This is a genomic window from Pseudomonas sp. MF4836, assembly GCF_002018875.1.
In the GTDB taxonomy this organism is placed as follows: Bacteria; Pseudomonadota; Gammaproteobacteria; order Pseudomonadales; family Pseudomonadaceae; genus Aquipseudomonas.
Window position 1 is genome coordinate 112,120 of the sequence record NZ_MVOL01000011.1, and the last position, 112,694, is coordinate 224,813.

109 protein-coding genes, 1 tRNA gene, 1 other RNA gene, 1 pseudogene and 1 riboswitch (2 of these 113 only partly in view) are annotated in these 112,694 nt (G+C 61.4%); of the genes and pseudogenes, 50 read left to right on the forward strand and 62 right to left on the reverse strand.

Translation table 11 applies throughout. The features are described 5' to 3' along the window. Window positions 1-561: the 5' portion of an NO-inducible flavohemoprotein gene (gene hmpA / locus MF4836_RS24000; RefSeq protein ID WP_078472382.1), read on the reverse strand. Its footprint begins 621 nt before the window's first position; the window shows 561 of its 1,182 coding nt (coding positions 1-561); its start codon is at window positions 559-561; the stop codon falls past the left edge of the window. Between the two features lie 157 nt (window positions 562-718). Here hmpA and norR point away from each other — a divergent pair, with 157 nt between their 5' ends. From norR to MF4836_RS24025, 5 genes are all read left to right on the forward strand, one after another. Next, window positions 719-2,272: a nitric oxide reductase transcriptional regulator NorR gene (gene norR, locus MF4836_RS24005; protein ID WP_078472383.1), complete on the forward strand. Its 1,554-nt coding sequence runs from the start codon at window positions 719-721 to the stop codon at window positions 2,270-2,272. A 130-nt stretch (window positions 2,273-2,402) separates the two neighbouring features. Beyond that, a complete protein-coding gene (locus MF4836_RS24010; RefSeq protein ID WP_020297526.1) occupies window positions 2,403-3,305 on the forward strand; it encodes a chemotaxis protein CheV in 903 nt (300 codons plus the stop codon). A 3-nt stretch (window positions 3,306-3,308) separates the two neighbouring features. Then, a complete protein-coding gene (locus tag MF4836_RS24015) occupies window positions 3,309-3,806 on the forward strand; it encodes a GNAT family N-acetyltransferase (protein ID WP_078472384.1) in 498 nt (165 codons plus the stop codon). A gap of 102 nt (window positions 3,807-3,908) precedes the next feature. Then, window positions 3,909-4,235: a hypothetical protein gene (locus MF4836_RS24020; RefSeq protein ID WP_078472385.1), complete on the forward strand. Its 327-nt coding sequence runs from the start codon at window positions 3,909-3,911 to the stop codon at window positions 4,233-4,235. Window positions 4,236-4,331: 96 nt separating this feature from the next. Beyond that, complete coding sequence (locus MF4836_RS24025) at window positions 4,332-5,081, forward strand: YkgJ family cysteine cluster protein (protein WP_078472386.1); 750 nt, start codon at window positions 4,332-4,334, stop codon at window positions 5,079-5,081. A 22-nt stretch (window positions 5,082-5,103) separates the two neighbouring features. Here the strand turns inward: MF4836_RS24025 and MF4836_RS24030 are convergent, their stop codons facing one another. From MF4836_RS24030 to MF4836_RS24035, 3 genes and pseudogenes are all read right to left on the reverse strand, one after another. After that, a complete protein-coding gene (locus MF4836_RS24030; RefSeq protein WP_443217391.1) occupies window positions 5,104-6,147 on the reverse strand; it encodes a methyl-accepting chemotaxis protein in 1,044 nt (347 codons plus the stop codon). Between the two features lie 258 nt (window positions 6,148-6,405). Continuing rightward, window positions 6,406-6,687: pseudogene (locus MF4836_RS36200) on the reverse strand (PAS domain-containing protein); the annotation flags it as partial. Between the two features lie 155 nt (window positions 6,688-6,842). Next, on the reverse strand, window positions 6,843-7,088 hold the full coding sequence (locus MF4836_RS24035) for a hypothetical protein (protein ID WP_078472388.1): 246 nt from the start codon (window positions 7,086-7,088) through the stop codon (window positions 6,843-6,845). Between the two features lie 216 nt (window positions 7,089-7,304). Here MF4836_RS24035 and MF4836_RS24040 point away from each other — a divergent pair, with 216 nt between their 5' ends. From MF4836_RS24040 to MF4836_RS24070, 7 genes are all read left to right on the forward strand, one after another. Beyond that, the gene (locus MF4836_RS24040; RefSeq protein WP_078472389.1) at window positions 7,305-8,468 is read left to right on the forward strand and encodes an efflux RND transporter periplasmic adaptor subunit; all 1,164 of its coding nucleotides are present in this window, start codon (window positions 7,305-7,307) and stop codon (window positions 8,466-8,468) included. Beyond that, a complete protein-coding gene (locus tag MF4836_RS24045) occupies window positions 8,465-11,560 on the forward strand; it encodes a multidrug efflux RND transporter permease subunit (RefSeq protein ID WP_078472390.1) in 3,096 nt (1,031 codons plus the stop codon). The genes MF4836_RS24040 and MF4836_RS24045 overlap by 4 nt, the downstream gene beginning before the upstream one ends. 9 nt (window positions 11,561-11,569) lie before the next feature. Then, complete coding sequence (locus MF4836_RS24050; RefSeq protein ID WP_020297534.1) at window positions 11,570-12,247, forward strand: heavy metal response regulator transcription factor; 678 nt, start codon at window positions 11,570-11,572, stop codon at window positions 12,245-12,247. Beyond that, a complete protein-coding gene (locus MF4836_RS24055) occupies window positions 12,237-13,601 on the forward strand; it encodes a heavy metal sensor histidine kinase (RefSeq protein ID WP_020297535.1) in 1,365 nt (454 codons plus the stop codon). Before MF4836_RS24050 ends, MF4836_RS24055 begins: the two co-directional genes overlap by 11 nt. 164 nt (window positions 13,602-13,765) lie before the next feature. After that, window positions 13,766-13,990 carry a hypothetical protein gene (locus tag MF4836_RS24060; RefSeq protein ID WP_078472391.1) on the forward strand — a complete coding sequence of 75 codons (225 nt, stop codon included), beginning with the start codon at window positions 13,766-13,768 and terminating at the stop codon, window positions 13,988-13,990. Window positions 13,991-14,183: 193 nt separating this feature from the next. Further along, window positions 14,184-15,503: an OprD family porin gene (locus MF4836_RS24065; protein WP_078472392.1), complete on the forward strand. Its 1,320-nt coding sequence runs from the start codon at window positions 14,184-14,186 to the stop codon at window positions 15,501-15,503. A 135-nt stretch (window positions 15,504-15,638) separates the two neighbouring features. Continuing rightward, window positions 15,639-17,180, forward strand: coding sequence for a sensor domain-containing diguanylate cyclase (locus tag MF4836_RS24070; RefSeq protein ID WP_078472393.1), 1,542 nt, complete (start codon window positions 15,639-15,641; stop codon window positions 17,178-17,180). Between the two features lie 61 nt (window positions 17,181-17,241). Here MF4836_RS24070 and lpxC read toward each other — a convergent pair whose 3' ends face one another. From lpxC to rsmI, 18 genes are all read right to left on the reverse strand, one after another. Next, the gene (gene lpxC / locus MF4836_RS24075) at window positions 17,242-18,153 is read right to left on the reverse strand and encodes a UDP-3-O-acyl-N-acetylglucosamine deacetylase (RefSeq protein ID WP_020297539.1); all 912 of its coding nucleotides are present in this window, start codon (window positions 18,151-18,153) and stop codon (window positions 17,242-17,244) included. A 112-nt stretch (window positions 18,154-18,265) separates the two neighbouring features. Then, on the reverse strand, window positions 18,266-19,456 hold the full coding sequence (gene ftsZ / locus MF4836_RS24080) for a cell division protein FtsZ (protein WP_020297540.1): 1,191 nt from the start codon (window positions 19,454-19,456) through the stop codon (window positions 18,266-18,268). Window positions 19,457-19,546: 90 nt separating this feature from the next. Beyond that, on the reverse strand, window positions 19,547-20,806 hold the full coding sequence (gene ftsA, locus MF4836_RS24085; protein WP_020297541.1) for a cell division protein FtsA: 1,260 nt from the start codon (window positions 20,804-20,806) through the stop codon (window positions 19,547-19,549). 14 nt (window positions 20,807-20,820) lie between these two features. After that, entirely contained in the window at window positions 20,821-21,687 is an 867-nt protein-coding gene (locus MF4836_RS24090) for a cell division protein FtsQ/DivIB (RefSeq protein WP_078472394.1), read from the reverse strand. A 4-nt stretch (window positions 21,688-21,691) separates the two neighbouring features. Further along, entirely contained in the window at window positions 21,692-22,660 is a 969-nt protein-coding gene (locus MF4836_RS24095; protein ID WP_078472395.1) for a D-alanine--D-alanine ligase, read from the reverse strand. After that, window positions 22,657-24,114, reverse strand: a complete 1,458-nt coding sequence (murC, locus tag MF4836_RS24100; RefSeq protein WP_020297544.1) for a UDP-N-acetylmuramate--L-alanine ligase — start codon at window positions 24,112-24,114, stop codon at window positions 22,657-22,659. Before murC ends, MF4836_RS24095 begins: the two co-directional genes overlap by 4 nt. After that, a complete protein-coding gene (gene murG, locus MF4836_RS24105) occupies window positions 24,107-25,177 on the reverse strand; it encodes an undecaprenyldiphospho-muramoylpentapeptide beta-N-acetylglucosaminyltransferase (RefSeq protein WP_020297545.1) in 1,071 nt (356 codons plus the stop codon). Before murG ends, murC begins: the two co-directional genes overlap by 8 nt. Beyond that, window positions 25,167-26,384: a putative lipid II flippase FtsW gene (gene ftsW, locus MF4836_RS24110; RefSeq protein WP_078472396.1), complete on the reverse strand. Its 1,218-nt coding sequence runs from the start codon at window positions 26,382-26,384 to the stop codon at window positions 25,167-25,169. The genes murG and ftsW overlap by 11 nt, the downstream gene beginning before the upstream one ends. Beyond that, window positions 26,381-27,727, reverse strand: a complete 1,347-nt coding sequence (murD, locus tag MF4836_RS24115) for a UDP-N-acetylmuramoyl-L-alanine--D-glutamate ligase (RefSeq protein WP_078472397.1) — start codon at window positions 27,725-27,727, stop codon at window positions 26,381-26,383. The genes ftsW and murD overlap by 4 nt, the downstream gene beginning before the upstream one ends. Window positions 27,728-27,732: 5 nt before the next feature. After that, complete coding sequence (gene mraY / locus MF4836_RS24120) at window positions 27,733-28,815, reverse strand: phospho-N-acetylmuramoyl-pentapeptide-transferase (RefSeq protein ID WP_020297548.1); 1,083 nt, start codon at window positions 28,813-28,815, stop codon at window positions 27,733-27,735. After that, on the reverse strand, window positions 28,815-30,182 hold the full coding sequence (locus MF4836_RS24125; RefSeq protein WP_078472398.1) for a UDP-N-acetylmuramoyl-tripeptide--D-alanyl-D-alanine ligase: 1,368 nt from the start codon (window positions 30,180-30,182) through the stop codon (window positions 28,815-28,817). Before MF4836_RS24125 ends, mraY begins: the two co-directional genes overlap by 1 nt. Continuing rightward, the gene (locus MF4836_RS24130) at window positions 30,175-31,638 is read right to left on the reverse strand and encodes a UDP-N-acetylmuramoyl-L-alanyl-D-glutamate--2,6-diaminopimelate ligase (protein WP_078472399.1); all 1,464 of its coding nucleotides are present in this window, start codon (window positions 31,636-31,638) and stop codon (window positions 30,175-30,177) included. Before MF4836_RS24130 ends, MF4836_RS24125 begins: the two co-directional genes overlap by 8 nt. Beyond that, entirely contained in the window at window positions 31,638-33,362 is a 1,725-nt protein-coding gene (locus tag MF4836_RS24135) for a peptidoglycan D,D-transpeptidase FtsI family protein (RefSeq protein ID WP_178102983.1), read from the reverse strand. Before MF4836_RS24135 ends, MF4836_RS24130 begins: the two co-directional genes overlap by 1 nt. Further along, window positions 33,362-33,655 (reverse strand): cell division protein FtsL, encoded by a 294-nt coding sequence (ftsL, locus tag MF4836_RS24140; protein ID WP_078472401.1) that lies wholly within the window; start codon window positions 33,653-33,655, stop codon window positions 33,362-33,364. The genes MF4836_RS24135 and ftsL overlap by 1 nt, the downstream gene beginning before the upstream one ends. Beyond that, window positions 33,652-34,599 carry a 16S rRNA (cytosine(1402)-N(4))-methyltransferase RsmH gene (gene rsmH / locus MF4836_RS24145; protein ID WP_020297553.1) on the reverse strand — a complete coding sequence of 316 codons (948 nt, stop codon included), beginning with the start codon at window positions 34,597-34,599 and terminating at the stop codon, window positions 33,652-33,654. Before rsmH ends, ftsL begins: the two co-directional genes overlap by 4 nt. Beyond that, window positions 34,596-35,051, reverse strand: a complete 456-nt coding sequence (mraZ, locus tag MF4836_RS24150) for a division/cell wall cluster transcriptional repressor MraZ (protein WP_020297554.1) — start codon at window positions 35,049-35,051, stop codon at window positions 34,596-34,598. Before mraZ ends, rsmH begins: the two co-directional genes overlap by 4 nt. A gap of 308 nt (window positions 35,052-35,359) precedes the next feature. Further along, an RNA gene (gene rnpB / locus MF4836_RS24155) (RNase P RNA component class A) lies at window positions 35,360-35,713 on the reverse strand. A gap of 72 nt (window positions 35,714-35,785) precedes the next feature. Next, a complete protein-coding gene (gene rsmI, locus MF4836_RS24160; protein ID WP_078472402.1) occupies window positions 35,786-36,658 on the reverse strand; it encodes a 16S rRNA (cytidine(1402)-2'-O)-methyltransferase in 873 nt (290 codons plus the stop codon). Window positions 36,659-36,877: 219 nt separating this feature from the next. Here rsmI and MF4836_RS24165 point away from each other — a divergent pair, with 219 nt between their 5' ends. From MF4836_RS24165 to MF4836_RS24180, 4 genes are all read left to right on the forward strand, one after another. Beyond that, window positions 36,878-38,689 (forward strand): penicillin-binding protein activator, encoded by a 1,812-nt coding sequence (locus MF4836_RS24165; RefSeq protein ID WP_078472403.1) that lies wholly within the window; start codon window positions 36,878-36,880, stop codon window positions 38,687-38,689. Then, window positions 38,689-39,060 (forward strand): YraN family protein, encoded by a 372-nt coding sequence (locus tag MF4836_RS24170; RefSeq protein WP_020297557.1) that lies wholly within the window; start codon window positions 38,689-38,691, stop codon window positions 39,058-39,060. The genes MF4836_RS24165 and MF4836_RS24170 overlap by 1 nt, the downstream gene beginning before the upstream one ends. Window positions 39,061-39,164: 104 nt before the next feature. Further along, window positions 39,165-39,758, forward strand: a complete 594-nt coding sequence (locus MF4836_RS24175) for a phosphoheptose isomerase (protein WP_020297558.1) — start codon at window positions 39,165-39,167, stop codon at window positions 39,756-39,758. Continuing rightward, window positions 39,755-40,336, forward strand: a complete 582-nt coding sequence (locus MF4836_RS24180; RefSeq protein WP_078472404.1) for a BON domain-containing protein — start codon at window positions 39,755-39,757, stop codon at window positions 40,334-40,336. The genes MF4836_RS24175 and MF4836_RS24180 overlap by 4 nt, the downstream gene beginning before the upstream one ends. A gap of 62 nt (window positions 40,337-40,398) precedes the next feature. Here the strand turns inward: MF4836_RS24180 and MF4836_RS24185 are convergent, their stop codons facing one another. The 7 genes from MF4836_RS24185 to rplM form a co-directional block, all read right to left on the reverse strand. Next, window positions 40,399-40,818: a ClpXP protease specificity-enhancing factor gene (locus MF4836_RS24185; RefSeq protein ID WP_078472405.1), complete on the reverse strand. Its 420-nt coding sequence runs from the start codon at window positions 40,816-40,818 to the stop codon at window positions 40,399-40,401. 16 nt (window positions 40,819-40,834) lie between these two features. Then, complete coding sequence (locus MF4836_RS24190; RefSeq protein WP_020297561.1) at window positions 40,835-41,452, reverse strand: glutathione S-transferase N-terminal domain-containing protein; 618 nt, start codon at window positions 41,450-41,452, stop codon at window positions 40,835-40,837. Between the two features lie 150 nt (window positions 41,453-41,602). Next, complete coding sequence (locus tag MF4836_RS24195; protein WP_020297562.1) at window positions 41,603-42,382, reverse strand: cytochrome c1; 780 nt, start codon at window positions 42,380-42,382, stop codon at window positions 41,603-41,605. Next, entirely contained in the window at window positions 42,382-43,593 is a 1,212-nt protein-coding gene (locus tag MF4836_RS24200; protein ID WP_020297563.1) for a cytochrome b, read from the reverse strand. Before MF4836_RS24200 ends, MF4836_RS24195 begins: the two co-directional genes overlap by 1 nt. Then, complete coding sequence (petA, locus tag MF4836_RS24205) at window positions 43,593-44,186, reverse strand: ubiquinol-cytochrome c reductase iron-sulfur subunit (RefSeq protein ID WP_020297564.1); 594 nt, start codon at window positions 44,184-44,186, stop codon at window positions 43,593-43,595. Before petA ends, MF4836_RS24200 begins: the two co-directional genes overlap by 1 nt. Before the next feature lie 253 nt (window positions 44,187-44,439). Next, window positions 44,440-44,832, reverse strand: coding sequence for a 30S ribosomal protein S9 (rpsI, locus tag MF4836_RS24210; protein ID WP_003205364.1), 393 nt, complete (start codon window positions 44,830-44,832; stop codon window positions 44,440-44,442). Between the two features lie 14 nt (window positions 44,833-44,846). Next, complete coding sequence (rplM, locus tag MF4836_RS24215; protein WP_020297565.1) at window positions 44,847-45,275, reverse strand: 50S ribosomal protein L13; 429 nt, start codon at window positions 45,273-45,275, stop codon at window positions 44,847-44,849. A 247-nt stretch (window positions 45,276-45,522) separates the two neighbouring features. Between rplM and MF4836_RS24220 the strand changes: the two genes are divergently transcribed. Further along, the gene (locus tag MF4836_RS24220) at window positions 45,523-46,563 is read left to right on the forward strand and encodes an NADP(H)-dependent aldo-keto reductase (protein ID WP_020297566.1); all 1,041 of its coding nucleotides are present in this window, start codon (window positions 45,523-45,525) and stop codon (window positions 46,561-46,563) included. 75 nt (window positions 46,564-46,638) lie between these two features. On the opposite strand, the gene MF4836_RS24225 is transcribed toward MF4836_RS24220, so the two are convergent. Further along, entirely contained in the window at window positions 46,639-47,775 is a 1,137-nt protein-coding gene (locus MF4836_RS24225; RefSeq protein WP_078472406.1) for an acyl-CoA dehydrogenase family protein, read from the reverse strand. Window positions 47,776-48,019: 244 nt separating this feature from the next. Here MF4836_RS24225 and MF4836_RS24230 point away from each other — a divergent pair, with 244 nt between their 5' ends. Beyond that, window positions 48,020-48,919, forward strand: coding sequence for a GlxA family transcriptional regulator (locus MF4836_RS24230; RefSeq protein WP_177326784.1), 900 nt, complete (start codon window positions 48,020-48,022; stop codon window positions 48,917-48,919). 49 nt (window positions 48,920-48,968) lie between these two features. Here the strand turns inward: MF4836_RS24230 and zapE are convergent, their stop codons facing one another. The 3 genes from zapE to MF4836_RS24245 all read right to left on the reverse strand — a co-directional run bounded on the left by zapE (window position 48,969) and on the right by MF4836_RS24245 (window position 52,161). Further along, window positions 48,969-50,063, reverse strand: a complete 1,095-nt coding sequence (gene zapE, locus MF4836_RS24235) for a cell division protein ZapE (RefSeq protein WP_020297569.1) — start codon at window positions 50,061-50,063, stop codon at window positions 48,969-48,971. Between the two features lie 88 nt (window positions 50,064-50,151). Then, complete coding sequence (locus tag MF4836_RS24240; RefSeq protein ID WP_078472407.1) at window positions 50,152-51,507, reverse strand: tryptophan--tRNA ligase; 1,356 nt, start codon at window positions 51,505-51,507, stop codon at window positions 50,152-50,154. A gap of 24 nt (window positions 51,508-51,531) precedes the next feature. Continuing rightward, entirely contained in the window at window positions 51,532-52,161 is a 630-nt protein-coding gene (locus tag MF4836_RS24245) for an alpha/beta hydrolase (RefSeq protein ID WP_078472408.1), read from the reverse strand. A gap of 144 nt (window positions 52,162-52,305) precedes the next feature. Here MF4836_RS24245 and MF4836_RS24250 point away from each other — a divergent pair, with 144 nt between their 5' ends. After that, window positions 52,306-52,740, forward strand: a complete 435-nt coding sequence (locus MF4836_RS24250) for a YhcB family protein (RefSeq protein WP_020297572.1) — start codon at window positions 52,306-52,308, stop codon at window positions 52,738-52,740. Between the two features lie 82 nt (window positions 52,741-52,822). Here MF4836_RS24250 and MF4836_RS24255 read toward each other — a convergent pair whose 3' ends face one another. The 8 genes from MF4836_RS24255 to MF4836_RS24290 form a co-directional block, all read right to left on the reverse strand. Next, window positions 52,823-53,551, reverse strand: a complete 729-nt coding sequence (locus MF4836_RS24255) for an OmpA family protein (protein ID WP_078472409.1) — start codon at window positions 53,549-53,551, stop codon at window positions 52,823-52,825. A 111-nt stretch (window positions 53,552-53,662) separates the two neighbouring features. After that, on the reverse strand, window positions 53,663-54,307 hold the full coding sequence (locus tag MF4836_RS24260) for an MBL fold metallo-hydrolase (protein WP_078472410.1): 645 nt from the start codon (window positions 54,305-54,307) through the stop codon (window positions 53,663-53,665). Window positions 54,308-54,423: 116 nt separating this feature from the next. Next, window positions 54,424-54,924: a methylated-DNA--[protein]-cysteine S-methyltransferase gene (locus tag MF4836_RS24265; RefSeq protein WP_078472411.1), complete on the reverse strand. Its 501-nt coding sequence runs from the start codon at window positions 54,922-54,924 to the stop codon at window positions 54,424-54,426. Between the two features lie 247 nt (window positions 54,925-55,171). Continuing rightward, window positions 55,172-57,913: a LuxR C-terminal-related transcriptional regulator gene (locus MF4836_RS24270; RefSeq protein WP_078472412.1), complete on the reverse strand. Its 2,742-nt coding sequence runs from the start codon at window positions 57,911-57,913 to the stop codon at window positions 55,172-55,174. Between the two features lie 312 nt (window positions 57,914-58,225). Further along, complete coding sequence (locus MF4836_RS24275; protein ID WP_078472413.1) at window positions 58,226-59,590, reverse strand: DUF1329 domain-containing protein; 1,365 nt, start codon at window positions 59,588-59,590, stop codon at window positions 58,226-58,228. Window positions 59,591-59,619: 29 nt separating this feature from the next. Next, window positions 59,620-61,509 (reverse strand): DUF1302 domain-containing protein, encoded by a 1,890-nt coding sequence (locus MF4836_RS24280; RefSeq protein WP_078472414.1) that lies wholly within the window; start codon window positions 61,507-61,509, stop codon window positions 59,620-59,622. A 334-nt stretch (window positions 61,510-61,843) separates the two neighbouring features. After that, entirely contained in the window at window positions 61,844-63,526 is a 1,683-nt protein-coding gene (locus MF4836_RS24285) for a fatty acid--CoA ligase (RefSeq protein WP_078472415.1), read from the reverse strand. Window positions 63,527-63,694: 168 nt separating this feature from the next. Beyond that, entirely contained in the window at window positions 63,695-64,324 is a 630-nt protein-coding gene (locus tag MF4836_RS24290) for a LysE family translocator (RefSeq protein ID WP_078472416.1), read from the reverse strand. Between the two features lie 82 nt (window positions 64,325-64,406). Between MF4836_RS24290 and MF4836_RS24295 the strand changes: the two genes are divergently transcribed. From MF4836_RS24295 to MF4836_RS24305, 3 genes are all read left to right on the forward strand, one after another. Beyond that, window positions 64,407-65,372, forward strand: a complete 966-nt coding sequence (locus MF4836_RS24295; protein WP_078472417.1) for a 2-hydroxyacid dehydrogenase — start codon at window positions 64,407-64,409, stop codon at window positions 65,370-65,372. Window positions 65,373-65,405: 33 nt separating this feature from the next. Further along, window positions 65,406-66,404 (forward strand): class I SAM-dependent methyltransferase, encoded by a 999-nt coding sequence (locus tag MF4836_RS24300; protein WP_078472418.1) that lies wholly within the window; start codon window positions 65,406-65,408, stop codon window positions 66,402-66,404. Window positions 66,405-66,454: 50 nt separating this feature from the next. Then, window positions 66,455-66,578, forward strand: a riboswitch (yybP-ykoY riboswitch). Window positions 66,579-66,666: 88 nt separating this feature from the next. Next, window positions 66,667-67,251, forward strand: coding sequence for a TMEM165/GDT1 family protein (locus tag MF4836_RS24305; RefSeq protein WP_020297602.1), 585 nt, complete (start codon window positions 66,667-66,669; stop codon window positions 67,249-67,251). A 114-nt stretch (window positions 67,252-67,365) separates the two neighbouring features. Here the strand turns inward: MF4836_RS24305 and MF4836_RS24310 are convergent, their stop codons facing one another. Beyond that, a complete protein-coding gene (locus MF4836_RS24310) occupies window positions 67,366-68,190 on the reverse strand; it encodes a M48 family metallopeptidase (RefSeq protein WP_078472419.1) in 825 nt (274 codons plus the stop codon). A gap of 272 nt (window positions 68,191-68,462) precedes the next feature. Here MF4836_RS24310 and MF4836_RS24315 point away from each other — a divergent pair, with 272 nt between their 5' ends. Beyond that, complete coding sequence (locus tag MF4836_RS24315) at window positions 68,463-70,604, forward strand: methyl-accepting chemotaxis protein (RefSeq protein ID WP_078472420.1); 2,142 nt, start codon at window positions 68,463-68,465, stop codon at window positions 70,602-70,604. A 75-nt stretch (window positions 70,605-70,679) separates the two neighbouring features. Here MF4836_RS24315 and MF4836_RS24320 read toward each other — a convergent pair whose 3' ends face one another. Genes MF4836_RS24320 through MF4836_RS24330 form a run of 3 tightly spaced genes read right to left on the reverse strand, consistent with a single transcriptional unit; the run spans window position 70,680 to window position 71,792 of the window. Continuing rightward, complete coding sequence (locus tag MF4836_RS24320; protein ID WP_078472421.1) at window positions 70,680-71,300, reverse strand: SOS response-associated peptidase; 621 nt, start codon at window positions 71,298-71,300, stop codon at window positions 70,680-70,682. 36 nt (window positions 71,301-71,336) lie between these two features. After that, window positions 71,337-71,597: a putative signal transducing protein gene (locus tag MF4836_RS24325; RefSeq protein WP_020297606.1), complete on the reverse strand. Its 261-nt coding sequence runs from the start codon at window positions 71,595-71,597 to the stop codon at window positions 71,337-71,339. 12 nt (window positions 71,598-71,609) lie between these two features. Next, window positions 71,610-71,792 carry a CPXCG motif-containing cysteine-rich protein gene (locus tag MF4836_RS24330; RefSeq protein WP_020297607.1) on the reverse strand — a complete coding sequence of 61 codons (183 nt, stop codon included), beginning with the start codon at window positions 71,790-71,792 and terminating at the stop codon, window positions 71,610-71,612. Window positions 71,793-71,932: 140 nt separating this feature from the next. On the opposite strand from MF4836_RS24330, the gene MF4836_RS24335 reads away from it, so the two are divergent. Next, complete coding sequence (locus MF4836_RS24335) at window positions 71,933-73,099, forward strand: 1-acyl-sn-glycerol-3-phosphate acyltransferase (RefSeq protein ID WP_078472422.1); 1,167 nt, start codon at window positions 71,933-71,935, stop codon at window positions 73,097-73,099. Window positions 73,100-73,170: 71 nt separating this feature from the next. On the opposite strand, the gene MF4836_RS24340 is transcribed toward MF4836_RS24335, so the two are convergent. Then, window positions 73,171-73,458, reverse strand: a complete 288-nt coding sequence (locus tag MF4836_RS24340; protein WP_078472423.1) for a hypothetical protein — start codon at window positions 73,456-73,458, stop codon at window positions 73,171-73,173. Window positions 73,459-73,647: 189 nt separating this feature from the next. On the opposite strand from MF4836_RS24340, the gene MF4836_RS24345 reads away from it, so the two are divergent. Then, window positions 73,648-73,854 carry a hypothetical protein gene (locus MF4836_RS24345; protein WP_020297610.1) on the forward strand — a complete coding sequence of 69 codons (207 nt, stop codon included), beginning with the start codon at window positions 73,648-73,650 and terminating at the stop codon, window positions 73,852-73,854. A 103-nt stretch (window positions 73,855-73,957) separates the two neighbouring features. Here the strand turns inward: MF4836_RS24345 and MF4836_RS24350 are convergent, their stop codons facing one another. Beyond that, a complete protein-coding gene (locus MF4836_RS24350; protein ID WP_020297611.1) occupies window positions 73,958-74,542 on the reverse strand; it encodes a YajG family lipoprotein in 585 nt (194 codons plus the stop codon). Between the two features lie 205 nt (window positions 74,543-74,747). Between MF4836_RS24350 and MF4836_RS24355 the strand changes: the two genes are divergently transcribed. Beyond that, window positions 74,748-74,981 (forward strand): hypothetical protein, encoded by a 234-nt coding sequence (locus MF4836_RS24355; protein WP_020297612.1) that lies wholly within the window; start codon window positions 74,748-74,750, stop codon window positions 74,979-74,981. Between the two features lie 732 nt (window positions 74,982-75,713). Further along, window positions 75,714-77,222, forward strand: coding sequence for a malate dehydrogenase (quinone) (gene mqo, locus MF4836_RS24360; protein WP_078472424.1), 1,509 nt, complete (start codon window positions 75,714-75,716; stop codon window positions 77,220-77,222). A gap of 99 nt (window positions 77,223-77,321) precedes the next feature. On the opposite strand, the gene MF4836_RS24365 is transcribed toward mqo, so the two are convergent. From MF4836_RS24365 to MF4836_RS24380, 4 genes are all read right to left on the reverse strand, one after another. Further along, window positions 77,322-77,609, reverse strand: a complete 288-nt coding sequence (locus MF4836_RS24365; RefSeq protein ID WP_020297615.1) for a PA4642 family protein — start codon at window positions 77,607-77,609, stop codon at window positions 77,322-77,324. Between the two features lie 63 nt (window positions 77,610-77,672). Further along, window positions 77,673-78,158 carry a hypothetical protein gene (locus tag MF4836_RS24370; RefSeq protein ID WP_078472425.1) on the reverse strand — a complete coding sequence of 162 codons (486 nt, stop codon included), beginning with the start codon at window positions 78,156-78,158 and terminating at the stop codon, window positions 77,673-77,675. A gap of 179 nt (window positions 78,159-78,337) precedes the next feature. Further along, window positions 78,338-78,811, reverse strand: coding sequence for a WbuC family cupin fold metalloprotein (locus tag MF4836_RS24375; RefSeq protein ID WP_078472426.1), 474 nt, complete (start codon window positions 78,809-78,811; stop codon window positions 78,338-78,340). 3 nt (window positions 78,812-78,814) lie between these two features. Continuing rightward, window positions 78,815-79,372, reverse strand: coding sequence for a hypoxanthine-guanine phosphoribosyltransferase (locus tag MF4836_RS24380; RefSeq protein WP_020297618.1), 558 nt, complete (start codon window positions 79,370-79,372; stop codon window positions 78,815-78,817). 165 nt (window positions 79,373-79,537) lie between these two features. On the opposite strand from MF4836_RS24380, the gene upp reads away from it, so the two are divergent. Both upp and MF4836_RS24390 read left to right on the forward strand, forming a co-directional pair. Continuing rightward, window positions 79,538-80,176 carry a uracil phosphoribosyltransferase gene (upp, locus tag MF4836_RS24385; RefSeq protein ID WP_020297619.1) on the forward strand — a complete coding sequence of 213 codons (639 nt, stop codon included), beginning with the start codon at window positions 79,538-79,540 and terminating at the stop codon, window positions 80,174-80,176. 2 nt (window positions 80,177-80,178) lie between these two features. Then, entirely contained in the window at window positions 80,179-81,453 is a 1,275-nt protein-coding gene (locus MF4836_RS24390; protein WP_078472427.1) for a uracil-xanthine permease family protein, read from the forward strand. A gap of 108 nt (window positions 81,454-81,561) precedes the next feature. On the opposite strand, the gene hemH is transcribed toward MF4836_RS24390, so the two are convergent. Beyond that, window positions 81,562-82,587, reverse strand: coding sequence for a ferrochelatase (gene hemH / locus MF4836_RS24395; RefSeq protein WP_078472428.1), 1,026 nt, complete (start codon window positions 82,585-82,587; stop codon window positions 81,562-81,564). A gap of 13 nt (window positions 82,588-82,600) precedes the next feature. After that, on the reverse strand, window positions 82,601-83,503 hold the full coding sequence (locus MF4836_RS24400) for a TIGR01777 family oxidoreductase (protein ID WP_078472429.1): 903 nt from the start codon (window positions 83,501-83,503) through the stop codon (window positions 82,601-82,603). A 194-nt stretch (window positions 83,504-83,697) separates the two neighbouring features. Here MF4836_RS24400 and MF4836_RS24405 point away from each other — a divergent pair, with 194 nt between their 5' ends. The 12 genes from MF4836_RS24405 (at window position 83,698) to MF4836_RS24460 (ending at window position 93,757) form a co-directional block, all read left to right on the forward strand. Next, on the forward strand, window positions 83,698-84,684 hold the full coding sequence (locus tag MF4836_RS24405; protein WP_078472430.1) for an NAD(P)/FAD-dependent oxidoreductase: 987 nt from the start codon (window positions 83,698-83,700) through the stop codon (window positions 84,682-84,684). Further along, a complete protein-coding gene (locus MF4836_RS24410; protein WP_078472431.1) occupies window positions 84,681-84,896 on the forward strand; it encodes a TIGR02450 family Trp-rich protein in 216 nt (71 codons plus the stop codon). Before MF4836_RS24405 ends, MF4836_RS24410 begins: the two co-directional genes overlap by 4 nt. Window positions 84,897-85,017: 121 nt before the next feature. Continuing rightward, window positions 85,018-85,986 carry a YbgA family protein gene (locus MF4836_RS24415; RefSeq protein WP_078472432.1) on the forward strand — a complete coding sequence of 323 codons (969 nt, stop codon included), beginning with the start codon at window positions 85,018-85,020 and terminating at the stop codon, window positions 85,984-85,986. Window positions 85,987-85,989: 3 nt separating this feature from the next. Next, window positions 85,990-86,925, forward strand: coding sequence for a MerR family transcriptional regulator (locus MF4836_RS24420; RefSeq protein WP_078472433.1), 936 nt, complete (start codon window positions 85,990-85,992; stop codon window positions 86,923-86,925). 13 nt (window positions 86,926-86,938) lie between these two features. Continuing rightward, on the forward strand, window positions 86,939-88,384 hold the full coding sequence (gene phrB / locus MF4836_RS24425; protein WP_078472434.1) for a deoxyribodipyrimidine photo-lyase: 1,446 nt from the start codon (window positions 86,939-86,941) through the stop codon (window positions 88,382-88,384). After that, complete coding sequence (locus tag MF4836_RS24430) at window positions 88,377-88,802, forward strand: nuclear transport factor 2 family protein (protein ID WP_078472435.1); 426 nt, start codon at window positions 88,377-88,379, stop codon at window positions 88,800-88,802. Before phrB ends, MF4836_RS24430 begins: the two co-directional genes overlap by 8 nt. After that, entirely contained in the window at window positions 88,799-89,581 is a 783-nt protein-coding gene (locus MF4836_RS24435) for an SDR family NAD(P)-dependent oxidoreductase (protein ID WP_078472436.1), read from the forward strand. The genes MF4836_RS24430 and MF4836_RS24435 overlap by 4 nt, the downstream gene beginning before the upstream one ends. Next, window positions 89,578-90,825, forward strand: a complete 1,248-nt coding sequence (locus MF4836_RS24440; protein ID WP_078472437.1) for an NAD(P)/FAD-dependent oxidoreductase — start codon at window positions 89,578-89,580, stop codon at window positions 90,823-90,825. The genes MF4836_RS24435 and MF4836_RS24440 overlap by 4 nt, the downstream gene beginning before the upstream one ends. After that, window positions 90,822-91,631, forward strand: a complete 810-nt coding sequence (locus MF4836_RS24445; RefSeq protein ID WP_078472438.1) for a DUF1365 domain-containing protein — start codon at window positions 90,822-90,824, stop codon at window positions 91,629-91,631. Before MF4836_RS24440 ends, MF4836_RS24445 begins: the two co-directional genes overlap by 4 nt. After that, complete coding sequence (locus MF4836_RS24450) at window positions 91,618-92,889, forward strand: SAM-dependent methyltransferase (protein WP_078472439.1); 1,272 nt, start codon at window positions 91,618-91,620, stop codon at window positions 92,887-92,889. Before MF4836_RS24445 ends, MF4836_RS24450 begins: the two co-directional genes overlap by 14 nt. Continuing rightward, the gene (locus tag MF4836_RS24455) at window positions 92,882-93,397 is read left to right on the forward strand and encodes a DUF2878 domain-containing protein (RefSeq protein WP_078472440.1); all 516 of its coding nucleotides are present in this window, start codon (window positions 92,882-92,884) and stop codon (window positions 93,395-93,397) included. The genes MF4836_RS24450 and MF4836_RS24455 overlap by 8 nt, the downstream gene beginning before the upstream one ends. Before the next feature lie 54 nt (window positions 93,398-93,451). Continuing rightward, window positions 93,452-93,757 carry a YkgJ family cysteine cluster protein gene (locus MF4836_RS24460; RefSeq protein WP_020297635.1) on the forward strand — a complete coding sequence of 102 codons (306 nt, stop codon included), beginning with the start codon at window positions 93,452-93,454 and terminating at the stop codon, window positions 93,755-93,757. Window positions 93,758-93,789: 32 nt separating this feature from the next. Here MF4836_RS24460 and MF4836_RS24465 read toward each other — a convergent pair whose 3' ends face one another. From MF4836_RS24465 to hemA, 6 genes are all read right to left on the reverse strand, one after another. Next, complete coding sequence (locus MF4836_RS24465; RefSeq protein ID WP_078472441.1) at window positions 93,790-94,308, reverse strand: acyloxyacyl hydrolase; 519 nt, start codon at window positions 94,306-94,308, stop codon at window positions 93,790-93,792. A 115-nt stretch (window positions 94,309-94,423) separates the two neighbouring features. Beyond that, complete coding sequence (gene murI / locus MF4836_RS24470; protein ID WP_078472442.1) at window positions 94,424-95,215, reverse strand: glutamate racemase; 792 nt, start codon at window positions 95,213-95,215, stop codon at window positions 94,424-94,426. Further along, the gene (locus MF4836_RS24475) at window positions 95,208-95,963 is read right to left on the reverse strand and encodes a molybdopterin-synthase adenylyltransferase MoeB (protein ID WP_078472443.1); all 756 of its coding nucleotides are present in this window, start codon (window positions 95,961-95,963) and stop codon (window positions 95,208-95,210) included. Before MF4836_RS24475 ends, murI begins: the two co-directional genes overlap by 8 nt. Then, window positions 95,957-96,787, reverse strand: coding sequence for a peptide chain release factor N(5)-glutamine methyltransferase (gene prmC / locus MF4836_RS24480; RefSeq protein ID WP_078472444.1), 831 nt, complete (start codon window positions 96,785-96,787; stop codon window positions 95,957-95,959). Before prmC ends, MF4836_RS24475 begins: the two co-directional genes overlap by 7 nt. Beyond that, window positions 96,788-97,870, reverse strand: coding sequence for a peptide chain release factor 1 (prfA, locus tag MF4836_RS24485; protein ID WP_078472445.1), 1,083 nt, complete (start codon window positions 97,868-97,870; stop codon window positions 96,788-96,790). It abuts the gene before it with no gap. Further along, complete coding sequence (gene hemA, locus MF4836_RS24490; protein WP_020297641.1) at window positions 97,867-99,156, reverse strand: glutamyl-tRNA reductase; 1,290 nt, start codon at window positions 99,154-99,156, stop codon at window positions 97,867-97,869. Before hemA ends, prfA begins: the two co-directional genes overlap by 4 nt. Window positions 99,157-99,503: 347 nt before the next feature. Between hemA and MF4836_RS24495 the strand changes: the two genes are divergently transcribed. From MF4836_RS24495 to ychF, 8 genes are all read left to right on the forward strand, one after another. Continuing rightward, the gene (locus MF4836_RS24495; RefSeq protein WP_078472446.1) at window positions 99,504-101,228 is read left to right on the forward strand and encodes a tetratricopeptide repeat protein; all 1,725 of its coding nucleotides are present in this window, start codon (window positions 99,504-99,506) and stop codon (window positions 101,226-101,228) included. A gap of 4 nt (window positions 101,229-101,232) precedes the next feature. After that, window positions 101,233-101,850, forward strand: coding sequence for a lipoprotein insertase outer membrane protein LolB (gene lolB, locus MF4836_RS24500; protein WP_078472447.1), 618 nt, complete (start codon window positions 101,233-101,235; stop codon window positions 101,848-101,850). A gap of 1 nt (window position 101,851) precedes the next feature. Next, complete coding sequence (gene ispE, locus MF4836_RS24505; RefSeq protein ID WP_078472448.1) at window positions 101,852-102,703, forward strand: 4-(cytidine 5'-diphospho)-2-C-methyl-D-erythritol kinase; 852 nt, start codon at window positions 101,852-101,854, stop codon at window positions 102,701-102,703. Between the two features lie 36 nt (window positions 102,704-102,739). Then, window positions 102,740-102,814 (forward strand) — tRNA-Gln (locus MF4836_RS24510). Window positions 102,815-102,860: 46 nt separating this feature from the next. Further along, window positions 102,861-103,802: a ribose-phosphate pyrophosphokinase gene (locus MF4836_RS24515; RefSeq protein WP_003208392.1), complete on the forward strand. Its 942-nt coding sequence runs from the start codon at window positions 102,861-102,863 to the stop codon at window positions 103,800-103,802. A 141-nt stretch (window positions 103,803-103,943) separates the two neighbouring features. Then, window positions 103,944-104,543 carry a 50S ribosomal protein L25/general stress protein Ctc gene (locus MF4836_RS24520; protein WP_020297646.1) on the forward strand — a complete coding sequence of 200 codons (600 nt, stop codon included), beginning with the start codon at window positions 103,944-103,946 and terminating at the stop codon, window positions 104,541-104,543. A 169-nt stretch (window positions 104,544-104,712) separates the two neighbouring features. Further along, a complete protein-coding gene (gene pth / locus MF4836_RS24525) occupies window positions 104,713-105,297 on the forward strand; it encodes an aminoacyl-tRNA hydrolase (protein WP_078472449.1) in 585 nt (194 codons plus the stop codon). A 22-nt stretch (window positions 105,298-105,319) separates the two neighbouring features. Beyond that, window positions 105,320-106,420: a redox-regulated ATPase YchF gene (ychF, locus tag MF4836_RS24530; protein WP_020297648.1), complete on the forward strand. Its 1,101-nt coding sequence runs from the start codon at window positions 105,320-105,322 to the stop codon at window positions 106,418-106,420. Window positions 106,421-106,509: 89 nt separating this feature from the next. Here the strand turns inward: ychF and MF4836_RS24535 are convergent, their stop codons facing one another. Continuing rightward, window positions 106,510-108,378, reverse strand: coding sequence for a TonB-dependent receptor domain-containing protein (locus MF4836_RS24535; RefSeq protein ID WP_238596187.1), 1,869 nt, complete (start codon window positions 108,376-108,378; stop codon window positions 106,510-106,512). A gap of 418 nt (window positions 108,379-108,796) precedes the next feature. Further along, window positions 108,797-110,014: an MFS transporter gene (locus tag MF4836_RS24540; protein ID WP_078472450.1), complete on the reverse strand. Its 1,218-nt coding sequence runs from the start codon at window positions 110,012-110,014 to the stop codon at window positions 108,797-108,799. Window positions 110,015-110,345: 331 nt separating this feature from the next. On the opposite strand from MF4836_RS24540, the gene MF4836_RS24545 reads away from it, so the two are divergent. Continuing rightward, window positions 110,346-112,403 (forward strand): methyl-accepting chemotaxis protein, encoded by a 2,058-nt coding sequence (locus MF4836_RS24545; RefSeq protein ID WP_078472451.1) that lies wholly within the window; start codon window positions 110,346-110,348, stop codon window positions 112,401-112,403. Between the two features lie 97 nt (window positions 112,404-112,500). On the opposite strand, the gene MF4836_RS24550 is transcribed toward MF4836_RS24545, so the two are convergent. Further along, on the reverse strand, window positions 112,501-112,694 hold the end of the coding sequence (locus MF4836_RS24550; protein ID WP_078472452.1) for a LysR substrate-binding domain-containing protein. 715 nt of this gene lie beyond the right edge of the window; only the last 194 of its 909 coding nucleotides appear in the window; the start codon falls outside the window, past its right edge — the gene reads right to left on this strand; it ends in the stop codon at window positions 112,501-112,503.

Sequence of the window (112,694 nt, forward strand, 5' to 3'; positions counted from 1 at the left end):
CTCGGCGGCCAGAATCGCCCCGCCGTCCGCCGGCTCGAAGTAGAACGAGGTGATTTCCGCGCTCTCCTCCACGCGCCTGGCCAGGATGAAGTCCCGCGCCCCGCGCCAGCCACCCGGAGCGGCGGCTTTCTGGTCGTAGATTGCCGCCTCGGCCCCGATCAGGATGTCCGCCAACTGGGTATAGGCCGCGCCCCAGGCAGCGAGCACCTCTGGCGTGGCGATGTCACTGCCGAGCACTTCGTGAATGGCGCGCAACAGGCAGCTGCCGACAATCGGGTAGTGCTCCGGCAGAATCTGCAGCGCCACATGTTTGTTGATGATTTTGGCCACCAGGTCGCCCAACTGATCCAGTTGATCGATGTGGCGGGCATACATCAGCACGCCGTTGGCCAGGGCCCGGGGCTGGTCGCCGCTGGCCTGGTGCGCCTGGTTGAACAAGGCGCGAACTTGCGGGTATTCGGCGAGCATCATCCGGTAAAAGTGAGTGATCAAGGCTTCGCCACCGCTTTCCAGCAGGGGCACGGTGGCTTTGATAAGGGTACGATCTTGCACGCTGAGCATAAGGGCAACTCCTGAGCTTTTTTAATGACTAGCTGGTTACCCTATGCAGATCAGTTTTCATGCCAATAATAAAAGTCTTAAAAATCAATAAATTGAGATACTTATAGTCATATAGACACGCAACGCTTTATAGTCATTAAGACCACATGGAGTCACTATGACTGCAAAATCCCTGCTCACTGCCCTGCTGCCCCTGGTGGCCGACCTGTCTCGCGAATTGCCCGAGGGCGAGCGCTACCGGCGCCTGCTCGAAGCCATGCGCGCCCTGCTGCCTTGCGACGCGGCCGCGCTGTTGCGCCTGGACGGCGATTGGCTGGTGCCCCTGGCGGTGGATGGCCTGAGCACCGACACCCTGGGCCGGCGCTTCAAAGTCAGCGAACACCCGCGCTTCGCTGCCCTGCTCAGCAGCCCGGGGCCGACCCGGTTTGCCAGCGACAGCGAGCTGCCGGACCCTTACGACGGCCTGGTCGAAGGCCTAGACGAACACCTGGAAGTGCACGACTGCATGGGCTGCCCGCTGTTTATCGACGAGCGCCCGTGGGGTCTACTGACCCTGGACGCCCTCGACCCGCAACGCTTCCAGCCGGTCGAACTGGACGCCCTGCAAGCCTTCGCCAGCCTCGCTGCGGCCACGGTGAACGCCGCCGAACGCATCGAACGCCTGGCCCTGCGCCTGGAAGATGAACATCAGCGCGCGGAAGTCTATCGCCAGGCCAGCGGCCAGAACCGCGAGATGATCGGCCAGAGCAAGGCCCACAAGCGCCTGCTGGAAGAAATCAACCTGGTGGGCGGCAGTGACCTGACGGTGCTGATTACCGGCGAAACCGGCGTCGGCAAGGAACTGGTGGCCCAGGCGATCCACGCCGCCTCGCCCCGGGCCGACAAACCGATCATCAGCCTCAATTGCGCCGCCCTGCCCGAAACCCTGGTGGAAAGCGAGCTGTTTGGCCACGTGCGCGGCGCCTTCACCGGCGCCACCCAGGATCGGCGCGGCAAGTTTGAGCTGGCCAATGGCGGCACGTTGTTTCTCGATGAGGTCGGCGAGCTGTCGCTGACGGTCCAGGCCAAGCTGCTGCGGGTGCTGCAGAGCGGACAATTGCAACGCCTGGGCTCGGACCGGGAACATCAGGTAGACGTGCGCCTGATCGCCGCCACCAACCGCGACCTCGCCGAAGAAGTGCGCAGCGGCCGCTACCGCGCCGACTTCTACCATCGCCTGAGCGTGTACCCCTTGCAGGTCCCGGCCTTGCGCGATCGCGGGCGGGATGTATTGCTGCTCAGCGGCTACTTCCTGGAGCAGAACCGCTCGCGCATGGGCCTCGGCAGCTTGCGCCTGACCAGCGCCGCCCAGGCCGCGCTGTTGGCTTACCAATGGCCGGGCAACGTGCGCGAACTGGAGCACCTGATCGGTCGCAGCGCCCTGAAAGCCCTGGGCAGTCGGGGTGAGCGACCGAAGATTCTCAGCCTGGACGCCGTCGACCTCGACCTGCCCGACGTCTCCACCCCATCGGCATCGCCGCTGCCGACAGGCACCCTGGCGGCCGGGCCGGGCGCGACCGGCGACTTGCGCCTGGCGACCGAAAACTACCAGCGCCAGCTGATCACCGAGTGCCTTGAGCGTCACCGGCACAACTGGGCGAGCGCCGCTCGTGAGCTAGGCTTGGACAGGGCCAACCTGGGGCGCATGGCCAAGCGCCTGGGGCTGAAATAACCGGGTCTCGGCTACGGCGGTCGGTAAAGCCGTAATCGGGTTAAAGCCAGCCCTGAACGCGTCGATAACCCGTTACCGATAGCTGTTCGTGGCTCTAACCGCGACACCACCTTTTCTACAGAAGGTTTTTATGTCTTCCAACAAAGCCCGCGCAGACTCACTTTCGCTCCTGCTGTTTACCTTGCGCAGCGGCAAGCTGATGGCAATCAACCTGCTTAAAGTCAGTGAAATCATCCCCTGCCCGCCGCTGACCAAGCTGCCGGAGTCGCACCCCCACGTCAAAGGCATCGCCACCTTGCGCGGCGCTTCGTTGTCGGTGATCGACCTGAGCCGGGCCATCGGCGAGCGGCCGCTGGAAGACCCGGACGGCGGCTGCCTGATCGTCACCGACGTCAGCCGCTCGAAACAGGGCCTGCACGTGCAGGCAGTGAGCAAAATCGTGCACTGCCTGACCACTGATATCCGTCCGCCCCCTTATGGCTCGGGCGGTATCAAGTCCTACATCACCGGGGTGACCCAGGTCGACGGGACCCTGGTCCAGGTGCTGGATATCGAAAAGGTGATCCACGGCATCGCCCCGGCGCAGATCGAAATGGCCCCGACCGAGCTGAGCATGGAAGACGCCGAAGTGCTGGGTAACGCACGAATTCTGGTGGTCGACGATAGCCAGGTGGCCCTGCAGCAATCGGTGCACACCTTGCGCAACCTCGGCCTGCAATGCCACACCGCGCGCAGCGCCAAGGAAGCCATCGACTGCCTGCTGGACCTGCAAGGCACGGCGCAGCAGATCAACCTGATCGTCTCCGACATCGAGATGTCGGAGATGGACGGCTACGCCTTCACCCGCACCCTGCGCGAAACCCCGGACTTCTCCCACCTCTACGTGCTGCTGCACACCTCGCTGGACAGCGCGATGAACAGCGAAAAAGCCCGACTGGCCGGGGCCAATGCGGTATTGACCAAGTTTTCCTCGCCGGAGCTGACCCGCTGCCTGATCGAAGCGGCGAAGACGGTCGCCGCCCAGGGCGCCTGAGCCTTGGCGAGCGGACATTGCCTGTTGTTGCGGCGTGACCTGGGCACGCCGCTGCCCGCCGCGAGCTGGCCGGCCACCATTCGCCTCGGCCCGTATCAGGCACACCTGGCGGCCGGGGTGTATCAACTGATGCAAGAGGGGTACGCCGACGGCGGCGATCTGCCCGAGCTCGACACCTGGCGCAGGCACTTTGAAACCGATGCCGAATATGACCCGGCGCTGTGCTTCATCGCCCACGACGCCGAGGGCCTGGTCGGCGTGGCCCAGTGCTGGACCAGCGCCTACATCAAGGACCTGGTGGTGCACCCCCGCGCCCGGGGCCAGGGCATTGGCCGGGCCTTGCTGTTGCATGCATTCGAGGTGTTTCGCCAGCGCCGCGAGGGTTTCGTCGACCTCAAGGTGCGCGAAGACAACCTGCTGGCCCGCGAGCTGTATGCCAGCGTCGGCATGACCCTGGTCCGCCGCGAACCGCTGCCCACTGCGCTACCCGCCCTGCCCTAGTCGCTGGCCGGCGCCGGGCAGGGGCCATCACTTGGCCGCGATTTTCATCGGCGCCGCCTCAGGCATACTCCGGGGAACCGCCAACCCAGGGAGCCCCCCGGCATGAAAACCATCACCTTGAGCGCTATCCTCCTGACCGCCCTCGCCGCCCAGGCCCACGCCTCCAGCAGCGAGGCCTGGGCCGCCCTGGACAAGGCCGTGGTCGCCAGCTGCACCCAGGCCAGCGGGCTGAAAAAACCGAAAGCGGTCGGCACTGCCGCGCAATTCGATGACCGGGTGGGCTATGTCGCCTTACTCCTTCAAGGCCAGTACCCGCAACCGCACATGAAGGGCCAAACCGGCACCGAGCTGTGCCTGTACGACAAGCAGCACAAAACTGCCTACGTCACCGAGTGGGACTCGATCCGCCCCGCCCTGCCGCGTAAATGAATGGCGCATAACTTGCTTCATGACTGGCTTTACGGTGTCCACCGCGCCCTTTCCTGGCGGGCACCCGGGCCGATCAACCATGGCTTTTTTCGCACAATGAATACATCGTTTTCCTGCGTCGGCTGCGGCAAGTGCTGCACCGACCATCACGTGCCCCTGACCCTCGCCGAAGCCCGCCAATGGGCGGCTGACGGCGGTCAGGTGATTGTTCTGGTGGAGGGGTTTCTCGGCAACGGCCTGGGCCTTCCCGCCCCGCAACGCGAGCATGCGCAACGGCGTTCCTGCGTGGTCCGCAGCGGCACTGCCGAAGCCTATGTGGCCATCACCTTCGCTGCCTACAACGTCGGCCCGTGCCGGAATCTTGACGAAGACCAGCTGTGCCGCATCTACCAGCGCCGGCCGCTGGTGTGCCGTATTTACCCGATGGAGATCAACCCCCATATCCCGCTGCAGCCCCAAGCCAAGGAATGCCCGCCTGAATCCTGGGAACAAGGGCCGGCGCTGATCGTCGGTGGCGAACTGGTGGACCAGGAGCTGATTGAGCTGATCCGCCGCTCACGCCAGGCCGACCGTGACGATATCCGCAGCAAGGAAGCGATTTGCGCGCTGTTGGGAATTCGCACCACCGCGCTCAAGGGCGATGGTTTCACCGCCTACCTGCCGGAAATGGCGGCCCTGGCCCAAGCGATCGACCAGGTCCAGGCCCGGCCCCTGGCGGCGGCCGGCACAGCGTGGCTATTCCATGTCTCGGGCGACGACATCGCCGGCCAGGTGCAGGCCGCCGGGGCGCAGGTGGCGACCGAGGCGCCGCTCAACTACGCGTTTATTTCCCTGCGGGCGGCGTAACTGCCCACCCGGCAGACACCGGCTAGCTGCGCTTGTGCCAGAACTCATGGGCCAGCTGTTGCAGGTCCCCGGCCAGCGCCGCCACATCCCCGGAGTTGATATGGCTCTGCTGGCCGGCGCTGACTGTGGCATCACAGGCATTGCGGATGCCGCTGATATTACGGTTGATGTCTTCGCTGACCGCGCTTTGCTCTTCCACCGCCGCCGCGATCTGCAGGCTCATCTCGGTAATCTGATTGACCCGCTGGCTGATGCCGTCCAGGGCCACGGCGGCGCGCTGGGTCTGTTCGACACTGTTCTGCGCATGCTCGCTGCTCTGCAACATCACCTGCACCGCATCCCGGGCACCGTTTTGCAGGGTGCTGATCATGCGCTGGATTTCATTGGTCGAATCCTGGGTGCGCTGGGCAAGGCCGCGCACCTCATCGGCCACCACGGCAAAACCGCGCCCCTGTTCACCGGCCCGGGCCGCTTCGATGGCCGCATTCAGGGCCAGCAGGTTGGTTTGCTCGGCGATGCTGCGGATCACGTCCAGCACCCCGGATATGTCGCTGCTGTGGTTTTCCAACTGGTGAATCACCTCGGTGGCCCGCACCAGTTCGCTGGCCAGGAGCAGTACCGCGCTGCGGCTTTCGCCCACCAGGTGATGGCCGGCACGGGTTTCGCCCTCTGCCTGATCCGCGGCCTGGGACGCCTGCTGGGCATGATTGGCGACCTCGGCGACGCTGGCGGCCATCTGATGGATCGCCGCCGCCACCTGGTCGGTTTCCGCCTGTTGTTCCAGGGTGCTGCTGTGGCTGCTGTGCAAATGCTCCACCAACTCGGCCGCATGCCCGGCCAGCCGCTGGGACGCATCGCCGATCCGCCCGACCACCGCACCGACCTGGGCTTCCAGCATGTGCAGGGCGAACCCGATCTGGCCGAAGGCATCACTGCGACCGGTGTAGATGCCTTGGCTCAAGGGGTTATCGGCAATCTGCCGGGCACGGGCGCTCAGTTGATCCAGGGGTTTGAGCAGCAGGCAGATACCCAGGGCACTCAGGCCGCAGCCCGTCGCCACGGCCATGCCGTGAGACCATACGGAAGGCGGCATAAGAACGGTCGAGGCAAGGAAGCTGGCCATAAATGCGCCACTGACCAGGGCCCAGAGCTTGAGCTTGACCCCCAGCGCCGGCAGCCGTCGCCATAACGGTGAACGCGGGCTGCGCAGTTGGGCATAGGCCGCTTCGGCGGCATCGATTTGCCGAACCGTGGGCTTGGTGCGCACCGACTGGTATTCAACCGCCTGACCGTCGCGGGTCACCGGGGTGACGTAGGCGCTGACCCAATAGTGATCGCCGTTCTTGCAGCGGTTCTTCACCAGGCCCATCCATGAACGACCGGCCTTGAGGGTTTGCCACATATGGGCGAACGCCGCAGACGGCATGTCCGGGTGACGCATCAGGTTATGGGGCGAGCCCAACAATTCGTCTCGATCGTAGCCGCTGATTTCGATGAAATCAGGGTTGGCGTAAGTGATGGCGCTCGTCAGATCGGTGGTCGACAGGATGTTAACATCAGGGGCGAAGTCCACATTTCGCCCGGTAACTGGAAGGTTGATCTTCATGGAGAGCGCGCTCGGATTGTTGGGATAGAGTCGGCAGGGCTGCTGACTCTAAGCGCACTGATCCCACAAATACTGATCCAGCTCACGTTTGTATCATTTAGCCATCATTGCCGCTAAGAAGCGCAAATATGACCAACTCGGCAGGCATCGCGCGATCAGCGCTTGCCCATCGAGCGACGGGTGCCGGGAGGCGCTGCACCGGGAGTCTTGGTGTGGCCATTGGTAGCGCCGCCCTTGTACCAGGGCTGATTGGCATTTTTGGCCTGGGCAAACTCGGAAGGCTTGAACGGAAACTTGAACGCGGCGATCGCCGGTTTGTCTTCGGTGTCAACGGTGGTTGGCTCGACAACCTGGTCGTCGCTCACAGCGTCGGACACAGGCGGTTGTGTAGGGGAATTCATGGAAGCTCCGGAGAGGTGAAATGGCCGGGGACAGGCCACAGACGGCGGCAGTATACCTGTGCGTCTCAGATCTTTAACCTGACAAGGCACGAATGGTCAGCCATTACTGACAGCGCTGTCAGTTAGCCGTCACCTTGCTGACTGGGTTGGCCGGCTATAAGTGAGGCACTGATACTGGCCCCTCCTCCCGATCCCATTGCCCCGGCGCTCTATCCCATGCGGAAACCCAAAAGAACAGTCGTGATCCTAGGCGTCGTTGTCGTACTGGTTGCCGGTGGGCTGTGGCTGCTGAACAAGCCGGCCGCCCACAAACTGGCGGCCCCCACCGCGATCCCGGTGCGGGTCGTCGAAGTGGTGCAAAAGGACGTACCGCGTCACACCAGCGGTATCGGCTCGGTGCTGTCGCTGCACAGCGTGGTGATCCGGCCCCAGGTCGACGGCATCCTGACCAGGCTCCTGGTCAAGGAAGGGCAACTGGTCAAGGCCGGCGACCTGCTGGCGACCATCGACGACCGCTCGATCCGCGCCAGCCTCGACCAGGCCCGGGCGCAACTGGCGGAAAACCAGGCGCAGTTGCAGGTGGCCCAGATCAATCTCAAGCGCTACAAATTGCTGACGGTGGATGACGGGATTTCGAAACAGACCTATGACCAGCAGCAAGCCCTGGTCAACCAGCTCAAAGCCACTGCCCAGGGCAATCAGGCCGCCATCGACGCCGCCCAGGTCCAGCTTTCCTACACCCAGATACGCTCCCCGGTCACCGGCCGCGTGGGTATTCGCACCGTGGATGAAGGTAACTTCCTCCGCATGAGCGATACCCAGGGTCTGTTCTCAGTGACCCAAATCGACCCGATTGCCGTGGAGTTTTCGCTGCCACAGCAAATGCTGCCGACCCTGCAGGGCCTGATCAAGGCCCAGGACCCGGCGGCGGTCAAAGTCTTTATCGGCGCCGACAGCACCAGCGGCGACCTGCTGGGCGAAGGCCACCTGACCCTGATCGACAACCAGATCAACGCCAACACCGGCACCCTGCGGGCCAAGGCCGAGTTCGCCAATGACCAGCAGAAGCTTTGGCCCGGGCAACTGGTGACGATCCAGATCCAGACCGCCCTCGACAAAAATGCCCTGACCGTACCGCCCACGGTGGTGCAGCGCGGCCTCGACCAGCACTTCGTGTACCGGGTACAGGGCGACAAGGTGGAAGTGGTGCCGGTGCAGATGCTCTATCAGGACAGTGGCCTGAACATCATCCAGGGCGTGCAGGCCGGGGATGTGCTGGTCAGCGACGGCCAATCCCGGCTCAAGCCGGGCTCCCAGGTGCAGGTGCTCGGCGATCCGCCCCAGGTGGTGCAAGCCGCTGACGCGGAGCTCAAGCCATGAAGGGCCACGGTTCGGTCTCAGCCTGGTGCGTCGACCATCCGGTCGCCACCGTCCTGCTGACCTTCGCCCTGGTGCTGGTGGGCTTGATCGCCTTTCCGCGCCTGCCCATCGCGCCGCTGCCGGAAGCCGAGTTCCCGACTATCCAGGTCTCGGCCACCCTGCCCGGCGCCAGCCCCGACACCATGGCCTCGTCGGTGGCCACGCCCCTGGAAGTGCAGTTCAGCGCCATCCCCGGCATGACCCAGATGACCTCGAGCAGCGCCCTGGGCTCATCCCTGCTGACCTTGCAGTTCACCCTGAATAAAAGCATCGACACCGCGGCCCAGGAAGTTCAGGCGGCGATCAACACCGCTGCCGGCAAACTGCCCAAGGACATGCCGACCCTGCCGACCTGGAAGAAGGTCAACCCCGCCGACAGCCCGGTGCTGATCCTCAGCATCAGCTCGACCCAGATGCCCGGCACCGAACTCAGCGATTACGCGGAAACCCTGCTGGCACGTCAGATCAGCCAGATCGACGGTGTCGGGCAAATCAACATCACCGGGCAGCAACGGCCGGCGATCCGGGTCCAGGCTTCAGCCGACAAGCTGGCAGCCATTGGCCTGACCCTGGCCGATATCCGCCTGGCGATCCAGCAAACCAGCCTCAACCTGGCCAAGGGTGCGTTGTACGGCGAATCGAGTATTTCCACGCTGTCGACCAACGACCAGTTGTTCCACCCCGAGGAGTACAGCCAGCTCATTGTTTCCTACAAGGATGGCGCGCCGGTGCACCTCAAGGATGTGGCGCGGGTGGTCAGTGGCCCCGAGGACGCCTATATCCAGGCCTGGTCCGGCGACCAACCGGGGGTCAACCTGGTAATTTCGCGCCAGCCGGGGGCCAATATCGTCGAGACCGTGGACCGGATTCAGGCCGCCCTGCCGGGTCTTGAAGCCATGCTTCCGGCGTCGGTCCAGGTCAAGGTGCTGATCGACCGCACCCAGACCATTCGCGCCTCCCTGCACGAAGTGGAGATCACCCTGCTGATCGCGGTGCTGCTGGTGGTCGCGGTGATGGCGCTGTTCCTGCGCCAATGGTCGGCGACCCTGATTGTCTCGGCCGTGCTGGGGGTGTCGCTGATCGCCAGTTTTGCCCTGATGTACCTGCTGGGGTTCAGCCTGAACAACCTGACCCTGGTGGCGATCGTGGTGGCCGTGGGCTTTGTGGTGGACGACGCCATCGTGGTGGTGGAGAACATCCACCGCCACCTGGAAGCCGGCGACGGCATGCGCGAAGCGGCGATCAAGGGCGCCGGCGAGATCGGCTTTACCGTGGTTTCCATCAGCTTCTCGCTGGTGGCGGCGTTTATTCCGCTGCTGTTCATGGGGGGCGTGGTCGGGCGCCTGTTCAAGGAATTCGCCCTGACGGCCACCAGCACCATCATGATTTCGGTGGTGGTGTCCCTGACCCTGGCCCCCACTCTCGCGGCCCTGTTCATGCGCGCCCCGGTGCATGAGGCACACGCCAAGCCGGGGTTCGGCGAACGCCTGCTGGCCCTTTATGAACGCGGCCTGCGCCGGGCCCTGGCCCACCAGAAGCTGATGCTGGGGATTTTCGCCCTGACCCTGGCCATGGCCGTGGTCGGCTACATCTTCATTCCCAAGGGCTTCTTCCCGGTGCAGGACACCGGTTTCGTCCTCGGCACCACCGAAGCCGCTGCGGATATCTCCTACCCCGACATGGTGAAAAAACATCAGGCACTGGCCGAGATCGTGGCGGCTGACCCGGCAGTAGCGGCCTTCTCTCATTCGGTCGGGGTCTCGGGCAGCAACCAGACCATCGCCAACGGCCGGTTCTGGATCGCCCTGAAAAAACGCAGCGAGCGCGACGTGTCCGCCAGCGCCTTTATCGACCGGATCCGTCCGCAGCTGATGAAAATCCCCGGGGTCGTGCTCTACCTGCGCGCCGGCCAGGACATCAACCTCAGCTCCGGCCCGAGCCGCGCCCAGTACCAATACGTACTCAAGAGCAACGACGGCCCGACATTGAGCACCTGGACCCAGCGCCTGACGGAAAAACTGCGCAGCAACCCGGCCTTCCGCGATATTTCCAACGACCTGCAGCTGGGCGGCAGCATTACCCATATCAATATCGATCGGGTCGCCGCCGCCCGCTTCGGCCTGACCGCCAGCGATGTCGACGAGGCCCTGTACGATGCCTTCGGCCAACGGCAGATCAACGAGTTCCAGACCGAGATCAACCAGTACAACGTGATCCTCGAACTCGACACCCGCCAGCGCGGCAAAGCCGAAAGCCTCTACTACTTCTACCTGCGCTCGCCCCTGAGCGGGGAGATGGTGCCGCTCTCGGCCCTGGCACGCTTCGATGCACCGACCATCGGCCCGCTGTCGATCGCCCATGACGGCATGTTCCCGGCCGCCAACCTGTCGTTCAACCTGGCCCCTGGCGTGGCCCTGGGCGATGCGGTGATCCTGCTCAACCAGGCCAAGACCGAGATCGGCATGCCGGCGGCCATCAGCGGCAACTTCCAGGGCGCGGCCCAGGCCTTCCAGAGTTCCCTGGCCAGCCAGCCCTGGTTGATCCTGGCGGCGCTGGTGGCGGTGTACATCATTCTCGGGGTGCTCTACGAGAGCTTCGTGCACCCGCTGACCATCATCTCGACCCTGCCCTCTGCCGGCCTGGGGGCGCTGATGATGCTCTGGCTGCTGGGCCAGGACTTTTCGATCATGGCCCTGATCGGGCTGGTGCTGCTGATCGGCATCGTCAAGAAAAACGGCATCCTGATGATCGACTTCGCCCTGGACGCCCAACGCCGTGGCGGCCTGCCCCCTGAAGAGGCGATCTACCAGGCCTGTATCACCCGGTTCCGGCCGATCATCATGACGACCCTGGCCGCCCTGCTCGGCGCCCTGCCGCTGATGCTCGGCTACGGCACCGGCGCCGAGCTGCGCCAGCCACTGGGGATTGCCGTGGTCGGCGGGCTGCTGGTGAGCCAGGCGCTGACCCTGTTCACCACTCCGGTCATATACTTGTGGCTCGAGCGGCTCTTCCATCGGCCCAAACCAGCCCCGGTGCTGGCGACCACTACCTGAGGCGGGGTCATGCGCGTTCTGATTATCGAAGATGAAGAAAAAACCGCGGATTACCTGCACCGCGGCCTGACGGAACAGGGTTACACCGTGGACCTGGCACGCGATGGCGTCGAAGGCCTGCACCTGGCCCTGGAAAGCGATTACGCGGTGATCGTGCTCGACGTGATGCTGCCGGGCCTCGACGGCTTCGGCGTATTGCGCGCCCTGCGCGCGCGCAAGCAGACCCCGGTGATCATGCTCACCGCCCGCGAGCGGGTCGAAGACCGGATCAAGGGCCTGCGCGACGGCGCCGACGATTACCTCGGCAAGCCGTTTTCCTTCCTCGAACTGGTGGCCCGCCTGCAGGCGCTGACACGTCGCAGCGGCGGCCATGAGCCGGTGCAGGTCAGCATCGCCGACCTGTGGATCGACCTGATCAGCCGCAAGGCCAGCCGCGCCGGAACCCGCCTCGACCTGACCGCCAAGGAGTTCTCGCTGCTCAGCGTACTGGCCCGGCGCCAGGGCGAGATCCTGTCGAAAACCGCGATTGCGGAAATGGTCTGGGACATCAATTTCGACAGCGATGCCAACGTGGTCGAAGTCGCGATCAAACGCCTGCGGGCCAAGCTCGACGGGCCTTTCGAGGAGAAACTGCTGCACACCATCCGCGGCATGGGTTACGTGCTGGAGAGCCGCGGTGTCCAGTAACAGCATCGCTCTGCGCCTGAGCGGCATGTTCACCCTGGTGGCGTTGCTGGTGTTCGTGCTGATCGGTGGCGCGCTGTACCAGCAGGTGGACAAGGGCTTGGGCCTGTTGCCCGAGGCCGAACTGGATGCGCGCTACAGCGTGCTGGAGTCGGCGCTGACGCGCTATGGCACCCCCGAGCACTGGGCCAAGATCAACGCCAAGCTCAAGCTGCTCAGCGAAGAAGACAAGCGCATTCGATTCTGGGTGGTCAGCGGTGACGCCCACTACGAGTACGGCGACCCGGATGCACAGGTCCGCGAACTGGCCCTGGGGCCCCTGGGCATGCGCGACCTGAATCTGGCCGAGCACCCATACCCGCTGAAAGTGCTGGTCAGCCAGTTACCGGCCAAGGATCAGCGTCCGCCCCTGCGCTTTCTGATCGCCATCGACACCGAGACCTTTTACCAAACCCAGCACCAACTGCTGATGGCCCTGATCAGCCTGGCCATTGTCGGCGTGTTGCTGGCGTCGGCATTGGGTTACTGGGTGGCGCGGATCGGCCTCAAGCCGTTGATCAAACTGTCCCAGGAGGCCCAGCGCCTGGCCCCGCCACGGCTGACCGGACGCTTGCAACTGTCACCACTGCCGCCGGAGTTGAGCCAGTTCGTCAACTCCTTCAACTCGACCCTGGAACGGGTCGAGCAAGCCTATTCAAGGCTTGAGTCGTTCAATGCCGACGTGGCCCACGAACTGCGCTCGCCCCTGACCAACCTGATCGGCCAGACCCAGGTGGCCCTGACCCGGGGACGTTCGGCAGAGCATTATTTCGAGGTCCTGCAATCGAACCTGGAAGAGCTCGAGCGGTTGCGCTCGATCATCAACGACATGCTGTTCCTGGCCAGCGCCGACCAGGGCAGCAAGGCCACCAAACTCACCGCCACCTCCCTGGCCAGCGAAGTGGCGACCACCCTCGACTACCTGGATTTCATCCTCGAAGACGCCCAGGTCAAGGTCGAAGTCAGCGGCGACGCCCTGGTCTCGATCGAAATCGCCCACCTGCGTCGCGCCTTGATCAACCTGCTGAGCAACGCCGTACAGCACACCGCCCCCGGCCAGATGATCCAGGTGCGGATCGAGGTTCAGGAACACCAGGTGGCGATCGCCGTCAGCAACCCTGGCCAGGGCATTGCCAACGAACACCTGCCGCGCCTGTTCGAGCGGTTCTATCGGGTCGACGCCTCGCGCAGCAACAGCGGCGCCAACCATGGCCTGGGGCTGGCCATCGTCAAGGCCATCGCCCTGATGCATGGCGGCGATGTGTTCGTGCGCAGTAACGCGGGCATCAATACCTTTGGCATTTACCTGCCGGTCTAAGCCCCCCGCCCCAGGGGCCGACGCCGCTGCCTTTACAGATAAACCACAGCCACTGTTGTTTTTTCGGTAACAGTCCTTATCCTGTTCAGCTCTTTTTCCGAGCGCCTCAGCCCTATATTTTTGTCGCACCGAATTTGACTTGCTCTGCAAGAAGGTCTTCAGAAATGTCCAACGTCATGGGTATTGCCAGCGCATTTGTTTTGTCTTCCCTGTTCGTCGCCCCACTGGCGATGGCCGAAGAGTCCCAGGCATTCGCCGCGCGCAACGCGGCACGTGCAGAGGCCTTCCAGGAAGCGCAAGTGGCCCTGGCCGCCCAGCAGAAAAACGCCGAACAAGCCCAGAAAGTAACGGCCGAGCACAGCCAGGCCGACTCGCAGAAAGACAGCTGATCCGCATTACCGACTCGTTTCCCTCGACAATTTCTCCGCTTGTAACCCCGGAGTGAGTTGTCTTAAAGCCGCTGCCTTCAGCGGCTTTTTTTTGCCATCAGAATGCGCCCATGGAGGGCGTATTCCACAGAACAAGCAGCACCGAATCCACAATAAAAAATGACCGTTATCCACCTCAAGGAGCTCCATCCCGATGCAGACACCCTTCATTTTTACCCCGCTATTCATTGCATTGGCTGCAACGATCTGCAGCCAGGCCCAAGCCGCCGAAGCGCCGCCGGCCGAAGGCTTTGTCGAGGGCTCAAGCCTCAAGCTCAACGCTCGCAACTACTACATGAACCGCAATCGGCATCAGCAAAACGATGACAACATCGAATGGGGCCAAGGTTTCCTGGGGATTTTCGAATCCGGCTATACCCAGGGCACCGTCGGTTTCGGCATCGATGCCAATGCCATGCTCGGGTTGAAACTCGACGGCGGTGGCGGCACGGACGGCTCGAGCATCCTGCCCATCAGCGATGGCAACGGCAAAGCGCCGGGGTCGTTCTCGACGGCGGGGGCGACCTTGAAAATGCGCGCCTTCGACACCGAACTCAAAGCCGGTGACCTGTTCCTGAATAACCCGGTGATCGCCGGCGGCCAGAGCCGGATGCTGCCGCAGACCTTTCGTGGCGTGAGCCTGAGCAATCACAGTTTCGACGGTTGGCTGATCGAAGGGGGCCAGGCCAGCTTTACCAAGCCTTACAACCAGAGCGGGCACAAACGCATCGGCACGTCCTATGGTTCGCTGCGCGATGGTGATGAATCCTTGCACCTGAACTGGATCGGCACCGCCTGGAGCGGCGTTCCAGGCCTGACCAGCAGCCTCTACGCCTCCGAGCTCAAGGACATCTGGAACCAGTACTACTACGACCTGGACTACACCTACGCGGTGAATGAGCTGGTCAGCCTCAACCCGGGCCTGCACGTCTACCACACCCAGGACACCGGCCAGGCGCTGCTGGGCTCCATCGACAACAACACCTACAGCCTGCACTTCACCGTCGGCGTGGGTAACCACAGCGTTACGGCGGCCTACCAGCGGGTCAACGGCAACACGCCGTTCGACTACATCAGCCAGGGCGACAGCATCTACCTGGATAACTCGCAGCAGTATTCGGACTTCAACGGCCCCAACGAACGTTCGTGGAAGCTCAAGTACGCCTATGACTTTGTCGGCCTGGGCCTGCCGGGCCTGACGTCGGCGGTGTCCTATTCCCGGGGTGAGCTGGACCTGACCAAGGCTGATCCCGAGAGCCGCGGCTATGCCAGCTGGTACAGCGCCGATGGCAAGCACGCCAAACACTGGGAACGCGATATCGACCTCAAGTACGTGGTGCAAAGCGGCTCGGCCAAGGACCTGGCGCTGCGCCTGCAATGGGCGACCAACCGCGGCGGCAACGGGTATGGCGAGCTGGATAACGACACCGATGAGTACCGGGTGATCGTCGACTACCCGCTAAATATCTTCTGAACACCTAAAAAACCGGAGGCCAGCGTCATTGCTGGCCTTTTTTTTGCGTGTGGCTGGGCAAACGCCAAGGCAATGACGGCTCTCTGTCACTCTGCTAGCGGCCTCCTTCCCCGTCCGCCAGCAGAAGCCAGAAACATGCGTGCACACAGTGCGACTCCTTCACGCCCGCCCCCCAGCCAATCCGAGTGGATGCTGCTGGCCGGCAGTTCCCTGACGGTCATCGCCATCCTGTGCATCGTGACCTACCTGCTGATCCGCGAACACGGCAGCGCCAAGTTGGTCGCGGTGCGCTCGGCCACGAACATCGTGCAATTGATCGATGCCGACGTGGAGCACAACGTCGAGCTCTACGACATCTCCCTGCGTGGCCTGATCGAAGCCACCCGCCTCAAGGATCTGGCCGGGATTCCGGCCGATGTGCGCCACCGGGTATTGTTCGATCGCGCCACCACCATGCCGCACAAGGGCGACATCCTGCTGCTGGACAACAAAGGCGACGTGGTGGCCGACTCAGCCTCGGTCATACCGCGCACAGACAATTTCGCCGACCGCGAATACTTTCAAGTGCATGTCGACAACCCAGACCCGCAGATGATGATCAGCCGCCCGTTCCGCAGCCGCAGCGCAGAACAGGATTGGCGCATCAGTTTCAGCCGTCGCTTGTCGTCCGAGCAGGGGGAGTTTCTCGGGGTGGCCGAGGCGGCCATGCGCCTGGATTACTTCAATGCGCTGTTCAAGACCCTGAGTGTCGGCCGTAATGGCTCGGTGAACCTGATCAGCAGCGACGGTTTTCTGTTGGCTCAGCAACCGCCCCTGGGCGACGACCTGATCGGCCGCGACTTCAGCAATCGACCGAACTTCATGCGCATTCTCAAGGAAGGCAACGGCAGCTTCAGCAGTGTTTCCAGCGTCGACCACAAGGCCCGGCTGTACACCTTCTCCCAGGTCGGCCAGTTGCCGCTGATCGTGATTGTTGCCCTCTCCACCGACGAAGTGTTCGCCGCCTGGCGCCGTACTGCCCTGGTGGTCAGCCTGGCGACCGGTATTTTGTGCATCGGCTTGCTGTGGCTGACCTGGCTACTGCGCCGCGAACTGCGCCTGCGCCAGCGCGCCGAGCGAGAGCTGGAGCAACTGGCCGCCACTGACGGGCTGACCGGGCTGGCCAACCGCCGCGCCATGGACCAGACCCTGGCTCGCGAGTACTCAAGGGCCCAGCGTTCAGGCAACAACCTGTCGCTGCTGATGATTGATGTCGACCACTTCAAGGCCTTCAATGACCGCCACGGCCACCAGTTGGGCGATATCGCCCTGCGTGCGGTGGCCGATGTGATCGGCGGCGGCGTGCGCCGTCCTGCGGATCTGGCAGCACGCTATGGCGGCGAGGAGTTCGCGGTGATCCTGCCGGAAACTACCATGGCCGGTGCCTGCGCCCTGGCCGAGCAGATCCGCGCCGGCATCGAACAGTTGGCGCCGGTAGGCCAGAACGCCACGCCGCTGACGGTGAGTATCGGGGTCGGCACCTGGTCGGCGGGCCAGGACATCAGCCCGGAAAACCTGCTGCGCAACGCCGACAAAGCCCTGTACCAGGCCAAATCCCATGGCCGTAACCGGGTGGTGGCCGACCTGGCCGCGAGCAGCCCGACGTCTGCGGCTGCCAGACTCTCGATGCCTGACTGACGGCCATAAAAAAAGGCCACCCGAGGGTGGCCTTTAAAAACAAAAGGAAAGAGAGTGTTACTTACACGGCCGCAACCGGACGCATGTAAGAGATCGGTGCAGTGCTGGCATCTTCGAAGGTCACGACTTCCCACGCATCTTTCTGTGCAATGAGTTTGCGCAGAAGCTGGTTGTTCAGTGCATGGCCCGACTTGAAGCCTTTGAACTCACCTATCAGGCTATTGCCCAGCAGGTAGAGGTCACCAATTGCGTCGAGGATCTTGTGCTTCACGAATTCGTCTTCATAGCGAAGGCCGTCTTCGTTCAGTACACCATCCGCGTCGACCACGATGGCGTTTTCCACGCTGCCGCCGAGTGCGAGGTTGTGCTTGCGCAGGTACTCGATATCACTCATGAAACCAAAGGTACGGGCGCGGCTGACTTCTTTTACAAACGAAGTGCTGGAAAAATCCACGCTTGCACTTTGGGTGCGGTCACGGAAAACCGGGTGATCGAAATCGATCTCGAAGCTCACCTTGAAACCGTCGAAAGGAACGAAAGTGGCGCGCTTGTCGCCGTCTTCCACTGTCACTTCGCGCAGGATACGAATGAACTTCTTGGCTGCGTCCTGTTCTTCCAGGCCGGCAGATTGAATCAGGAATACGAAGGGTCCAGCGCTACCATCCATGATTGGGACTTCGGACGCGGAGAGCTCGACGTAGGCGTTATCGATGCCCAGGCCGGCCATGGCCGAGAGCAAGTGCTCCACCGTGTCCACTTTGGTGTCACCGTTGACCAGCGTGGTCGACATAGTGGTTTCACCAACGTTTTCCGCGCGAGCAGGAATCTGCACCACAGGGTCCAGGTCGGCACGACAAAACACAATGCCGGTGTCTACAGGCGCAGGCTTGAGGGTCAGGTATACCTTCTCCCCGGAGTGCAGGCCTACACCTGTGGCACGGATAATATTCTTCAGGGTGCGTTGTTTAATCATGGCTTGGGCCGCTTCAGCGCAAATTGCGAACTGGTATCAACAAAGGCTGGCGATAATAGCAGACCAGACCTTTGCTGAACACCAATCACCCTAATACCCCTGATACATTCCATCAATCGGCCTGGCGACGCAGGAATGCCGGGATGTCCAGATAGTCCAGATCATCTTGCGGATTCAGCTTCGCCGCGGTCGCAGCGCTCGACTGAGCTTGATTGCGCATCACGGTTGGACGATCCAGGTCGCGGTAGTTCACCGACGGCAGCTCCTGACGCGAAGGCGCTGGTTGAGCCTGCGAAGCCATGGAGGTTTGCACGGTGTTGTCGATCACCTTCATCGGCTTCTCGATTTTCGCGCCCAGACCTGTTGCAACCACAGTCACGTGCAGCTCGTCGCGCATGTCCGGATCGATAACAGTACCGACCTTGACCATGGCGTGCTCGGAAGCGAAGGCTTCGATGATGCTACCCACGTCGGAGTACTCACCCAGGGACAGGTCAGGACCGGCGGTGATGTTCACCAGGATGCCGCGTGCACCTTGCAGGTTCACGTCTTCGAGCAACGGGTTGCGGATCGCCGCTTCGGTGGCTTCACGTGCACGGTTCGGACCGCTGGCGCAGCCAGTGCCCATCATCGCCATGCCCATTTCGCTCATCACGGTACGCACGTCGGCAAAGTCGACGTTGATCATGCCCGGACGTTTGATGATGTCGGAGATACCGCGAACGGCACCGGCCAGTACATCGTCAGCCTTGGCGAAAGCCGACAGCAGGCTGGCGTCCTTACCGAGGATGGTCAGCAGCTTCTCGTTGGGGATGGTGATCAGCGAGTCGACACTTTCCGACAGCAAGCGGATGCCTTCATCGGCGATCTGCATGCGCTTGCGACCTTCGAACGGGAACGGACGAGTCACGACAGCGACCGTCAGGATCCCCATTTCCTTGGCCACTTCGGCAATGATCGGCGCAGCACCGGTACCGGTACCGCCGCCCATGCCAGTGGTGATGAACACCATGTTGGTGCCCGCCAGGACCTCGGCAATGCGCTCGCGGTCTTCCAGAGCGGCCTGACGACCGACTTCCGGATTTGCGCCAGCACCCAGGCCCTTGGTCACGCCGGTGCCCAATTGCAGGATGGTCCGCGCGCCGATGCTTTTCAGCGCCTGGGCATCAGTGTTGGCGCAGATGAACTCGACGCCTTCAATGTTGCTCTTGACCATGTGATTGACCGCGTTGCCGCCGCCACCGCCAACACCAATAACCTTGATTACCGGGCTTTGCGGGATGTTGTCTACGAGTTCGAACATTTTCCCTCTCCTTTCATTTCTCTAGTTTTTTCGCCTACTGCCTACTGCTTTGTTGCGTGCCGCTTGAAACGTGTCGCTTGAAACCACTGCTTAGAAATTGCCTTGTACCCAGCTCTTTATGCGATCGAGCAAGGCGGCCTTGGGTTCTTCATTGCTGTAGCTGTCGCGGCTGCCGATGCCGGAGAACGAAATCCCGTCGGACTGTTTCTGCAGCCCGTACAGCAGCAAGCCGACGCCGGTGGAATAGATCGGGTTGCGCACCACGTCGGACAGGCCCTTGACGGTGTGCGGCACGCCCAGGCGGACCGGCATGTGGAAAATCTCTTCGGCCAGCTCGACCGCGCCTTCCATCTTCGAGGTACCGCCGGTCAGCACGATGCCGGCCGGGATCAGGTCCTCGTAGCCGCTGCGACGCAGTTCAGCCTGGATCAGGGTGAACAGCTCGTCGTAGCGCGGTTCGACCACTTCGGCCAGGGCCTGACGCGACAGCTCGCGCGGCGGACGGTCGCCGACACTTGGAACCTTGATGGTTTCACCGGCACCGGCCAGCTTGGCCAGGGCGCAGGCGTAGCGGATCTTGATTTCTTCGGCGTACTGGGTCGGGGTGCGCAGCGCCATGGCGATGTCGTTGGTCACCTGATCGCCGGCAATCGGGATCACTGCGGTATGCCGGATCGCGCCTTCAGTGAAGATCGCGATGTCGGTGGTACCGCCACCGATGTCCACCAGGCACACGCCCAGCTCTTTCTCGTCGTCGGTCAGCACCGAGTAGGCCGAGGCCAACTGCTCGAGAATGATGTCGTCGATTTCCAGACCGCAGCGACGCACGCACTTTTCGATGTTCTGTGCCGCATTGACCGCGCAGGTCACCACGTGCACCTTGGCTTCCAGGCGAACGCCGGACATGCCCAGGGGCTCACGTACGCCTTCCTGGTTATCGATCACGTAATCCTGCGGCAGGGTGTGCAAAACCCGCTGGTCAGCCGGAATCGCCACGGCCTGGGCCGCATCGAGAACCCGCTCGAGGTCGGCCGAGCTGACTTCACGATCACGAATCGCCACGATGCCGTGGGAGTTCAGGCTGCGAATGTGATTGCCGGCCACACCGACAAACGCCGAGTGAATGCGGCATCCAGCCATCAGTTGCGCTTCTTCGACGGCGCGCTGGATGGACTGCACGGTGGACTCGATATTCACCACCACGCCCTTCTTCAGGCCGCGGGACGGATGGGTACCGATACCGACGATTTCCAGCGTGCCATCGGCCCCGACCTCACCCACCAGCGCCACCACTTTGGAGGTGCCGATATCGAGACCGACGATCATTTTGCCGCTTTGCACATTTGCCATGGTCCTGCCTCTTCTTAATTCTTCGCGACGGCGGGTTGGGCCGTCGTGGGCGCTACAGGTTCCCGCCAGCCAACGGCCAGGCCGTTGGCGTAGCGCAGATCGATGCGCGCAATGTTCGTAATCTGTTCTTTCAGCGTTTTTTCATAAATGGCAATAAAGCGGCGCATCTTCTCCACCAGATGATCGCGGCCCAGCAACAACTCGATACCCGAGCCCGCACTGCCGGCCCCGGTCGTCAGGAACCAGCTGCCGCGCTCACGCAGCTCCAGACGAGCGATCGAGAAGCCCATCGGTCGCAGCATCTGACTCAACACCTGATACTGCTGCATCACTTGCTGCTGGGCCCGCTGCGGGCCGAACAACTGCGGCAAGTGTTCGTAGTTGGCCAATTCACGCGGCGTAAACGCCTGGCCCTGGTTGTTCAACAACGCCTCGTCGCCCCAACGGGCCACGGGCAGTTGCTCCTCCAGGCGGATAACCACCTGGTCCGGCCAGACGCGACGTACCTCGGCATGTGCGATCCATGGCATCTGCTCCAGCTCGGTACGCATGCTGGCCAGGTCAATGGTGAAGAAGCTCGCCGCCACGTAAGGCGCGATCCGCTGCTGCACCGCTTGCTGGCTGATGTAACTCAGGTCGCCCTGGACCGCGACCTTGGTGATCGGCCGGTCCGCATAAGGCAACAGGCGCTGCGCGCCTTCGTAAGTGCCAAAACCCAACGCCACCAGCAGCACCGGCCAGAACAGGGCCTTGAGGAAGCCGAAGTTGGCTTTGGGCAGGCGCACCGACATCGGCTCTTTAGCCACCATTCGGCTGGCACCCCGCGGCACCGGCTTGCGGCCGGGTGCGGGTGGCTGATGACGTAGCGATGCGCCTTGCATGGACTTAACCTCGCGCCTCTTCGTGACTGGCAACGCTCGCCGCCAGGATCGCCAATACCAATTGCTGGAAATCCAGGCCGGCCGCCCGAGCCGCCATCGGCACCAGGCTGTGATCGGTCATGCCAGGAGCCGTGTTGACCTCCAGGAACCAGAACTGCCCGTCGGCGTCCTGCATCACATCGGCACGCCCCCAACCGGCGATACCCAGCGCCTCGCAGGCTTTCGCCGTGAGGTCCATGAGCTCTTGTTCCTTGGCGCTATCGAGACCGCATGGGATCCGGTACTGGGTATCGGAAGCCACGTACTTGGCGTCGTAGTCGTAAAAAGTGTGGGGCGTGCCCAAGGCGATGGGAGGCAACACCTGGTCACGCAGCGTCGCGATGGTGAACTCCGGACCTTGAATCCATTGCTCAACCAAGACTTGCGAATCGTAGGTACTGGCCGCTTTCCATGCGTCGATCAACTCTGACGCGGAAGTCACCTTGGCCATACCGATACTGGAACCTTCATGAGCCGGTTTGACGATCAAAGGCAGGCCCAGTTCCGCCACCGCAGAAATACAGTCGGCTTCGCTGCTCAGCACGCTGTGGCGCGGAGTCGGAATACCCAGGCTGTGCCACACCTGCTTGGTGCGCAGTTTGTCCATGGCCAGGGCCGACGCGAGGATGCCGCTGCCGGTGTAAGGAATGCCCAGGCACTCCAGCAGGCCCTGCATGCTGCCGTCTTCACCACCACGGCCGTGAAGAATGATAAAGGCGCGATCGATCTTCTCGTTCAGCAGGCGCTGCAGGAAGTCATCACCGACGTCGATGCCGAACGCATCGACACCGGCGCTTTGCAGGGCCTGGAGCACGGCATTGCCGGACTTGAGCGAGACTTCGCGCTCGGCGCTCTTGCCACCGAAGAGCACGGCGACGCGGCCGAAGGCTTGCGGCTCGATGGTCGAGAACAGGTTGGCGTAGGCGCCGGTCATTTCGACTTCCCCTGTACAGCAGCCACAGCACCGGCAAACAGCGGGCTGCTCAATAGTTTCGGCGCGAGGCCGCCGATATCACCGGCGCCCTGGCACAACAGAATGTCGCCGGCACGCAGCAACGGCTTGACCAGCGGCGCCAGGTCGACGCCACGCTCGATGTAGATCGGGTCCAATTGCCCACGCTGACGAATGCTGTGGCACAGCTGACGGCTGTCGGCCCCCGGGATCGGCTCTTCGCCGGCCGGATAGACTTCCATCAGCAGCAGTACGTTGGCGTCCGCCAGGACCTGCACAAAGTCGTCGTACAGATCACGGGTCCGGCTGTAGCGGTGCGGCTGGTAAACCATCACCAGACGACGCTCAGGCCAGCCACCACGCACGGCCTTGATCACGGCGGCCACTTCAGTCGGGTGGTGACCGTAATCGTCCACCAGCATCACGTTGCCGCCTTCTACCGGCAGCTCACCGTAGACCTGGAAGCGACGACCCACGCCCTGGAAGCCCGAAAGGCCCTGGACAATGGCTTCATCGCTGACGCCTTCATCGCTGGCGATGCAGATGGTCGCCAGGGAATTGAGCACGTTGTGATTACCGGGCATGTTCACCGACACATCCAGTGGCGCCCGGTCGGGACGCAGCACGGTGAAGAAGGTCTGCATGCCTTGCTGGCGAACATTGATCGCCCGTACGTCGGCGTCTTCGCTGAAACCGTAGGTAACGGTCGGACGCTTGACCAACGGCAGGATCTCGCGAACCACCGGATCATCCAGGCAGACCACTGCCAAACCGTAGAACGGCAGGTTGTGCAGGAACTCGACGAAGGTTTTCTTCAGCTTGTTGAAGTCGCCGTCGTACGTTGCCATGTGATCGGCATCGATGTTGGTGACCACGGCCACCAGCGGTTGCAGGTGCAGGAAGCTGGCGTCGCTTTCATCGGCCTCGGCGATCAGGTAACGGCTGGTCCCCAGTTGTGCATTGGTGCCTGCTGCATTCAGCCGGCCACCGATGACGAACGTTGGGTCCAGGCCGCCAGCGGCAAACACCGATGCGATCAGGCTGGTGGTGGTGGTCTTGCCATGAGTACCGGCCACGGCGATGCCGTGGCGATAACGCATCAGCTCGGCGAGCATTTCGGCCCGCGGCACCACCGGGATCCGGCGCTCCAGGGCGGTGGCGACTTCCGGGTTGGAGGTGTTCACGGCACTGGACACCACCAGCACATCGGCACTGGCAGCGTTCTCGGCACGGTGGCCGATAAAGATCTGCGCACCGAAAGACTCCAGGCGCTCAGTGACCGGCGACGCCTTGAGGTCGGAGCCCGAGACTTGATAGCCCAGGTTCAGCAGCACTTCGGCGATCCCGCACATGCCCACGCCGCCGATACCGACGAAGTGAATACGACGGATGCGGCGCATTTCCGGCTGATGCATGGCTTTCTGGTTCTCAACCATGGGCCACCTCCAGGCAGATATCGACCACATTGCGGGTAGCATCGGGTTTGGCCAGGCGACGCGCGGCGTCGGCCATGTTGTTAAGTCGTTCCGGTTGCATCAAGACCTCTGTCAGGCGTGCGGCTAGATCCGCAGCACCAGTCGTTCTTTGCGGCATCAGGAAAGCAGCGCCTTCACGAGCCAAATAATCGGCATTGCGAGTCTGGTGATCGTCGATCGCGTGGGGCAAAGGCACCAGCATCGAGGGCAGACCGGCGGCAGCCAGTTCACTGACAGTCAGCGCACCTGCGCGACAGACCACCAGGTCGGCCCAGCCATAGGCTTGGGCCATGTCTTTGATAAAGGGCTGCACTTGCGCCTCGACGCCAGCGGCGCGATAACGCTCGGCAGTCACTTCATCATGGTTTTTGCCGGCCTGATGAAACACCTCCGGACGCAGCTCGGCCGCGACCAGCGCCAGGGCTTCTGGCAGCAATTTATTCAACGGTTCCGCCCCCAGGCTTCCGCCCAGAATCAGCAACCGCGCCTTGCGTCCGGCCAGGTCCTGGCGCGGGGTATCGAGGAACAGCTCGCGGCGTACCGGATTGCCGGTGGTGCGCCGGCTGTCGGAGGCAGCAAAGGTGTCCGGGAAAGCTTCGCAGACTCGGGCAGCCAACGGCACCAGCAGCCGATTGGCGGTACCGGCGACGGCGTTCTGTTCGTGAACAATTACCGGCACGCCGGACAGTTTCGCCGCGACGCCGCCAGGGCCAGTCACATAACCACCAAAACCCAATACACAGACCGGTTTCAGTTGAGCAATGATTTTGCGGGCCTGGAGCACGGCCTTGATCAGCACGAACGGGGCCTTGAGCAGGGACAACTTGCCCTTGCCTCGCAGACCGGTGACGTTGATCAAGTGCAACGGCAAGCCAGCGCCGGGCACCAGTTCGTTTTCGATGCCACGCGGGGTCCCGAGCCAATGCACGGTGTAGCCACGGGCTTCGAACTCGCGGGCACAGGCCAGGGCCGGGAACACGTGGCCGCCGGTGCCGCCGGCCATGATCAGCACATTAGCGCCCATGGCTTGGCTCCTCGGCGAAGTCGCTCTCGCTGAACTCCATCTCCTCGCTGCCCAGGTGGGTTCGACTCTCCCACTCGATGCGCAGCAGCAAGCCCAGACAGGCGCAGCAGATCACCAACGAACTGCCGCCATAACTGAGGAACGGCAGCGTCAGGCCCTTGGTCGGCAGCAGGCCGACGTTTACCCCGATATTGATCAGGAACTGACCAATCCACAGGAACGCCAGGCCATACGCCACATAAGCGGCGAAAAATTGCTTGGCCTTCTCGGCCCACAAACCGATGTACATGGCGCGCACGCAAACGAATACAAACAGCCCGACGGTAGCCAGCGAACCGACCACGCCCAGCTCTTCGGCGAGTACCGAGAACACGAAGTCGGTGTGGGCTTCAGGCAGGTAGAACTGCTTCTGCACACTGTTGCCCAGCCCGACACCCAGCCACTCACCACGACCGAAGGCGATCAGCGCCTGGGTCAACTGGTAACCGGAACCAAACTGGTCGGCCCAGGGGTCGGTGAAGGTAATCAGACGGGCCATCCGGTAGGGTTGGGCCTGGACCAGAATGGTCACCGCCGCCACTGCCAGCACTACCATCAAGGTGAAACGGAACAGGCCTACGCCGCCGAGGAAGAGCATGGCCGCGGCCGCCCCCATCATGACCACGGTGGCGCCGAAGTCGGGCTCCATCAGCAACAGGCCGGCCATGGGCAGGAGGACGATGAACGGCTTGAAGAAGCCCATCCAGCTTTCGCGCACTTCCTTCTGCCGCCGCACCAGATAACCGGCGAGGTAGATCACCACAAATACCTTGGCGATTTCCGAAGGCTGCACGTTGAAGAAGCTGAAGCCGATCCAGCGCATCGAGCCGTTGACCTCACGGCCGATACCCGGCAACAGCACCATCACCAGCAAACCAAAGGCACCAATCAGCATCAGCCAGCCCAGGCGCTGCCAGGTGGCGATCGGAATCATCATGGTCACGATGCACGCGCCCAGGCCGATCACCAGGTAAATCAGGTGGCGAATCATGTGATACAGCGGATTGCCCGATTGCACCGCGGCTACTTCAGACGAGGCCGAGGTGATCATCACCAGGCCCAGGCCGAGCAAGGCCAGGCAGCCGGCGAGCATCGGGAAGTCGAGGTCGATACCGCGCCCGGTAATGATCGGCGACGGATAAGGCTTGATGATGTTCCCGAGGTTCATGCCAAGCCCTCCACAGCCTGGGCAAACAGCTGCCCACGCTCTTCGTAGTTCTTGAACATGTCGAAACTGGCGCACGCCGGCGACAGCAGCACCGCATCTCCAGGCTCGGCCAATGCGCGGCTGCGCTCGACCGCCTCGAGCAACGACTGCACCCGAACCAACGGCACCGCGTCGCCTATCGCTGCGGCAATCAATTCACTGTCACGGCCCATCAACACCACGGCCCGGCAGTTGGCGGCGACCGGATTGCGCAGGTCCTTGAAGTCGGCACCCTTGCCATCGCCACCGGCAATCAGCACCAGCTTGCCGCTGATGTCCGAGCCCAGGCCTTCGATGGCCGCCAGGGCGGCACCAACGTTGGTGGCTTTGGAATCGTTGTAGTAGGCCACACCGTCCAGGTCTCGTACCCACTGGCAGCGGTGCTCAAGACCGGCAAAGGTCCGCAGGCTGGCGAGCATGGCATCGAAGGGCAGGCCAACCGCGTGCCCGAGGGCCAGGGCTGCCAGGGCATTGGACTGGTTGTGCGCGCCACGGATTTTCAGCTCGCTCACTGGCATCAGGTTCTGTAGGCCGAAGGCCAGGTACTTCTCGCCCTGCTCTTCACGCAGGCCGAACGCCTTGAAATCGGGCACGCCGAGACCGAAGGTCCAGCACGGCAAACCTTCACCGATCAATGGCCGGGTCAGCGCATCCTGGCGGTTGAACACCACTTGCCGCGCGCCACGGAAGATCCGGTGCTTGGCCAGGTGATAGGCCGGCAGGCCGCTGTAGCGGTCCATGTGGTCTTCGCTGATGTTGAGCACGGTGGCCACTTCGGCGTTGAGCTGGTCGGTGGTTTCCAGCTGGAAGCTGGAGAGTTCCATGACGTACAGCTCGACGTCGTCGCTGAGCAGGTCCAGCGCTGGAGTGCCGAGGTTGCCGCCCACGGCTACGCGTTTGCCCGCAGCAGCAGCCATTTCGCCGACCAGGGTGGTCACGGTGCTCTTGGCGTTGGAACCGCTGATGGCGACGATCGGCGCCTTCGCGTTACGCGCGAACAGCTCGATATCACCGGACAGCTTCACACCGCGGGCAGCCGCCGCTTGCAGGGCTGGGGTCGCCAAGGCCAGGCCGGGGCTCACGTAGAGCTCATCGGCGCGGCACAGGAACTCCACATCCAGCTCGCCACAACGCACTTCCACCTGCGGGTAGTCACGGCGCAGCGTGACCAGCTCCGGTGGATTTTCCCGCGTATCGGCCACGGCAAACGCCACGCCCCGGCTCGCCAGGAAGCGAACCAGGGACATGCCGCTCTTGCCGAGGCCGACAACGATGCGGAAGTGGTCAGAAGCGATCAGAGACACTCGTTCTACCTCAGCTTCAGGGTGGCAAGGCCGATCAACACGAGAATCACGGTGATGATCCAGAAACGGACGATCACGCGCGGCTCGGGCCAGCCCTTGAGTTCAAAGTGGTGGTGAATCGGCGCCATGCGGAATACGCGGCGACCGGTCAGTTTGAAAGAAGCAACCTGGATCACCACCGACAGGGTTTCCATCACGAACACGCCGCCCATGATGAACAGGACGATTTCCTGGCGGACGATCACGGCGATGGTGCCCAGGGCCGCGCCCAGCGCCAGTGCGCCGACGTCGCCCATGAAGACTTGTGCGGGGTAGGTGTTGAACCAGAGGAAGCCCAGGCCCGCACCGATCAACGCACCGCAGAACACAATCAACTCACCGGCGCCCGGCACGTAGGGAATCAGCAGGTATTCGGCGAATTTCACGTTACCCGACAGGTAGCAGAAAATGCCCAACGCGCCGCCGACCATGACGGTCGGCATGATTGCCAGGCCATCGAGGCCATCGGTCAGGTTGACCGCGTTGCTCGAACCGACGATCACGAAATAGGTCAGGACCACAAAACCGGCGCCCAGCGGGATGCTGATGTCTTTGAGCATCGGCAGGATCAGCGTGGTTTCCACCGCACTCGGTGCCGTGACATACAGGAAAATCGCCGCGCCCAGGCCGAACACCGATTGCCAGAAATACTTCCAGCGGCTTGGCAGCCCCTTAGAATTCTTCTCGATCACCTTGCGGTAGTCGTCGACCCAGCCCACCGCGCCGAACAGCAGGGTCACGATCAGCACCACCCATACATAGCGGTTATGCAGGTCGGCCCACAGCAGGGTGCTGATACCGATGGCCGACAGGATCAGCGCGCCACCCATGGTCGGGGTGCCGGACTTGGACAAATGCGACTGCGGGCCGTCATTGCGCACCGACTGGCCGATCTGCAGGCTTTGCAGGGTCCGGATCATCCATGGCCCCAGGAACAGCGACAACGACAGCGCGGTCAGCACACCCAGGATCCCGCGCAGGGTCAGGTACTGAAAGACCGCGAAGCCTTTGTGGAACTGTTGCAGATACTCAGCCAGCAGCAGCAGCATTAATGTTTCTCCGTACTTGAACCGCACAAAGCCGCGACGATGTTTTCCATCACCGCGCTGCGCGATCCCTTGATCAAAATGGTGGTATTTGGGTCTTGCTCGACGTTCAGTGCCGCAATCAGATCGGCCTGGCTGGCGAAGTGGCGAGCGTGCTCACCGAAGGCGGAGACGGCATGCGCCATCAGCGGCCCGACCGCGTAGAGGGCCGACACTTTGCCGGCAGCGTATGCCCCTACATCACGGTGCCCCTGCTCCGCCCACTCGCCCAACTCGCCGATGTCTCCGAGCACCAGGACGGTGCGGCCGGAAAAGCCGGCGAGTATATCAACGGCGGCGCACATCGAGGTGGGGTTTGCGTTGTAAGTGTCATCAATGACCCGCATACCGATTTTCGCCAATTGCGCGACGGTACGGCCCTTGACCGGCTGCACCGCATTCAAGCCGGTGGCGATGCCAAACAGGGAAATATCCAGGGCATGCGCGGCGGCGGCGGCGGCCAGGGCATTGGCCACGTTGTGCGTGCCCAACAGATTCAATTGCACCCGCTCCTGCCCCTTGGGACTGTGCAGGGTGAAGGCCGGGCAACCGCGGGCATCCAGGGCTACATCACTGGCGTGCAGGTCGGCGGCGCTATTGTTCAGGGCGAAGCTCAGCACCTGGTGATTACCGGCGCGGGCCTTCCAGATCGGGAATGCCTTGTCGTCGAGGTTGAGCACGGCGATGCCGGAAGCATCGAGCCCTTGCAGAATCTCGCCCTTGGCTTCAACGATTTTTTCCGGGCCGCCGAATTCACCAACGTGGGCCGTCCCGGCGTTATTGATCACGGCCACCTGAGGCTGGGTCATGGCCACGGTGTAGGCAATCTCGCCAATCCGCGAAGCCCCCAGTTCGATCACCGCCGCCGTGTGTTCCGGGGCCAGTTCCAGCAGGGTCAGCGGAGCGCCGAGGTCGTTATTCAAGTTGCCACGGGTCGCCAGCACGGGCCCGCGGGTGCGCAGGATACTGGCCAGCATTTCCTTGACCGTGGTCTTGCCGCTGGAGCCGGTAATGGCCACCACCGGTTTATCGAAGGCCGCACGGTTGAGTGCCCCCAACTGCCCCAGTGCGAGGCGCGTATCGCTGACCAGCAACTGCGGCAAGGTGCTGTCAGGCACCTCGCGTTCGACCAGTGCGCCGACTGCACCTTTGCTCGCAACATCGTTCAGGTAGTCATGGCCGTCGAACCGCGGACCGGTCAAGGCAATAAAGAGCTGCCCCGGCTTGATCGCCCGGCTGTCGATACTGACGCCATCAAAACTGCAATCCGCAGCAACCAGGCGCGCATTGAGTGCGGAGCTCAACTCACTGAGTTTCAGAGCCTTAAGCATGGGCCACCTCCCATGCAGTCAACGCCCTGTCAGCCTCGACCAGATCGGAGAAGTCATGGCGCTCGCCCTTGATTTCCTGATAGTCCTCATGGCCCTTGCCGGCCAGGACCACCACGTCGTCCGCCGAAGCACTGGCGATCAACTTGGCAATGGCCTGTCCACGTCCCGCGACGAAATCGACCTTATCCACCGCACTGAAGCCGGCCCGGATATCGTCGAAGATCAGCGCCGGGTCTTCGGTACGCGGATTGTCGTCGGTCACCAGTACACCATCGGCCAGGCGCTCGACCACTTGCGCCATCAGCGGACGCTTGCCGCGATCGCGATCGCCGCCGCAACCGAACAGGCACAGCAGTCGTCCCTTGGCGTGCGGGCGCAGGGCCAGCAGGACTTTTTCCAGGGCATCCGGGGTATGGGCGTAATCGACCACGACCAGCGGCTGGGTGCCGCCACCCAGGCGCTGCAAACGTCCGATCGGGCCCTCAAGCTTGGGCAGCACGCGCAGGATTTCGTCCAACGCATAATCCAGGCCGAGCAAGGCACCGACCGCAGCCAGTACGTTGCTCAAGTTGAAGCGCCCAAGCAGGGTGCTGCGCAAATGGTGCTCGCCTTGCGGGGTGACCAGGGTTGCGCGTACGCCGTCGTCGTCGAACTGCGCGTCTCGGCAGTACAGGTACGCCGAGCTGTCTTCAAGGCTGTAGGTGATCAATCGCGAGTCGTGTTTTTCAATCGCCAGTTGCCGACCGAACTCATCGTCGAGGTTGATCACCCGGCAACGCAGGTCGGACCAGCCGAAGAGCTTGGCCTTGGCCTCGCCATACGCCTGCATGGTGCCGTGATAATCCAGATGATCGCGGGACAGGTTGGTCAACACCGCCACGTCAAACGCCAGCGCGGTAACCCGCCCCTGGTCCAGGCCATGGGAAGAAACCTCCATGGCTACCGCCTTGGCACCGGCCTTTTTCAGGTCGGCCAACGTCGCCTGCACGGCAATAGGGTTGGGCGTGGTGTGCATGCCGCTTTGCAGCGCACCATAAAAGCCGCTGCCCAGGGTACCGACAATCCCGCAGTGCTGACCCAGCAGGTCCAGAGCCTGAGCCACCAACTGGGTAACGCTGGTCTTGCCGTTGGTCCCGGTGACCCCAATCAGGTTCAGGTGGCGGCTCGGATCGCCGTAAAAGCGCCCGGCAATATCCGACAACTGCGCCGCCAGGCCCTTGACCGGAATCAGCGGCACATCGGTGATCGGCAACACGGTGGCGCCTTCCACTTCATAGGCCACGGCAGCTGCACCACGCTTTAACGCGTCGGCAATGTGCTCGCGCCCGTCGAATTTCCCGCCCGGCACGGCGAGGAACAGATCCCCGGCACGTACGTTGCGGCTGTCCAGCGACAACTCACGGATCAACAGGTCGCGACCGGCATGGGCAAAAATCTTGTTCAGGCTAAGAGACATCAGCCGCGCCCTCCTTTGGCAGGTGCTGCATCGGCTTGCTGGGTAGGGGGCAAGTTGTCCGGGGTGATGTTCATCAGGCGCAGGGTGCCGGACATCACTTTGCTGAACACCGGCGCCGAGACCAGGCCACCGAAGTAGCCGGCCTTGCTCGGTTCATCAATCACCACCACGATCGCGTAGCGCGGGTCGCTCATCGGACCAAAGCCGGCAAACAGCGAGCGGTAGGAGTTTTCGGCATAGCCCTTGGTGCCAACCGATGTCTTACGTGCCGTACCACTCTTGCCCGCGACGTGATAAGCCGGGACCTGGGCACGGAACACGCCGCGCGGGGCCTCGATCACTTGCTGCAACATGCCTTGCATGGTTTTGGCGACATTTTCCGGAATCACCTGGGTGGTGTCCGGTGCCTTGTCAGTTTTGATCAGGGTCAGCGGTGCGATTCGACCGTTGTTGGCCAGCGCCGAGAACGCGTGAACCAGTTGGATCGCGGTCACCGACAGGCCGTAGCCGTAAGACAGCGTGGCCGTCTCGGCCTTGCGCCATTCGCGGTAGTTCGGCAGGTTGCCGACACGCTCACCCGGGAAGCCGAGGCCGGTGTCCTGGCCGAGACCGATCTTCTGCGCCAGGCGGAAAATGGTTTCGCCGCCGATATCGAAGGCGACCTTACTCATGCCCACGTTACTGGAATTGATCAGAATCCCGGTCAGATCGAGCACCGGGCCTTCAGTCTTGGAAACGTCGCGAATGGTGTATTTGCCCAACTGCAACGTACCGGGGTAAACCTCGACGGTATCGCTGGGCTTCCAGCGACCGGTTTCCAGGGCCGCACTCATGGAGATCGCCTTCATGGTCGAGCCGGGTTCGAATACGTCGATCATGGCGCGGTTGCGCATCATCGCCGGCTGCAGGTTGCGGCGGTTGTTCGGGTTGTACGTCGGCTGGTTGACCATGGCCAGGATCTCGCCGGTCTTGACGTCCATGATCACCAGGCTGCCAGCCTTGGCGCCGTTCTCGACGATGGCATTGCGCAGTTCGCGGTTGGCCAGGTATTGCAGGCGCAGATCAATCGACAACGCCAAGGGCTTGCCGGCCTTGGCGTTTTTGGTGACCTGGACATCCTTGATCAGCCTGCCACGCCGATCCTTGATGACCTGTCGTTTGCCGGCGACCCCGGCCAGCCATTCGTCATAGGCGAGCTCGACACCTTCACGACCGCGATCGTCGATGTCGGTAAACCCGACCATATGCGCAGTGACTTCACCGGCCGGATAAAACCGGCGGAACTCTTCGATGCCGTAGACCCCCGGCACTTTAAGGTCCAGCACGACTTGGCCCTGCTCAGGCGTCAAGCCACGCACCAGGTAAATGAACTCTTTATTGGCCTGCGCTTCGAGGCGCTCGGACAGGGCTTTTGGATCCTGGCCCAGGGCTGCAGCCAATGCCGGCCACTTGTCCTTGGCCGCCTGCATTTCCTTGGCGTTGGCCCAGAGGGTGGTGACTGGCGTACTGACAGCCAGAGGCTCACCGTTGCGGTCGGTGATCAAACCACGGTGGGCGGGAATCGGAATATGCCGGACGCTGCGCGCATCGCCCTGGCCCTTGAGGAAATCACGGTCGACCACCTGCAGGTCGACAATGCGCCAGGCGATTGCCGACACCATCACCGCCAGCAGCCCCAGGACCACTCGGAAACGCCATGGGTAGAGCGCGCCCTCGAGTTTCATCATGGCGCCACCATCCGCACTTCAGCAGCACCGGGGATGTGCATCTTCAACTGTTCGGTGGCCAGCACTTCAATGCGGCTATGGGCCGTCCAGGTACTTTGCTCGAGAATCAACCGGCCCCATTCAGCCTGGGCCTTGTCGCGCACGCTCAGTTCACCGTACAGCGAGTTGAGCAACTGACGGTTCCAATGCGCGCTGTAAGAGACAGCGATAGCGGAGACCAGCACCCCGATAAATAGCAGGAGCATGAAAAAGCTCCCGCCCGGGAGCGGTTTAGCGAAGAGCTTGCTCAACGGAGCTTCTCCGCCACGCGCATGACCGCACTGCGGGCACGCGGATTGGCTTTGAGTTCAGCCTCGGAAGCGAATTGCGCCTTGCCATGGACCTTGATCTTGGGCACGAAGGCTTCGAAACGCACCGGCAGGTTACGTGGCAGGTTATCGGTTTCACCCTTCACCAGGCGGCGCATGAACAATTTGACGATACGGTCTTCCAGCGAGTGGAAACTGATCACTACCAGGCGACCGCCCACTTCAAGAGACTCCAGCGCCGCCTCGAGGCCGGCTTCCAGGTCGCCCAGTTCGTTATTGACGTGAATGCGCAAACCCTGGAAAGCGCGGGTGGCCGGGTTCTTGCCCTTTTCCCACGCCGGGTTGGCGACTTTCAAGACTTCGGCCAGGTCGGCAGTGCGCTCGAATGGCTGGATTTCACGACGTTCGACCACGGCGCGCGCCATGCGACCGGAAAAGCGTTCTTCGCCGTATTCCTTGAATACACGGGCGATTTCTTCAACCGGCGCCGTGGCGATGAACTGCGCAGCGCTGACGCCACGAGTCGGGTCCATGCGCATGTCCAACGGGCCATCATTGAGGAAACTGAAGCCGCGCTCAGGGTCGTCCAACTGCGGCGAAGACACGCCAAGATCCAGCAGCACGCCGCTGACCTTGCCTGCCAGGCCGCGCTCGGCGACTTCCGAACCCAGCTCGGCAAAGCTGCGCTGCACAACGACAAAGCGGCCGTCTTCGGCCGCTAGCGCTTGCCCGGTGGCAATCGCTTGGGGATCCTTATCGAACCCGAGGAGCCGACCATCCGGCCCGAGCTTGCTGAGAATCAGCCGGCTATGTCCGCCACGTCCGAACGTGCCGTCCAGATAGCAGCCATCAGGACGTACGGCGAGGGCCTCGACGGCTTCGTCCAGCAGTACGGTGATGTGGTTAAAGCCGCTATCAATAGTCACAGGATCAAATCACGCAGTTCATCAGGCATAGAGCCCGGTTGTTGAATAGCAGCCAGGTCCGCTGCAGAAACAGCATTCCAGGCATCCTCGTCCCACAATTGGAACTTGTTCAGCTGGCCAACCAACATCGCGCGCTTATCCAACTTGGCATACTCACGCAGACGAGGCGGCACCAGGAAACGACCGCTGCCATCGAGCTCAAGGTCGACGGCATTACCAATCAGCAAACGTTGCAAACGACGGTTTTCTTCGCGAAGCGAAGGCAGTGCGCGCAGTTTGGTTTCAATCAGCTCCCACTCGTCGAGTGGGTAAACACATAAACAGGGATCAACGGCGTCGATCGTGACGATTAACTGCCCGGAACTTCGCGATTCAAGCTCGTCACGATACCGGCTCGGCATGGCGAGACGGCCTTTTGCATCGAGACTGATAGCGTTAGCTCCGCGAAACACGTCAGCGTTTCTCCAAATTTTAGCGTTTTACGCCCAAAAAACCCACTTCATGCCACTTTCCGCCACTTGCGCACACTATAGGAATGCGCCCACCACACCGTCAAGGCGCGGAGCGACGGAAAAGCCTTATAGAACGGAGATTTAGGAGACTAAAAGAAGGGGCAACGAGAATTTGGATGAGGTTTTGACCCATTAACTTGAAGCAGCTCAATGCGCTGCACTCAGAAGTTAAAGTGATTTGTTAAGAGTAAGATTTTTTCGGTATTACAAAAGCGCTTCTGCCAGTGATTCCAGCAGGGAGGGAAAAGGTGGAGAGTCGATCTGTAAGCCGGGTTCTGTCGAGGACAGTCATTCCTCTACGATGGCCATCACTGGACATCTTTAGCAACCTACCCGGTTCCAGCGCGGGCCACGCCTTGGAACCCTATTTGGTCTTGCTCCGAGTGGGGTTTACCTAGCCACGAACTGTTGCCAGACGTGCGGTGCGCTCTTACCGCACCTTTTCACCCTTACCGGCACCGAAGTGCTTAGGCGGTTATTTTCTGTGGCACTTTCCGTAGGCTCACGCCCCCCAGGCATTACCTGGCACTCCGCCCTATGGAGCCCGGACTTTCCTCCCCCCCCTAATTTTCATAGAGGGCAGCGACTGTCCAATCGACTCTCCGCCGCGCAGGTTAACGGCAGAGAAGCCGAAGAACAAGCGCTAAAAGCCTTTTGCCACTCTGCACCGGTGTTTATTCGCCCTTCTGTTTATCCAGGGCAATTTGGTACAGCACATTCTTGCGCTCGCCGGTGATTTCCGCGGCCAGCGCGGCGGCTCGCTTGAGTGGCATCTCCTTGAGCAGCAGGTCGAGAACTCGCATGGCCTCTGCACTGATAGCCTCGGCACTTTCAGGTACCGTCCAACCCGCCACCAGCACAACGCACTCCCCGCGCTGCTGATTACTGTCAGCCTCGACAAAACCACGCAGCTCGGCCAGCGGCAACCCCTTGAGGGTTTCGAAGGTTTTGGTCAGTTCCCGCGCCAGCAATGCAGGCCGCTCGGCACCGAAGACCAGCTCCATATCCTGCAGGCATTCAAGAATCCGATGGGGCGCTTCATAAAAGATCAGAGTTCTTGGCTCCTCCTTTAACAGCTCCAACCGGGCGCGACGCCCCACGGCCTTGGCCGGCAGAAAACCCTCGAAGATAAACCTGTCGGAGGGCAGCCCGGCCGCGGAGAGCGCAGCAATCAGAGCACAGGCTCCCGGAACTGGCACCACGTTGATCCCCGCTGCTCGCGCCTGGCGTACCAGGTGATACCCCGGGTCGGAGATGAGCGGCGTGCCAGCATCGGAAATGAGCGCCACGTTATCGCCCGCCAGCAAACGGGTGATAAAGCGACTGCCCTCGTCACGCTCATTGTGTTCATGACACGCCGCCAACGGCGTGGAAATACCGAAGTGCTGCAGCAGTCGCAGCGAGTGCCGGGTGTCTTCGGCCGCAATCAGGGCAACCTCGCGCAGCAGCTTCAGCGCCCGGGCACTGATGTCGTCCAGGTTGCCGATGGGCGTCGCCACCACATAAAGCGAGCCAGCAGCGGAATTCAAAGGACCTGGAGCAGTCAAAGCGCACACCTCTTGTTCGGCAAAAGCGCCATTGTAGCGCGTAGATGCCTGTGTAATGCGCCTGACAATCCCGGCATTACCCAGTCCTTTTGCGTCGTTTCTGGAGCACTGCAACATTTGCACGACCTAAATAGCCGGTTTATCGCCAGTAACATCGCGCCCCGGCCAGCGCTTGGGTACAATTCCAGGCTAATTTGATCGAGTATCGGGAACACTTACATGATCGCTTGCTTGCGGCTGTTTACTGCCCTCTGCCTGGCTACCCTTCTGGTGGCTTGCGCCAGCTCGCCCTCGTCCAGCCTTGGCGAACTTCCACGGACTCCGGACGCCAGCATCGAGCAACTGCTCGAACAGGCCGCCAACAGCAAATCACCCGACAAGGCCGCCCTTCTGCGCCTGAGTGCTGCCGACCTGGCCTATCGCCAGGGCAACGCCGGCCGTTCGGCACAGATTCTTCAGCAAGTGCCTATCGAACAACTCAAACCGGGACAGCAGGTCTTTGCCAGCACCTTGGCAGCAGAACTCGCGATGACCCGCAACCAGCCCAAGGCCGCCCTGGCAGCCCTGAGCCATCCAAGCCTGCAACGCCTCGGCGAATTGCCAGCCGATCAGCAGGTTCGCACCGGCACCGTACATGCTCGCGCATTCGAAGCTGACGGCCAGACACTTGCCGCCGCCCGCGAGCGTGTCGTGATTGCTCCCCTGCTCACCGGAGAGGCGGCCAGTAAAAACCATGAAGCCATCTGGGCACTGATCGCCGCCCTGCCAACCGACCAGTTGCAATCCGCCGGCAATGACGACCTCGCCGGGTGGATGAGCCTGGCCCTGGCCGTCAAATCCGCCGGCACCCTGGAGCAACAGCAAGCCGCCATCGATACCTGGCGCGCGCAGAACCCGAAACACCCCGCCGCAATTCAATTGCCGCAACCCCTGATCAAGCTCAAGGAACTGGCCAGCCAACCGCTGTCGAAGATTGCCCTGCTGCTGCCGCTGGATGGCCCCTGGGCCGCCTCTGCCAAGGCGCTGCGCGAAGGCTTCATGGCTGCCCACTACCAGGCTCAACAAGCTGGGCAAAATCCGCCAAGCATCGAGTTCTATGACAGCTCGCGCCAGACCTCGCTGGATGACTTCTACCGCAAAGCCCAGGCGGCAGGCGTGCAACTGGTGATCGGCCCGCTGGACAAACAGCAAGTCAAGCAACTGGCTGCCCGCCCGCAATTGCCCATCACCACCCTGGCCCTGAACTACAACGATGGCGAGCAGGCCCCGGCTCAGATGTTCCAGTTTGGCCTGGCCCCCGAAGATGAAGCACGCGAAGCTTCGCGCCGCGCCCGTGCTGACGGCCTGCATCGTGCCGCCATCATGATTTCGAAAGGCGATCGCGGCGAGCGTATGCTCAAAGCCTTCCGCCAGGACTGGGAAGCCAACGGCGGCACAGTGGTCGGCGTCGAACGCGTCGACAAACCTGTCGCCCTGGCCCAGCAGATCGCTGACCTGTTTCACCTGCGCCAAAGTGAAGGCCGCGCCAAGAGCCTGCAAAATACCGTAGGCACTCAGGTGGCAGCACAGCCGTCGCGGCGCCAGGACATCGAGTTTATCTTCCTCGATGCCACCCCACTGCAGGCCCAACAGATCAAACCTACGCTGAACTTCCAATACGCAGGCGATGTGCCGGTGTATGCCACCTCGCAGGTTTTCAGCGCCAGCGGCGATCAGGATCAGTACAACGACATGAACGGCGTATTGTTCTGTGAAACTCCGTGGCTGCTGGACGCCAACGATCCGCTGCGCAAACAAGTGACCGCACAATGGCCACAAGCAGGCGGCAGCCTGGGACGCCTGTTCGCCCTGGGCGTAGACGCCTATCGCCTGGCACCTCGCCTGGGTCAACTCAAGGCACTGCCAGACAGCAGAATCGAAGGTTACAGCGGCAGCCTGAGCATGAGCCCCAACCAGCGAGTCGAACGCCAGCTTCCCTGGGCACAATTTGTAAAAGGCCAGGTTACCCGCCTGCCCGATACTCCACGCTAATGCTCCAACGATCACGCCAGCAAAGCGGACGAGATGCAGAGAGCCATGCGCTCAGGCATCTCCAGCAACAAGGGCTGCGCCTGCTGGCGCAGAACTGGTTGTGCAAACGCGGCGAGCTTGATCTGGTCATGCTTGACGGCGATACAGTAGTATTCGTCGAAGTCCGCTACAGACAACACACGCAATGGGGTGGCGCACTCGGCAGTATCGATGCGCGCAAGCGGCAAAAACTGATACTCGCCGCGCAGTTCTTTCTGCAGAGCGAGCCTCGCTGGTCCAACCACCCCTGCCGTTTTGATGTGGTCGCCATAGACAGCGCCCCAGGCGCCGAACCCGAATTGAACTGGCTACGCAATGCCTTTGACAGCTGACCCAAGCTCTCGGGCACAGCCCATTTTCACCCAACACTTTTGCTCTTTGCTTTGCGAGCTGCACATTCACGTGCCGGAAAGCCGCGCCACTTAAGGTCACACAGATGGACATGCAATCCCGAATTCGCCAGCTTTTTCAGGCCAGTATCGACACCAAGCAACAGGCGATGGACGTACTTGCACCGCACATCGAGCAAGCCAGCCAAGTGATGGTCAACGCACTGCTCAACGAAGGCAAAATGCTTTCCTGCGGCAACGGCGGTTCTGCTGGCGATGCCCAGCATTTCTCTTCGGAGCTGCTCAACCGTTTCGAACGCGAGCGCCCAAGCCTGCCGGCCATAGCACTGACCACTGACAGCTCGACAATCACCTCGATCGCCAACGACTACAGCTACAACGAAATCTTTTCCAAACAGATCCGCGCCTTGGGCCAGCCCGGTGACGTATTGCTGGCGATTTCCACCAGCGGAAACTCGGCGAACATAATTCAGGCGATCCAGGCCGCACATGATCGCGAAATGATTGTCGTAGCAATGACCGGACGTGACGGCGGCGGCATGGCCTCGCTGCTGCTGCCCGAAGACGTTGAAATCCGCGTCCCGGCCAATGTCACCGCACGTATCCAGGAAGTCCACCTGCTGGCGATCCACTGCCTCTGCGACTTGATCGACAGCCAACTGTTCGGGAGTGAAGAATGACCGTTAATCGCCTTAGCCTACTGGCTTTGACCTTGTGCCTCGGTATCAGCGGGTGCAGCTCGGTAATCACCGCGAGCCGTGACACCCCCATCGAGGACGACCGTGGTACCCGCACCTTCGGCAGCAAGATCGACGACTCGCTGATCAAGACCAAGGTTGAAGTCAACGTCGCCCAAGCCGCCCCAGACCTGAAAAACGGCGCATCGCGCATTGGCGTGACCAGCTTCAACGGCGTGGTGCTGCTGGTTGGGCAGACCCCGCGCGAAGACCTCAAGGCACTGGCCGAACAGGCCGCCAGCAGCGTACAGCGCGTGAAGAAAGTGCATAACGAGCTGCAGGTCATGCAACCCATCACCCTGCTGGCCATCAGCAACGATGCGCTGCTGACCACCAAGATCAAGGCGCAGATGATGACCGACAGCAATGTCCCGGACTCGCGCATCAAGATCATCACCGAGAACGGCATCGTCTACCTGATGGGCCTGCTGACCCAACAGGAAGCCTCGCGCGCCAGCGATGTGGTGCAGGGCGTTTCCGGGGTTCAGAAAGTGGTGAAAGTGTTCGAGTACATCGACTGACGCATAAGCGACAGGCACAAAAAAGGCGATCCATCTGGATCGCCTTTTTTATTACCGCTGTATTACTTCACCACTTTCAAGCTGGGCCGACCGCTGGGGCGCGGCGGCTCGCTGTCTGGTGGCGGCATATCATCGTCCGCTTCGATCTCGTCGTCGCCATCCTCATCCAGAGGCGACTCCAGGTCGAACACCATACCCTGGCCATTCTCCCGAGCGTAAATGCCCAGGATGGCTGTTATGGGCACGTACAGGGTGTGCGGCACGCCACCGAAGCGCCCTTCAAAACTCACCGCGTCGTTATCCATGTGCAGATGACGTACGGCACTCGGCGAAATGTTCAGGACAATCTGTCCATCACTGGCAAAACCTTGTGGCACCTGCACCGCTGGGTAATCGGAATTGACCAGCATGTGCGGGGTGCAATCGTTATCTACAATCCACTCATAGAGCGCGCGGACCAGATAAGGTCGACTGGAGTTCATAGCGGCTCCTTAAGCCTTAGCGCATATCGCGTTCGACACCAGACAGACTCGCCTGGAAAGCCTCACGCGCAAACTGGCGCTCCATATAATCAAGCAGCGGCTTGGCTGGCCGCGGCAATTCAATACCCAGGATCGGCAGCCTCCAGAGTATTGGTAATAGGCAGCAATCCACCAGGCTTTGTTCCTCACTGAGGAAAAACGGCTTGTCCGCGAACAGCGGAGAAACCCCGGTCAGGCTCTCGCGCAGCTCTTTACGAGCCTGCACGCGAGCCGCTTCCTTGCTGCGTGAATCCAGAATCAGATCCACCAAACCACACCAATCGCGCTGAATGCGATGAATCAGCAGACGACTGTTGGCACGAGCCACCGGATAAACCGGCAGCAAAGGCGGATGCGGGTAACGCTCATCCAAATATTCCATCACGACGGTCGACTCCCACAACGCCAGGTCACGATCGACCAGGGTGGGCAAGCTCCCGTAAGGGTTCACTTCGATCAGCTTCGGCGGCTGACGGCCCGCCTCCACACTGATGATCTCGGCGCTGACACCCTTCTCTGCGAGCACAATGCGTACTCGGTGGGAATAGTGGTCGGCGGGGTCGGAGTAACAGGCCAACCGATTGGTCACGCCCATGGCGATCCTCCTCGCTTGTTGAAATTATCGGGAGCAGAAAAACGAGCGCGCCCAGAGGGCGTCTCCCGTAACCCCTGGATGACCCAGACCGTTACACCTTCAGAGACGCCCTTGGGCGCGCACGATTAACAGCAGTTGCTTACAGCTTTATCAATGAACGTCCTTCCAGTATTCGCGCTTGAGCAAGTAGGCGAATACGAAGAAGAAGGCCAGGTACAACAACACATAAGTGCCGATACGCTGATGCTGCAGTTTTACCGGGTTGGCCGAGTAAGCCAGGAAGGTTACTAGGTTTTTGACCTTCTCGTCGAACTGCTCTTCTGTCAGCGCACCTGTTTTCGGCACGATGGTCAGTTGATCACAGGCTTCGTGAGTCAGCGGGGTCCCGGTCAGCGGGTCATATTGCTTCTTGCCGTCTTCGACAATCTGCACCTGTTTGCAGCCGACGACCTGGCGACCTTGCAGGCCAACCAGCACGTTAGGCATGCCGACGTTCGGGAACACCTTGTTGTTCACACCCCAAGGACGCGCCGGATCTTCGTAGAACGATTTCAGGTAGCCATAGAGCCAGTCGGTACCGCGAACACGAGCCACTAGGGTCAGATCCGGCGGCGCCGCACCAAACCATGCCTTGGCATCGGAAGGCTGCATGCCGATGCTCATGTGGTCACCGATTTTGGCACCGGTGAACACCAGGTTGCTCAGCATCAGATCATGGGGGATACCCAGGTCATCCGCGACGCGCTCATAGCGTTGGAACTTGGCGCTGTGGCAGCCCATGCAGTAGTTGGCGAACGTACGTGCGCCGTCTTGCATGGCCGCTTTGTCCGAGACGTCGATATCGACTTTTTCCAGCTCAGGACCATGCTCGGCCGCGAAGGACAACATAGGCAAAGCAGCAAGAATCAGTACAGCAAATAGCTTTTTCATCAGCCAGTCACCCTTTCCGGAACCGGTTTGGTCTTCTCGAGCCTGGTGTAGAACGGCATCAGAATGAAGTAGGCGAAGTACAGGAACGTACATACCTGCGACAGCAGCGTACGACCCGGAGTCGGCGCCAGAACACCCAGGACACCCAGGATCACGAACGAGATGCAGAACACCCACAGCCAGATCTTGCTCAGCATGCCCTTGTAGCGCATGGATTTGACCGGACTGCGGTCAAGCCAAGGCAGGACGAAGAGAACAGCGATCGCAGCGCCCATGGCGATGACACCCAGGAGCTTGTCCGGCACCGCACGCAGAATCGCGTAGAACGGCGTGAAGTACCAAACCGGGGCAATGTGCTCAGGGGTCTTAAAGGCGTTAGCCACTTCGAAGTTCGGCTTCTCGAGGAAATAGCCGCCCATTTCCGGGAAGAAGAACACGATGGTGCAGAAGATGAACAGGAACACCACCACGCCGACGATATCTTTCACGGTGTAGTACGGGTGGAAGGCAATGCCGTCCAACGGTACGCCGTTTTCGTCCTTGTGCTTCTTGATATCCACACCGTCCGGGTTGTTCGAGCCGACTTCATGCAACGCCAGCACGTGCAGCACCACCAGGCCGAGAATCACGATCGGCAAGGCCACCACGTGCAACGCGAAGAAGCGGTTCAGGGTAATACCGGAAATCAGGTAGTCACCACGGATCCACTGGGTCAGGTCGTTACCGATGACCGGGATCGCGCCGAACAGCGAGATGATCACCTGGGCGCCCCAATAAGACATCTGACCCCAAGGCAGCAGGTAGCCCATGAAGGCCTCTGCCATCAGCGCCAGGTAGATCAGCATGCCGAACAGCCATACCAGCTCCCGTGGCTTCTGGTACGAGCCGTAGAGCAGCCCACGGAACATGTGCAGGTAGACCACGATGAAAAACGCCGAGGCGCCGGTGGAGTGCAGCAGGCGCAGGATCGAGCCGTACTCCACGTCACGCATGATGTATTCAACGGAAGCGAACGCCTCCTCCGCCGAAGGGGTGTAGCTCATGGTCAGCCACACACCGGTGACGATCTGGTTGACCAGAACCAACAGTGCAAGGGAGCCAAAGAAGTAGAAGAAGTTGAAGTTCTTCGGAGCGTAATACTTGCTGAGATGGTCTTCCCACATTTTGGTCGCGGGAAAGCGTGCATCAACCCAATCCATGAACTTGCTCATCACGCTTTCTCCGTGTCGACGCCGATGACAATGATGTCGTCCGACTCATAGGAATGCGGGGGAACTGGCAGGTTCAAAGGCGCAGGTTGCGACTTGTAGACGCGGCCAGCCAGATCGTAGTGGGAACCGTGGCATGGGCAGAAATAGCCACCCACCCAGTCCTTGCCCAGATCCGCAGGTGCCACCTCTGGACGGAAGGTTGGCGAACAGCCCAGGTGAGTGCAGATACCGATCAGCAGCAGAATCTCTGGCTTGATCGAGCGCACCTCCGGGTCGACGTAGGTTGGCTGTTCCGAATTCTTGGAGTCCGGGTCAGACAGCTGACCCTCGATCTTTTTCAGATTTCCCAGGATTTCCTGCGTACGGCGGACAATGAACACCGGCTGACCGCGCCACTCAGCAATCATCTGCTGACCTGGATCGATTTTGCTGACATTCACTTTCACCGGTGCACCTGCGGCTTTCGCCTTGGCACTGGGAAACCATGACCCCACGAACGGGACCGCAGCCCCCACCGCTCCTGCAGCACCCACCACGGATGTGGCTGCTACAAGGAAGCGACGCCGGCCTGTATTCACGCCGTCATTGCTCATTCAGTCCTCTCCCATCAGCTTTGTGGCCTGTTAAATCAGGCATCTACTAAGTAAAAATCTGAACTTATAAAAATTTTGCCGAATGGTAATGAAAAGCCCCTACTCTGACAAGGTAATTACTAGGCGGACCTAGCGCCAAGCCTTGTAGTATAGGGCCTCTACGGATGTGGCAAGTTGTCACACCAAAAATCTGCGCCCATAAAAAACGCCCAGCTCCGCGAGGAGACTGGGCGTTTTTGAACGCGAGAGCGAATTAACGCTTCGAGTACTGCGGACGCTTACGCGCTTTACGCAGACCAACTTTCTTACGTTCAACTTCACGGGCGTCGCGAGTTACGAAGCCAGCTTTGCGCAGTGCACCGCGCAGAGTTTCGTCGTAGTCCATCAGAGCGCGAGTGATGCCGTGGCGGATTGCGCCAGCTTGACCACTTACACCGCCACCGATAACGGTGACGTAGATGTCGAACTTTTCAACGGTCTCGGTCAATTCCAGCGGCTGACGAACTACCATGCGGGCAGTTTCGCGACCGAAGAAGTTGTCCAGGGAGCGGTTGTTGATCGAGATGTTACCAGTGCCCGGACGCAGGAAAACGCGTGCGGTTGCGGTTTTGCGACGGCCAGTGCCGTAATTTTGAGTCGCCGACATAATGAACTATTCCGTTAAAACTTCAGTTCTTGGGGCTGCTGAGCAGTATGAGGGTGAGCAGCGCCCGCATAGACTTTCAGCTTACGGTACATGTCGCGACCCAGCGGGTTCTTAGGCAGCATGCCTTTGACCGCAGTCTCGATCACGCGCTCAGGGGCTTTAGCGATCAGCTTATCGAAGCTGATGGACTTGATGCCGCCCGGGAAACCGGAGTGGGAGTAGTACATTTTATCGGTGGTTTTAGCACCTGTTACACGGATCTGCTCAGCATTGATAACGACGATGTAGTCGCCGGTGTCAACGTGAGGAGTGTACTCAGGCTTGTGCTTGCCACGCAGACGGCTCGCGATCTCGGTGGCCAGACGACCCAGGGTCTGACCAGCAGCGTCGACGACAAACCAGTCGCGCTTTACTGTTTCCGGTTTAGCAGTAAAAGTTTTCATTCTTTATAGCCTCAGGGGCCGCCCTGTAAATTAGACGGCGGATCTTACTGAATAGTGCGTACTTTGACAAGTCAAAGGCAGCCGGATACAGACGCTATCGGGGGCTCGGGTCAGCGCGTCCGTTCAACGGCAAGATTCTTCGGCAGGCGGCGCATCACTTCCACTGCAGAAAGAGGTGCGCAATTATGCAGATTGCGAAAAAAAATTCAACCTGCTTTTATGATTGTTTTCCCCAAAGGAGTACCCGATGGATTATCGACAGCTGGGCCGAACCGATCTGAATGTGAGCGCGATCTGTCTGGGAACCATGACCTGGGGCGAGCAGAACAGCGAAGCCGAGGCCTTTGCCCAGATCGAACGCGCAAAGAGCGCCGGCATCAATTTCATCGACACCGCCGAGATGTACCCGGTACCGCCCAAGGCCGAAACCTACGCCACCACCGAGCGTTACATCGGCAACTGGTTCAAGACCCGCGGCGATCGCGCCGACTGGATCCTGGCCAGCAAGATCGCCGGGCCGGGCAACACCATCGACTACATTCGCGACAAGCAACTCAAGCACAACCGCAAACACATCGTCGAAGCGGTGGACGCCAGCCTCAAGCGCCTGCAGACCGACTGGATCGACCTGTATCAATTGCACTGGCCGGAGCGCAGCACCAACTTTTTCGGCCAGCTCGGCTACAAGCACCAGGCCGATGAAGACTTCACCCCGCTGGAGGAAACCCTCGAAGCCCTGGATGAACAGGTCAAGGCTGGCAAGATCCGCCATATCGGCCTGTCCAACGAAACCCCATGGGGCACCATGAAATTTCTGGCCCTGGCCGAAAGCCGCGGCTGGCCGCGCGCAGTGTCGATCCAGAACCCGTACAACCTGCTCAACCGCAGCTTTGAAGTAGGCCTGGCGGAAATTGCCATTCGCGAACAGTGCGGCCTGTTGGCCTATTCGCCGCTGGCGTTCGGTTTCCTGTCGGGCAAGTACGAGAATGGCGCACGCCCTGCCAAAGGCCGCCTGAGCCTCTACAGCCGCTTCAGTCGCTACTTCAACGCCCAATCGGAAGCTGCCTGCAGCCGCTATGTGGCCCTGGCCCGCGAACACGGCCTGGATCCGGCGCAAATGGCCCTGGCCTTTGTCACGCAGCAGCCATTCGTGACCAGCAACATCATTGGCGCGACCACCCTTGAGCAACTCGACAGCAACATCGCCAGCTTTCAGCTGAAGCTGTCGGACGAGGTCCTGGCCGGGATCGAGGCGATCCACAAGGATCACCCAAACCCCGCCCCTTGAGCCTCACCTGCCTGCGACGGGGAGCGTCCGGCAGCCTGCCGGACCGCGCCAGCCCAATCGCGGGCAGGCCGCCCCTTAAAGGGAACGGGCGATGATCTCTTTCATGATCTCGTTGGTCCCGGCATAAATCCTCTGCACCCGGGCATCGGCCCAAGCCCGGGCCACCGGGTACTCCCACATGAACCCGTAGCCGCCGTGCAACTGCACGCACTCGTCGAGCACCTTGCACTGCAGGTCGGTCCCCCAGTACTTGGCCATGGCCGCCGTGGGCACATCCAGCTTGCCTTGCAGGTGCAGCTCCAGGCAGCGATCGACAAACACCCGGCCAATCTGAATTTCGGTCGCCATCTCCGCCAGCTTGAAGCGAGTGTTCTGGAAGTCGGCGATCGCTTTGCCGAAAGCCTTGCGTTCGCGGGTGTAGTCCAGGGTCCACTGCAGCGCCGCCTCGGCCGAGGCCAGGCCGCCGATGGCCACCGTCAGGCGCTCCTGGGGCAATTCCTGCATCAGGTAGGCAAACCCCATCCCGGCCTGGCCCAGCAGGTTTTCCTTGGGTACCCGAACATCCTGGAAGAACAGCTCCGAGGTGTCCTGGGCTTTCATCCCGACCTTCTCCAGACGCTTGCCCTTGGAGAAACCCGGCGTGCTGGCCTCCACCAGGAACAGGCTGGTGCCCTTGGCGCCAGCCTTGGGATCGGTCTTGGCCACCACAATCACCAGATCGGCGAGAAAGCCGTTGGTGATAAAGGTCTTCGAGCCATTGATGACATATTCATCGCCCTCCAGCACAGCCGTGGTCTTCACCCCCTGCAAGTCGGAACCCGCACCTGGCTCAGTCATGGCAATCGCCGTGACCATCTCGCCCGAGACCAGCTTCGGCAGGTATTTGTGCTTCAGTGCCTCACTGCCGTAATGCAGGATGTAGGGCGCGACAATATCCGAGTGCAGGGAAAAACCGATGCCCGTCAGCCCCAGGCGCCCTACCTCTTCGATAACCACGGCACTGTACAGAAAGTCGGCATCCAGGCCGCCGTACACTTCGGGAATATGCGAGCACAACATCCCCGCCTCGCCCGCCTTGTTCCACAGCTGGCGATCGATATAGCCCTGCTTTTCCCACTCGCCGTGAAACGGCACGGCTTCCTTTTCCAGGAAGGTGCGCACGCTGTCGCGAAAGAGTTCGTGGTCGGAATTGAACAAGGTTCTGGGGATCATGCAGCCACCTGTGATTATTGTTGATTGGATAAGGCTCAAAGAGCCTAAGCCGCGACCTCACCACAGGACACTGGACACATCCGACAAAAAATAAGACGATCCAGCCGTCTGGTGACCACTTTCCCCTATAAGAACAATTGAATTTATGTCTAACCAAACCTCTACGCCCTTGCGGCGCGTCAGCATCCTGGCTATCGACCGGGTTTTCGCCTCTACCCTCATGCAAGCCAAAGACTTCTTCCACTTGGCCAGCCTGCGCTATGGCAAACAGCTTGGCCAAGGCCTGACCCCGGCGTTCGAAACCCGCCTGGTCAGCCCCGATGGCAAGCCGGTATGCAGTTTCAGCGATGTGATCATGCCGGTGGACGGCGGCCTGGAAGATACCGATGTGATCATCCTCCCGGCCTTCTGGGATGATTTCGAATCCCTGTGCCAACGCTACCCACAAATCCTGCCCTGGCTGCGCCAGCAGCACGCCCGCGGCGCCGTACTCTGCGGCGAAGCCACCGGAGTGTTCTGGCTGGCCGAGGCCGGCCTGCTCGATGGCAAGGAGGCCACCACCTACTGGCGCTTCTTCAATGCCTTCAGCGAACGCTTCCCCAAGGTCCAGCTCAATCAGGACAAGCACCTGACCGACGCCGACAACTTGTACTGCGCCGGCGGCACCACCTCAGCCTGCGACTTGTACATCTACCTGATCGAGCGCTTCTGCGGCGCCAACGTGGCCCAGGCCGTGGCGCGCGACATTCTGTATGAGGTGCAGCGCAACTATGCCCCGGGGCGCATCGGCTTCGGCGGCCAGAAACTGCATCAGGACGTGATCATCCTGCAGATTCAGCACTGGCTCGAGGAACACTTCGCCGACAAATTCCGATTCGAAGACGTGGCACGGGAACACGGCATGAGCATCCGCAACTTCATGCGCCGCTTCCAGACCGCCACCGGCGACAAGCCCCTGCATTACCTGCAACGGCTGCGCATCGAAACCGCCAAGGGCTTGCTCTCTGGCACCCGCAAAAGCATCAAGACCATCAGTTACGAGGTGGGCTACGACGATGCGAGCTTCTTTGCCCGCCTGTTCCGCCAGCACACCGAACTGTCGCCCAACCAGTACCGACAGCAGTTCCAGCAACAAGCCGCATAAATGAAAAAGGGCCTGCAATGTGCAGGCCCTTCTTGTATGCGGCAGCAACCTAGGGTTTGTGCGCCCGCGAGAGGAACTCGTGGGACTGCATCTCCAGCAGCCGGCTCAGGGTGCGCTGGAACTCGAAGTTCAGGCGCCCGCCGGTGTACAGGTCCTTGAGCTCGACCTCGGCCGAGATGATCAGCTTGACGTTGCGGTCGTAGAATTCGTCGACCATGTTGATAAAGCGCCGGGCAATATCGTCAGTGGTCACACTCATCTGCTCGACGCCGCTGAGCAGCACCGCGTGGAAAATCTTGCCCAGCTCAATGTAATCGTTCTGGCTACGCGGGCCGTCGCACAACTCGCGGAAATCAAACCAGGCCACGTCATCACAGGTGCGCAAGGCACGGATTTCGCGGTTCTCGATTATCAGCACGTCGTTTTCCACCGCCTGGGTGCATTCCGGCGTGAGGGCGCGGAAGCTCTTGCGCAGGCTTTCCTGAGCCACTTCGTCCAGCGGGAAGTGGAACAGCTCGGCTTGTTCGAGGTGCCGCAGGCGATAGTCGACGCCACTGTCGACGTTGACGATCTCGGTGTTCTGCTTGATCAAGGCGATGGCTGGCAGGAAGCGCGCACGCTGCAGGCCGTCCTTGTACAAACCGTCGGGCACGATGTTCGAGGTTGCAACCAGGGTCACGCCGTTGCGGAACAGCTCTTCCATCAGGGTGCCGAGGATCATGGCATCGGTGATGTCGGAGACGAAGAATTCATCGAAGCAGATCACCCGCGACTCATCGGAAAAACGCTTGGCGATGATGGTCAGCGGGTTCTTTTCGCCGCCCAGGGTCTTCATCTCTTCGTGCACACGCTTCATGAAACGGTGAAAGTGCGTGCGGGTTTTTTCCTTGAACGGCAAGGCTTCGAAAAAGGTGTCGACCAGATAGGTCTTGCCGCGGCCGACGCCGCCCCAGAAATACAGACCCTTGACCGGCGTCTGATCCTTCTTGCCAAACAGTTTGCCCAACAGCCCCGGCTTGTTTTGCGAAGCCGCGACCAGATCGTCGTACAGGCGCTGCAAATGGCGTACGGCAGTTTCCTGCGCCGCGTCGTGGAAGAAGTCAGGGCGTTTCAGATCAGCTTGATATCGTTCTAGGGGCGTCATAATTCGTTAGCAAGGCAACAAAAACGGGCCGTCACTGTAGCGACGGCCCTGGGGAATGGCAATCAGCCCTTGGTCGGGAAGATTCCGATTAGTCCTGCACGGGGGTCAGAGCAATCCGCAGTTCCGCGATGGCCGCATCACGCGCGCCCACATCGGCAAAAGCCGGGCTGTCGGCGACATGTTCGTCGCCCAGCCACAGGCTGAAGCTCAGCGCGTCGCTGCGCACATCCAATGCCTGGCCCGACTGCAGCTGCTTGGTCGCAGCGCCTGCGGCCTTGCCATCGGCAAAGTTGCGCGACAGCAGCAACTGCTCACCGTCCGCCGCCAGCAGGCGGAAGCGGAAGCTACCGTCGTCTTCACGGAAGCTGACGAATCTCGCGGCCTTGGCGGCTTTTTTCTTACCGGTTGCAGCGACTTGTACCTGGTTTACAAAGGAACGCAGGCCGACGGCTTCACGCAACTCGTTCAGGAACGGCGTGGCCACGGCGCGGGCTTTCCTGGCGCCGATTTGCAGGATGTCTTCCAGGTCCGACGGGCGCTCGATCAACTGGTGATAGCGCTCGCGAGCCTCACCCAGCTCGCCGTCCAGCAATTGGAACAGACGGTTCTTGGCTTCACCCCAACCCAGGCCCTGCAGCAGTTCGCCACGGAATTCGTCCGCCTGTGCGGGCGTGGCGAAGGCCTGGAACAACGTGAACAGGTGCGAGTTGTCCGGATCCTTGGCTTCGCCCGGGGCGCGGGAGTCGGTGACGATGCGCGAGATGGCGTCCTTCATGTCCTTGGCGCTGGTGAACAACGGGATGGTGTTGTCATAGCTCTTGGACATCTTGCGACCGTCGAGGCCGGGCAAGGTGGCGACACTTTCTTCAATCAGCGCCTCGGGCATGGTGAAGAATTCTTTGCCCTGTCCGAACAGATGGTTGAAGCGCTGGCCGATGTCGCGGGCCATTTCCACGTGCTGAATCTGATCGCGACCCACCGGCACTTTGTGCGCATTGAACATCAGGATGTCCGCCGCCATCAGCACTGGGTAGCTGTAGAGGCCCATGGTGATACCGGCATCCGGGTCTTCACCGGACTCGACATTCTTGTCCACCGACGCCTTGTAGGCATGCGCACGGTTGAGCAGGCCCTTGGCCGCAACGCAGGTCAGCAGCCAGGTCAGCTCGGGGATTTCCGGGATGTCCGACTGGCGATAAAAAGTCACGCGCTCCACATCCAGGCCACCGGCCAGCCAGGTCGCGGCGATTTCCAGGCGCGAGCGCTGGATGCGCAGCGGGTCATCGCACTTGATCAGGGCGTGGTAGTCGGCCAGGAAGTAGAACGAATCGGCATTGCTGTCGCGGCTGGCAAGGATCGCCGGACGGATGGCACCTGCGTAGTTGCCCAGGTGCGGCGTGCCGGTGGTGGTGATGCCGGTAAGGATGCGCGTACGAGTAGTCATGGGTAATCGCTTATCAGACAGCTATCAATTCGAGAGACGCGGCAGCACCAGATCTTTCAGATCGGTGAGCTTGCCATGAAAAAAGTGTCCGCATTCTGCCACTTTCAGCAGCTCATGGGGGCGCTTGAGCGCGGCGGACCAGTCATAGACGGTTTGCGGGTCGATGACTTCGTCGGTTTCCGGCTGGATAAGGGTCAGTGGGCAGCCTTGGGGCAACTGGTCGGCATCGCTCAGGCGCATAACCGCAGCGGCCACCATGAACAGGTGCTTGAGCTGCTCACCACCGGCTTCCAGGCGGCCGCCGAGGCTGGCCGCGACAAAACCGCCGAAGGAGAAGCCGAGCAGCGTCATCGGCAGCTCGGGGTGCTTGGCCCGCAACCACCGGGCTGCGGCCTGGGCGTCGTCAACTTCACCAGTGCCCATGTCATGGGTGCCTGCGCTTGCACCCACTCCCCGATAGTTGAAACGCAAGGTAATCAACCCGGCATCGCGTGCGGTGCGCTGTAACGTCGACACCACCTTATTGAGCATGGTGCCGCCCTGTACCGGGTTGGGGTGACAGATCAGCGCCACGCCACGGGCATCGGGCACATCCAGATACAGGGCTTCCAGTTGGCCGACAGGGCCATCAATCACTACAGGGGTTTCACGCATTAGCAAGGAAGGAACTCCGTGACCTCGAAGGGGGTCGACTCGTCTAGCAAATTGTCTGTGCCAATCTATTGCGAGTGAATCGCGGTATACAGCGCAGGTTCGAGCCGTTAACGTAAAGCAAAGCCGTTTATAGAGGAAGGACTCGTGGAACACTCGCTCTTAGTTTGGTTGTTGCCGACTCTTGCCCTGGTTGCCGGTGTCGCCATTGGATTTCTGGTCGCTCGCCTGCTGCCGAATGCCGCGCCTAACCGCACGCAACGTCAGCTGGATGATATTCAGGAACGTTTTGACAATTATCAGAACGAAGTGGTCACCCACTTCAACAGCACCGCAACACTGGTGAAAAAGCTCACTCAGAGCTATCAGGAAGTGCAAGACCATCTCGCCGAGGGTGCCAACCGCCTGGCCCTGGACGAACTGACTCGCCAACGCCTGCTGGCCGCCCTGCACTCCGACTCGGTACAGGCTCCACGGGAGCGCCTGACACCTCCGCGCGACCAGGAACCACCGCGCGACTACGCCCCAAAAACACCCAATGCCCCCGGCATGCTCGATGAGCATTACGGTCTGAGAAAGTAAGACTCGGACACTAAAAAGCCCGCCCGCTCCTCAATGGAACGGGCGGGCTTTTTTTATGCCTCGCCGGTACTCAAACGCGCACTCAGTACTGCTGGTATTGCTGCCCTTGCTGGCCCGGCTGCTGATACTGCTGGCCAGGAATCGCCTTGAGGTTGACCTCGACTCGACGGTTCTGCGCGCGACCGTTGACATCGGCGTTGCTGGCAATCGGGTTGTCGGGGCCGGCACCGCGCGCCGACAGGTTGGCACCGCTGACACCTTGCGAGGTCAGGTAGGTCGCTACGCTCTGTGCACGACGCTGAGACAGATCCATGTTGTGCTGACGGCTGCCGGTGCTGTCGGTGTAGCCGACAATCTCGATCTGATTCTGGTTGAACTCACGCAGCGAGTTGGCCAGGTTGTTCAGCGGCTGATAGAAGCTGGGGGCGATGTTCGCCGAATCGGTGGCGAAGGTAATGTTGCCCGGCATGATCAGCTTGATCTGATCACCCTGGCGCTGCACTTCAACCCCCGTATTGGCCATGCTGGCGCGCAGTTTCTTTTCCTGCTGGTCGGCGTAGTAGCCATAACCGGCGGCGGAAGCCCCCACTACAGCGGCACCAATCAGCGCGCCCTTGCCACGGTTATTGTGATCGATGGCGGCACCGGCCAAGGCGCCGGCCAAGGCACCGAGACCGCCGTATTTCGCAGTCTTGCTCATGCCCGTGGAACCGTCGGCCTGCCCCTGGTTGTCATACGGATTAGGCGAAGCACAGCCAGACAACAAGGCCACAGCGGTAGCGGCAATAATTAAACGACGCGAGGTGAACATGGAAAGCTCCTACTTTTTGCATTCTGTGGTGCAGCGGACGTTGGCAATGGACCTTTGCTGGCGTTGGAACGCGACAAATGGCAAAAATTCCATCAACACCCCTGCAAAACATCAGGCCCGAACAAAGGGATTTTCACGCATCTCATCGCCCAGGCGGGTGTCTGGACCATGCCCGGTCACCACCGTCGCCTCTTCATCGAGGGTGTACAGGCGCTGCTTGATCGAACGCACGATGGTGGCCTGATCGCCGCCCCATAAGTCCGTACGCCCGACCCCACGCTTGAACAGGGTGTCACCGGCAATCAACAGCTTAGCCTCAGAAAACCAAAAGCTCATGGAACCTGGCGTATGCCCCGGCGTGTGCAGCGCAACGCCACAGCCACAGGCCAGCTCCTCATCATCGGCCAGCCAGCGATCCGGCGCCGGCACGGGCGTGTAAGGCACGCCAAACATGCTGCATTGCATCTCCAGGTTGTCCCAGAGGAACTGGTCCTCCTTGTGGAGATGCAGGGTCGCGCCGGTCTTTTCCTTCAACTGCCCCGAGGCCAGGAAATGATCCAGGTGAGCATGGGTATGGATGATGCTCACCACCTTGAGACCCAAGGCATCGAGCCGCGCCAGGATCAGCTCATGATTGCCGCCCGGATCGACGACGATCGCTTTTTTCGTGATCGGATCGCCGATGATCGTGCAGTTGCACTGCAACGGGCCGACAGGGAAGGTTTCGCGGATTAGGGTGGTTTGAGCGGGAGTCATGAGCAGTTCCAGGCAAACAGTGATGGCATATTTTGGCACAGCTCGCGCCCATCACTCTAAAGCGCGAGCCTGGGCACCTCGGTGGCGTACTCGACGTGACGGCGGTTCCCTCGCAGTCAAAAATCCAACTGCAACGTCCCCCTCCCCTCAAGCGTCAACAGGAGCTGCTTGGCCTCGAGCCCTCCAGCAAAGCCGGTCAGGCTGCCGGAGGCGCCTATCACTCGGTGGCAAGGGGCGACGATCGAGATCGGGTTCCTGCCATTGGCGGCGCCTACAGCGCGAACCGCCTTGGGGCTGCCGACTTGGGTGGCGATTTGGCTGTAACTGCGGGTTTCACCGAAAGGGATGGTCAGCAGGGCTTGCCAGACCTTGCATTGGAAGGGGGTGCCGGCAAAGTCCAGGTCCAGTTCGAACTGCTCACGGTTGCCCGCGAAGTATTCGTTGAGTTGACGCTCCGTTTCCAATAACACCGGCTCGTCGCGGATTTCCTGCAACGGACCCAGGCGCACGCGGTTGAGTTTTTCGTTCTCCCACAGGATGGCGCAGAGCTTTGAGGCCCGGGCGATGAGGGTCAACTGGCCGACGGGCGAGCTCATTCTGGTGTAGACATACGACATGGGTGCCTCCTTGATCCATTCGGGCAGATCGGTGGGGGCCGATCTTCGCCTTTGTAACGGTACGCAGCCACTTTAATTGCCGGTTCAATCGCAAGAACTACGTTTCTTGCGATTGAATTTCTGACTGACACCGCGCACTTTCAGGGCGCCGGCAATCAGGCTCCCCCAGCGCTGGCGAGAGGTCGATTGCCGTTTCGGTTGCCGCTTCAGGTAACGAGAGGGCGTAGCAGGGGCAGCAATCAAGGCTTTATCCGAGCAGGCCGATTTCCTGGGCCCTGGCCACTGCCTGGGTTCGGCGCTCTACCCCGAGTTTGCTGTTGATATGACTGGCGTGGGTTTTTACCGTGTGCAGGGAGATAAACAGCCGATCGCTGATTTCCTGGTTCGAGCAGCCCTGGGCAATCAATTGCAGGACCGCCAGTTCTCGAGAGCTCAAGGTCTCGGTGTGATGGGTCACAGGCTCGACCGGCTCGCGACTGACTGGCGCCGGTAACCGTTCAAGCAGGGCTTGCTGCAACGGCGACTGCCCCCCATGCAGCAGCTGTTCGCGCATCCATTGCGGATGCTCGCGAACCAGCCATTCAAAGGGTTGCAACGCTCCGCCCACGGCCGACTCCAGGGCCTGGGCAAAAGCCTGACGGGCTTCAGGCTCACGACCCAGACTAAGTAACAGGCCGATCTTCTGGTTCAACGCCATCACGTTCAATAATTGCCGGCCGGTGTGCCGCCCATGTTCGATCAGGGCATCCAGACGCTTTTCGGCCTGCGCCGGCTGGCCCTGGATGGTGTCCAGCAACGCCTGCTGCAACTCGATATGCAGCGGCAGCTGGGGATGAAACTCCGGCGGTGCAGCGGCCTGCTCGCCGGTATAGGTCTGCCCCAGGCGTGCCAGCCAGGCCTGGGCCAGGTCGGTACGGCCCTGGGCCAACCAGAGTTCGCACTTCACCAGCGTGATCATCGCCAGGTAATAGATGGGCGGCACATCCCAGATGTGCATCAAGCGTTCGGCCTCGGCCAGTTCCGCAAAAGCCTCTGCGAACCGGCCGTTATGCCCTTCCTGATTAGCGATCACGCAGTGGCCAATCAGTACGCTGATATCACGACAGGCCCGCGCTTCAATCAGACCGCCACGCAAACGCGCCATGCCCGTCTGGTGCTCCCCGCGCAGAGTCAGCAAATACCCTTCATACAACGTCAGGCGGGCACGCACCGCGTACAGCCGTCGTGCCGACAGCCCGAGCAGCCGCTGCTGCCCCTGGCGCACCTCATCCAGCGCGCGCAGCACCTCTCCCCGCGCCTGCAGTACCCGCGCCCGGTCGTAATGGGCCAAGGCCTCGAACAGCGGGTTACCGACCCGCTGTGCCAGCTCCAGGGACTCGCGGTTGAGCCCCCGGGCCCGCCACAAGTCCGCATCGGCAATCGCCAGGTTGGACAGGGTCGACAGGCACATCAAGCGTTGCCCGTAACGTTTATGCGGCAAGCTTTCCAGAGCTTCGGTGCAATAGGCCAGGGTCAATTCGCGATCACCACGGCCACGGGCGATGATTCCGCTCAGCGCCAACCACTGTGCCAGCATCGACTTCTGGGCAGTGGCAGACGGCGCCGGCAGGAAGCGGCTCAAGTTCTCCGCCAGCTCCTGCGCGGCATCCAACTGGCACGCCAGGCCCAGCGCCCAGCTGTAGAGCACGATCAGGCGCGGCGTACTGACCAGCAGGCTGTCCGGCAAGTCCATCTTCCACCGCAGCAACATGCCGACGTTCTGCTCGGCCAGCAGTTGTTCTTCAGAAAGGTTCTGCACCAGGTTCGCCGCCACATCCAGGTGTCCGGCGCGCAAGGCCTGCTCCACCGCCTCATCCAGCAGGCCCTGGGCGTTGAACCAGCGGCAGGCGCGCAAGTGCAGGCTGGCGGCCGGCAGCACCGCGTTGGTCCTGGGGCGGCTGCGCAGTAAGTCGGAAAACAAATGGTGGTAGCGATACCAGTGGCCGTGCTCATCCAGCGGCACCAGGAATACCTGATGCGCCTGCAGGTAACGCAGGATCTCCGCGCTGTCATGGGACTCACGCAGCGCATCACACAACTCGCTGCAGAAACGCTCCTGGGGCGCGGTGTCATACAGAAACGCCTGGACCTCGGCGGGTAGGCAGTCGATGACTTCTTCCAGCAAATAGTCGCGAATCAGCCCTTCCCCACCGTGCAGCCCCTTGGGCAGGGTGCTGTCGCTGCCCGCTTCGGACGCTGCCAACAGCCAGAAACGCAACCCGGCGACCCAGCCCTCACTGCGCTGGATCAGGCGCTCCAGCGCCTCACCGCGCAGCGAGCTGCTGTGGCGATCCAACAGCGCCAGGGATTCATCATGGGTCAGGCGCAGGTCTTGCTCATGCAACTCGAGCAGTTGTCGTGACAGGCGCAAGCGCGCCAGGTGCCAGTCCGGGCGCTGGCGGCTGGTGACCAGCACCAACAGACCATCGGGCAGGTGATTGAGGAAAAACTGCAGGCAACGATCCAGCACTGGGCCCTGGGCCAAGTGGTAATCGTCGAGGACCAACAACAGCGGCGCGCTGAGGGAAAGGTGAGCGGCCAATTCATCGAGCAAGCCGTCGAGCCATTCTTCAAAGGCGAAGGGTTGATGACGCTGACGCATTTTCAGCTGGCCCAGGGACTGGCTGCCCAACTGCGGAAAGTACAGCTGCAAGCCTTCGAGCAGACGCTCGAGGAATCGGCCCGGGTCGTTGTCGCGCCGGCTCAGCCCCAGCCACAAGCTTTGCCAATGCGGTGGCAGGCTCTGACAGAACTCCACCGCCAGCGAGCTTTTACCGAAACCCGCCGGTGCGCTGACCAACAGCAATCGCCCATTCAGGCCCGCACTCAGTCGCTCGCACAAACGCGGCCGCAGAATATGGCCGTCGGGCAAGGGTGGTCGATAAAAGCGCCCCTCCAGCGCGGGAATCATCGCGTCGGCAGGCCCTTGAATGCGGGACAGGTCAGTCATAGCCAACTCTTATTGAAGTGCTGTTGTCGGCATTGCAGATGTCCGCAGACTAGCGGTAAAAGGCCGCCTGTTGAAGATTATTGCTACAAATACATACAAAAAGACTACGAACTGAATGTCGGGATGTATCTGAAATTCATAACGACAACCACTGATTGTTCGAGAGAAATATCTTAAAAAACTGAGAATAACCCTTATTTACTTAGGGATTCGCCTTCAAGCAGAGCGCCGCCCCACGTCTTTTTTGAGCAAAAAAAACGCCCCGAACCAGTCGGGGCGTTTAACGAGGATGCGGCCTCTATTTACAGCAGATTAGCGAACACCGTCCTGACGCAATGCAGCTGGAGTGAAGTCGCTGGTGGTGGCAGTGAAACCGAAGTCATAAGCCTGTTTCTCTTCGTTCTTCATGCCCAGTGCCAGGTAGCGGCCGGACTGCAGGTCGTAGAGGGTTTCCACGGCGTACCACGGCACTTGCTTGTCGTAGTAGTTCTCGGCATGCGCCTCGGCCACACGCCACAGCTGGCCACGACCGTCGTAGTGGTCGATGACTGCGGCCTGCCAGGTGTCTTCGTCGATGTAGAAGTCACGCTTGGCGTAGATGTGACGCTGACCTTCCTTCAGGGTTGCGACCACATGCCAGACCCGGCGCAGCTCGTAGCGAGTCAGGTCCTGGTTGATGTGGCCCGCCTTGATGATGTCGGTGTACTTGAGGGTCGGCGAGTCGAGCTTGTAGCTGTCGGAGGCAATGTAGAGCTCTTTCTTGCCTTCGAGTTTCCAGTCGTAGCGATCCGGTGCACCGTTGTACATGTCCAGGTTGTCGGAGGTACGCAGGCCGTCCGCCGCAGTACCCGGGCCGTCATAGGATACTTGCGGTGCGCGACGTACCCGACGCTGACCAGCGTTGTAGACCCAGGCCGAACGCGGTTCCTTCACTTGGTCGAGGGTTTCGTGCACCAGCAGCACACCACCGGCCAGACGTGCCGGAGCGGTCACTTTCTGCTTGAAGTAGAACAGGATGTTGCCCGGGTTGGCTGGATCGAAGTCCTTCATCTTGTCGCGGAATACGAACTGGTCCTGGAAATACACCAGGCTGAACGAGCCGTTGGCCTGGGGCGTGGCCTGGGTGACCAGACGAGTTACGCTGCCACCACGATAGCGGGTGATGTGGTTCCAGATGACTTCCACGCCACTTTTCGGAATGGGGAACGGTATGGCGGTCTTGAAGTTTTCCAGGCCGTTGCCACCGCTGACCAGGTTGGTCTTGGTGGCGTTTTCCTTGATGGCGGCGAACACATCAGCCGGCACGGTTGCGCCGCGATGGGATGGGTACACCGGCATCTTGAAGGTTTCCGGGTAACGCTTGAACATCGCGTACTGCCCGGGCGCCAGCTTGTCCTTGTACTGCTCGACGTTCTGCGCGGTGATGGTGAATTGCGGCTGTTCGCTGGCATAGGGGTTGGACAGGAAACCTTTGCTGTCCACGGTACCGGCGTTGGTCGGCATCGGCTTCCAGGCCGGAATGGTACCGGCAGCGTTGCCGGCCATCTCCGCGCCCATCGGCGTCAGGGTAGTGCCCAGCTTGGCAGCTTCATCAGCCGAGACCGCGGCCATGACGCTGGTTGCCAGCAAAGACAGTCCAAGCACACCGACGTGCAACAGACTTTTGGTTATTTTCATAATTCGTTCTTCCTGAAAATACAGTGTGCTTAGAAGTTCACGCCAACGCTCAAGGCGAGGAAGTCCCGGTCATCCACGGTGCTGTAGTCGCCACCGAAGAAGTTGGTGTAGGCCAGGCTCGCGGTGTAGGTGTTCTGGTACTCGGCGTCGAGGCCCAGGCTGATGGCCTTGCGACCTTCTTCGAAGTTGCCGCCAGGACCTGGCGAGTAACCCTTGACGTCATGGGACCAGGCCACGTTTGGCTTGAGGTTCACACCGGCGAACACATCCGGGTATTCCCAGATGGCGCGGCCGCGGTAGCCCCAAGAGGTGGCGGTGGTGAAGCCGTCGTTGTTGCAGTTGGTGGTGAGATTGCTGGCATCTGCACCGGGACCTGCGCCGGCAATGGTGGTGGAGTTAAGCGCACGACAGGTGTTTTGCCCGCCGGTGGTTGGCAAGGAGCCAGGACCAAACACTGGATCACGTCCATAACGGACATCCGACTTGCTCTCAAGGCCACCGACGTGGGTAACCCCCAGTTCACCCACCAGAGTCAGACGGCTGGCGCCCATAACCTGGTCGAAGAAGTGGGTGAAGGTGGTCTGGAACTGAGTGATTTCCTTGCGGCGGTAGCCATTGAGGTCCTGCCCGGCGACGCCACTGAGCAGGGAAGCATTGGAGAACGCCCCTCCCAAAGGACGAACGGCGGAATAGAGGATATCGGTGGAGTTGAGTTGCACAGGCGCATTCGGCCGGTAGCTGATTTCACCACTCCAGGCAGTCCCTGTAGGCAGAGTGGTGGAGAAACTCAAGCCATACAGGCGAATGTCTTCCGGATACTCAACGAAGTACTTCGAGTTACCGGCGATCCATACCGGCGCCAAGGTACCGAAACCTCCGGCGATGTCGTATGCCGACTGAGGCGCTGCCGTGGCACTGAAAATCGGCGCACGGCTGTGGTAATTCATGAAGTAGGCGCCGAACTCGGTGTCCAGCGGCTCGAAGTTGTAGTGGAATGCCGCACCGAACTGGCCGCTGTCACGGGCATCGCGGTCGCCACTGCGGCGAACCAACGTGCCTTCTTCGTTGACGTCGACACCACGTGCCTGCATCGCAGCCAGGGCTGCGCGACCCGGCGCGGTGGCGGAGATGGTCGAGCGCTTGGCCAGCAGTCGCAGGTTGTCGTCACAGCCATCGGAAATGTTGTCCGGCTGCGAGAAGAAAGTCCCGCAGTTGTCGGTAACAGTCTGGTCCCACTCCAGCTGGTAGAAGGCTTCGGCCGACAGGTTCTCGGTCAGGTTCTGAGAGATGTAGAACATGTTGACCGGAATCAGGCCTTCCTTGACCTCGGCACCGGGCCGGCGGAACGCCGACACATCGATCGGGTTGATCGAGTTGATGCCGCCACCGATGAAGGTACTTTCACCCCAGCTCACCACCTGCTTGCCGAAACGCACGGAGCCTGGCTCATCGGCAATGGAGTAGTTGTGATAGATGAAGGCGTCGAGAATTTGCCCACCGGAAGACTTGGCGCCCTCTTTACGGTTGTCATTGCTGACGTTCTTGAAGTCTAGGTCTTCGTCCTGGAGCTTGAAGTCATACCAGTACTTGCCACGGACAAACACACCGGTATCGCCGTACTTCAACTCCAGGTCATGGATACCCTTGAAAATCTTCGAGAAGGTCTGGCCCTTGTTGAAGTTCAAGTGGCCATCATCGGTGGTCTGGGACAGGCCCTTGCCGCCGTTGTTGACCCCGATCAGGTCCTGATTACGCCCGGCGGTCGACCAACTGGCCCCCACCGAAAGGGACGAATCGAAGCTGCCTTCGATTTCACCGATATTGAAGCTGACGCCGAATGCCGGCCCGGCGAGCGTAGAGGCGAGACCGACGGCCAGGGGCAGTTTCGCCCGGCGCCAGAACTGGTTTGCTGATGTCATCGACGCTACTCCATGTACATTATTGTTATGGCAGTGAGCACTTCTAAAAACGCCCCGAACAAACAGAAGCTTGGCTCCCTAAGTCGTTCAAGGTGGCAGCGCGGTATCTCGCGTGCTTGCTCCGTTCTTAAAAATCCGTGGACGGACTATATCCAGCAGGTAGTACTGCTAGATCCCTCTAAAGTGTGATTTGCACCCTCCAACCGCACTAGAACAGTCCTTTGCCATGCCAGTGGACACTGGCGGGGGCAAGGATGGCTGAAAATTCGGATTTCACAAGGCAAGCGCTTGCTTGGGGGCGTCTGGCGCGCCCTTTCGGGCGCCCAGAGGGGGATTAAAGGGTCGAGAGAAAGGTGCTGTTGCTGGCCTGCCATTCGCTGATGTCGATGCGAATACGCTTCTTGTCGAGCTTGCCTACGCTGGTCTTGGGAATTTCAGTAACAAGGGCAATCTGGCTCGGGATCGCCCACTTGCTCAGGTGCCCCAATTCCACGAATGGCTTGAGATGCTCCTTGAGCTCCTTGGCCCCGATCACGTGGCCCTCACGGATCACCAGCAAGGCAAACGGGCGTTCACCCCATTGCGGATCGGCGATACCCACCACTGCTACTTCACGTACCGCCACGTGCCGGCTGATCAAGTCTTCAAGGTCGAGGGAGGAGATCCACTCGCCCCCGGTCTTGATCACGTCCTTGATCCGGTCGCGAATGTCGATCACGCCCATGCTGTCTAGGGTCGCGACATCGCCGGTATGCAACCAGCCGCCCTCCCAGAGCTCGGCGCCCTTCTGCGGCTCGTTGAAATAGCCTTCGGTCAGCCATGGCGCGCGCAGTACCAGTTCGCCCTGGGACTCGCCATCGGCCGGCAGAAAGTTGCCATCGCCGTCGACAATCGCCGCTTCCACCAAGGGCCCCGGCACCCCGGCCTTGATGCGGTAGGTGGTGCGTTCGTCCTCGCTGCCCGCCATCAACTCATCATTGAGGTGAGCGCAGGCCACCAACGGACCGGTTTCGGACATGCCGTAGGCGGCCGTCAACTGGATGCCCTTGGCCTTGGCGGCTTCGTACAGGGCACGATTCAGCGAGCTGCCGCCGATCACGATTTTCCAGCCGTCGAAATCCGTGCCCTGGGCCGCCTTGGCATTGAGCAGCATCTGCAGGATGGTCGGCACGCAATGGGAGAACGTGACCTTTTCCTTGCGCCACAGCTCCACCAGGTACTCGGGGTCATAACGCCCGGGGTAGACCTGTTTCAGCCCGAGCATGGTGGCCACATACGGCAGGCCCCAGGCGTGCACGTGGAACATCGGGGTGATGGGCATGTACACGTCGTTGGTGCCCAGCAGCCGCACGCTGTCGATGCAGCCCATGGTGGTCGCGACCCCCATGGTGTGCAGCACCAGCTGGCGGTGGGTGAAGTACACACCCTTGGGGTTACCGGTGGTACCCGTGGTGTAGAAGGTGGTGGCGACCGAGTTTTCGTCGAAGTCTTCGAACTGATACTGCGGGCTGGCCGCGGCCAGCAACTGTTCGTACTCGCCCACCAGGTTCGGCAGCTCGGCGGTTTTCTCCGGGCCATCGGTCAGCAGCAGGGTTTTCTCCACCGTGGTCAGTTGCCCGGCAATGCCCTGGTACAGGCCGACGAACTCGCTATTGACCAGCACCACGCGGTCCACGGCATGGTTCATGGTGTAGAGAATCTGTTCTGGCGAGAGGCGCACGTTGATGGTGTGGATCACGGCGCCGATCATTGGAATGGCGAACATGCATTCCAGGTAGCGATGGCTGTCCCAATCCATCACCGCCACTGTGTCGCCGGCCTTGACCCCGGCCTCCGTCAGCACATTGGCCAGGCGCGCGACCCTCTCGGTAAGGGTCGGGTAGGTGTAGCGCAGTTGGTCGCGGTAGACGATCTCCCGGGTTTTCTCGTAGCGACTGCCGGACATCAGCAGCCGCTTGATCAGCAACGGGTATTGGTAAGCGCCTTCGGCTGGTGGAATCACGCGAGTCTGCAACATAAGAATCCCTTTTCTGACTGCCCGGTCGTAACTGAAGAATGCCCACTCTAGAGCGAGAGTGCAGCAACCAAATCAGCCAAAGGAATGATTTGCAGAGCCAAGCAAATACTAGCGTTACGCCAGTATTTGCGCGGTCAGAAGGGATATTTCTCGATCTGATTCTTTGAATCAGTGCATTTCGGTGAGGGCCAGCTTCACGCCGATGGCGATCAGCACCGCGCCCATGGTCCGGTCAAACCAGTGGCCCATGCGCGCAAAACCGGCGCGCACTCGTTGCTGGCTGAACAGCATGGCCACCAGGCAGAACCAGAACGCCGTCGCCGCCGCCAGGTACACGCCGTAACCGGCCTGGATCGCCAGGGGCGTGTGCGGGTTGATCACCACGGTGAACAAGGACAGGAAGAACAGCGTCGCCTTGGGGTTCAGGCCGTTGGTCACAAAGCCGGAAGTGAAGGCCCCACGAGCCGTGCGCTCGCCGGCTTCATGGTGCAGGTTTTCCGTGGCCGGGGCAGCCGGCTTGGCGCGCAGCGCCTTGAAGCCGATGTACAGCAGGTAGGCCGCCGCCAGCCATTTCAGTGCGTTGAACAGCACGATCGACTGCGACACGATCAGGCCGATCCCCAGCAGCGAATAACCCACATGCAGGAAAATCGCGGTGCCCACCCCCAGTGCCGTCCAGGTCCCGGCGCGACGGCCGTGGGTCACGCTCTCGCGGACTACCACGGCAAAGTCCGGGCCTGGGCTGGCTACGGCAAGCAGGTGGATGAGGGCAACGGTCAAGAACTCTGTCAGGTACATGGGGCTCCCGTGTTTCTAATTATTTCATCTGGTAGGCTCGGCAGATTACGCCTTCAGACCTCTAGTGCAAAAGGTACAGTTGATGACTAACCAGCGCCGCGCCGTATTTCTTGACTCCACCTCCCTCGACCTCGGCGACCTTGATCTTGGCGAACTGCGCGACAGCTTCAGCGACCTGCAGCTGTGCTCCAGCAGCGCCCCCGACCTGGTCATCGAACACCTGCAGGGCGCCCAGGTGGCCATCAGCAACAAGGTCCTGCTGGACGCCAAGACACTCGCCGCCTGCCCTGACCTGAAACTGATCCTGATTGCCGCCACGGGCACCAATAACGTCGACCTCGCCGCGGCCCGGGCCCAGGGCATTACCGTCAGCAACTGCCAGGGCTACGGCACGCCGTCGGTGGCCCAGCACACACTGATGCTGCTGCTCAACCTGGCCACTCGCCTGGGCGATTATCAGAAAGCCGTGGGCGAAGGACGCTGGCAACAGGCCAAGCAGTTCTGCCTGCTCGATTACCCGATTGTCGAACTCGAAGGCAAAACCCTGGGCCTGCTCGGGCATGGCGAACTCGGCAGCGCCGTGGCGCGCCTGGCCGAGGCCTTTGGCATGCGCGTGCTGCTGGGCCAGTTGCCCGGCCGCCCGCCCCGCGCCGACCGCCTGCCGCTGGATGAGCTGCTGCCGCAAATCGACGCCCTGACCCTGCACTGCCCGCTCAATGAGCACACCCGCCACTTCATCGGCGCCCGCGAGCTGGCCCTGCTCAAGCCCAACGCCTTTGTGGTCAACACCGCACGCGGTGGCCTGATCGACGAGCAGGCCCTGGCCGATGCCCTGCGCAGCGGCCACCTGGGCGGTGCCGCCACCGACGTGCTGAGTGTCGAGCCGCCAGTGGCTGGCAACCCGCTGCTGGCCGCCGACATTCCACGGCTGATCGTCACCCCACATATCGCCTGGGGCAGCCGCGAGGCGCGCCAGCGCATCGTCGGCCAATTGACGGAAAATGCCCGGGGCTTTTTCAGCGGTACAGCGCTGCGGGTCGTCAGTTGATAAACTGCGCCACTTTTTTTCAAGGAGCAGGTTATGGATCCGCGCAGTGAAGTACTGCTTCGCCAGGCTGAATTGTTTCAAGGTTCGCTGCTGCTGGCGGGCCTGCCCGCCGACGACTTGCTGGGTCGGCTGCCCGATGCCCATGGCTGGTGCTGGCACGCCGGTGACCAGGCGGCGCTCGACGCTCGTTTTGCCGAACGCAGCCATTTCGGAGTGGATGCTCCGCAGCGAGGGTTCGAAAGCGCCGTGCTCTTCCTGCCCAAATCCAAGGACCTGACCGACTACCTGCTCAATGCCCTGGCCTCGCGCCTGGCTGGGCGCGAGCTGTACCTGGTGGGTGAAAAGCGTAGCGGTATCGAAGGCGCGGCCAAGCAACTCAACCCCTTCGGCAAACCACGCAAACTCGACAGCGCGCGGCATTGCCAGCTGTGGCAAGTCACCGTCGCCAATGCCCCCGAAGCGGTAACCCTGGAAAGCCTGGCCCAGGAATACGAATTGCCCCTGGCCGAAGGCCCGCTCAAGGTCATCAGCCTGCCCGGCGTATTCAGCCACGGCCGGCTGGATCGCGGCAGCGCACTGTTGCTGGAACATCTGGACAAACTGCCCAGCGGCCACCTGCTGGACTTCGGCTGTGGCGCCGGCGTCCTGGGGGCGGCGGTCAAGCGCCGCTACCCGCATAACAGCGTGACGCTGCTCGACGTCGATGCCTTCGCTGCCGCCAGCAGTCGCTTGACCCTGGCTGCCAATGGCCTGGAAGCCGAGGTCCTGACCGGCGACGGAATCGACGCCGTGCCCATGGGTTTGAACGCCATCCTGAGCAACCCGCCGTTCCATGTCGGGGTTCACACCGATTATCACGCCACCGAAAACTTGCTGAAAAAAGCAGCCAAACATCTGAAAAACGGCGGCGAACTTCGGCTGGTTGCCAATAGCTTCCTGCGTTACCAACCGCTGATCGAAGAGCATCTGGGGCCATGTTCGATCAAAGCCGAAGGCCAGGGTTTTCGCATTTACCGGGCCAAGCGCGGGTAAGCGGCTTTTGCAAAAGAAGGCTTGCCGAATGGATTTTGCCTAGGCAGAATCCGCTCCGTCCTAGGGGAGTAGTCTCCCACGAGCGCCACGCTCGTCCGGCATGCGTCAACATACTTGGTCAACAGACCATGGCGCATGCGACCCAAGAGTCCGCACAGACGGACCGCAGGGTTTGACAAGACCTATGACACGAACACCTTACCCGGGGCGGGGAGGCTGTACGTGTCATAGCCGTGTCGACCCGCCCCTTAGGAAAAACCTGATGCTGGATTCTCTACTCGTTCCTACCGCAGTCGTTGCCTTGGCCGAAATCGGCGACAAGACGCAGCTGCTCGCCCTGATTCTCGCCGCGCGCTTTCGCAAACCCTGGCCGATCATCGCCGGTATCGTCGCCGCAACCCTGGCCAACCATGCGGCCGCCGGTGCGGTGGGTGCCTGGTTTGGCAGCTTCTTCTCCGACGTCACCCTGCACTGGATCCTTGCCGCCAGCTTTGCCGCCACGGCCTTGTGGACCCTGGTTCCCGACAAAATGGACGAAGACGAAGCCAGCACCGCACGCAAGTTCGGGCCGTTCCTGACCACCCTGATTGCGTTCTTCCTCGCGGAAATCGGTGACAAGACCCAGATCGCCACAGTCATGCTCGCGGCGCAGTACCCTGAACTGTGGTTGGTCATCATCGGCACCACCCTGGGCATGCTGATCGCCAACGTACCTGTGGTACTGGCCGGCAACTTCGCGGCAGACAAACTGCCCCTGACCCTGATCCGTCGCCTGGCGGCATCGGCGTTCTTCGTCCTGGCCCTGGTTGCGGTGTACAAGGCCATGCAAAGCAGCGGGTGGGTGTAAGCAAAACGGAGGGAGGCGCCTGGGGCGCCTTCATCGTCGGCGAGCCGGCCGCTGCACAATCATGCAGAGGCCGGTGTTGCCGGGGATGGCGTCACAGGACGTGACGCCAGGCCATCAGGACTTCTTGGCTTGCTGATACAACGGCATGACCTTGGGGATTGCCGCCTGCAACGAGCTGATCCGGCTAGTGGACGCCGGGTGAGTGCTGAGGAATTCCGGCGGCGCGCCTTCCGACGCCTTGCTCATCTTGTTCCACAAGCTGATCGCCGCGTTCGGGTTGTAGCCGGCACGGGCCGCCAACTCCAGGCCGATCAGGTCCGCTTCGTTTTCGTTGTCGCGGCTGTTGGGCAAGGTCATCAGCAGGTTCACGCCGTTATCACTCAGGTCCACAGCGCCTTTGGGGGCACCGGCGAGCAAGGCGATCTGCTTCAACGCCCCCACACCGTAGGCCTTGGACATGGCTTCACGGCCATGCTCGCGCAGGGCGTGGGCGATTTCATGGCCCATCACCGCGGCGATTTCATCGTCGGTCAGTTGCAGCTTGTCGATCAGGCCGGTGTAGAAAATGATCTTGCCGCCAGGACCACAATTGGCGTTGAGCTCATCGCTCTTGATCAAGTTGACTTCCCACTTCCACGCCGCGCAATCCGGGCGGAAGGTAGGGGCCTGGGCGACCAGGCGGTCGGCAATTCTCTGCACGCGCTTGGCGGTGGCGCTGGTCTTGTCCAGCATGCCCTTGTTGCTCGCATCACCCAGCGTCTGCTGGTAGTCCTGGGCATAGGACTGGTTGACCTCATCGCTCGACAGCATGCTGAACATGTACTGCTTGCGATCGACACCCACGGCGCCGCCACTGGTGGTGTTCACGGCCTGACAACCACCGAGCAGCAGGCTGGTACCCAGTGCACATGCAAGCAATGACTTCTTCGACTTCATCATGAAAACGCTCCCTGAAAACATGGCGCGTATCGTAGGGGGTGACGGGTATCGACGCTAGATGCAAATGGCATCTAAATGCGCTGTTCAAGATACATCCCGACGACCGTAGGAAATAATTCATCAAGCCGCCGCCCCAGGCCCTGCACTGACTTGCCGTATTCATTTGCGACTCGCGCCGATCGGAAACGGTCATTTGCGCAATCAACGCTAATGGCCATTGCAGAGCCTGCCGATACAGCACGGCAGACGCCATTCCTGCGACCGGAGCCCCTATGAAATTCAAGTCGATCCAGTTTTCCGTGGCCGCCCTGGCCGGCGCCATCGTCCTCAGCGTGGTTGCGGCCCTGGTGCTCTACGCACTGTTCGCCGGCGCCCGGACCCAGGACATGGTGCAAGCCCGCACCCAGGCCCAGTTCGAGCAGGTTATCGAGCAGCGCCTGAGCACACTGGCCCAGAACCAGGCCAGCCAGATCCAGCGTGAACTGGAAGCGCCATTGCTGATTGCCAGCGGCCTGGTGCGGGTCAACGCCCTGATGGGAAACCCGGGCAGCCAAGGCACCCCCCAGTTGAGCCTGAGTCGCGAACAGTTGATCGGCCTGATCAAGGAAAACGTCGCACAGAACCCGAAAATTCTCGGCGCCTACGTCGGTTGGGAAAAAAACGCCATCGACCAGAACGACGCCGCCTACGTCGGCTCCCAGGTGGTGGGGATCGACGCCGCCAACGGCCGCTTCCTGCCCTGGTGGTTCCGCAATGAAGACGGCAGCCTGGGCCTGGACAAACTGGCAGACGTCGACGACCAGAAGCTGCTCTCCACCGGCGTGCGCGCCAGCGAGTACTACCTGTGCTCCAAGGAAAGCAAAAAGCCCTGCGTGATCGATCCGGCGCCCTATAAGGTCGGGGACAAGGTCGTGATGCTCGCCTCCTTCATTCAACCGATCATGCTCAATGGCACGTTCCAGGGCATCGTCGGCGCCGACCTCTCGGTGAACTTCATCCAGGACATGCTCCTGGCAGCGAACCACACACTCTATGACGGCGCCGGGGAAATGGCCCTGATCGGCGGCAACGGGCGGCTGGTGGCCTATACCCGGGACTCGGGCAAATTCGGCGAGCCGGTCAGCAGCATCCTGCAAGGCGACAAGCTGGCCAGGCTGAATCACCTCAAGCGCGGTGAAGTGGCCTACAGCGTCGACCAGGCCGGCAACGAAATCGAAGTCTACCTGCCCTTTGGCATTGGCCAGACCGATGCCCAATGGACCCTGATGCTGCACCTGCCCTTGAACGCGGTAATGGCCGACCTGCAAAAACTGCAGAACGATCTGGCTGCGCAACGCCAGGCCGACACGTTCGGCATGGCGATGGTTGGCCTGCTGGTGGCCGGCGTCGGCCTGCTGGTGATCTGGCTGGTCGGTCGCGGAATCGCTCGCCCGCTGAAGCAGATGGTGGCCATGCTCGACGATATCGCCCAGGGCGAAGGCGACCTGACTCGCCGCCTGAGCAGCGATCGGGTCGACGAACTGGGTTCGATCGCCAAGGGCTTCAACACCTTCCTGGCCAAGTTGCAGGCGATGATCACCCAGGTGGTGAGCTCGGTGCAGAGTGTCAGTGACTCCTCGGAGCACACCGCCGATATCGCCATCCGCACCAATCAGGGCGTGCATAAACAGATGGTCGAAATCGACCAGGTGGCCACCGCGGTGCACGAAATGACCGCCACCGCCCAGGACGTGGCGCGCAATGCGACCCAGGCCGCACAAGCCGCGACCCACGCCGACCAGGCCGCCAACCAGGGCATGCAGATCGTGCGCGAGACCTCGACTTCGATCGGCGCCCTGGCCGTGGAAATCGGCAAGGCGGTCGGCGTGGTAAAGACCCTGGCCAAGGACAGCGAAAACATCAATGCGATCCTGATCGCCATTCGCGGCATCGCCGAGCAGACCAACCTGCTGGCCCTCAACGCCGCCATCGAAGCGGCGCGCGCCGGCGAACAAGGGCGGGGGTTTGCGGTGGTGGCTGACGAAGTGCGCAACCTGGCCCAGAAGACCCAGCAGGCCACGGAAGAAATCCAGTCGATGATCCAGCAGTTGCAGCAAGGCACGCGCGACGTGGTGCGGGTCATGGAAGACAGCCAGACCAAGACCGACCAGAGCGTGCAACACGCGGCCAAGGCCGCCGAAGCGCTGGAGACCATCACTCAAGCGGTGTCGGTGATTAACGACATGAACACCCAGATCGCCAGCGCCGCCGAGGAACAGAGCGCCGTGGCCGAGGACATCAACCGCAACGTGATCAATATCGGCCAGGTGGCCAATGAAGTGGCCGGCGGTGCCGACGAATCAAGCGCAGCCAGTGCGGGCCTGACCAAACTGGCCGAACAGCAGCGGCGCCTGATCAACCAGTTCAAGGTTTGACAAGACCCTGCGCCAGCCTCCGCTACTGCGGCTTGCTCGCGCAGGATAGGCCGGCGCTCCGGGGCGCCAGCCGGTTCAACCCGGCGTCAGGCACTCGGGGGCATTGAGTTTCGGGTCATTCACCAGATTGGCCAGTACCCGTTCGCGCAACGCCGCCGGAGGACTGGCGAGCAAGGCATGCAGGACCGGCAACGGTGTGTGCGGATCCAGCCAGGCAGCCTGGCCCTCGGCATCGAGAATCAGCGGTCGGCGCTGGTTCGACGCGGCCTGGGTCACCACCGCGGTACTCAGCCAAACCTGCTCCTGCACCGGGTAGGCTTCCCAGATCGCGGCAAAAAACAGCGCTGAGCCCTCCCCCGGGGTCAGCCAATACGGGCGCTTGCGCGTACCACCCCGCCATTCATAGAACCCATTGGCCGGCAGCAGGCAGCGCCGCTGACGAAATGCCTCGCGAAACATCGGTTGCTCGGCCAGGGTTTCAGCCCGGGCGTGGGCCGGGGTGCGTGACAGGTCGGTCAACCAGGGCGGGGTCAGGCCCCAGCGAGCCCGCGCCAGGGTGCGCTGCTCAGCTTCGGCGCGCATGATCAGCACCGAGTCGTTGGGCGAAATATTCCACTGCGCCTGCTGATCCGCCGGAAACCCGGGCAAGGCCGCAAACGCGGGGTTCCAGCGAAACAGGGCATAACGTCCACACATGGGGGCAATACAACTCTCGACAAATAGGCGGCCAGCCTAACAGACCAGCACGCCGGCAAAGTTTTCCGGCTCTTCAAAGGGCATCGGCAGGGCCGCATTGTACGCAGCGATCAGCTCCCGTGCGTATTGCGCCTGATCGTTTGGCACCGTCAGCCCAAGCAATCCGAACACCGGTAACTCGCCGGCGCCACCCAGCAGGTCGCGCCCCGCCAGATGCGCCTCGACCCCTTCGCTGGCCAGCATGCTCTGCAGCAACTCGCCCTCCATCAGGTTTTCCGGTTCGTAGATGCGCTGCATACGGCCACCCCATCATTCGTTTTCACTGTGAACATCGAGCATCCATTCCTGACCGTCGGTTTGTAGCCTGAATACAATGGGCCGGCAGCACACCGGGCAGTCTTCGATATAGGTTTGATCGCCGCCGGACAAATCCAGCACGGCCTCGGCTTCTTCGCCGCAATAGGGACAGGAGTAGTGCTCGGTTTCCAGCATCGCGGTCTCCAGAGTGACTTGTGCGTATAATCGCCGGTCTATTCGCAGGGCTATTTTTGTTTGAGCTTACTTTTCAGACCGTGCCCGGCCGTTTTTCGATCCAAACCTTTTCTTACCCTAGCCGTTTCCAACAAGAGAGCATGATGGGCGAATTCGATGCCATCCGACCTTACGACGACAGCGAAGTCCCAGCGGTGCTGGCTCGACTGCTCGGCGACAAGGCGTTTCTAGATATCCTCACCCACTTCCGCTTCCCGCGCTTTGCCGGCGCCTTCGGCTGGCTGCTCAAACCTCTTATAGCTCATCGACTGCGGCGCGAGTTCGCCGGCGTGACTTCGGTAGCCACCCTGCAGGACAAGGTCGAGTACTACGTCGACCACACCATCGAGCGCGCGACCGACGGCGTGACCTATACCGGCGTCGAACAATTCAAGTCCGGCAGCGCCTATCTGTTTATCGCCAACCACCGCGACATCGTGATGGACCCGGCCTTCGTCAACTACGCCGTGTATCACGCCGGCCTGCCGACCCCGCGCATCGCGATTGGCGACAACCTGCTGCAAAAGCCGTTTGTCAGCGACCTGATGCGCCTGAACAAGAGCTTTATCGTGCACCGCTCGATTACCGGGCGTCGGGAAAAAATGGCCGCCTACCAATTGCTGTCGGCCTACATCAACCACTCGATCCGCAATGATTGCGCTTCGATCTGGATCGCCCAGGCCGAAGGCCGCGCCAAGGACGGTGATGATCGCACCGAGTCGGCGATCCTCAAGATGTTCCACATGAGCCGCAAGGATGAGCCGTTCGGCGAAGTCATCCAGTCGCTGAACCTGACCCCGGTCTCGATCAGCTACGAATACGACCCCTGCGACCAGGCCAAGGCCCGTGAACTGTTTATCCGCGCCACCACGGGCACCTACACCAAGGTGCCGGGCGAGGACGATGTGAGCATCGCCAAGGGCATCACCGGCTACAAGGGCCGGGTCCACGTCAACTTCGCCGCCCCTATCAGCGAACTGTTCGAAGACACCAAGCAATTGGCGGTGGAGATGGACCGGCAGATTCTCGGCGGATATCGCCTGTTCCCGGTGCATTACCTGGCGTATGCCCAGTGGAGTGATGCCGACCCGCAGTTGCAGGTGCCCGCGGCCAAGGACGTGTTCCCTGCCCAGGAGCTGGCCAAGGCCGAGGAAGAATGGCAACGGCGTCTGGAAGCCTGCCCCGTGGACCATCGGCCGTACCTGGTGCTGCAATACGCGACCCCGGTACGCAACCAGTACCGGGTCAAGGCCGGGCTGGCGCTGTAACCCAAGCTCGCAAAACCACAACGGCGCCCCAAGGCGCCGTTGTTGTGTCTGTCACCCTCAGTGTTCGCGGGTCAAAACCGTGTGCTGATCCAGGACACCAGCAGTGCCAGGGCCAGGCAGGCAAAACCGAAACGGTAGAAGAAGCGGTTCATGCGCAAGGTGGCCACATCCAGCAACAGCAAGGGCTGATCGATGCTGCGGCTGGCGCTTTGTGCTTCCAGGCTGGCCAATGCGCGCTGTTCACGACGGCGCGTGGCGTGCAGGACCCAGCTGCCCGGGCAGGCAAACAGCAGCGCGAGCAGGTTGAGCAGTTTGGCGGGGTGAGCGTTGAACAACGACCAGATCACATGCAGCGACATCGGGAACCTCGAGTGAACCCGGCCTCAGCGCCGGGCGATGGTCTAGCGGCGCGAATTCTACCCAAAGCGCCGGTAATCGCCTGCTATTTCCGACAAAAAACGAAATTTGCGCCGATTAATTTACCCGGTCATCTGTTCGTCATCTAAACAGGCCAGTCTGTTGCACCTCGATACACCACGGAGAACATCATGCTGCACGCAGAAAACCAGGATCGTCTTTATCTGATCGCCCAGAGTGATGAGCAGCAGACGCTGGTCGGCAGCCTGGCGTTCAACGTGCAGGACCGGCACTGGCTGGTGTATTGCGCCCTGGGTGGGCATCAGCACGCCGACCTTCCGGAAACCGACTTGCTGACCGGGGTCAGCGTGCTGGATTTCTACGTCGAGGCGGCGTGATCTCGGGCCTGGATAAACCTCAGGCATAAAAAAGCCCGGCTTCATCACTGAAGACCGGGCTTTTTTTGTGCCGCGCGGGCCTGAGCCAGCGCTGGGGCGCAGGTTACTCGCCGAGGATCTGACCCACGGTCGGGTCCTTGAACAGGCGGGTCAGGGCATCGCTCAACACGTCGCTGACCAGCTTGGTGTTGGTTTCCTGGTTCGGCGCCATGCCGAAACGCTGGTCCAGGGAAGCGCCGTAGCGGCCGCTGTAGCGACGGTTGGCATTTTGCACATCAGAGCGGAAGGTCGCGCCGATGGTGGCTTCGGTGACATACAGGCCTTCCTTGGGCGACTGATACTTCAGTTCGGCCAGGGTTACGGTCAACTGCGGCGCGTTGTAGGCATTGCTGGTCGGGGTGAACCCCAGGAGACGCACGGCCGCTTCGGCCTGGGCCTGCAGCTTGGGCAGGATCTGCGCGCCCTGCACAGTGATCGCGCTGGTTTCCGGATACAGACCACCACGGGTGCCCAGGGTTGGCGAAGGCCGACCGTCGACCACCCGCACCACCACCGGCTGGCCATGCCCTACGGGCGCCAGTTGAGTCGTGAGTTTCGGTTCCGGGCTGAGTTGTTGCGGGCTGTGGGCGCAGCCAGCCAGGGTCAAGCTGGTCACAGTGATCAAACCGAACAACAAACGTTGCAACATGCTCATCTCTCCAGAAATCAGGCACAAACAGGGGCGCAGTATAGCGGTGCTCGGCAACGGCTAACCAGCTTCAGAACAGGTTTAGTCAAGGCTCAGACAGGTCCGGTACATGTCGGTTCACGTAATATTTCCGACATAAGCGTCACATCGAGCTGTAACGCTTAACCGGCATCCTTACTCGCAATTGCCCAACAGGTATTTCGCCATGCATTTTCTCTGGTCCTTGTTCGCACCGCGCCAGAAACACCGCAGCTTTGCCCTGCTCGATCAACAGGGTCGCTGCCAGGCCTTCAAGCATTGCAGCCTGCCGCCGACCGGCGATGGCTGGGTGGAAATCGACGAAATCCGCCTCAACTGGCTGCATCAGCCCCTGCCTGCCAGCGCCCGTGTCAGCCCGCGCATTGCCCGGCCACGGGGGCAACAGGTACTGGCCACCTGACCAAAAGGCTAATAAAAGTCATTTAACAGGATCATTTCTGCGCGTTTCTTCGTTACAATCTCCCCCCGATTATAAGGACGTCTCCTGATCGGGCCTCGCAGCACCGCTGATGCGCTTGTATTGGCACCCCGCACCGCCCACAGAGAGCCGCCCACACAGATCGAGTGAAGCTGGCGCTTGCTGTTCCTCCTGCAAACCCCACTTTTCGCGAATCTGCCAGAGCTATCCTTGCTCGGACACTGAGTTGTATGCCCGTTGTGCCTGTCATGCATCCATGCTGGCACCAGCGTTCGGGCCCGGTGCCAGGCTGAGGTAGCCCTTTTTTGAGGTTCACGTCTTCAAAAGAGCGTGAAAAAAACGGGTTTTCACAACTTCACAAGAGTGTGGCGAGCAAATGAATAGTTTTGCGTCAGTACAAGCACCATTAGCGTCTACAACACCCCGACTACACAGGACCGAGCCTTCCTCATATAGCTGCGCTTGAAGCCTGTCCGCTACGGATTTGGTTGCACGAACGGACGTCTTGACCATAAGTCGAATTGCCTGGGATACCCGAAGATGCGTTCATACGCAGCTTGAGGCCCGAATGGCAGCGTCCGCAGAAGTTGCAAAAAATTGCGAAGATTCGGACATGGCGATCCTGGCCATGGGTACCTGGGGCAGAACTGAACGCCCCGTCACTCCTGGCAGCTATGCCGTCAATTTGGTGCTGCAGATTTTGGAGACGCGTTAATGGCGCATAACGAAGCAGTAGACGTCGTATTGGTTGGGGCCGGCATCATGAGTGCCACCCTCGCAGTACTGCTCAAAGAACTCGACCCCGCGATCAAGCTGGAAGTCGTCGAGTTGATGGATTCGGGGGCCGCGGAGAGTTCCAACCCGTGGAACAACGCCGGTACCGGCCACGCCGGCCTCTGTGAGCTGAACTACACGCCTCAGGCCGCCGATGGCTTTGTCGACATCAAGAAAGCGGTGCACATCAACACCCAGTTCGAGGTGTCGAAGCAGTTCTGGTCCTACCTGACCAAGAAAGGCACCTTCGGCTCGTCCAAGTCCTTTATCAGCCCGGTACCGCACCTGAGCTTCGTGCAGGGCGAAAAAGGCGTTTCCTTCCTCAAGAAGCGTTTTGAAGTGCTGAGCCAGCACCACGCCTTCGCGGACATGGAATACACCGAAGACAAGGCCAAGATGGCCGAGTGGATGCCGCTGATGATGCCCGGCCGCCCGGCGGACGAAACCATTGCCGCGACCCGCGTGCTGAACGGTACCGACGTCAACTTCGGCGCCCTCACCAATCAGTTGCTCAAGCACCTGACCAGCGCACCCGATGCCCAGGTCAAGTACTGCAAGCGTGTCACCGGTCTCAAGCGCAACGGCGCCGGCTGGACCGTCAGCATCAAGGACGTGAACAACGGCAACAGCCGTGAAGTCGATGCCAAATTCGTCTTCCTCGGCGCGGGTGGCGCGGCACTGCCGTTGCTGCAGGCTTCGGGCATCGAGGAAAGCAAAGGCTTCGGCGGCTTCCCGGTCAGCGGCCAGTGGCTGCGTTGCGACAACCCGGAAGTGGTCAAGCAGCACCAGGCCAAGGTCTACAGCCAGGCTGCCGTGGGTTCGCCACCGATGTCCGTGCCGCACCTGGACACCCGTGTGGTCGATGGCAAGAAGTCCCTGCTGTTCGGGCCTTATGCCGGTTTCACCACCAAGTTCCTCAAGCACGGTTCGTTCCTCGACCTGCCGCTGTCGGTTCGCGCCGGCAATATCGGCCCGATGCTGGCCGTGGCCCGCGACAACATGGACCTGACCAAGTACCTGGTCAGCGAAGTCATGCAGTCGATGGAGCAGCGCCTGGAATCCCTGCGCCGCTTCTACCCTGAAGCCAAGGCCGAAGACTGGCGCCTGGAAGTGGCCGGTCAACGGGTGCAGATCATCAAGAAAGATCCGAAGAAAGGCGGCGTCCTGCAGTTCGGCACCGAACTGGTCGCGGCCAAGGACGGCTCTCTGGCCGCTCTGCTGGGGGCTTCCCCGGGCGCTTCGGTGACGGTGTCGATCATGCTCGACCTGATCGAGCGCTGCTTCCCGAGCAAGGCCAGCGGCGAGTGGGCCGAAAAGCTCAAGGAAATCTTCCCGGCGCGGGAAAAGACCCTGGAAACCGACGCTGCGCTGTATCGCAAGATCAACAGCGAAAACAACGTCAGCCTCGAGTTGGTCGAGCAAAGCAACCAGGCCGAAAGCTACGCTTGATGCCTGCTGCATAAAAAACGCCCCGTTCTCGTTGAGAGCGGGGCGTTTTTTTTGGCCTTGGATCAGGGTCGGTAGAAGCCAATGCCTCTACCCTCTCCTTCAGCCGCGAGCTTTTTCGATCAGCTCAATGTAATCGGCGCCATTGCGCTGGTCGGCGATCAGGCTCACGAAGTCCTGGCCGTGCTCGTCCTTGCCGTCCAGGTCGTAACCGGCTTCGAGGAAGAACGTCAGGAAACGTTCGAAGTCATCGATGCGCAGGCCGCGGTAGGCCTTAATCAGCTTGTGCAGGGAGGGTGAAGTGGCGTCGACCGGCTCGAAATCGAGGAACAGTTTGATCTGCTCATCGCCGATCTCGTCACCAATCAATTGCTTCTTATCTTTACGCATTGCCGACTCCAGCTCGCAGACATTTCACGGGGCGGGCAGTTTACCCCCAGGCGGCGTCGGGTCTCAACGCGGGCGTGTGGCTCCGGTGTGCAAGTCCGCCCAGATATGGCCGTTGGCATAGCTCAGGAACTGGCAATACACCGTGTCGTTGCGCAACAGATCCATCACCACCCGGTATTGGGCCAGGGGGTAATACAGGGTCAGGGTCTTGCTCTGGGGGTCGTAGATCGGCTTTTTCAGGCTTTTGCTTTCGCCGTCGAAATTCACCAGCACCTGGCTGATGGTCGCGCCCTTGTTCAGCGGCTTGCCCTTGAGGCGCACCAGTAAGGGCGAAGTCACGGGGATCGGCTGCTGATTGGATTGGCGCTGACTGCCGACCACCACCGAATATTCGGTGACCTGCAACAGCTGCTGTTGCTCAGGGACGGAATCGCGCAGGGTCAGGTCATCGGGTGGCAGAAACTGCGCATGCATCGGCGCCGGGGCTGCCGCCAGAGGCAGGCTCAGGGTCAAAAGAAGGGCCGCGCTACTGCGAATCAACAGGCTCATGACAGGCTCCAGGCAAGGGCCGACCACTCTAGCACGCCTTTTCACCCCCACGCTGGAGTCGCTGCCGCAGGCTGCGCTGGCCGCACCTGACGCCGTGAGCCATCAGGAAAACAAGGGGCGCCTGACAGGCCCAGCGCAGCCTGGCCAAGCTCGGCAGCGGCCACAGATGTGGGCGGGGGTCAATCGAACTGGGCGCGCATCCAGGCATGGTATTGGGCCACTGCGGGCTCGCCTTCGCGGGGTGCCCAACTGGCCATCTCGTCCTCACCCACCGGACGGTAGGGACCGGATTTGCATTCGAACATCAGGCTGTCAGCCTCCAGCACCACCAGGCCATGGAACACCCCGGCGGGCAGGTCGACACCGACACACTCACCACCGGCCTGCAGCACGCGCTTGGCCAGGACCTGGCCCGCCTCGTCGAACACCAGCAGCCCCAGACGCCCCTTGAGCACCAGCAGGGTTTCTGCCTTGTCGGCGCTCAGATGACGATGGGGCGCAATGTAGGTCGCCGGTTGCAGGCCGACCGCCATGCGGTGACACGGCTCTTGCATCTGATGGAAGTTATGGTGCTGCCGGCCCCGGGGGCTGGCCGCGGCCTTCTCGGCCAATTCGGCGAACAGCGATTGGTCGAGAAAGCTCGGCTGGTTCATGGCTTACATGCCTTTGACGGCGAAGATGCCTGCGGCGTTGCGCCAGTAGCCTTTGTAATCCATGCCGTAACCGAAGATGTAACGGTCGATGCATGGCAAGCCGACGTAATCGGCCTTGAGGTCCGGACGTGCCTTGCGGTCGTGGTCCTTGTCGATCAGCACGGCGGTGTGCACAGCGCGGGCGCCGGCATGCTTGCAGAAGTCGATGATGGCGCCCAGGGTGTGACCTTCGTCGAGGATGTCGTCGATGATCAGCACGTCACGGTCGATAAAGGACACTTCCGGCTTGGATTTCCAGAACAGCTCGCCACCGCTGGTTTCATTGCGATAGCGGGTGGCGTGCAGGTAGGAAGCTTCCAGCGGGAACTTCAGGTGAGTCAGCAGCTTGCCGGAGAAAATCAGGCCGCCGTTCATCACGCAGAACACCACAGGATTGCGCTCAGCCAACTCTTCATTGATGCGTGCACCGACCCGGGCGATGGCCGCCTCGACTTCAGCTTCGGTGTACAGGCAGTCGGCCTCTCGCATGATTTGACGGATATGCTCGAGATCAGCGGACATGGCGCTCTCCAAGGGGGTGGCGGTTTCGGAAAAGCGGGCAAAGGTACGCATCCCGCCGGGCCAGATCAAGCCTTTCTGGACTAACGTACTGTATGTCTATAGGACAACACCCTCGGATAGATTAATCTAGGCCGGTTTTTTTGCCCGCCGCCGGAGCCTTTCCCTATGCCCATCCGTGAGATCCGCCATCCGCTGATCCGACACAAACTTGGCCTTATGCGCCGCGCAGACATTAGCACCAAAAACTTTCGCGAGCTTGCTCAGGAAGTCGGTGCCCTGCTGACGTACGAAGCCACCAAAGACCTGCCCCTGGAAACCTACGATATCGAAGGCTGGTGCGGCACTGTCCAGGTCGAAAAAATTGCCGGCAAGAAGATCACCGTGGTGCCGATCCTGCGCGCCGGCATCGGCATGCTCGAAGGCGTGCTGAGCCTGATCCCGGGAGCCAAGGTCAGCGCCGTCGGCGTGGCCCGCAATGAAGAAACCCTGCAGGCCCACACCTACCTGGAAAAACTGGTTCCGGAGATCAACGAACGCCTGGCCATGATCATCGACCCGATGCTCGCCACCGGCAGCTCGATGGTCGCCACCATCGAACTGCTGAAAAAGGCCGGCTGCCGGGATATCCGCGCCATGGTCCTGGTGGCCGCGCCCGAAGGCATCGCCGCCGTGGAAAAAGCACACCCGGACGTGACCATCTACACCGCCTCGATCGACGAGAAACTCAATGAACACGGCTACATCATCCCTGGCCTGGGTGATGCCGGCGACAAGATCTTCGGTACCAAGCAGAAGGATTCCTGATCATGCAGGATGAGTTCAACGATCCGCTCTGGCGCCAGGTGCTCTCGGGCGCGCAGATGCTCTTCGTGGCCTTTGGCGCGTTGGTGTTGATGCCGCTGATTACCGGTCTCGACCCCAACGTGGCGCTGTTCACGGCGGGTCTCGGGACTCTGTTGTTTCAGGTCGTGACCCGGCGCCAGGTGCCGGTGTTCCTGGCGTCGAGCTTTGCCTTCATCACCCCGATCATTCTCGCCAAGCAGCAGTTCGGCCTGGCCGCGACCATGGGCGGCGTGATGGCCGCGGGCTTCGTCTACACCTTTCTGGGGCTGGCGGTGAAGGTCAAGGGCACCGGTTTCATTGACCGCCTGCTGCCGCCGGTGGTGATCGGGCCGGTGATCATTTCCATCGGCCTGGCCATGGCGCCGATCGCCGCCAACATGGCGATGGGCAAGGGTGGCGATGGCGCCGAGCTGATCCACTACCAGACCGCGATGCTGATCTCGATGCCGGCGCTGCTGACCACCCTGATCGTCGCCGTATTCGGCAAAGGGATTTTCCGCCTTGTGCCGATCATCTCCGGGGTGCTGGTGGGTTTTGCCATGTCGTTCTACTTCGGCGTGGTCGACACCGCGAAAATCGCCGCCGCGCCCTGGCTGGCCCTGCCCCACTTCACCGCGCCAGAGTTCAACTGGCAGGCGATCCTGTTTATTGTCCCGGTGGCGCTGGCCCCGGCCATCGAGCACATCGGCGGGGTGATTGCCGTCGGCAGCGTGACCGGTCGCGACTACCTGAAAAAACCCGGCCTGCACCGCACCCTGTTCGGTGACGGCATTGCCACCACTGCTGCCGGCCTGTTTGGCGGCCCGCCCAACACCACTTACGCCGAAGTCACTGGCGCGGTGATGCTGACCAAGAACTACAACCCGAAGATCATGACCTGGGCGGCGATTTTCGCCATCAGCCTGGCGTTTATCGGCAAGTTCGGCGCGTTGCTGCAAAGCATTCCGGTCCCAGTGATGGGCGGGATCCTGTGCCTGCTGTTCGGTTCGATTGCCGCGGTCGGCATGAACACCCTGATCCGCCACAAGATCGACCTGGGGGAAGCGCGCAATCTGGTGATTGTCTCGGTGACCCTGGTGTTCGGGATTGGCGGCGTGCTGGTGGGAACCGGCACCGGGCCGGATGACTTCGGACTCAAGGGGATTGCGCTGTGCGCCGTAGTGGCGATTGCGCTGAACCTGATCCTGCCGGGCAATGACAGCTGGAAGCACAAGAAAGGCGATGAACCGCTGATCTGATGGCTGCGGCCATTGGCGCGTACTTATAGCGACTGCTGGCTGTGCTGGGCCTTTTATCCCGGAGTGGATTTGAGGGCCAGCGCAGCTCGGCAGCGGCTACAGGTCGACTTAGAGCGCCAGAGGGGCGCGCTCGCAGAGCGTGTTCAGGGCCTTGGCCCATTGCGGGTTGTCATTGAGGCACGGCACCAGCACCAATTCCTCGCCCCCCGCTTCGCGGAACTGTTCCAGGCCGCGATCGCCGATTTCTTCCAGGGTCTCGATGCAGTCGGCAACGAATGCCGGGCACATCACCAGGATTTTCTTTGCCCCCTGCTTGGCCAACTCATCGAGGCGCGCCTCGGTGTAGGGTTCTATCCATTTGGCGCGCCCCAGGCGCGACTGGAACGACACCGACCAGGTACCCGCCGCCAGGCCCAGGCGCTCGGCGAACAGCGCGGCGGTCCGCAGGCATTGCGCGCGATAACAGGTGGCCAGGACTTGCGGCGAGGCATTCTTGCAGCAGTCGGCATCCTTGAAACAATGCTCGCCGGTGGGGTCGAGTTTGGTCAGGTGACGTTCGGGCAAACCGTGGAAGCTGAGCAGCAGGTGATCGTGTTCCTGCTCCAGGTACGGCTTGGCACTGGCCACCAGAGCGTCGAGGTATTCGGGCTGATCGTAGAACGGCTGCAGTATCGAGAGCTGCACATCCAGCTTCCTGTCGCGGATCACCCGCCGCGCCTCTTCGATCACCGTGGTCACGGTGCTGTCGGCGAACTGTGGATACAGCGGCGCCAGGGTGATCTTTTTCTGCCCCTGGGCCACCAGGCGCACCAAGGTCGACTCAATCGACGGCTCGCCGTAGCGCATGGCCAACTCAACCGGGCCCTGGGTCCATTGCGCCGTCATCGCCTGCTGCAGGCGGCGGCTGAGCACCACCAGCGGCGAGCCGTCTTCCCACCAGATCGAAGCGTAGGCATGGGCCGACTGCTCCGGGCGCTTGATCAGGATCAGCGACACCAGCAAGCGTCGCACCGGCCACGGCAGGTCGATCACGTACGGGTCCATCAGGAATTGATTGAGGTAGCTGCGCACATCCGCCACCGAGGTGGAAGCCGGCGAACCCAGGTTGACCAGGAGCAACGCGTGATCGGTCATGCAACGTCCTATTTCAAAGGCGGCTGGATAAATCGTCCAGGGCCGCAGGCAAATCAGGGAACTGAAAAGTAAATCCGGCCGCCAGCAAACGCTCGGGCGTCGCGCGCTGGCCACCCAGCAACAGCAGCGACAACTCGCCCAGCCCCACGCGCAGTGCAAAGGCCGGCAGCGGCACTATCGCGGGCCGGTGCAGGACGCGGCCCAGGCTCTTGGCGAACTCGCGATTACGAACCGGCTGCGGCGCGCACGCATTATAAGGACCCCGGGCATCGCTGCGATGCAGGAGAAAATCAATCAGGGCGATTTGATCCTTGATATGAATCCACGGCATCCATTGCCGACCATTGCCGATAGGCCCGCCCAGCGCCAACTTGAACGGCAGCAGCAGGCGCGACAAAAAGCCGCCCTCGGCCGACAACACCAACCCGGTCCGCACCAGCACCACACGGATGCCCAAGGCTTCGGCGCGTTGCGCGGTTTCTTCCCAGGCGATACACAACTGGCTGGCGAAGTCTTCGCTGACGGGAGGGGAGTCCTCATGCAACTCACGCTCACCGCCATCGCCATACCAACCCACTGCCGAACCCGAAATCAATACACCTGGCTTTTGCTCGCGGGTTTCGAGCCAGGCCAGCAGTGTCTCAGTCAGGCCGATGCGGCTGCTCCAGAGCAGCGCCTTGCGTTTATGGGTCCAGTGCCGGTCGCCAATCGGCGCCCCGGCCAGGTTGACCACCGCATCCAGCGGCTGCTGATCCAGCTCCTGCAACTGCGCGACACCCCGCACCTGGGCGCCACACAGCTGCGCGACTTTTTCCGGCTGGCGACTCCAGACCGTCAGTTGATGACCCTGGCTTAGCCAGAACTGACACAACTGACGGCCAATCAAACCAGTACCGCCGGTCAGCAATATGTGCATGAGATCCTCCTTGCGTGGCGTTTAAGCCCGATCACTAGTCTATTTTTATAGGCAGGGATCTTTTCAATCGGGCAGGCTGTGTTTTAACAATAGACAACCTGCACATCCGATCACGCCAAAAGCTATACCACAAAACAATATTGTACAGGTTTTAGCGACGGCGTAGTCTGTACAGAACGGTAAACGAGGCCCCTATGACTGTACCCATCGCAATTATCGGTACCGGCATTGCCGGACTCTCAGCTGCCCAGGCGTTGCACGATGCCGGGCACGTCGTTCAACTTTTCGATAAAAGCCGCGGCAGTGGCGGTCGCATGTCGAGCAAACGCAGCGATGCCGGTGCTCTGGACATGGGCGCGCAATACTTCACTGCCCGCGACCGGCGCTTTGTCACCGAGGTCCAGCGCTGGCAGGCCAATGGCTGGGTCGCCGAATGGACCCCGCAACTGTACAACTCCCATGGCGGCCAACTGAGCCCCTCCCCCGACGAGCAGACCCGCTGGGTCGGCACCCCCCGCATGAGCGCCATCACCCGCGCCCTGCTCGGCGACATGGAAGTGCACTTCGCCTGCCGCATCACCGAGGTCTTTCGCGGTGAACAGCATTGGCACCTGCAAGATGCCGAAGGCGTGACCCATGGCCCATTCAGCCATGTGGTCATCGCCACGCCCGCGCCCCAGGCCACCGCTCTGCTCACCGCCGCACCGAAACTCGCCGGCGCCGCTGCGGGGGTGAAAATGGACCCGACCTGGGCCATCGCCCTGGCGTTCGACACCCCGCTGGAAACCCCGATGCAAGGCTGCTTCGTGCAGGACAGCCCGCTTGACTGGCTGGCCCGCAACCGCAGCAAACCCGGGCGCGACAGCACGCTCGACACCTGGGTCCTGCATGCCACCAGCGCCTGGAGCCGACAGAATATCGACCTGTCCAAAGAGGCCGTCATCGAGCAATTGCACGGCGCCTTCGCCGAGCTGCTGCACAGCGCCATGCCAGCGCCGACCTTCAGCCTCGCCCACCGCTGGCTCTATGCGCGGCCTGCCACCAGCCATGAATGGGGCGCCCTGGCCGATGCCGACCTGGGGCTGTATGTCTGCGGCGACTGGTGCTTGTCCGGTCGTGTCGAAGGCGCCTGGTTGAGCGGCCAGGAGGCAGCGCGCCGGCTGCATGAAAACCTGCAGTGAATCGCCTTAACCCACGCAAGTTGCTGCTGTCGAAATGGACGGCAGCCCTCCCGCAAAACCGCGAGAAACACTTTCTGGTCAGCGAACTGTTCTGCGACGAAGAAGGCACCGTGCTGCAAGTCGAATTGCAGGCGGTCCTCACCCGCCGCTGCCAACGCTTGAACTGGCAGGACCTGCAAAACGACAGCCAGTGGCAGATGGGCTGGAAATAACGCCCTAGGCCCTCACGCAAATACCTATACAGATTATTTGACTTGTACAGCTTTGAATCTATGATAGAGCAAAGTTGTACAGGGTATTAATTCTGTACAGGTATTGGCCGGAGGTGCCTTGATGCCCGATATCACCGTTCCCCAGAGCAAACCGAAAATCGCCATCAGCGCCTGCCTGATGGGCGCCGAGGTGCGCTACAACGGCGGGCACAAGGAATCTCGTCTGTGCAGCCGAGTCCTGAGCGAGTACTTCGACTTCGTTGCGGTATGCCCCGAAGTCGCGATCGGCCTGGGCACCCCCCGCGAGCCGATCCGCCTGGTCGGCGATCCACAGCAGCCGCAAGCCGTCGGCACCGTTGACCGCACGCTCGACGTGACTCAGCCGCTGGCTGATTACGGCACCCGGATGGCGGCCGAACTGGGCGACATCTGCGGCTATATCCTGATGCAGAAATCCCCCTCCTGCGGCATGGAGCGGGTCAAGGTCTATCAGGACAAAGGGCGGCCCGCCGAGCACAGCGGACGCGGCATCTACGCCCAGGCGTTCTGCGCCAAACACCCCAATCTGCCGGTGGAAGAAGACGGCCGCCTCAACGACCCGGTGCTGCGGGAAAACTTCCTGACCCGGGTATTCGCCTACAGCGCCTGGCAGGAGTTGCTCAAGCAAGGCCTGACCCGCCGTGGCCTGATGGAATTCCACTCGCGCTACAAATACCTGCTGATGGCCCACAGTCCCTTGCACTACAAAAGCCTGGGCCACCTGCTGGGCAGCATGGGCAAGGGCGACCCAGCACTGATCGGCCCGCAGTATTTCAGCGAGCTGATGAGCGCGCTGAAAAAATGCGCCACCCGCGGCACCCACACCAATGTCCTGCAGCACCTGAGCGGCTATTTCAAGCAGACCATCAGCGCCGACGACCGCCAGGAAATGCAGCAACTGATCGGCCAGTACCGCCACGGCATCATCCCCTTGGTGGTGCCGCTGACCCTGCTCAAGCACCACCTGCGCCAGCATCCGGACCCGTACGTGGCGCAGCAGGTCTACCTGCAGCCACACCCGGAAAACCTCAGCCTGCGCAATGCGATCTGAGCCATGAGCGAACCTGCATCCGATGATCCGCAAACCGCCACCGACTACGGTCAGGCGCTGGAACAGGGCTGGCTGCCGATCCGGGAAGTGGCGCGCCGCACCGGCGTCAACGCGGTCACCCTGCGCGCCTGGGAACGGCGCTACGGCCTGATCGTGCCGCAGCGCACCCCCAAGGGCCACCGGCTGTTTTCCGAAGAGCATGTGCAACAGATCCTGACCATTCTCACCTGGCTCAATCGCGGTGTTGCCGTGAGTCAGGTCAAGCACCTGCTGGGCTCCACCCCGGCCTTCAGCGTGCCGGCGGCAAACGACTGGCATAGCCTGCGCCAGAGCCTGACCCTGGCCATCAGCCAGTTGGCCGAGCGCAAGGTCGACGACACCCTCAACCAGGCCATGGCCCTGTATCCACCCCGAACCCTGTGCGAACAGCTTTTGATCCCGCTGCTGGCCGAGCTCGAACAACGCTGGCAAGGCCAGTTCGGCGCGCAGATGGAGCGGGTGTTTTTCTACTCCTGGCTGCGCAGCAAGCTGGGCGCGCGGATCTATCACAACAACCGCCAGTTGCAAGGCGCGCCGCTGCTGCTGATCAACCACTCGGACCTGCCGCTGGAGCCGCACCTGTGGCTCAGCGCCTGGCTGATCAGCAGCGCCGACTGCCCGGTGGAAGTCTTCGACTGGCCGCTGCCCGTCGGCGAACTGGCCCTGGCCGCCGAGCACCTGCAGGCCCGGTGCGTGCTGCTGTATTCGAGCAAGTCCATACACCTCGGGCAGCTGCCACGACTGCTGAGCGGGCTGAACTGCCCGACATTGATTGCCGGACCAACGGTATGCATCCACTGCGCCGAACTGACCGTATGTACCACTGAAATCGCTGATCTGTTCCTGGCCGAAGACCCGATCTCGGCACACCAGGCCCTGACCCAGCGAGGACTTCTCTGATCCAGGAATCACCATGCAACTGATCTGGCTACGCAGTGACCTGCGCCTACATGACAACACCGCCCTCAGCGCCGCTGCCGCACGCGGCCCGACCGTGGCCGTGTACCTGCTGAGCCCGGAACAGTGGCTGGCCCACGATGACGCGCCGTGCAAAGTCGACTTCTGGCTGCGTAACCTGCACCGGCTGAGCGAAGCCCTGGGCGAACGCAACATCCCGCTGCTGATCCGCCACGCCGCCACCTGGGATCAGGCACCCAACGTGTTGTTGAACCTGTGCCAGGAGCTGCAGATCCAGGGCCTGCACTGCAACGACGAATACGGCATTCACGAAAGCCGGCGCGATGCGGCGGTGGCCGAGAAGTTGGAAAACAACGGCATCGGCTTCCACAACTACCTCGATCAATTGCTGTTTCAGCCGGGCAGCGTACTGACCAAGAGCGGCACCTATTTCCAAGTCTTCAGCCAGTTTCGCAAAGTCTGCTACAGCCGTTTGCACGGCAGCTTGCCGGGCCTGGTCAGCGCCCCTCGGGTGCAAGCCCCGATGGCCTTGAAAGCCGACCCGGTGCCGCAGCAGGTCGAAGGTTTCGCCCGCCCCAGCCAAAGCCTGCGCGATCTCTGGCCCGCCGGTGAAGATCAGGCGCGCAAACGCCTGGAGCATTTCGCCGATGCCCAGATCGACTACTACCAGGGCGAGCGGGATTTCCCCGCCAAACCCGGCACCAGCCAGCTGTCGCCGTACCTGGCTGCGGGGGTGGTGTCGCCACGCCAATGCCTGCATGCAGCGCTGCAAGCCAATCAGGGCGAGTTCGAAAGTGGCAGCGTCGGCGCCGTCACCTGGATCAACGAACTGCTGTGGCGCGAATTCTACAAACACATCCTGGTGGGCTACCCACGGGTCTCGCGGCACCGCGCCTTTCGCCCGGAAACCGAAGCCGTGGCCTGGCGCCACGCTCCCGAGGAACTGGCGGCCTGGCAGGAGGCGCGCACCGGCCTGCCGATCATCGACGCCGCCATGCGCCAGTTGCTGGAAACCGGCTGGATGCACAATCGCCTGCGGATGGTGGTGGCTATGTTCCTCACCAAAAACCTGTTGCTCGACTGGCGTGAAGGCGAACGCTTTTTCATGCGTCACCTGATCGACGGCGACCTGGCGGCGAACAATGGCGGCTGGCAATGGAGTTCCTCCACCGGGACCGATTCAGCGCCCTACTTCCGTATCTTCAACCCCCTGAGTCAATCGCAGAAGTTCGACAGCGAAGGGCGCTTTATCAAGCATTGGCTGCCGCAACTGGCGGCGCTGAACAAAAAGGACGTGCACAACCCGGCGGCCCTGGGTGGCCTGTTCGGCGTGGCCGATTACCCGGCGCCGATCGTCAACCTGTCGCAGTCTCGCGAACGCGCCCTGGCGGCCTTCAAGAGCCTGCCGCCACGGATGGATGTCGGAGCCGGCCATGAGTGAATTCCTGCGCGACTTCGCCCGCGTCTTTGCCAGCCTCGACAAACATAACCTCGAGCGCCTGTACTCGCTGTACAGCCCGGACATCCAGTTCACCGACCCGCTGCACGAGGTGCAGGGGTTGCCGCGCCTGCGTGAATACTTCAGCGAGCTGTACGCCAACGTCAGCCATTTGCAGTTCGTCTTTTCCGGCATGGACCAGGTGGACGATGGCCAGGGTTACCTGCGCTGGACCATGAGCTACACCCACCCTCGACTCAATGCCGGCCAGACCATCCACGTCGATGGCTGCTCCCACCTGCAGTGGCGTAACGGTCGGGTCTATCGCCACCACGACTATTTCGACGCCGGCGCGCTGCTGTATCAGCACCTGCCCATCATCGGCCGGGTGATCGCCTGGCTGAAAAGGAGAATCGGATGAAGGCGGCCATGCCCCGGCGTATCTGGCTGACCGGCGCCAGCAGCGGTATCGGCGCGGCACTCGCTGAAGAACTGTTGCTGGGCGGCGCGCACCTGGCCCTCAGCGCGCGCACCCGTGCCCCCCTCGATGCCCTGGCACTGCGTTTTCCCGGACAAGTGCTGGTGGTGCCGGGCGACCTCACCGACCCCGAGCAGGTGCGCCAGATCGGCGAACAGATCGCCCTGGCGTGGGGCGCGCTGGACACGGCGATTCTCAATGCGGGCACCTGTGAATACATTGACGTGCAGCAGTTCAAGGCCGAACTGGTCGAGCACGTGATGCGCAGCAACCTGACGGCCAGCTGCCATTGCATCGAAGCCGCCCTGCCCTTGCTGCGCGTCGGCAATCGGCCGCACCTGGTGGGTGTCGCCAGCTCGGTGACCTACCTGCCGCTGCCCCGGGCCGGAGCCTACGGCGCCTCCAAGGCCGCCTTGCGCTACCTGCTGCAATCACTGCGTATCGACCTCGCGGCCGAGGGCATCGATGTGACCGTGGTCAGCCCGGGCTTTGTCGAAACCCCGCTCACCGCCCGCAACGACTTCCCCATGCCCATGAGCTGGCCGGCCGCCAAGGCGGCACGCCACATCAACCAGCACCTGTCACAGCGGCCTTTGGAAATCGCCTTTCCGGCCGGCTTTATCGCCGGCCTCAAACTGCTGTCCTGGCTGCCGGGGCGCTGGCAACTGGCGATCGGCAAACGCATGGCACGCAACGCCTCGCCGACCGGGAGCGCCTCATGAAAATCGCCATCATCGGCAGTGGCATCTCCGGGCTGACCAGCGCCTACCTGCTCAATCGCCGCCACGACATCACGGTGTTCGAGGCCGGCAGCTGGGTCGGCGGCCACACCCACACGGTGGATGTCAGCGTAGCGGGCGAAACCCACGCGGTGGACACCGGCTTTATCGTGTTCAACGACTGGACCTACCCCAACTTCATTCGCCTGCTGGGGCAGATCGGCGTGCCGTTCAAACCCACCGAGATGAGTTTCTCGGTGTGCGATGCGCAATCGGGGCTGGAGTACAACGGCAATAACCTCAACAGCCTGTTCGCCCAGCGCCGCAACCTGCTGTCGCCGGGGTTCTGGGGCATGCTGCGGGACATTCTGCGCTTCAATAAAGAGGCCCTGCGCGACTTGCAGCAACAGCGGATCGCGCCCGACACCACCCTCGGCGACTACCTGCGAGACCAGGGCTACGGCGAGCGTTTTATCCAGCACTACATCGTGCCCATGGGCGCGGCGATCTGGTCGATGTCTCTGGTGGAGATGCGCGGCTTTCCGTTGCAGTTCTTTGTGCGCTTCTTCAAGAACCACGGCCTGCTGTCGGTGAGCAATCGCCCGCAGTGGTGCGTGATCGAAGGCGGCTCCAGCCGCTATATCGAACCGCTGAGTGCCACGTTTCGCGAGCGCATTCGCCTGAACTGCCCGGTCAGCCGGGTCGAGCGCGACCTGTCCGGCGTGCTGATCCACAGTGCCGCCGGCAGCGAACGCTTCGACAAAGTGGTGTTCGCCTGCCACAGCGACCAGGCCCTGAGCCTGCTGGCCGCGCCCAGCGATGCCGAGCGGGAGATCCTCGGCGCCCTGCCCTATGCCGACAACGACGTGGTGCTGCACACCGACACCCGGTTGTTGCCGCAACGCAAGCTGGCCTGGGCCAGCTGGAACTATCGCCTGGACGGCAGCAGCGACACCCAGGCGGCTGTCACCTATGACATGAACATCCTCCAGGGCCTGCAAAGCTCGACCACCTTTTGCGTCAGCCTCAACCAGAGCGCCGCCATCGACCCCTCCAAGGTCCTGGCGCGCTACACCTACGCTCACCCGCAATACAGCCTCGACGCAGTGGCCGCCCAGGGTCGCTGGCAAGAGTTGCAAGGCGCGCAACACAGCTTCTACTGCGGTGCCTATTGGGCCAACGGCTTCCATGAAGACGGCGTGGTCAGCGCCCTGCGCGTGGCCCAGGCGTTCGGGGAGCAATTGTGAACAGCGCCCTGTACAGCGGCTGGATCGGCCATCGACGCTTTGCGCCCAAGTGCCACGCGTTTCGCTATCGCATCGGCCTGCTGTACCTGGATCTGGATGAACAAGAGCAGGTGTTCAGCCTCTCGCCCCTGGCTGGCAGCAGCCGTTTTGCGCCGTTTTCCCTGCGCGAAAGCGATTACCTGAAGGCCTTCACCAGCCAGGGCATGCCCCTGATCGATGCTGTGCGCCAGCAGGTGGCGGCCGCCATCGGCCATGTACCCGGCGGCGCGGTGTGCCTGTTGACCCAGGTCCGCAGTTGGGGCCTGGCGTTCAACCCGGTGAGCTTTTTCTACTGTTTCGAAAGCGACGGGCAACTGGCGGCGATTCTCTGTGAAGTCACCAACACCCCGTGGCGCGAGCGCTATCACTACGTGCTGCCGGCCCAGGCTGCGACGACCGCCGAGCACCAGCACTTCGCTGTGGCCAAGGCCTTTCATGTCTCGCCGTTCATGCCCCGGGACCTGGAATACCGCATGAGTTTCGGCCCCCCGGGCGAGCGCCTGGGGGTGCACATGGCCGACTGGCAGGGCGAGTTCAAGCTGTTTGACGCCACCCTCAACCTGCAACGCCAGGCTCTCGACCGCTCCAGTTTGCACGCCTACCTGCGGCGCTTTCCGTGGATGACCGCCAAGACCTGCCTGGCCATCTACTGGCAAGCCCTGCGCCTGCTGCTCAAACGCATTCCCCTTGTTTCCCATCAGGCTGCCGATGGCACCTATAAAACCGCCGCTGTACAACCCAAGGATCGCCGCCATGAAATCCTCTAGCGTATCGGCCAAGGCCAGCCTGTTGAGCACCAATGGCCTGACCGGCAATCTCCTGCGCCGTGGCGTGCTGCGTCAGCTGGCACAGCTCAAGCACGGACAACTGGTGCTGATCGAGGACGGCGAACGCCATGTGTTCGGCAGTGCCGGAGCCAAGCTGCTGGGGGAGATTCATATTCTCGATGCGGCAGTCTGGGGCCTGGTCGCCAGCAACGGTTCGATCGGCGCCGGCGAAGCCTTTATCCACGGCTACTGGAGCACCCCGGACCTGACCGCCGTGGTACGGGTGTTTGTCAGCAACCTGGAGGTACTTGATGGCCTGGAGGGCGGACTGGCCAAATTGGGCCGGCCGTTGATCCAGGGCCTGCACTGGCTCAACCGCAATACGCGCAAGGGCTCGCAGAAAAACATCGCCGCCCACTACGACCTGGGCAATGAGCTGTTCGAACAGTTTCTCGACCCGACCATGATGTATTCGGCGGCGCAGTTTCGCAGCAGCGAAGACACCCTGGAGCAGGCGCAATTGAACAAGCTGGAGCGCATCTGCCAGAAGCTTGCCCTGCAACCGTCCGACCACCTGCTGGAAATCGGCACCGGCTGGGGCAGCATGGCGCTGTACGCCGCGCAGAACTATGGCTGCAAGGTCACCACCACGACCCTGTCCAGGGAGCAGTTCGCCTTTACCCGCCAGCGCATCGACCAACTGGGCCTGCAAGACCAGGTGACCCTGCTGCTGGAGGATTACCGCGACCTCACCGGGCAGTACGACAAGCTGGTGTCGATCGAGATGATCGAAGCCGTCGGCCACCACTTCCTGCCGACCTACTTCAAGCAGTGCGCGCACCTGCTCAAGAGCAACGGCCTGATGCTGCTGCAAGCCATCACCATCCGCGACCAGCGTTATGAGCAGGCGAAAAACAACGTCGACTTCATCCAGCGCTACATCTTCCCCGGCGGCGCCCTGCCCTGCGTGCAGAAGATGCTGGAGATCGTCAGCCGCGACACCGACATGAATCTGCTGCACATGGAGGACTTCGGCCTGCATTACGCGCGCACCCTGCGCCTGTGGCACGAGAACTTCCGCCGCGCCCATGGACGCCTGGTCGAACTGGGTTACGACCAGTACTTCCTGCGGCTGTGGGAGTTCTACCTGTGCTACTGCGAAGGTGGCTTCCTGGAACGCACCATCGGCACCGCACAGTTGCTGCTGGCCAAGCCTGCGGCGGCCCCCGAGCCGTTGCTGGGACGCTTCAATGCGTAAACGCCTGGCCAATGCGGGTCTGTTCCAGCTGGGCTGGTTCGCCTGCGTGATGGGCGGTGACGGCCCCTGGCTGCTGCTGGGGCTGGGCGTGCTGGTGATTCACTTGCTGTGGATAAACCAGTGGGCCGAAGAGGGTCGGCTGATCTTCAGCGTGATGCTGTTCGGCATCTCGATCGACAGCTTCCTGCATTGGCTGGGGGTGTTTCAGTTCAAGGAAGTCACGTTGCTGATCCCGTTGTGGCTGATGCTGCTCTGGGCCCTGCTGGGCACCACCTTGCGCCATTGCCTGGCCTGGTGCGCCAGGCCCTGGTGGCTGGCGAGCCTGTTGGGCGCGTTCAGCGGGCCGCTGTCGTACTACGCCGGTGGGCGCCTGGCGGGGGTGCAATTTCCGTATGGGTTGTGGCCGACGCTGATTGGCCTGGGGTTGCTCTGGGCCGTGGTCTTTCCCTTGCTGCAACTGATGGCCAGGCATCTGCCCAATGGGCAACTGCGCACATCCGCAGGCTAAGCGTCCGTCAGTGCATTCACACAGCCCGGCCCCACTGCCTTACACTGCGCGCCTATGAACACCATCCCCCACACCCAGATTGCTGAACCTGCGGTCACCTGCTCCACCTGCGCGGCGTGCTGCTGCCAGCTGGAAGTCATGCTGATCACCGACACCGGTGTGCCTGAACGGTTTATCGATACCGATGACTGGGGGGGCGAAGTCATGCTGCGCCTGGATGACGGCTGGTGCGCCGCGCTGGATCGCAACAGCATGATGTGCACCATCTACGAGAAGCGCCCGCTGATCTGCCGGGAGTTCGAGATGGGCGAAGCCGACTGCCTCACCGAACGCCGTGGCATCGCCACGGCGTATCGCTGACCGCAGCCGTTAATACGGCTGCGGCGTGCGGCTTACAACGGCATGGTGTAGTGCAGCGCGTAACTCTCCACGCCGTCGTTGTTGCTGCTGATACCGGCGTTGGAGTAGTGAGTGGCACGAATGCCCACTTCGTGCCCGCCGGCGAAGCGCAGGCCGAAACCAATCCGGTCTTCAAACTGGAAGGCTGACCCCAGTTTGTTGCTCTCGACTTCGGTGTGGTTGAACAGCGCGACCCCGATCCCCGCTTCAACGTACGGTTTGACGTTTTCACCGGAGAACTCATACACCAGCACCGGCGAGAACGACAGGCTGTGGTTGCTCGACTTCTTGTCGCCATCCCAATAGGTGTAGGCCCCACTCCAGTAGCCGGTCAGGCGACCGACATCGCTTTGCAACCAGCTCTTGTCCCAGTCGAACTGCATGCCCAGGCGGTAAGTCTGGGTCGAGTCGCTGGTCTGGCCCACGGCGAATTCGACGCCAGCGGCCTGTGCACTAAAACTTTGCCCCAAGAGTGCGGCCGCAAGCGCGGCCAAACAGAACAGACGCTTCATCACGAACATCCTTTTTAAACGTTTTTGTATGTTGTTGTACGATCGTACAGACAAGCTATAGAAATCCGCGCGGAATCAGAAGTTCAGCGCTATTCCGCTTTTTTTCACGTTTTTTTTACAAATCGAAAGGGTGTACAACGCCGCTACTGTGCCACAACAGCGGAAGAATATGCTTGAAGTGCGGCACATTGCCACTGGTCCAGAACTGCGCTTCGCGCGCCGGGCCCTGAGCACGCAATTGCTGCTCGTCGAGCAGGCGCTCCAATTGCCGGGCCACGGCGGCACCGGTGTCGATCAGGCTGATGTGGGCGGGCAGCATCGGCTTGAGCAGAGGCTTGAGAAAGGGGTAATGGGTGCAGCCCAGAATGATGGTGTCGCATCCTGCGGCCAGCAGTGGGTCGACATAACTCTGCAACAGCTCGCGCAACGCCGGGCTGTGCAGGTCACCGGCCTCGATCAGTTCCACCAGGCCCGGGCAAGGCCGGGTGATGACCTTGATATCGGTGGCAAAACGGTCGAGCAAGGCCGCGAACTTGGCGCTCTTCAAGGTGCCGGTGGTCGCCAGCACCCCGACCACGCCACTGCGGGTCGCGGCGGCAGCGGGCTTGACCGCGGGCTCCATGCCCACGATCGGCCACTGCGGGTAATCGCGGCGCAACTCGGCCACCGCCGCCACCGTCGCGGTGTTGCAGGCCAGCACCAGGGCCTTGGCCCCCTGCTCACGAAAGAAGCGCGCCATCACGCCACAGCGCTGACGGATAAATTCCGGGGTTTTCTCGCCGTAAGGAATGTGCCCACAGTCGGCGAAGTACAACAGTGACTCGCCAGGCAGGCGCTGCTGGATTTCCGCCAGCACCGACAAGCCGCCGATACCGGAGTCGAATACCGCGATGGGCGCTTCACCCATGTGTGGGCCCACAGACACTGCATCCTGGGTCACGCTTGACCCGCAACTCACGAAAACGTGAACCCAGCGCATCGATCAACAGCAGGCGTCCTACCAGGGGCTCACCGAAGCCGGCGAGCAACTTCAACGCTTCGAGCGCTTGCAGGCTGCCGACCATGCCGACCAGGGGCCCGAGCACTCCGGCTTCGCTGCAGGTCAGCTCGGCTTCGCTGCCGTGCCCATATAAACAGTGGTAGCACGGGCTTTCGGCGCGCCGTGGATCGAACACCGACAATTGGCCTTCAAGGCGAATCGCCGCGCCGCTGACCAGGGGTTTGCCGGCCGCGACACAGGCCGCGTTGACCGCCTCCCGGGTGGCGAAGTTGTCGCTGCAATCGAGCACCAGGTCGACGGCGGACACCGCCGCCGCCAGGGAATCCTCGTCCAGCGCAGTGCGGTGCGGCACCAGGTGCACCTGCGGGTTGAGCGCGGTGAGGCGGCGGATCGCCGAGTCCACCTTGCTCATGCCGACGCTGTCGGTGTCATGGATGATCTGACGTTGCAGGTTGGTCAGGTCGACGCTGTCGAAGTCGGCCAAATGCAACTCACCGACCCCGGCCGCCGCCAGGTACAAGGCCACCGGAGCTCCGAGGCCGCCGAGGCCGACGATCAGGGCGCGGCTGTGTTTGAGGCGCAATTGGCCGTCGATATCGACATGCTGCAACAGAATCTGTCGGCTATAGCGCAACAGCTCCTGGTCATTCAGCACGGCAGGCGCCCCAGGCTGATGCGTTCATGGCCACCCAGATCGACTCGACTGTGCACCTCAGCAAACCCCTGGCCGAGCAGCAAATCGCGCACGGCCTCCGCCTGATCGTAGCCGTGTTCGAGCATCAACCAGCCGCCGGCTTCAAGGTGCTGCGGGGCCTGGGCGATGATCAAGCGCAGGTCATCCAGGCCATCCGGCCCTGCGACCAGCGCACTTTCCGGCTCGAAACGCACGTCGCCGGCCGCCAGGTGTGGGTCGGCCGCTGCGATGTAGGGCGGGTTGCTGATAATCAGGTCAAAGCGTTGCGCGTGCAGGGCGCTGAACCAGTGGCTGCTGAGCACCGTGACGTTGTTCAACTGCAAGCGCTGGCGGTTGCGCTCGGCAAGAGCCACGGCTTCCAGCACTCGGTCGACCGCCGTGACCTTCCACGCCGGGCGCTCGCTGGCCAGGGCCAGGGCAATCGCGCCGCTGCCGGTGCCCAGATCGAGCACCTTGGCCGGTGTGGCGGGCAGCAGTTCCAGGGCGGCTTCCACCAACAGCTCGGTGTCAGGCCGTGGGATCAGAGTGTGCGGCGCGACTTCCAGGTCGAGCTTCCAGAAACCCTGCTGGCCGAGGATATAGGCCACCGGCTCGCCTGAACGACGGCGCTGCAGATAGTCGGCGAAGGTCAACGCGGCCTCGCTGGGCACGATGCGCTCCGGCCAGGTGTGCAGGAAGCTGCGCGGCTTGCCCAGGGCGGCGGCGAGCAGCAACTCGGCATCCAGACGCGCCGTCGGCGAATCAGGCAATTGAGCTGCGCGCAGCAGGCTGGCGATGATGGTCATTTACTCACCCAATGCTGCAAGTTGATCCGCCTGGTACTCGGCCAGCAACGGCTCGATAACCGCGTCGACGCCACCGGCAAGAATGTCGTCGAGGCAATACAGGGTCAGGTTGACACGGTGATCGGTCACCCGGCCCTGGGGGAAGTTGTAGGTACGGATACGCTCGGAACGATCCCCCGAACCCACCAGCAGCTTGCGCTCGCTGGCAATGGCATTGGCGGCGGCGCTGGTCTGCTGGTCATTCAGCTTGGCCGACAGCCAGGACATGGCCCGCGCCCGGTTCTTGTGCTGCGAGCGCTCTTCCTGACACTCGACCACGATCCCGGAGGGCAAGTGCGTGATGCGGATCGCCGAGTCGGTCTTGTTCACGTGCTGGCCACCGGCACCGGAAGAGCGGTAGGTATCGACCCGCAGATCCGCCGGGTTGATCTCGATCGCTTCCTGCTCGTCCGGCTCCGGCAATACCGCCACGGTGCAGGCCGAGGTGTGGATACGGCCTTGGGACTCGGTGGCCGGCACCCGTTGCACACGGTGCGCGCCGGATTCGAATTTGAGCTTGCCGTAGACGTTGTCGCCCTCGACCCGGGCAATGACTTCTTTATAGCCGCCGTGCTCACCCTCGTTTTCCGAGAGGATCTCCAGCCGCCAGCCACGCCGTTCGGCGTAGCGCGAATACATGCGGAACAGGTCGCCGGAGAAAATCGCCGCTTCGTCGCCACCGGTGCCGGCGCGGATCTCCAGGAACACGTTGCGCCCGTCGTTGGGGTCCTTGGGCAGCAGCATGCGTTGCAGGGTGCTTTCCAGCTCCAGCAGTTGCTCCTTGGCTTCGCGGACTTCTTCCACGGCCATTTCGCGCATGTCCGGATCATTGTCCTTGAGCAGCGCCTGGGCACCTTCGAGGTCGGCCTGGACCTTGAGCACCTGCTTATAGGCGCTGACGATCGGCTCGACTTCGGCGTACTCCTTGGAATACGCGCGGAACTTGGTCTGATCGGCAATGACTTCGCCGTCGCCGAGCAAGGCGGTCAATTCCTCGAAACGGTCCTGGAGGATGTCCAGTTTATTGAGCAGTGACGCTTTCATTGCGGTTTTTTATCCGAAGAGCTATCCGACGAGCCCTCACCGAGGGCAAAAAGTTCTTGAGCCATGGCCAACGCATCGAGGCGGCCTTCAGCGGTCAGTTTCTTCAACTGAACGCTGGGCGCATGCAGCAATTTGTTGGTCAGGCCACGGGCCAGTTGCGCCAGCACATCTTCGGCACTGCCGCCGTTGGCCAGCAGGCGCAGGGCCTTTTGCAATTCTTCGTCCCGCAGGCGCTCGCTTTGTTGACGATAGGCCTTGAGCACATCCACCGCCGCCAGCTCGCGCAGGCGCACCATGAAGTCCTCGGCGCCGATATTCACCAGCTCCTCCGCCGCCTGGGCCGCGCCTTGACGGCTCTTGAGGTTTTCCGCGACCACTTCGTGAAGATCGTCGACGGTGTACAGGTAAACGTCGTCCAACTCGCCGACTTCCGGCTCGATATCCCGAGGGACGGCGATATCCACCATGAAAATCGGCTTGTGCTTGCGCAGCTTCAGAGCACTTTCCACCGCGCCCTTGCCGAGAATCGGCAACTGGCTGGCGGTCGAACTGATGACGATGTCGCTGTGCACCAACTCTTGGGGAATATCCGAGAGCAGCACCGCATGGGCGCCGAACTGCTCGGCAAGAATGCTCGCCCGCTCCAGAGTGCGGTTGGCGACCACGATGCGCTTGACTCCCAGGTCGTGCAGATGGCGGGCGACCAGGGTAATGGTCTCGCCGGCGCCGATCAGCAGGGCCTGGCTGCGTTGCAGGTCGCTGAAAATTTGTTTGGCCAGGCTGACCGCGGCAAACGCCACGGAAACCGGGTTTTCGCCGATGGCGGTGTCGGTGCGCACTTGCTTGGCAGCGCTGAACGTGGCCTGGAACAGGCGGCCCAACAGTGGCCCGATCGTCCCGGCTTCACGCGCCACGGCGTAGGCCGACTTCATCTGCCCGAGAATCTGCGGCTCGCCCAACACCAGGGAATCGAGCCCGGATGCCACGCGCATCATGTGACGAACTGCCGCATCATCTTCGTGCACATAAGCACTGGCGCGCAGGTCATCGACGTTCAAATGATGGTATTGCGCCAGCCAGCGCAGCACGATATCCGCCGAAAGCTGATCCTGTTCTATATAAAGCTCACTGCGATTGCAGGTGGAGAGGATCGCAGCTTCGCGGCTGTCGGTGAGGCGGCAGAGCTGCTGCAAGGCCTCAACCAACTGCTCAGGGGTAAAGGCCACGCGCTCGCGGACGTCTACTGAAGCAGTCTTGTGGTTAATACCGAGTGCAAGGAAGGCCATTCAAGGTCGCTGATGATGTCGAGAAGCCGGCAATTGTCCTACTTCGAAAGATTCAGAACAACCACTGCCGACTATTGTCCTAGTTTTGAGCAAAAACTCGTCGAGCGAAGATCAGGCACGGCGAAAGCAGACGAGGAAGCGGAATTTAGTGGCCTAAATGAGCATTCCGAGCCTGTTTGCGCGTAGCGCCAAGGGCGCCCAGCGTGCCCCATGGTCTCAGCGCAGGCCGTTTTTGCGCATACACTAATAGACGGCCTCTGTTCTGGCGTCCCATTGAGTCTCGGTTATGTTTGACCGAAGGCTTGTGTCATGATGATCCGACCGCAGGTTAGTCGTCCTCTTCCTATATGAATAGATCTTCCGCGTTGCTCCTCGCTTTTGTCTTCCTCAGCGGCTGCCAGGCCTTGGCACCCGTTTCGTCGGACGGTACGCCGCCGGTTGAAGACAATGCCCCCGCCCCTGAAAAGCCCACGGTTTACGCCTCGTTCAGTGAAGACACGGTCTTCAGCCTGTTGAGTGCGGAACTGGCTGGCCAGCGCAATCGTTTTGACATTGCCCTGGACAACTACGTGACCCAGGCCATCAACACTCAGGACCCGGGCATCTCCGAAAGAGCCTTTCGCATTGCCGAATACCTGGGCGCCGACCAGGCAGCACTCGATACCTCGCTGATCTGGGCCAAAAACGCTCCCGACGACCTCGAAGCACAGCGCGCAGCCGCCATACAGTTGGCGCGCAGCGGTCGCTATGACGACTCCATGGTCTATATGGAGAAGGTCCTGCAGGGCAAGGGCGACACCCATTTCGATTTTCTTGCGCTGTCGGCTGCCGATACCGACCAGGACACGCGCAACGGCCTGATGAAGAGTTTCGACCGCTTGCTGCAGAAGCACCCGAACAACGGCCAGCTGATTTTCGGCAAAGCCTTGCTGCTGCAACAGGACGGCGATGGTCAGGGCGCCCTGACCTTGCTCGAGCAGAACCCGCCGGAAGACGGTGAAGTCGCGCCGCTGCTGCTGCGTGCGCGTCTGCTGCAAAGCCTCAACCGAGGCAAGGAAGCGCTGCCGCTGCTGGAAAAAAGCATTCGCCAATACCCGGACGACAAGCGCCTGCGCCTGACCTATGCACGCATGCTGGTCGAACAGGACCGCATGGACGACGCCAAAGTGCAGTTCTCCAGCCTGGTGCAGCAATATCCGGAAGACGACGAGCTGCGTTATTCCCTCGCCCTGGTGTGCCTCGAAGCCAAGGCCTGGCAGGAAGCCAAGGGTTACCTGGAAGACCTGATCGCCCGCGAAAGCCATGTCGACTCGGCGCACCTGAACCTGGGCCGCATCGCCGAAGAGCTCAATGACCCGCAAGGCGCACTGGCCGAGTACGAGCAAGTGGGCCCCGGCAATGATTACCTGCCGGCTCAACTGCGCCAGGCCGATATCCTGATGAACAACGGCCGCACCGATGAGGCCGAGAAACGCCTGGGCGCCGCGCGCGATGCCCAGCCTGACTACGCAATCCAGCTGTACCTGATCGAAGCCGAGACCCTGTCGGCGAACAATCAGGGCGACCGTGCCTGGAAAGTCCTCCAGCAGGCGTTGTTGCAGTACCCCGACGACTTGAACCTGCTGTACACCCGGGCCATGCAGGCGGAAAAACGCAATGATCTGGCGCAGATGGAAAAAGACCTGCGCCTGATCCTCAAGCGCGAGCCGGACAACGCCATGGCACTCAATGCGCTGGGCTACACCCTGTCGGACCGCACCACGCGCTATGCCGAAGCCAAGGATCTGATCGAACGGGCTCATCAATTGAACCCTGAAGACCCTGCCGTACTCGATAGCCTGGGCTGGGTGAACTTCCGCCTGGGTAACCTGGATGAAGCAGAGCGCCTGCTGCGCCAGGCTCTGGAACGCTTCCCCGATCAGGAAGTTGCTGCCCACCTGGGCGAAGTGCTGTGGGCCAATGGCAAGCAGCGCGAAGCCCGGCAGATCTGGAGCAAGTTCCTCAAGGACCAACCCGACAGCCCTCTCCTGCGCAGCACCATCAAGCGCCTGACCGGATCAGAGACTCTTTAAGACTATGTTTTTGCGCCACGTTATTGCTTTCAGTTTTATCGCCTTGCTCGCCGGCTGCTCCAGCTTCGGCTCCCGTGAATCGGTAGAGGGCCATGGCAACCCCGCGCAATGGCGCGAGCACAAACAGCAACTGACCGGCCTCGACGGCTGGCAGATCAACGGCAAGATCGGCATTCGCGCACCAAAGGATTCGGGTAGCGGCACGTTATTCTGGCTGCAACGCCAGGATTACTACGACATCCGTCTGTCCGGCCCACTGGGTCGTGGGGCCGCACGCCTGACCGGGCGTCCGGGCAAAGTGTCGCTGGAAGTCGCCAACCAGGGCCGCTATGACGCTGCCACCCCGGAAACCCTGCTTGAAGAACAACTGGGCTGGAAGCTGCCGGTGTCCCACCTGTCATGGTGGGTCCGCGGATTGCCCGCGCCTGACAGCAAAAGTCGCCTGAGCCTTGACGCCGACAGCCGCCTGGCGACCCTTGAGCAGGATGGCTGGCAGGTGGAATACCTGAGCTACACGCAACAGAACGGCTATTGGCTGCCCGAGCGGATCAAACTGCACGGCAGCGACCTTGATGTCACGCTGGTGATCAAGGAATGGCAACCGCGCAAGCTGGGGCAGTGAGATGACCGCACAGCGACTGACCCTGCCCTCCCCGGCCAAACTCAACCTGATGCTGCACATTCTGGGTCGCCGGGAAGACGGCTACCACGAACTGCAGACCATTTTTCAGTTCCTCGACTACGGCGATGAAATCACTTTCGCCGTGCGCGATGACGGCGTGATCCGCCTGCACACCGAATTCGCCGATGTGCCCCACGACAGCAACCTGATCGTGAAAGCCGCAAAAAAACTCCAGGAACAATCGGCATGCCCGCTGGGGATCGACATCTGGATCGAAAAGGTCCTGCCGATGGGCGGCGGTATCGGCGGCGGCAGCTCGAATGCGGCGACCACTTTGCTCGGACTGAATCACTTGTGGCAGCTGGGTTGGGATGAAGATCGCCTGGCCAGCCTGGGCCTGACACTGGGCGCCGACGTCCCGGTATTCGTGCGCGGCCATGCGGCTTTTGCCGAAGGCGTCGGCGAAAAACTGACCCCTGTAGAACCCGAAGAACCGTGGTACCTGGTGCTTGTACCGCAAGTCTCTGTAAGTACAGTAGAAATTTTTTCAGATCCGCTGTTGACACGTAACTCCGCGCCCATTAAAGTGCGCCCCGTTCCCAAGGGAAACAGTCGAAATGACTGCTTGCCGGTGGTAGCAAGGCGTTATCCAGAAGTACGTAACGCATTGAATTTGTTAGGTAATTTTACCGAAGCAAAACTCACCGGAACTGGAAGTTGTGTGTTTGGGGGCTTCCCAAGCAAAGCTGAAGCTGATAAAGTCTCGGCCCTTCTTACAGAGACCCTTACAGGGTTTGTAGCAAAAGGAAGCAACGTTTCGATGTTGCATCGCAAGCTGCAAAATCTGCTCTAAAGGAACCGAGTGCCAGGCACTCGATGCAACAGATACAGGGGCGTCGCCAAGCGGTAAGGCAGCAGGTTTTGATCCTGCCATGCGTTGGTTCGAATCCAGCCGCCCCTGCCATTTTCCTATACTCATCCAGGTTACCCTCAGCCTTCAGGTACTGCGCGTGTCCAAGATGATGGTCTTTACGGGGAACGCTAACCCCGATCTGGCTCGGCGTGTTGTACGTCAGCTGCATATCCCTCTCGGTGACATCTCTGTCGGCAAGTTTTCCGACGGCGAAATTACTGCAGAGATCAATGAAAACGTCCGCGGTAAAGATGTCTTCATTATTCAGCCGACTTGCGCTCCGACCAACGATAACCTGATGGAACTGGTAGTGATGGCTGATGCCTTCCGCCGCTCCTCGGCTACTCGTATCACTGCTGTTATTCCTTACTTTGGTTATGCCCGTCAGGATCGCCGTCCGCGTTCCGCACGTGTGGCTATCAGCGCGAAAGTCGTGGCTGACATGCTTACCGTAGTCGGCATCGATCGTGTTCTCACGGTTGATCTGCATGCTGACCAAATCCAGGGTTTCTTCGATATTCCGGTAGATAACATCTACGGCTCCCCCGTCTTGGTGGATGACATCGAAGATCAGCGCTTCGAAAACCTGATGATCGTGTCCCCGGACATTGGTGGCGTCGTGCGTGCACGGGCTGTTGCCAAATCCCTGGGCGTGGATCTCGGGATCATCGACAAACGCCGTGAGAAAGCCAATCACTCTGAAGTGATGCATATCATCGGTGATGTCGAAGGGCGTACCTGTATTCTGGTCGATGACATGGTCGATACCGCCGGCACTCTGTGCCACGCGGCCAAGGCCTTGAAAGAGCATGGCGCAGCCAAGGTTTTCGCTTATTGCACGCACCCGGTACTGTCGGGTCGGGCGATCGAAAACATCGAAAATTCCATGCTGGACGAACTGGTGGTGACTAACACCATCCCGTTGTCCGCAGCTGCTCAAGCCTGCTCGCGTATCCGTCAACTGGATATCGCGCCGGTAGTTGCCGAGGCGGTTCGCCGCATCAGCAATGAAGAATCGATCAGCGCGATGTTCCGCTAAGGGCCCTGCCCTTCTCGAACATTGTTCTGACGAAAAGCGCCCCGCCCCGGCATTCCTGTCGGGGCGGGGCTTTTTTGCCCATATCGCCTTTAGCGCTGGTCGCAAACGCTGGGGCGAATGTGGTTATTTTGGAGATACAACATGAACGATTTTACTCTGAATGCTGAAGTGCGTTCCGACCTGGGGAAAGGTGCGAGCCGCCGCCTGCGTCGTCTCGCAAGCCTGGTTCCAGCTGTAGTTTACGGTGGCGAAAAAGCCCCTGAATCCATCAGCATGCTGGCTAAAGAAGTTGCCAAACTGCTCGAAAACGAAGCGGCTTACAGCCACATCATCGAGCTGAACGTTGGCGGCACCAAGCAAAACGTAATCATCAAAGCTCTGCAGCGTCACCCGGCCAAAGGCCACGTGATGCACGCTGACTTCGTACGCGTTGTAGCTGGCCAGAAACTGACCGCTATCGTGCCTGTACACTTTGTTGGCGAAGAAGCTCCGATCAAGAAAGGCGGCGAAGTTTCGCACGTTGTTTCTGAAATCGAAGTGACCTGCCTGCCAAAAGACCTGCCTGAATTCATCGAAGTCGATCTGGCTAACGCCGAAATCGGCGCGATCATTCACCTGTCTGACCTCAAAGCCCCTAAAGGCGTTGAGTTTGTTGCTCTGGCACACGGCGATGACAAGGCTGTTGCCAACGTTCACGCTCCACGTGTTGCTCCAGAAGCTGAAGAAGGCGCTGCAGAGTAATTACTCTGCAATGCCGGAGTGACCAGGAAACATCGCGGACTGGAACGTAGCGAGAAAGCGGGCGGTAACGCGGAGTTTACATAATGGTAAATGAGCACTTGTCGTCCACTTTCGCCGCAACACCCGGTTGCTGCGATGTTATCCACCACTCCAAGGAAGGGCCCCTATCGTGACTGCCATCAAACTGATCGTTGGCCTGGGTAATCCAGGCGCTGAATACGAACAGACCCGGCATAACGCAGGGGCCCTTTTTGTTGAGCGCATCGCCGAAAAGCAAGGGGTCAACCTTGTGGCCGATCGCAAATATTTCGGCCTGACCGGGCGTTATTCGCATCAGGGTCAGGATGTTCGCCTGTTGATTCCCACCACCTACATGAACCGCAGCGGCCAGGCCGTGGCGGCACTTGCCGGTTTCTTCCGCATCACGCCTGAAGAAATCCTGGTGGCCCACGACGAACTCGACCTGCCACCCGGCGTCGCCAAGCTCAAGCAGGGCGGCGGCCATGGCGGTCACAACGGGCTGCGCGACATCATCGCGCAGCTGGGCAATCAGAATACCTTTCACCGCCTGCGGCTTGGCATTGGCCACCCGGGCGTTGCCAGTATGGTTTCAAATTTCGTCCTGGGTCGTGCGCCACGCGCCGAACAGGAAAAACTCGATGCCAGCATCGACTTTGCCCTCGGCGTGCTGCCGGATATCCTCGCCGGTGAATGGAACCGCGCGATGAAAAACCTGCACAGCCAGAAGGCCTGACTCTTATCCAAGGGGAAACACCATGGGATTCAATTGCGGCATCGTCGGCCTACCTAACGTCGGCAAGTCCACCCTGTTCAACGCCCTGACCAAATCCGGGATCGCGGCCGAGAACTTCCCCTTCTGCACCATCGAGCCGAACACCGGTATCGTGCCGATGCCGGACAAGCGCCTGGAAGCCCTGGCAGCCATTGTCAATCCAAAGCGCATCCTGCCGACCACCATGGAATTCGTCGACATCGCAGGCCTGGTGGCCGGCGCCTCGAAAGGTGAAGGCCTGGGCAACAAGTTCCTGGCCAACATCCGTGAAACCGATGCCATCGCCCACGTGGTCCGCTGCTTCGAAGACGAGAACGTGATTCACGTCTCCAACAGCGTCGACCCCAAGCGCGACATCGAAATCATCGACCTGGAACTGATCTTCGCCGACCTCGACAGCTGCGAGAAACAACTGCAGAAAGTCACCCGCAACGCCAAGGGTGGTGACAAGGACGCCGTGGTCCAGAAGGCCCTGCTGGAACAGCTGATCGCACACTTCACCGAAGGCAAGCCTGCGCGCAGCCTGATGAAGAACATGAGCACCGATGAGAAAGCGGTGATTCGTGGCTTCCACCTGCTGACCACCAAGCCGGTCATGTACATCGCCAACGTCGCTGAAGACGGTTTCGAGAACAACCCGCTGCTCGACGTCGTCCTGGCCATTGCCGAAGAAGAAGGCGCCATGGTGGTGCCGGTCTGCAACAAGATCGAAGCCGAGATCGCCGAGCTCGAAGACGGCGAAGAGAAAGACATGTTCCTCGAAGCCCTGGGCCTGGAAGAACCTGGCCTGAACCGCGTGATCCGCGCAGGCTACGAAATGCTGCACCTGCAGACCTACTTCACCGCCGGTGTCGAAGAAGTCCGCGCCTGGACCGTCAAGGTCGGCGCCACCGCGCCACAAGCCGCTGGCGTGATCCACACCGACTTCGAAAAAGGCTTTATCCGCGCCGAAGTCATCGCCTACAACGACTTCATCCAGTTCAAGGGTGAAGCCGGTGCCAAGGAAGCCGGTAAATGGCGCCTGGAAGGCAAGGAATACGTGGTCAAGGACGGCGACGTGATGCACTTCCGCTTTAACGTCTAAGCACCTGCGGGCTATTGCGGCAAAGCACTTGCCGCAATAGCCCGGTGTTGCACGGCCTGTGTCATGCCATCGCGGCATGCACTGCGGCCTCAGAAGTAAGTTGTAGCCCCCGCAAAAAACACCCGTCCGGGCACATAGAAATTCGTCGCCCCATCCCGTGGATCTTCATCCAGCAGGTTTTGCACCCCGGCATTCAGGCTCAACCACTTGGTCAGCGCCAGGTTCGCCGTCAGGTCGTAGGTGGTGTACGACTGGGTGAAATCATCACCAATCCCCCGCTGCTTGCCGACATGCTGCGCCGACAGTTCGGTGTTGAGCTGATCATTGACCTGCCAGTTGATGGCGCTGAACAGCGACAGCTTGGGTGAGCTGATCAAGTCTTCACCGGTGGACAGGTTTCGGCTCTCCAGCATGTAGGTGGCGTTGGTGCGCCAGTCCACGGAGTCACCCAATGGCACCCGCGTCGTGCCTTCCCAGCCACGGGTACGCGCCTTGTCGACGTTTTCCAGCATGGTCCACCAGCGTCCCTGGTACTCGCCCAGTGCGGCGTATTCGATCTTGTCGGTGAAGTCGGTGTGGAAGTAGGTCAAGCCGGCTTCCCAGCCACCGTGATCGAAGGACACACCGACTTCCTTGTTGGTGCTGGTCTCCGGCGTCAGGTTCGGGTTGCCAGCCATCCAGCAACTGCCGGAGCCGTACCCCAGGACCACCAGGGAGCCACAGCCACGGCCCCCGGACTCCGTCGCCGCGCCCGCACTGCCCTCTTTCAGGCTGGGCGCGCGAAAGCCCTTGGAGATACCGCCCCGCACGGTCCAGTCGGGATGCGGGTGATAGACCAGATAGGCCCGTGGGCTGTTGTGGTTACCGTATTCGTCGCTGTGGTCGAAGCGGTTGCCCAGGGTCAGGGACAGGTTGTCGAGCAGGAACAGTTCATCCTCGATAAACGCCGCCGAGTAGTCGGCCTTCAAGCTGGAGCCGTTGACTGGATTGCCCTGGTAGTCAACCGGCACGGTGCCGAGGGTGTTGCTGTTGGTCAGTTCTTCGCGCTTCCATTGACCGCCCAGGGTCAGGCTCTGATTGACCAGCCACTCAAACGGCAGATTGAGGCTGCCTTCAACGATTTTTTCTTCGGAGTTGGCTTTACCCCACTCGATGTCGTTCTTGAATTTGTTCAAGTAGGCATCCAGTTTCGTGCTGCCGAAACTCCAGTCACCGGTGTGGGACAGCACATAACTGTCGCGGATCAGGCGCCCGGCACCGAAGCCTTCGCCGATGGTTTCGCCGTAATCGCCGAAGGTCTTTTTCGATGACCATGAGCGCTCGACACCGTGCACCGCTTCCAGGGACAGGCTCTGCTCGTCGTTGATTTTCCAGTCGAGCAAGGCGTTCACGCTGTGGTCCTTGGAACCCCCGGCACCGTCGCCATACATGTAGTCGCCGGCGGCATCGCGCCGAGGCTCGACTTCGTCGGCAGCGCGGCGAGTCACGTTGGCCCCCAGGCGCAGGCCCAGAGAGTCGGTCAACGGGCCGGCCAGGTTGAGGCTGTTCTGGGTGGTCTGGCCGCGATCCGAATCCTTGGGCACGGTGATGTTGGTGCTGGCCGAGCCGCTCCAGGTCTTGGATACCTTGCGCGTGATGATATTGATCACCCCGCCCATGGCGTCTGAACCGTACAGCGAAGACATCGGCCCACGCACGATCTCGATGCGCTCGATCATGCTCGGCGCGATCCAGTTCAGGTCCTGGCGCGCCAGGTCGCGGCGGTAACTGGTGTCGGCCGAACTGCCGACGCGTTTGCCGTCCACCAGGATCAAGGTGTACTTGTCATCCAGGCCGCGCAGTTTGATCTTCGATTGCTCGCCCACCGGGCCGAAGCCGCCGGTCACACCGGGGACGCGGCGCAGCAGGGTGTTGAGGTCGTACACCGGTTGGCGCTCGATCTCTTCGCGAGAAATCACACTGACACTGGCAGGGGCGTCCCGGATATCGGTCGCCGCGCCGTGGCGGTCACAAATGAGGTGTCGAGTTCGGTAACCGCCGGGGAGCTGTTCTCGACAACCTCCTCGGCATGCAGCGTCGGAGCGGCCAGCATGACGCCGGCGGTGAGGAAAAGTGAGTTGAAAAGGCAGGGGGTAGGTCGCATTAAAAACGGTCCTTGTCGATTCAATGCACTGTTACGGTGCACTGAGGAAGGCGCGAGTGTAATGCAAATGAATATCATTTAGAAACAGAAAGAACCTGAAACCTTTCTCGTAGAGCGCTCGGCAACGCTTGCGGCCCGCACTGGCGGGCCGATTGCTGGAGAGAGGGGGGAGTTGAGTTACCCGCGGTCGATCAGCAACGCAACTGACGGATCGCGGGCAAGCCCGAGGTCGATCAGGCTTTTTTGCTACGCGGCAGGAAGATCGCCAAGATGCCGAACAGCGGCAGATACGCGCACAACCGGTACACATATTCGATGCCGTGCGCGTCTGCCACATAGCCCAGCAGCGCAGCGCCGATGCCACCGAAACCGAACATCAGGCCGAAGAACACCCCGGCGATCATGCCGACGTTGCCCGGCACCAGTTCCTGGGCGTAGACCACGATGGCCGAAAATGCCGAGGCCAGGATAAAGCCGATCACCACGCTGAGGACGCTGGTCCAGAACAGATCGACGTGGGGCAGGATCAAGGTGAACGGCGCCACCCCGAGGATCGAGAACCAGATCACCGCCTTGCGCCCGATCCTGTCGCCGATCGGCCCGCCGAAGAAGGTCCCCGCCGCTACTGCGCCGAGGAACAGGAACAGATGCAGCTGCGAACTGGCCACCGACAGGTCGAACTTCTCGATCAGGTAGAAGGTGAAATAACTGGTGAAGCTGGACATGTAGAAATACTTGGAGAACACCAGCAGCCCCAGCACCACCAGCGCGCTCAGCACCCGGGCTTTGGACAAGCCGTGGGTAGCCGCCTGGCCTTGCTTGAGTTTGAACAGCCGCAGGTGGTTGGCGTACCAGCGGCTGATGGCATACAGCACCACCAGGGCAAACACCGCAAACAGGCCGAACCAGGCCACATTGCCCTGGCCATAGGGAATGATGATGGCCGCCGCCAGTAATGGGCCGAAGGCGGTGCCGGCATTGCCACCGACCTGGAAGGTCGACTGTGCCAGGCCAAAGCGCCCGCCCGAAGCCAGCCGCGCCACTCGCGATGCTTCCGGGTGAAAGGTCGAAGAGCCAATGCCGATCAGCGCCGACGCCAGCAGAATCAACGGGAAGCTGCCGACCTGGGACATCATCAGGATGCCGATCAGGGTGCAGATCATGCCCATCGGCAGCAAGTAGGGTTTGGGATGACGGTCGGTGTAGTAACCGACCCAGGGTTGCAGCAACGACGCCGTCAACTGGAAGGCCAAGGTGATCAGGCCAACCTGGGTAAAGGTCAGGCCGTAGCTTTGCTTGAGCATCGGGTAGATCGACGGCAGCACGGCCTGAATCAGGTCGTTGATCAGGTGCGCCAGCGCTACCGCGCCGATGATGCGCATGACTAGGGGACTGCTTTGCGCCGACGCGGGGGCCGAAGTCGCGGCGGACTGAACGTTGCTGATAGCCATGAGAGTTTCCGTACAGCGAATGGATGCACATTTGCAGGTGCGCCAATGTGCCATTTTTAGGTGCAGCAACGCCATCCCCTTAGCTTGCTAAGTACCTATCCTGACCATCTGCCACTGATAGCGTAACGCCATGGTCTGAATCTTGCTCCGGGATTGCTTCCAACCCGCCGCCCTTACAAAGGGGACGGAAAATGGGAAGTATCGCCACAGCGCCGGCCTGATAACGGCTGCACTGGCGAGCTTTTCGAGGCCTTTTACGAGGGCACGGGTCACGGGCCACACCGCCCTGACCGCACGCCAATGGTGCGTAGTGCCCGGGGGAGTTGTCGGGATGCATCTTTTTCTTTCACCAGGCATTCGGCTGCTCGGGCGTTTCGGTTTCGCCCGCAAATTCCAGCTGCTGTTTCTGCTGTTTATCCTGCCGCTGCTGGTCAGCCTGTGGATGATTGGCCAGGACTACCGCGACAAGCTCAGCCTGATCGCCGGCGAGCGCACCGGGGTGCATCAGCTGCTGGCCCTCAACAACCTGGACAACCTGTTGGCCGCGCAACGCGACCGCGCCGCCCGCTGGCGCGCCACCGAAACCAATCGTCAACCGACCCCGGCAACCCTGGCCGCCATGGCCGCCTTTGATGGCGTGCAACCGGCGCTGGACCAGGCCATGGTCGAACTCGGCGCCGCCCTGCAGACCGCCGGTGCCGCGGGCGACACCCTGGCCCGTTTCCAGGCCTTGCAAGCGTCGCTCAATGGCCTGGACTCCAAGAGTCTGAGCAGCGTTGGTTGGTGGCCGGACGGCTACGATCGCTTCACCGCCGCCTTGAGTGCGCTGCAGGCGCTGCGCGAGCAGATCGTCATGGACAATCGCCTGACCCTCGCCCCCTGGCTGGAAACCTACCTGCTGACGCAGATCTCCACCCAGCATGCGCCGGACCTGATCGAAAGGGTCGGGCGCCTGGCCAGCGTCGGCCAGGCGTCGGTGGTTTCCGGGCAGTTCACCCTGCAAAGCCGCCTGCAATTGCGCGACCTGCGCAGCCGTATCGGCGATGCCCGCGACCAGTTGGTGAAGACCGCCGGCCTGCTCGAAGCGCGCCTGCCCAGCGAACTGCAAGCCTGGGCCGGGCACTATCACGACAGCCTCAAGCAGCTCGACGCCGGGCTCAAGGTACTGGACGACGGGGTGTTCGGCGGCAGCATCAACCTCAAGCCGGAAGATTTCGAACGCAGCCTGGACGGCCTGCTGGGCAATCTGGCGAGCCTGCGTCAGGACTCGCTGAATTCCCTGGACCAACGCCTGGAACACTATCAGGGCGCAGCGGTGCGCCAGTTCATCCTGGTGGCGACGGTGCTCGGTGCGCTGCTGCTGGCGGCGCTGTATCTGTTTATCTGCCTGCAGGCCTCGATCCGCCGCAGCGCCAGCGGCATCACCCAACTGGCCGAGGCCCTGCGTGACGGCAACCTGTGCCTGCAAGTGCCGGTGCATGGGCGCGACGAACTGGCCGCCATCAGTACCGCGCTGAATGTGGCGGTGGTGCAGTTACGCAGCAGCCTGCAGGGCGTGGACCATGAAACCCTGCAACTGAGCAATGCCGTGCGCAGCCTTAACGATCACTCAAGCGGGGCCCTGGGCGAGGTCGAAACACAACAGCAGCAGATCAGCCAGATCGCCACCGCCGCGACCCAGTTGGCCGCCACGTCCCAGGGCGTGGCCCAGAGCTGCGAGCAGGCCTCCGGCAGCGCCCAGCACACCCAGCGCATTGCCGCCGACAGCAGTCGTGACAGCCAGCGCACCACCGCGAGCATCCAGCAGCTCAATCAACGGCTCAATGAAACCGCCGCGGCCCTGGGCCGGGTCAGCGAGCAAGGGCAACAGATCCAGCTGGTGGTGGACACCATTCGCGGCGTCGCCGAACAGACCAATCTGCTGGCCCTGAATGCCGCCATCGAAGCCGCCCGGGCCGGGGAGCAAGGCCGTGGGTTTGCGGTGGTCGCCGATGAAGTACGCAGCCTGTCGCAACGCACCCAGTCGTCGACCGCGCAGATTGCCGGCACCGTAGACAGCCTGCGCAGCACCGTCAATGAAGCGGTGAGCCTGATGCAAGCCGCCTGCGGCCAGGCCCAGAGCGATGCGCACGCGGTCACCGGCCTGGGCGAACGACTGGAGGAAATTGCCCAGGCCGTGCAAAGCGTCACCGACACCCTGGCGCACATCGCCACCGCCGTGGAGGAACAGGCCTGCACCGCCGATGAAGTCAGCGGCAATATCCAGCAGGTGGATCAGGCCGCCGTACGCCTGCTGGAAGGCGCCCGCGCCGTCAACCTCGCCGCCGACACCCTGAGCCAGGGCAGCCGCGCGTTGAGTGCCAATACCGGGCGCTTTCAACTGACATAAGCCCGTAGCCGTTGCCGAGCCGCGAGGCTGCGCTGGCCCGATAGGACACCGTGGAATGTCAGGTAAATTACGGCGCTCTGAGGGCCTGAAGCAGCGGCTACGCCTGCGTTATCCGCGCCTCGGGAAAATCCGCCTCCAGCTCGGTTTTCAACCACTGGGTGAACCACGCCACGTCCGCCGACCATTGCCCATTGGGCGTCAGCACGCGGTAGCTCTCCAACTGCACCTGGTCTTCCAGCGCCCGCACCAGGGTCCCGGCCTTGAGCTCTTCGCGCACCAGCACTTCATTGG

What these genes read in the sequence shown, in the direction of transcription:
- norR (WP_078472383.1), top strand. Translation starts at nt 719, where the DNA reads ATGACTGCAAAATCCCTGCTCACTGCCCTGCTGCCCCTGGTGGCCGAC.
- MF4836_RS24285 (WP_078472415.1), bottom strand. Translation starts at nt 63,526, where the DNA reads ATGTTGCAGACTCGCGTGATTCCACCAGCCGAAGGCGCTTACCAATAC.
- ftsA (WP_020297541.1), bottom strand. Translation starts at nt 20,806, where the DNA reads ATGGCAAATGTGCAAAGCGGCAAAATGATCGTCGGTCTCGATATCGGC.
- MF4836_RS24400 (WP_078472429.1), bottom strand. Translation starts at nt 83,503, where the DNA reads ATGCACATATTGCTGACCGGCGGTACTGGTTTGATTGGCCGTCAGTTG.
- hemH (WP_078472428.1), bottom strand. Translation starts at nt 82,587, where the DNA reads ATGACCGATCACGCGTTGCTCCTGGTCAACCTGGGTTCGCCGGCTTCC.
- MF4836_RS24340 (WP_078472423.1), bottom strand. Translation starts at nt 73,458, where the DNA reads ATGTCGCTGCATGTGATCTGGTCGTTGTTCAACGCTCACCCCGCCAAA.
- rpsI (WP_003205364.1), bottom strand. Translation starts at nt 44,832, where the DNA reads ATGTCGGCGACTCAAAATTACGGCACTGGCCGTCGCAAAACCGCAACC.
- MF4836_RS24300 (WP_078472418.1), top strand. Translation starts at nt 65,406, where the DNA reads ATGGATCCGCGCAGTGAAGTACTGCTTCGCCAGGCTGAATTGTTTCAA.
- lpxC (WP_020297539.1), bottom strand. Translation starts at nt 18,153, where the DNA reads ATGATTAAACAACGCACCCTGAAGAATATTATCCGTGCCACAGGTGTA.
- mqo (WP_078472424.1), top strand. Translation starts at nt 75,714, where the DNA reads ATGGCGCATAACGAAGCAGTAGACGTCGTATTGGTTGGGGCCGGCATC.
- MF4836_RS24060 (WP_078472391.1), top strand. Translation starts at nt 13,766, where the DNA reads ATGTCCAACGTCATGGGTATTGCCAGCGCATTTGTTTTGTCTTCCCTG.
- MF4836_RS24030 (WP_443217391.1), bottom strand. Translation starts at nt 6,147, where the DNA reads ATGGCCGTGGCGACGGGCTGCGGCCTGAGTGCCCTGGGTATCTGCCTG.
- MF4836_RS24330 (WP_020297607.1), bottom strand. Translation starts at nt 71,792, where the DNA reads ATGCTGGAAACCGAGCACTACTCCTGTCCCTATTGCGGCGAAGAAGCC.
- MF4836_RS24375 (WP_078472426.1), bottom strand. Translation starts at nt 78,811, where the DNA reads ATGAACCAGCCGAGCTTTCTCGACCAATCGCTGTTCGCCGAATTGGCC.
- MF4836_RS24295 (WP_078472417.1), top strand. Translation starts at nt 64,407, where the DNA reads ATGACTAACCAGCGCCGCGCCGTATTTCTTGACTCCACCTCCCTCGAC.
- mraY (WP_020297548.1), bottom strand. Translation starts at nt 28,815, where the DNA reads ATGCTGCTGCTGCTGGCTGAGTATCTGCAACAGTTCCACAAAGGCTTC.
- MF4836_RS24430 (WP_078472435.1), top strand. Translation starts at nt 88,377, where the DNA reads ATGAGTGAATTCCTGCGCGACTTCGCCCGCGTCTTTGCCAGCCTCGAC.
- MF4836_RS24255 (WP_078472409.1), bottom strand. Translation starts at nt 53,551, where the DNA reads ATGTTCACCTCGCGTCGTTTAATTATTGCCGCTACCGCTGTGGCCTTG.
- MF4836_RS24190 (WP_020297561.1), bottom strand. Translation starts at nt 41,452, where the DNA reads ATGGGCGTGACCAATCGGTTGGCCTGTTACTCCGACCCCGCCGACCAC.
- MF4836_RS24065 (WP_078472392.1), top strand. Translation starts at nt 14,184, where the DNA reads ATGCAGACACCCTTCATTTTTACCCCGCTATTCATTGCATTGGCTGCA.
- MF4836_RS24020 (WP_078472385.1), top strand. Translation starts at nt 3,909, where the DNA reads ATGAAAACCATCACCTTGAGCGCTATCCTCCTGACCGCCCTCGCCGCC.
- MF4836_RS24040 (WP_078472389.1), top strand. Translation starts at nt 7,305, where the DNA reads ATGCGGAAACCCAAAAGAACAGTCGTGATCCTAGGCGTCGTTGTCGTA.
- ftsZ (WP_020297540.1), bottom strand. Translation starts at nt 19,456, where the DNA reads ATGTTCGAACTCGTAGACAACATCCCGCAAAGCCCGGTAATCAAGGTT.
- MF4836_RS24095 (WP_078472395.1), bottom strand. Translation starts at nt 22,660, where the DNA reads ATGACCGGCGCCTACGCCAACCTGTTCTCGACCATCGAGCCGCAAGCC.
- MF4836_RS24025 (WP_078472386.1), top strand. Translation starts at nt 4,332, where the DNA reads ATGAATACATCGTTTTCCTGCGTCGGCTGCGGCAAGTGCTGCACCGAC.
- MF4836_RS24045 (WP_078472390.1), top strand. Translation starts at nt 8,465, where the DNA reads ATGAAGGGCCACGGTTCGGTCTCAGCCTGGTGCGTCGACCATCCGGTC.
- MF4836_RS24185 (WP_078472405.1), bottom strand. Translation starts at nt 40,818, where the DNA reads ATGAACTCCAGTCGACCTTATCTGGTCCGCGCGCTCTATGAGTGGATT.
- MF4836_RS24335 (WP_078472422.1), top strand. Translation starts at nt 71,933, where the DNA reads ATGATGGGCGAATTCGATGCCATCCGACCTTACGACGACAGCGAAGTC.
- MF4836_RS24420 (WP_078472433.1), top strand. Translation starts at nt 85,990, where the DNA reads ATGAGCGAACCTGCATCCGATGATCCGCAAACCGCCACCGACTACGGT.
- MF4836_RS24170 (WP_020297557.1), top strand. Translation starts at nt 38,689, where the DNA reads ATGCTCCAACGATCACGCCAGCAAAGCGGACGAGATGCAGAGAGCCAT.
- petA (WP_020297564.1), bottom strand. Translation starts at nt 44,186, where the DNA reads ATGAGCAATGACGGCGTGAATACAGGCCGGCGTCGCTTCCTTGTAGCA.
- MF4836_RS24450 (WP_078472439.1), top strand. Translation starts at nt 91,618, where the DNA reads ATGAAATCCTCTAGCGTATCGGCCAAGGCCAGCCTGTTGAGCACCAAT.
- MF4836_RS24465 (WP_078472441.1), bottom strand. Translation starts at nt 94,308, where the DNA reads ATGAAGCGTCTGTTCTGTTTGGCCGCGCTTGCGGCCGCACTCTTGGGG.
- MF4836_RS24125 (WP_078472398.1), bottom strand. Translation starts at nt 30,182, where the DNA reads ATGCTTAAGGCTCTGAAACTCAGTGAGTTGAGCTCCGCACTCAATGCG.
- zapE (WP_020297569.1), bottom strand. Translation starts at nt 50,063, where the DNA reads ATGACGCCCCTAGAACGATATCAAGCTGATCTGAAACGCCCTGACTTC.
- MF4836_RS24380 (WP_020297618.1), bottom strand. Translation starts at nt 79,372, where the DNA reads ATGTCCGCTGATCTCGAGCATATCCGTCAAATCATGCGAGAGGCCGAC.
- MF4836_RS24195 (WP_020297562.1), bottom strand. Translation starts at nt 42,382, where the DNA reads ATGAAAAAGCTATTTGCTGTACTGATTCTTGCTGCTTTGCCTATGTTG.
- MF4836_RS24305 (WP_020297602.1), top strand. Translation starts at nt 66,667, where the DNA reads ATGCTGGATTCTCTACTCGTTCCTACCGCAGTCGTTGCCTTGGCCGAA.
- MF4836_RS24345 (WP_020297610.1), top strand. Translation starts at nt 73,648, where the DNA reads ATGCTGCACGCAGAAAACCAGGATCGTCTTTATCTGATCGCCCAGAGT.
- MF4836_RS24320 (WP_078472421.1), bottom strand. Translation starts at nt 71,300, where the DNA reads ATGTGTGGACGTTATGCCCTGTTTCGCTGGAACCCCGCGTTTGCGGCC.
- MF4836_RS24325 (WP_020297606.1), bottom strand. Translation starts at nt 71,597, where the DNA reads ATGCAGCGCATCTACGAACCGGAAAACCTGATGGAGGGCGAGTTGCTG.
- MF4836_RS24135 (WP_178102983.1), bottom strand. Translation starts at nt 33,362, where the DNA reads ATGAAACTCGAGGGCGCGCTCTACCCATGGCGTTTCCGAGTGGTCCTG.
- phrB (WP_078472434.1), top strand. Translation starts at nt 86,939, where the DNA reads ATGCAACTGATCTGGCTACGCAGTGACCTGCGCCTACATGACAACACC.
- MF4836_RS24275 (WP_078472413.1), bottom strand. Translation starts at nt 59,590, where the DNA reads ATGAAAATAACCAAAAGTCTGTTGCACGTCGGTGTGCTTGGACTGTCT.
- MF4836_RS24540 (WP_078472450.1), bottom strand. Translation starts at nt 110,014, where the DNA reads ATGGCTATCAGCAACGTTCAGTCCGCCGCGACTTCGGCCCCCGCGTCG.
- hemA (WP_020297641.1), bottom strand. Translation starts at nt 99,156, where the DNA reads ATGGCCTTCCTTGCACTCGGTATTAACCACAAGACTGCTTCAGTAGAC.
- ftsW (WP_078472396.1), bottom strand. Translation starts at nt 26,384, where the DNA reads ATGAACCTCGGGAACATCATCAAGCCTTATCCGTCGCCGATCATTACC.
- MF4836_RS24180 (WP_078472404.1), top strand. Translation starts at nt 39,755, where the DNA reads ATGACCGTTAATCGCCTTAGCCTACTGGCTTTGACCTTGTGCCTCGGT.
- MF4836_RS24440 (WP_078472437.1), top strand. Translation starts at nt 89,578, where the DNA reads ATGAAAATCGCCATCATCGGCAGTGGCATCTCCGGGCTGACCAGCGCC.
- MF4836_RS24260 (WP_078472410.1), bottom strand. Translation starts at nt 54,307, where the DNA reads ATGACTCCCGCTCAAACCACCCTAATCCGCGAAACCTTCCCTGTCGGC.
- ispE (WP_078472448.1), top strand. Translation starts at nt 101,852, where the DNA reads ATGACCGCACAGCGACTGACCCTGCCCTCCCCGGCCAAACTCAACCTG.
- MF4836_RS24545 (WP_078472451.1), top strand. Translation starts at nt 110,346, where the DNA reads ATGCATCTTTTTCTTTCACCAGGCATTCGGCTGCTCGGGCGTTTCGGT.
- MF4836_RS24270 (WP_078472412.1), bottom strand. Translation starts at nt 57,913, where the DNA reads ATGACTGACCTGTCCCGCATTCAAGGGCCTGCCGACGCGATGATTCCC.
- MF4836_RS24175 (WP_020297558.1), top strand. Translation starts at nt 39,165, where the DNA reads ATGGACATGCAATCCCGAATTCGCCAGCTTTTTCAGGCCAGTATCGAC.
- upp (WP_020297619.1), top strand. Translation starts at nt 79,538, where the DNA reads ATGCCCATCCGTGAGATCCGCCATCCGCTGATCCGACACAAACTTGGC.
- MF4836_RS24200 (WP_020297563.1), bottom strand. Translation starts at nt 43,593, where the DNA reads ATGAGCAAGTTCATGGATTGGGTTGATGCACGCTTTCCCGCGACCAAA.
- MF4836_RS24405 (WP_078472430.1), top strand. Translation starts at nt 83,698, where the DNA reads ATGACTGTACCCATCGCAATTATCGGTACCGGCATTGCCGGACTCTCA.
- murG (WP_020297545.1), bottom strand. Translation starts at nt 25,177, where the DNA reads ATGGGCGCTAATGTGCTGATCATGGCCGGCGGCACCGGCGGCCACGTG.
- MF4836_RS24455 (WP_078472440.1), top strand. Translation starts at nt 92,882, where the DNA reads ATGCGTAAACGCCTGGCCAATGCGGGTCTGTTCCAGCTGGGCTGGTTC.
- MF4836_RS24350 (WP_020297611.1), bottom strand. Translation starts at nt 74,542, where the DNA reads ATGTTGCAACGTTTGTTGTTCGGTTTGATCACTGTGACCAGCTTGACC.
- MF4836_RS24460 (WP_020297635.1), top strand. Translation starts at nt 93,452, where the DNA reads ATGAACACCATCCCCCACACCCAGATTGCTGAACCTGCGGTCACCTGC.
- MF4836_RS24010 (WP_020297526.1), top strand. Translation starts at nt 2,403, where the DNA reads ATGTCTTCCAACAAAGCCCGCGCAGACTCACTTTCGCTCCTGCTGTTT.
- rplM (WP_020297565.1), bottom strand. Translation starts at nt 45,275, where the DNA reads ATGAAAACTTTTACTGCTAAACCGGAAACAGTAAAGCGCGACTGGTTT.
- MF4836_RS24220 (WP_020297566.1), top strand. Translation starts at nt 45,523, where the DNA reads ATGGATTATCGACAGCTGGGCCGAACCGATCTGAATGTGAGCGCGATC.
- prfA (WP_078472445.1), bottom strand. Translation starts at nt 97,870, where the DNA reads ATGAAAGCGTCACTGCTCAATAAACTGGACATCCTCCAGGACCGTTTC.
- murI (WP_078472442.1), bottom strand. Translation starts at nt 95,215, where the DNA reads ATGGGTGAAGCGCCCATCGCGGTATTCGACTCCGGTATCGGCGGCTTG.
- MF4836_RS24090 (WP_078472394.1), bottom strand. Translation starts at nt 21,687, where the DNA reads ATGCAAGGCGCATCGCTACGTCATCAGCCACCCGCACCCGGCCGCAAG.
- MF4836_RS24495 (WP_078472446.1), top strand. Translation starts at nt 99,504, where the DNA reads ATGAATAGATCTTCCGCGTTGCTCCTCGCTTTTGTCTTCCTCAGCGGC.
- MF4836_RS24130 (WP_078472399.1), bottom strand. Translation starts at nt 31,638, where the DNA reads ATGTCTCTTAGCCTGAACAAGATTTTTGCCCATGCCGGTCGCGACCTG.
- murC (WP_020297544.1), bottom strand. Translation starts at nt 24,114, where the DNA reads ATGGTTGAGAACCAGAAAGCCATGCATCAGCCGGAAATGCGCCGCATC.
- MF4836_RS24050 (WP_020297534.1), top strand. Translation starts at nt 11,570, where the DNA reads ATGCGCGTTCTGATTATCGAAGATGAAGAAAAAACCGCGGATTACCTG.
- MF4836_RS24165 (WP_078472403.1), top strand. Translation starts at nt 36,878, where the DNA reads ATGATCGCTTGCTTGCGGCTGTTTACTGCCCTCTGCCTGGCTACCCTT.
- MF4836_RS24415 (WP_078472432.1), top strand. Translation starts at nt 85,018, where the DNA reads ATGCCCGATATCACCGTTCCCCAGAGCAAACCGAAAATCGCCATCAGC.
- lolB (WP_078472447.1), top strand. Translation starts at nt 101,233, where the DNA reads ATGTTTTTGCGCCACGTTATTGCTTTCAGTTTTATCGCCTTGCTCGCC.
- MF4836_RS24265 (WP_078472411.1), bottom strand. Translation starts at nt 54,924, where the DNA reads ATGTCGTATGTCTACACCAGAATGAGCTCGCCCGTCGGCCAGTTGACC.
- MF4836_RS24370 (WP_078472425.1), bottom strand. Translation starts at nt 78,158, where the DNA reads ATGAGCCTGTTGATTCGCAGTAGCGCGGCCCTTCTTTTGACCCTGAGC.
- MF4836_RS24240 (WP_078472407.1), bottom strand. Translation starts at nt 51,507, where the DNA reads ATGACTACTCGTACGCGCATCCTTACCGGCATCACCACCACCGGCACG.
- MF4836_RS24225 (WP_078472406.1), bottom strand. Translation starts at nt 47,775, where the DNA reads ATGATCCCCAGAACCTTGTTCAATTCCGACCACGAACTCTTTCGCGAC.
- MF4836_RS24280 (WP_078472414.1), bottom strand. Translation starts at nt 61,509, where the DNA reads ATGACATCAGCAAACCAGTTCTGGCGCCGGGCGAAACTGCCCCTGGCC.
- MF4836_RS24290 (WP_078472416.1), bottom strand. Translation starts at nt 64,324, where the DNA reads ATGTACCTGACAGAGTTCTTGACCGTTGCCCTCATCCACCTGCTTGCC.
- MF4836_RS24310 (WP_078472419.1), bottom strand. Translation starts at nt 68,190, where the DNA reads ATGATGAAGTCGAAGAAGTCATTGCTTGCATGTGCACTGGGTACCAGC.
- MF4836_RS24355 (WP_020297612.1), top strand. Translation starts at nt 74,748, where the DNA reads ATGCATTTTCTCTGGTCCTTGTTCGCACCGCGCCAGAAACACCGCAGC.
- MF4836_RS24365 (WP_020297615.1), bottom strand. Translation starts at nt 77,609, where the DNA reads ATGCGTAAAGATAAGAAGCAATTGATTGGTGACGAGATCGGCGATGAG.
- ychF (WP_020297648.1), top strand. Translation starts at nt 105,320, where the DNA reads ATGGGATTCAATTGCGGCATCGTCGGCCTACCTAACGTCGGCAAGTCC.
- MF4836_RS24520 (WP_020297646.1), top strand. Translation starts at nt 103,944, where the DNA reads ATGAACGATTTTACTCTGAATGCTGAAGTGCGTTCCGACCTGGGGAAA.
- MF4836_RS24390 (WP_078472427.1), top strand. Translation starts at nt 80,179, where the DNA reads ATGCAGGATGAGTTCAACGATCCGCTCTGGCGCCAGGTGCTCTCGGGC.
- MF4836_RS24070 (WP_078472393.1), top strand. Translation starts at nt 15,639, where the DNA reads ATGCGTGCACACAGTGCGACTCCTTCACGCCCGCCCCCCAGCCAATCC.
- MF4836_RS24315 (WP_078472420.1), top strand. Translation starts at nt 68,463, where the DNA reads ATGAAATTCAAGTCGATCCAGTTTTCCGTGGCCGCCCTGGCCGGCGCC.
- MF4836_RS24435 (WP_078472436.1), top strand. Translation starts at nt 88,799, where the DNA reads ATGAAGGCGGCCATGCCCCGGCGTATCTGGCTGACCGGCGCCAGCAGC.
- MF4836_RS24035 (WP_078472388.1), bottom strand. Translation starts at nt 7,088, where the DNA reads ATGAATTCCCCTACACAACCGCCTGTGTCCGACGCTGTGAGCGACGAC.
- MF4836_RS24245 (WP_078472408.1), bottom strand. Translation starts at nt 52,161, where the DNA reads ATGCGTGAAACCCCTGTAGTGATTGATGGCCCTGTCGGCCAACTGGAA.
- prmC (WP_078472444.1), bottom strand. Translation starts at nt 96,787, where the DNA reads ATGACCATCATCGCCAGCCTGCTGCGCGCAGCTCAATTGCCTGATTCG.